Genomic DNA, 115,343 nt, shown 5'->3' with positions numbered 1-115,343 from the left:
CGGCGGCGGCCATCGCGACGCCACCCGCGCCGCCCGCTGCAGCACCTGCCGCCACTGCGGCCGTCGATCCGCCCATCGATCTGCCGGCGCTGCTGGAATGCCGCCAGCACGTGGCCGACTTCACCGCGCTGGCGCCGCTGCTGGCCGATCCGCTGAAGGCGGTGGCGCACGGCTGGCGGCCGCTGCCGCAGTCCAACCTGTTCATGACCGAATACGCGCTGACCCGGCCGATCCAGGTGTTCGGCTACAGCAGCGAGCGCATCGCCTTTTCCGGCGCCAGCGTGATGGCGATCCTGGACCTGCCCGACCCGCGGCCGCTGGCCAAGCGCCTGAACCTGGAAGCGGCGGTGGACACCCCGGACAAGGCCATGTTCGGCCGCGAAGTGCTCAGCCGCGACGTGCGCGACCCCAAGACCGGCGAGCCGATGATCGAGTCGATCATCCTCAGCGTGTCCACGGTGAAATCGCACCCGGGCAAGACCCTGGCCGGCTGCAGCTACAGCCTGGATCTGCCCGAGGAGCCGGGCGCGCCGCCGGCGCCGGACGTGCTGCACACGCCGCCCAAGGGCGGCTGAACCCGGACCGGCAGGCCGTCGACGGCCTGCGGCCGGCGTCGCGATGCTGTCGCGACCGCCCTGTTAGACTTGCCGTTACCGCCCGTTCGACCGGGCGCCTACCCACAGAACATGTCAGAAGACGGACCGAGTAGCTCCTCCCCGGAATCCCACGAAAAGCGCCGCGGCTGGCTGGAACGCCTGACCTCGGTGTTCTCCGGCGACCCGCACACCCGCGACGATCTGGTCGAGGTGCTGCGCGACGCGCAGCACGATGGCCTGATCGCCGCCGACACGCTGCGCATGATGGAGGGCGCGCTGTCGGTCTCCGAGCTCACCGTCGGCGACGTGATGGTGTCGCGCGCACAGATGGTGTCGCTGTCGGTGGAGGCGCGCTTCCTCGACCTGATGAAACAGGTGGTCGAATCCGGCCATTCGCGCTTCCCGGTGCACGGCGAGAACAAGGACGACATCCTCGGCATCCTGCTGGCCAAGGACCTGCTGCGCGGCGTGGTCGCCGACCACGGTCCGGGCACGGTGCGCGAACTGCTGCGCCCGGCGGTGCTGATTCCCGAATCGAAGAAGCTCAACGTCCTGCTCAAGGAGTTCCGCCTCTCGCGCAACCACATGGCGATCGTGGTCGACGAGTACGGCGGCGTGGCCGGCCTGGTCACCATCGAGGACGTGCTGGAACAGATCGTCGGCGACATCGACGACGAGCATGACGACGCCGAGGACGAGGCCTCCCTGATCGCCGCGCAGGCCGATGGCCAGTACGTGGTGGACGCGCTGACCCCGATCGAGGATTTCAACGAGCGCTTCGGCGCCGACTTCCCGGACGACGACTACGACACCGTCGGCGGACTGGTCACCGAGGCGATCGGCCACCTGCCCGAGACCGGCGAGGAACTCACCCTGGGGCGGTTCGCATTCCGCGTGGCGCGCGCCGACGCGCGCCGGGTGCAGGCCTTCCACGTCACCATCCTGCCGCCCGCCGCGCAGGACGGCGCTTGAGCGCGCGCACCGTGCCGCGCGCCAGCGCGGCGTGCTGGCTAGGAATGTTGCTGGCGCTGTGGGCCGGGTTGGCCTTCGCGCAGACCCCGTCCGCGGATCCGGCGGCCCCGCCGCCGCTGGCCGCCGCGCCGACGCCCACGCCGCCCCCAGGGGCCGCGACCGCCGCAGCCGACGCCAGCGACCCGGCGCCGCGCATCGGCGTGGCCACGATGCAGCCCGGCGAAGTGTTCTTCGAGCGCTTCGGCCATGACGCCATCGTGGTGCTCGACCCGCGCACGGGCCAGGCCACCTCGTACAACTTCGGCTTCTTCGACCCCAGCGAACCCGGCTTCGTCGGCCGCTTCGCCGCCGGCGACATGCGCTACTACCTGGTCGCGCTGCCGCTGCAGGAGGACCTGGAGCAGTACCGCGAAGCCGGCCGCGGCGTGGATATCCAGTGGCTGGACCTGGCGCCGGCGCAGGCGCGCGCGCTGCAGCAGGCGCTGGCCTGGCGTGCGCGCCCGGAGAACGCGCGCTACCGCTACGACTACTACACCGCCAACTGCGCGACGATGGTCCGCGACGCGCTGGACCGGGCCATGGGCGGCGCGCTGCACGCGCAGCTGTCCGGCCGTTCGCGCGGCAACACCTATCGCAGCGAATCGGTGCGCCTGGCCTCGCCGGCGCCATGGATGTGGCTGGGCTTCGACCTGGGCCTGGGCCCGTACGCCGACAAGCCGCTGTCGCGTTGGGAAGAGGCCTTCGTGCCGATGCGCCTGGCCGAGAGCCTGAACGAGGTGCGCAACAGCGCCGGCCGCCCGCTGGTGCAGGCGCGCCAGCAATTGCTGCCGCAGCGGCTGCCGCCGGAACCGCCGGAACAGCTGCGGCACTGGTGGCCTTGGCTGCTGGTCGGGCTGGCCGCGGCGGCGGGCGTGCTCGCGCTGGGCCGCCGGCCGCGCTGGCTGGCCGCGCTGGCGCTGCCGTTCTGGCTGCTGTGCGCGCTGGGCGGTGCGGTCCTGCTGTATCTGTGGGGCTTCAGCGAGCATCGCGCCGCCTGGGGCAACCGCAACCTGCTGTTGCTGGATCCGCTGTGCCTGCCGCTGCTGGTCGGCGGGCTGGCGATCCTGCGCGGGCGCCGCCCCGGGCGCTGGTTCGACGTGCTGCTGTGGCTGGTGGTGGCCCTGGCCGGCGCCGCGCTGCTGATCCACTGGCTGTCGATGCTGCAGCCGCAGTTCAACCTGCAATGGATCGCGCTGTTGCTGCCGGTGCACGCGGCGCTGGCCTGGGCGCTCACCCGCCCTCGCCCGCAGCCCTGATACCGTCCAGCCACCTCAGCACGCGCGCCTGCGCCGAACCCGATCCCGCCATGGCCTCCGCGACCGCCAATCCCGCCTGCGTCATCAACTGCGTGCACTACGACGGCCACGGCCGTCGCCACGACATCGCCCTGGAGCAGATCAGCGACGTGCTGGCCGGCCACGACGACGGCTTCGTCTGGGTCGGCATGTACGAGCCCGGCGACGCCGTGCTGCAGCAGCTCAAGGAAGAGTTCCAGCTGCACGAACTGGCGATCGAGGACACCCGCAAGGCGCACCAGCGGCCCAAGGTCGAGGCCTTCGGCAACTCGCTGTTCCTGGCGGTGCACACCGCGCAGGTGATCGACGAGCGCATCGTCTATGGCGAAACCCACGCCTTCCTCGGCGAGCGCTTCCTGCTGACCGTGCGCCATGGCGCCTCGCTGCCCTACGCGCCGGTGCGCGAGCGGCTGGAACGCGAGGCGTCGCTGATGCAACTGGGCCCGTCCTACGCGCTGTACGCGGTGCTGGACTACGTGGTGGACAACTACCAGCCGATCCTGGACGCCTTCCGGCAGAGCCTGGAGCGGCTGGAGGCCGACATCTTCGCCGAGTCGTACCGACGCGACACCGCGATCCGCCTGTACGAGCTCAAGCGCGAGCTCAACCAGATGCGCCTGGCGGTGGCGCCGCTGCAGGACGTGCTGGCGCACCTCAAGCGCCACCCCGGCCCGCTGATCGCCGAGGAAGTGCGGCTGTACGTGCGCGACGTGCTCGACCACGCGGTGCGCACCAACGACGCCATCGACACCCTGCGCGAGATGCTCGGCACCGCGCTGAGCGTGAACCTGTCGCTGGTCACCCTGGCGCAAGGCGAGACGGTCAAGCGCCTCGGCGCCTGGGCTGCCCTGCTCGCCGCCCCGACCCTGATCACCAGTTGGTACGGCATGAACTTCAAGCAGATGCCGGAACTGGACTGGCCCTGGGCCTACCCGCTGATGGTCGGCGGTGTCGCCGCGGTGTGTGTGGCGCTGTATGTGGCGTTCAAGCGGGCAAGATGGCTGTGAAGCCAGGATTGGGGAGTGGGAAGTGGGGATTCGTTGAAGGGGTGCGCTGCGCCTGACGGTTTAACGCCTGGGTTGCACGGGATGCATCAGCGGAGGGGATCCGCATTTGCGAATCCCCAATCCCAACTCCCGAATCCCCGCCCTCAAGCCACGTACACCGACTTGATGTTCATGAACTCGTGGATGCCGTGCTCGGCCAGTTCGCGGCCGAAGCCGGAGCGCTTGATGCCGCCGAACGGGAGGCGCACGTCGCTCTTGACGATGGCGTTGACGAAGGCAGCGCCGCACTGCAGCTGGCAGGCCACGCGTTCGCCGCGGGCGCGGTCGGCGGTCCAGACGCTGCCGCCGAGGCCGAAGGTGGTGTCGTTGGCCACGCGCACGGCCTCCGCCTCGTCGGCCACGCGCAGGATCGCCGCGACCGGCCCGAACAGTTCCTCGTCGTAGGCCGGCATGCCTGCCGCCACGTGGTCGAGGATCGACGCCGGGTAACCGGCGTGGCTGCCACGCTCGGGTTCGCACCCCAGCAGCGGCTTGGCGCCCTTGGCGATGCTGGCCTGCACCTGCTTGTGCAGTTCGTCGCGCAGGTCCTGGCGCGCCATCGGCGCCAGCGTGGTCGCCTCGTCCTGCGGGTCGCCCAGGCGCCGCTCGGCAGCGGCGGCAACGAAGCGGCGCACGAACTCATCGGCGATCGCCTCCACCACCACGAAGCGCTTGGCCGCGATGCAAGTCTGCCCGGCGTTGTCGAAGCGCGACTTCACCGCCGCGGCCACGGTGGCATCGAGGTCGGCGTCGTCCAGCACCACGAAGGCATCGCTGCCACCCAGTTCCATCACGCACTTCTTCAGCTGCCCACCGGCGTTGGCGGCGATGGAGCGGCCGGCGCGCTCGCTGCCGGTCAGGGTGACCGCAGCCACCCGCGCATCGCGCAGCACCTCGGCGGCCTGGTCGTTGTCGATGTGCAGCACGTCGAACACGCCGGCCGGCAGGCCGGCGTCGGCGAGCACCTTGTCGATCGCGTCGGCGCAGCGCGGCACGTTGCTGGCGTGCTTGAGCAGGGCGACGTTGCCGGCCATCAGCGCCGGCGCCAGGAAGCGGAACACCTGCCAGATCGGGAAGTTCCACGGCATCACCGCCAGCACGCAGCCCAGCGGTTCGTAACGCACGTAGCTGCGCTGCGCGTCGGTGGCCACCGGCTGCGCGCGCAGGTACTCGGCCGCATGCTCGGCGTAGTAGTCGCAGGCGGCGGCGCACTTGTCGAGTTCGGCCAGGGCTTCCTTGCGCAGCTTGCCCATTTCCGCGGTCATCACCCGCTGGATCGCGTCGCGCTGTTCGCGCAACTGCGCGCCGACCTTGCGCACCAGCGCGCCACGCTGCTCCAGCGGCGTCGCCGCCCAGCTCGGGAATGCCTGCGCGGCGGCGGCCAGCCGCTGTTCCACGGCAGCGGCATCCATCAGTTCGAGACTGTATTCGACCTGGCCGGTGGCCGGATTGACGGTGTCGTAAGGCATCGCGCGGACTCCTGGAAAAATGTCCGCTCAGCCTAGCGCGGTGGAGGTTGCGGCAGCGTGGCGATGCTGTGGAGCGCGATGGCTCACAGTGTTCCGCCATGTCCGTAGGAGCGGCTCTCGTCCCCTTTTCGGGATCAGCCGCGGCCGGGACCTTCCGGCAACGCCCCGTCGCGGCTGAAGCCGCTCCTACGTGGAGCAAGGCAATGCCCTAACCCACCTGCTGCTGGGCGAGCTGAAGATCGCGCTGACGCCGCTTCTCGCTGCGCGCCATCAGCCACCAGCCGATGACGGCGGCGATCGACACCGCCAGCACCATCAACGTGGCCAGCGCGTTGATCTTGGGCTTCAGGCCCATGCGCACCGACGAGAACACGGTCATCGGCAGCGTGGTCGAATCCGGACCGGCGACGAAGTTGGCGATCACCACGTCGTCCAGCGACAGGGTGAACGCCAGCAACCAGCCCGACACCAGCGCCGGCGCGATGATCGGCACGGTGATCAGGAAGAACACCTTGAGTCGGTTGGCGCCCAGGTCCATCGCCGCCTCTTCCAGGGAGCGATCCAGTTCCTGCAGGCGCGAGGACACCACCACGGTAACGAAGGACAGGGTGAAGGTGACATGCGCCGCCCAGATCGCCATCACGCCCTTGGGCGGGATGCCGAGCACGCCGCCCATCGACACCAGCATCATCATGATCGACAGGCCGATGATCACCTCCGGCATCACCAGCGGTGCGGTCACCAGCGCGCCGAACAGGCTCTTGCTGCGGAAGCGGCGAAAGCGCGTCATTGCCATCGCCGCCAGCGTGCCGAGCACCATCGACGCGGTCGCGGTCCAGAACGCCACCTTCAGGCTGATCCACGCCGCCTGCAGGATCTGCCGGTCGCGCAGCAACTCGCCGTACCACTTGGTCGAGAAGCCGGCCCACACCGTCGCCAGCTTGGAGGCGTTGAACGAATACACCATCAACAGCAGGATCGGCAGGTACAGGAAGGCGAAGCCGGCGCCCAGCACCGTCCAGCGCAGCACCGTGCCCATGCCGCCGCGCGCGCCGCTCATGCCTGCCCGCCTTCGAGCTGGCGCTGCTGGTAGCGGTTGAAGATCAGGATCGGCACCATCAGCAGCGCCAGCATCGCGATCGCCACCGCCGAGGCGGTCGGCCAGTCGCGGTTGTTGAAGAATTCGCCCCACAGCACCCGGCCGATCATCAGCGTATCCGGGCCGCCGAGCATTTCCGGGATCACGAACTCGCCCACCGCCGGGATCATCACCAGCATGCAGCCGGCGACGATGCCCGGCCGCGACAATGGCAGGGTCACGGTCAGGAACGCCTTCCACGGTGGCGCGCCGAGATCGTAGGCGGCCTCGAGCAGGCGCTGGTCGAGCTTGACCAGGGTCGCATACAGCGGCAGCACCATGAACGGCAGGTAGCAGTAGACGATGCCGATGTAGGCGGCGACCGGGGTGTAGAGGATGTGCAGCGGCGCATCGATCAGGCCCAGCGCCAGCAGCGCCCGGTTGAGCACGCCGTTGCTGTCGAGGATGCCGATCCAGGCGTAGACGCGGATCAGGAACGAGGTCCACGACGGCAGCACCACCAGCATCATCGCGATGTTGCGCGCCGACGGCGACAGCCGCGCGATGGCGTAGGCCATCGGATAGCCGATCAGCAGGGTCAGCGCGGTGGAGATGCCGGCGATCTTGATCGAGCCCCAGTAGGCCTCGATGTACTGGTGATCGCGCAGCAGCGCCAGGTAGTTCTGCAGGGTCAGCTTCAGCGTCAGCGCGCCATCGCGGATCTCCAGCAGCTCGCTGTACGGCGGGCTGCGGATCGCCTGCTCGGCGAAGGAGATGCGCAGCACGATCAGGAACGGGATCGCGAAGAACAGCAGCAGCCACAGGTACGGCGCCGCGATCACCAGCCAGCGCAGCGCCGGCAGCGAGCCCAGGCGCACGCGCTGCGGCAGGCCCAGCCGCGGCGTCGGTTCCGGCGGCACCGGGACGACGGGCGCGCTCATGCGGTCAGCACCACGCCGTCGTTGTCGTCCCACGACACCCACACCGCGTCGCCCCAGGTCATGCCTTCGCTGTCCCAGCGCTTCTGGTTGGCGAAGTTGGATTGCACGCGGATGCCGCTGGGCAGGCGCACATGGAAGATCGAGTGGCTGCCGAAATAGGCGATGTCCTCGATGGTGCCGCGCGCCTTGTTGTAGGTCTGCTCGGGTTCGCCCTTGGTGATCCAGACCTTTTCCGGGCGCACCGCGAACGCCACCTCCTGCCCCTCCACGCCGGTGATGCCGTGACTGATGTAGATCGGCACCGGGAACTGCGGGCACAGCACGGTCACGTGGTCGGGGTGGTCCTGGTCGATCCGGCCCTCGAACATGTTCACCGAGCCGATGAACTCGGCGGCGAAGCGGCTGTTCGGCGACTCGTAGATGTCGCCCGGCGTGCCGACCTGGCGGATGCGGCCCTGCTCCATCAGCGCGATGCGCGTGGCCATGGTCATCGCCTCCTCCTGGTCGTGGGTGACCATCACGCAGGTCACCCCCGAGGTCTCGATGATGGACACCAGTTCCAGCTGCATCTGCGAGCGCAGCTTCTTGTCCAGTGCGCCCATCGGCTCGTCCAGCAGCAGCAGCTTGGGCCGCTTGGCCAGCGAGCGCGCCAGCGCCACGCGTTGCTGCTGGCCGCCGGAGAGTTGATGCGGCTTGCGCTTGCCGAGCGTGCCCAGCCGCACCAGCTCCAGCATCTCGCCGACGCGGCTGGCGATGGCGCTGCGCGACAGCCCGTCCTGCTTGAGGCCGAAGGCGATGTTCTGCTCCACGCTCATGTGCGGGAACAGCGCATAGGACTGGAACATCATGTTGAGCGGGCGCCGGTACGGCGGCAGCCCATCCAGCGGCTCGCCGTCGAGCACGATGCGACCGCGACTGGGCTGCTCGAACCCGCCCAGGCAGCGCAGCAGCGTCGACTTGCCGCTGCCGGAGCCACCGAGCAGCGCGAAGATCTCGCCCTGGCCGATGTCCAGGTCGATGTCGTCCAGCGCGACGAACCCGTCGAACTCCTTGCGTAGCCCGGCGATGGACACATAGCCGGCCCCCTTGGCCGGCGGCTGCGCCGGCAGATGGTCGGTTCTCGCTTCGCTCAACGCCATCGGTGATTCCCCGTGAAGCACGCCGTCGTGCGGAGCGCCGATGCAGCGGCGACCGCGGCGCGGTGATCTTCAGTGTAGCTGTGACGGCGTGGGATTCGGGAGTCGGGATTGGGGATTCGCAAAAGCGGTGCGCGCCTACTGCGTCGTGGTCGGCGCCGGTGCCTCCGGTGCCGCCCAGCCCAGGCCCAGGCTCTTCTGCAACGCGACGTAGCGCAGCAGCACCTGGGTATGCGCCTGCAGCGCGCTGTCCTGGGCCGAGGCCTGCTGGCGCTGCACGTCCAGCGCATCGATCAGCGACGACGCGCCGGCGGCATAACGCTGCTGCAGCAACGCGGCGGAACGATCCGCCGACGCCGCGGCCTTGTCCGCCGCCAGCGCCTGCTGGCGCGCGGCGCCGAACCGCGCCAGCGCGCCGTTGGCGTCCTGCAGCGCGGCCAGCACCGTGCCCTCGTAGGCGGCCAGGCGCGCATCGTTGCCGGCGCGGGCCTGCTCGACCTTGGCGCGGGTGGCGCCGAAGTCGAAAATCGACCATTGCAGGAACGGCGCCACCACGCTGTTGACCGCATCGCGGCCGAGATCGCCCGGCGAGGTGGCGGCCATGCCGATGTTGCCGAGCAGCCGCACTTGCGGGAAATACGCGCTCAGCGCTTCGCCGATCTGCGCCGACGAGGCGGCCAGCTGGCGCTCGGCGCGGCGCACGTCCGGGCGCCGGCGGATCAGCGCGCCGGCATCGTCCACCGGCACCGTCGCCGGCAGCGTCGGCAACGGCCGGTCCGCGGCCAGTTCGGCATCGAGCGCGCCCGGCTCGCGGCCGATCATCAACGCCAGTTGGTCCAGCGCCACCTGCGCCTGCGCCTGCAGATCCGGCAGCACCGCTTCCTGCTGCTGCAACTGCGCCTGCGCGCGTTCCACCTGCAGGTCGGCGTCGGCGCCGCGCTCGCGGCGCTGGCGGGTCAGTTGCAGGGTCTGCCGGGCGGCCTCCAGGTTGCGCTGGGCCACGACCATGCGCGCACGGGTGCTGCGGTAGCCCAGGTAGGCCTGCCCCACTTCGGCGGCGATCTGTACCTGGGTATCGGCAAGGTCGGCCTCGTCGGCCTGGGCGTCGGCCAGCGCGCCTTCGCTCGCGCGGCGGCGGCGGCCGAAGAAATCCAGTTCCCAGCTGGCATCGATGCCGACGCTGTAGAGCTGCATGCGCGGATCGATCTCCACCGGCTGGCCGGTGCCGGCAGCGATGCTGCCCAGGCGGTCGGTCAGCGCATCCGGCGCGCGCGCGTTGAGGTAGGCCGCGTTGGCACCGACGCTGGGCAACTGCTCGGCGTGGCGCTGGTCGACCAGCGCGCGCGAGGCACGCAGGCGCGCCTGCGCCACCCGCAGGTTGGGGCTGTGCTGCAGCGCCTGCTCGACCAGCATGCTCAGCTGCGGGTCGTGCAGGGTCTCCCACCAGCGCTGCGGCGGCGGCGCCGGCACGACGCCGGCGGCGGCGGCCGTGGCATCGGCGCGATGCAGCCGCGGCTGCGCCAGCGCCGCCTCGGCCACCGGTGGCGGCTTCACGTAGTTCGGGCCGAGCATGCAGGCCGACAGCAGCGACGGCAGCGTGGCGGCGACGAGAACGCGGGAGAAACGCTGGGCCATGGAATCCTCAATGCATCGCGAGCGGAGCGCCGCCCTTGGGCAGCGGCTTGAGCAGGAACGCCAGCGGGATCGTGCAGACCACGATCACCCCGAAGATCCAGAACAGGTCGTTGTAGGTCATCACCAGCGCCTGCTGCTGCACCAGCCGCGCCAGTTGCGCCAGCGACTGCATCGCCGCGCCGGCGCCGGAGGCCGACTGCAGCTGCGCGGCGATACCGTGCAGGTAGTCCTGCGCCAGCGGCGAATTGGCGGTGGTGCCGCTGCCGAGCATCTGCGTGTGGAACACCATGCGCCGCTCCTGGAAGGTGGAGATCAGCGCCAGCCCGATCGAGCCGCCCATGTTGCGCGCGGCGTTGAACAGGCCGGACGCATCGCCGGCCAGGTCCGCCGGCACCGAGGAGATCGCCGCCTGGTTGAGCGACATCATCGCCAGCGCCAGCCCGCAGCCCTGCAGCAGCTGCCCGGCGACGAAATGCATGCCGACCGATTCGGCGGTCAAATGCATGTTGACGAAACAGGCCGCGGCGAAGCAGCTCAACCCGCCCAGCACCAGCACGCGCACGTCCACCGTGGTCAGCAGCTTGGGCATCATCGGCATCAGCAGCACCGTGGGAATGCCCGACAGCAGCACCACGTAGCCGGACTGTTCGGTGTTGTAGCCGGAGATCACCGCCAGGAACTGCGGAATCATGTACATGACCCCGAACAGGATCATGCCCACCGCCATCACCATCACGAACACCGCGCCGAAACTGCGCTGCAGCAGGATCGACAGGCGGATCACCGGCTGCCGGCTGAGGAATTGCGAGGCCACCAGGGCGATGAAGCCGACCAGCGAGACCACGCTCAGCAGCACGATCTCGGTGGACTCGAACCAGCGCTCGCGCTGGCCCTCCTCCAGCACCACGGTCAAGGCGCCCAGCCCGGCGGTGAGGCCGAAGATGCCGAGCCAGTCGGCGTCGAGCAGGCCGCGCAGATACATGCGCTCGTGCGGCAACCCGAGCAGCAGCAGCGCCACCAGGCCGGCGCAGACCGGCACATTGAGGAAGAACGCGTAATGCCAGCTCACGTTCTCGGTGAGCCAGCCGCCCAGCAGCGGCCCGATCACCGGGCCCAGGATCACGGTCATGCCGAACAGCGCCGTGCCCAGGGTCTGCTGCGCCGGCGGCAGGCGCGTGGCGACGATGGTCAGCGCCGTGGGGATCAGCGCGCCGCCGGCAAAGCCCTGGCCGACGCGGCCCAGGATCATCATGGTCAGGCTGTTGGACAGCCCGCATACCACCGAGAAGAAGGTGAACAGCAGCGCGCAGATCAGCAGGAAGTTGCGCAGCCCGAGGGTGCGCACGAACCAGCCGGTCAGCGGGATCATCACGATCTCGGCGACCAGGTAGGAGGTCGAGATCCAGGTGCCCTCGGTGCCGCTGGCGCCGACCTCGCCCTGGATGGTCGGCAGCGCGGCGTTGACGATGGAGATGTCCAGCGTCGCCATGAACGAGCCGATGGTGCCGGCGGCCACCGCCAGCCAAGCGCCGGTGTCGGCCTTCTGCGGCGCCTGCGCGCCGGCCGCCGCGGCCGCTTCGCTCACGGGTTGCGCCCGCGCGGGGCGACCGCATCCTGGCCCTGCGCGTCCTCCTCCTCCACGCGCTCCTTGGCGTCCTTGGCACTGCGCGTATCCACCGTCACCGTGACCGACATGCCCGGCACCAGCACCTTGCGCGCCTCGGCACCGGCCTTGATGCGGATCCGCACCGGCACCCGCTGCACCACCTTGGTGAAGTTGCCGGTGGCGTTCTCCGGCGGCAGCAGCGCGAACTGCGAACCGGTGCCGGGCGCGATGCTCTCGACCACGCCGTCCAGTTCCACGCCGGACAGCGCATCGACCTCGATCCGCGCCGGCTGCCCCGGCCGCATCAGCCCGACCTGGGTTTCCTTGAAGTTGGCGCTCAGGTACAGCGCCTCCACCGGCACCACGCTCATCAGCCTGGTGCCGGCCGCGACGAACTGGCCGACCTGCACGGTCTTGTCGCCGATGCGGCCGGCGATGCGCGCGGTCAGGCGGGTGTCCTCCACCGCCACTTCCGCCTGCGCGGCATCGGCCTGCGCCTGCACCAACGCGGCCCGCGCCTGGTCGAGCTGGGCGCTGGTGCCCTGCACCTGGCTCTCGGCGGCGACCACCTGGGCCTTGGCCGCGTCGAACTGCGCCTGCGCGCGGTCGCGGTCGTGGAGGATGCTTTCGTAGTGTTCGTGGGTGTCGGCGCCGGACGCGGCCAGCGGCCCGAAGCGCTTGGCCTCGCCCTGGGCGAAGCGCAGGCTGGCGGCGGCCGCGGTCACCTGGGTGCGCGCCTGCAGCAGGCTGGCGCGCTGCGCCTGCAACCCGGCCTCGGCGGCGGCGATGTCGGCCTGGCGCACCGCGATGGCGGCCTGCGCCTGTTCCAGGGTGGCGCGGTAGGTGCGCGGGTCGATCTCCAGCAGCGGCTGCCCGGCGGCGACGGTCTGGTTGTCGCGCACGTACACCGCGGTCACGTAGCCGTTGACCCGCGGCGCCACCGCCACGGTGTCGGCCTGCAGATAGGCGTTGTTGGTCTCCTGCAGGTAGCGGCCGGTGGTGAGGTAGTAGATCAGCCACACCAGCAGGCCGATCACCACCACCAAGCCGATCAGCAGCAGGGTCCATTTGACCTTGGGGTTCTTCAGCGGCGACGGGGTATCGGACTTGCCGGCGTCGTCGCCGCCCGCGCCATCCCGGCGCGCGTCATCCCGGCGCTTGCCGGCCTGGCCCTGGTCGTCATGGGCGTCGTGCGCGGCGGCCTGCCGCGGCGCCTGCGAGGAGTCTGGGTCGTGGTTGCTCAAGTCGCTGATTCCTGGGGAGAGGAAGAACGTCGCCGGGTCGGGACGGCGGGCCACCAGACGGTAGCGTACGCCGCATCGGCGCATTATTTGTACCGGTGGGTACAGGGTGTGTGAGCATCGGGTGGCAGGCGGGCTCTAGGCGTCTGCGCGATTGCGGACGGGGTGCAGCGCGCCACCCGGCCGCTTGCTTCGCGCGAACGGTTTTCAGGCCTGTCATCCCGCTGGAACCCAGGTGCGGGGCGGCCTTCAACCGCGCGACGAGGCGCTATCGGGAAGGCCGATCGCGGCTGAAGCCGCTCCTACGGGAGCGGACTTGCCCTGGCCGATACCGGCCGGGGGCGCTTGCCGGCGTGGTATCTGCGTGCACCAACAAAACCCGTAGGAGCGGCTTCAGCCGCGACGGGCGACGATGCAATGCGTCGCAGGCAGCATCGCGTCGGGACTGAAGCCCCTCCCACAACGGTGCTGGTGCTTGGCATGGCCGGTTTGGGCAAGCCCGACGCGCCTGCCCAAGTCAACAACGAGGCGTTACCCGGCCCCCTGAGGCCAGCCGCTCAACGACCGGTCTTGATCTCGGTCCACAGGCGGGTATACAGCTTGTCCACCTCGGGGGGGTTGATCGAGTAGGTGAACATCTTCGCGGCCACTTCCGGCGGCGGATAGATGGTCGGGTCGTTGCGGATCGCCGCGTCCACCAGTGGGGTCGCCTGCGGCACCGGGTTGGCGTAGTGGATGAAGTCGGTATTGGCCGCGGCCACCTTCGGCGTCAGCAGGTAGTTGATGAACGCGTAGGCGTTGTCCGGATGCTTGGCGTCCTTGGGGATGGCCAGCATGTCGAACCACTGCGGCGCGCCTTCCTTGGGAATCGAATAGGCCACATGCACGCCGTTCTTGGCTTCCTCGGCGCGATCGCGCGCCTGGATGATGTCGCCCGACCAGCCCACCGCCAGGCAGGTGCTGCCGTTGGCCAGCGAGGTCACGTATTGCGAGGAGTGGAAGTTCTGCACGTACGGGCGGATGCGCTTGATCAGCGCCGCGGCCTGCTCGATCTTGGCCTGGTCTGTGGTGTGCGGATCCTCGCCCAGGTAATGCAGCGCGATCGGGATCAGGTCCGAGGGCGTGTCCAGCAGGGTCACGCCGCAGTCCTTGAGCTTGGCCAGGTTCTCCGGCTTGAACACCAGGTCCCAGCTGTTGGCGATGTCGGTGCTGCCGAATGCGGCCTTGACCTTGTCCACGTTGTAGCCGATGCCGGTGGTGCCGACCATGTACGGCACGCCGTACTTGTTGCCTGGATCCTGCTGCGCGATGCGCTGCATGATCTGCGGATCGAGATTGGCCAGGTTCGGGATCTTGCTCTTGTCCAGTGGCAGGAACACGCCCGCCTGGATCTGCCGGCCGAAGAAGTTCAGCGTCGGCACCACCACGTCGTAGCCGCTGCCGCCGGCCAGCAGCTTGGTCTCCACCATCTCGTCGCTGTCGAAGACGTCATAGGTGACCTTGATGCCGGTCTGCTTCTCGAACTCGGGAATCGTGTTCTCGGCGATGTAGTCCGAGTAGTTGTACACGTTGAGCACCTTCGCCTCGCCCTGCCCCGCCTTGTCCGCGTCGCTGCCGGAACCGCCGCAGCCGGCGAGCAGCGCCGTGGCCAGGGATAGAGTGAGCAGTCGCAAGGTCATGGCAGGTCTCCGCAGGTCCATGGGCAAGAGTGGGAAGGATCCGCGCCGCGTGCCGGATCCGGGGTAGACGCTCCAGACTACCCAGCGCCGGGCTATTTGCCCAGGGCCTGCGCCGTGTCCTCCAGCGCCAGCCAGGCCTTGTCGAACAGTTCGTCGACCTGGGCGCAGCTGAGGATCAGCGGCGGCGACAGCAGCATCGCGTCGTTGGTGGCGCGTAGGATCAGGCCACGGCGCAACGCGTTGTCGCGGCACAGCGCGCCGACCTTGCCACGCTCGGGGAAGGAGTGCCGACGCGGCTTGTCCGGCACCAGCTCGAGCGCACCGATCATGCCGACGATGCGCGCCTCGCCGACCAGCCGATGCTCGCCCAGCTCGGCCCAGCGCTGCGCCAGGTACGGCGCGATCTCGCTGCGCGCGCATTCGACGATGCCCTCGTCCTGCAGCAGGCGCAGATTCTCCAGCGCCACCGCCGCGCACACCGGATGGCCGGAATAGGTGCAGCCGTGCGCCAGTTCGCCGCCCTGCTCTTTCAACACCGTGGCCACGCGCGTGCCGAACATCGCCGCCCCGAGCGGGATGTAGCCGGAGGTGATGCCCTTGGCGATGGTCATCACGTCCGGCTGGAAGCCGAAGTGTTGCGCCCCGAACCATTCGCCGGTGCGGCCGAAGCCGCAGATCACTTCGTCGGCGACCAGCAGCACGTCGTAGCGGCGGCAGATGCGCTCGATCTCCGGCCAGTAGCTGCGCGGCGGGATGTACACGCCGATCGCGCCCATGATCGGTTCGCCGATGAACGCGGCCACCCGCTCCGGCCCCAGTTCCAGGATCTTGTCCTCCAGCCTGCGCGCGGCCAGCAGGCCGTACTCCTCCGGGTCCATGTCGCCGCCGTCGCCAAACCAGTAAGGCGGATCGATGTGGTGGATGTCGGGGATCGGCAGGCCGCCCTGGCGGTGCATGCCCTTCATCCCGCCGAGGCTGGCGCCGGCCATGGTGGTGCCGTGGTAGCCGTCGTGACGGCCGATGAAGATGCTCTTCTGCGGCTGGTCCTGCACGGCCCAGAAGTGCCGCACCAGGCGCAGGATGGTGTCGTTGGCCTCGGAGCCGGAGTTGGTGAAGAAGGCATGGTCGAGGTCGCCCGGCGCCAGCTCGGCGAGCTTGGCGGCCAGGCGGATGGTGGGTTCGGTGGTGCACTGGAAGAAACTGTTGTAGTACGCCAGTTGTTCCATCTGCCGCGCGGCGGCCTGGCCGAGCTCCTTGCGCCCGTAGCCGACGTTGACGCACCACAGGCCGGCGAAGGCGTCGAGCAGTTGGTTGCCTTCGGCGTCCCAGACGTAGGCGCCGTCGCCGCGGGTGAGGATGCGGGTGCCTTTCTGCGCCAGGGCGCCGTTGTCGTTGAACGGGTGCAGGTGGTGCGCGGCATCCAGGTCCTGCAGGGCGCGCGTGTCGATCGGGTTCATGTCCACTCCAAGGTTGTTACCCAAGCCGCCGCAGCGGCAAGTACTGCTGTGCTGTCGCCGTGCATCTTGCTGTTGCTCTTGCTGTTGCTCTTGCTGTTGCTCTTGCTGTTGCTGTTGCCTCACCGGGTTCCCTTCCGAAGCGGCGGCCGTGCCGGGGAAAAACCCCGAAGGGGCGGCGCACATGGACGTGCGCCGTTCGCGGCAGGGGCAGGATGCCCCTTCCGCGAATCCCCGGCACGGACGCGGACCCGGAGCGCGTTAGCGCGGAGGGCGCGAGGCAGGGCGCGCTTTCTTTTGGTTACCTTTTCTTTGCGCGAGCAAAGAAAAGTAACTCGCCCGCAAGGGCGAAAGCCTTTGCTGTTGCTTCAAGTTTGCATGTCAGACGAGGAGATCTGTAGGAGCGGCTTCAGCCGCGACAGTGAGAGCCATTGTGCCTGTCGCGGCTAAAGCCGCTCCTACAATCCAGCGGGCACTGCCGCATCAGCAAGAGCAGTGCAAGAGCAAAGCTTTCGCCTTGCGGCGAGTTACTTTTCTTTGCTTGTGCAAAGAAAAGTAACCAAAAGAAAGCACACCCCTGCCTCGCGCCCTCCGCGCTGCGCGCTCCGGGTCCGCGTCCATCACGGGGATCCGCGGAAGGGGCATCCTGCCCCTGCCGCGGACGGCGTACATCCATGTACGCCGCCCTTCGGGTTGTTCCCCGCGATGGCCGCCGCTTCGGAAGGGAACCCGGTAAGTCAAAAGCAACAACCGAAGCAACAACCGAAGCAACAGCAAAAGCAACGGCAACGGCAACGGCAACGGCAACGGCAACGGCAGGATCGAGTCTGCTGCAGAGCGCGTAGGCAGTTGCGTCGCAAACGACGCGTCACGCAAGCTACGAAGGCCGCAGCAACTCACACGTTCAACAACAAAAACTCCCGCTCCCACGAACTGATCACCCGGAAAAACGTCTCGTACTCCTTGCGCTTGACCGAAATGTACGCCCGCACGAAGCGCGGCCCCAGCAACTCCTGCAACGGCGGGCACCGCTCCAGCTCGTCCAGCGCCTCGCCCAGCGAGCGCGGCAACTGATAGCCCATCTCCTTGCCGCTGCCCGTGGTCGGCTCGGTCGGCTCGAGCTTCTCGCGGATCCCGAGCAGGCCACAGGCTAGCGTCGCCGCCATCGCCAGGTAGGGATTGGCGTCGGAACCGGCGAAGCGGCTCTCCACGCGCATGTTCTCGATCGTGTCGATCGGCACGCGCAGGCCGCAGGTGCGGTTGTCGAAGCCCCACAGCACATTGCTCGGCGACACCTCGCCGAACATCAGCCGGCGGTAGGAATTGACGTTGGGCGCGAAGAACGCCATCGCCATCGGCACGTACTTCTGCAGGCCTGCCAGGTAATGGGCGAAGGTGCGGCTGTACTCGCCGGCGCGGCGGCCGCTGAAGACGTTCTTGCCATGCTTGTCCACCAGGCTCTGGTGGATATGCATCGCACTGCCCGGCTCGTTCTCCATCGGCTTGGCCAGGAAGGTGGCGTAGACGCCGTGGCGCAGCGCCGCCTCGCGCATGGTGCGCTTGAACAGGAACACCTGGTCGGCGCGCGACAGCGCGTCGTCGTGGGTGAAGTTCACTTCCAGCTGCGCCGCGCCGGATTCGTGGATCAGCGTGTCCACGTCCAGTTCCATCGCGTCGCAGTAGTCGTACATCAGGTCCAGGATCGGGTCGAACTCGTTGACCGCGTCGATCGAGTACGACTGCCGCGCCGTCTCCGGGCGCCCGGAACGGCCGGCCGGCGGCAGCAGCGGGAAGTCCGGATCGGTGTTCTTCTGCACCAGGAAGAACTCCAGCTCCGGCGCCACCACCGGCTTGCAGCCGATCGCCGCGTAGGCCGCCAGCACGCCGCGCAGCACGTTGCGCGGCGCCAGGTCGTGCGGCTGGCCCTCCTTGGTATAGCAATCGTGGATCACCTGCGCGGTGGGATCGGCGGCCCAGGGCACCATGCGCACCGTGTCCGGGTCCGGACGCAGTTGCATGTCCGAATCCGACGGCGAGGTCAGGTCGTAATAGTCGTCCGGGTAATCGCCGGTGACGGTGGTGGCGAAGATGCCCTCGGGCAGCCGCGTGCCGTAGTCGTGCGAGAACTTGGCGGCGGGAATGATCTTGCCGCGGGCGTTGCCGGTGATGTCCGGCACCAGGCATTCGACCTCGGTGATGTGGCGTTCCTTGAGCCAGCGCCGCAACGAACTTTCCTGCTGTTCCGGCGTGTGCTTGCGCGATCGGGGTCGACTGGCCATGGGACTCAGTGCCTGCGGGTGGCCGCATAGTGGCGACAGGCGTCGCCGAAGGATTGGAAGATGCCGAGATAGAACGGGTCGTCCAGCACCCGCCACTCCGGATGCCATTGCACGCCCAGCAGGAAGCCGGGGCCGATGCCGCGGAAGGCCTCGATCAATCCATCCGGCGCCAGCGCCTCGACGATCAGGTCGCCGCCGAGCCGGGCCACGCCCTGGCCATGCAGCGAGTTGACCCGCACCCGCCCGCGGCCGGCGATCTCCTCCAGCCAGCCGCCTTCGCTCAGCGTCACTTCGTGCGCCGGCGCGTACTGCGCTTCCAGCGGCGCCTGCGGATCCTCGCGGTGATCGGACAGCCCCGGCTGCGCATGCACCTTCTGATGTAGCGTACCGCCAAGGGCGACGTTGACTTCCTGGAAGCCGCGGCAGATCGCCAGGATCGGCAGGCCCAGCGAGATCGCCTGCGGGATCAGGTCCAGCGTGTTGGCGTCGCGTGCCGGGTCATGCAGATTGCCGAGCCAGCTCGGCTCGTCGCTGTAATGGTGCGGCTCGATATTGCTGACCGCGCCGGTCAACAGCAGGCCGTCGAGCCGCGTCAGCCAGGCGCGGGCATCGACCGGCGGCTGCAGCGACGGCAGCAGCACCGGGGTCACCCCCGCACCATCGACGGCGGCGCGCAGATACTTTTCGCCCGCAGCCAGGAACGGATGATGGCCGATGAGCTTGCGGTCGGTCGGCACGCCGACCAGGGGCGATACGGCCATGCGAAGAACTCGTGTGGCGTCACTGGAAGTTACCGCGGGCGTTTTATTTTTACAACACGACACGCAGTGGGACACGGCGCACAACGCACCGACAGACGTGATGACGGACCTGCGCGACGGCGCAACTTCCCGTGCAATGCCGCAAAAGCGCACTACGGCCACCGTTGCGCGTGATTGAGCGCCAGCGCATGGGGCACCTGCCGCTGTTGAGTATTCTTGACGCCATCAGGCTCTGCTAAGCTCGAAACACTCCTGCAGCCCGCCGCGATGATCCGCATGCACGATGCCCCGCTGCTGCCCCCGGACGACGCCCAGACCCTGCAGCGCATCGCCGGCTGCGAGCAGATCGACCTGCTGCTGCCGGACTGCAACGGCCTGCTGCGCGGCAAGCGCATCGCTCGCGACGCGCTGGACAAGGTGTACCACGACGGGGTGTGCCTGCCGATGTCGCTGATCGCCACCGACATCACCGGCAACACCGTCGAGGAAACCGGGCTGGGCTACGACATCGGCGACGAGGACCGGCTGTGCTTCCCGGTGCCGGGCAGCCTGCGGCCGGTGCCGTGGGCGCCGGTGCCGTCGGCGCAACTGCTGCTCACGATGCAGGACGGTGCCGGCGGTGCGCTCGACTTCGCCCCGCGCCAGGTCTTGGCGCAGGTACTGGCGCGCCTGCAGGCACGCGGGCTGACGCCGGTGATCGCGGTGGAACTGGAGTTCTACCTGTTCGACCCGCACGCCGATGCGCAAGGCCGCCCGCAGCCGCCGCTGCATGCCCACAGCGGGCTGCGCAACGACAGCACCCAGGTCTATTACATGCAGGAGCTGGACGACCAGCGCGGCTTCACCGATGCGGTCGCCCAGGCCTGCCGCGCGCAGGGCATTCCGGCCGACACCGCGGTCGCCGAGTACGCGCCCGGCCAGTTCGAGATCAACCTCAAGCACCGCGCCGATGCGCTGGCCGCCTGCGACGATGCGGTGCTGCTCAAGCGCGCGATCAAGGCGATCGCGCAGCAGCAAGGCCTGCTCGCCAGCTTCATGGCCAAGCCGTTCGCGGCGCAGTCCGGCAGCGGCCTGCACCTGCACGTGAGCCTGCTCGACGGCGCCGGCGACAACGTGTTCGCCTGCACCCCGCAGGCACCGGCGGCGCCCTTGCGCCACGCCATCGGCGGGCTGCAGCGCAGCGCCGAGGACTGCCTGCTGCTGTTCGCGCCGCACGCCAACAGCTACCGGCGCTTCGTCGCCAATGCCTTCGTCCCGCTCAACGACAGCTGGGGCTTCAACAACCGTACCGTGGCGATGCGGGTGCCGCACAGCGACCCGGCCAACACCCGCATCGAACACCGCATCGCCGGCGCCGACGCCAATCCCTACCTGGTCGCCGCGGCGGTGCTGGCCGGCATCGAACACGGCCTGGCGCAAAACATCGATCCGGGCCCGCCAACCCAGGGCAACGCCTACGAGCAACACGCCGCACGCGAACCGGACTGGCGCGGCGCGATCGCCCGTTTCCTGGACAGCGACTTCGCCGCCACCGCCTTCGGCACGCGCTTCCGCCATATCTACGGCCAGCAGAAGCGCCGCGAGCTGCTGGATTTCCAGACGCAGGTCAGCGATGTGGACTATCGCTGGTATTTGCGGACGGTGTGAGGAACCGGGACCGGGGACCCGGGCCCGGGACCCGCAAAAGCAAGAGCAAGTACATGGAGCCGGATACATGTCCCACCCCATCGACAATTCGCGATCATGACCCGCTCATCCCCGGGTCCCGGGTCCCGCGCCCCGGGCCCCGGTACTTCCTGGTACCTCGACAGCGCTGCGCCGTTCCCGGCGCAGGAACCGCTGCGCGGAAGCGTGCGCGCCGACGTGTGCATCCTTGGCGCCGGCTATACCGGGTTGAGTGCGGCGCTGGCGCTGGCCGAGGCCGGGTATCGGGTGGTGGTGCTGGAGGCGCAGCGGGTCGGCTGGGGCGCGTCCGGGCGCAACGGTGGGCAGGCCATCGTCGGCTACGGCTGCGAGCAGCACACCCTGGAAACCTTGCTTGGCCAGGACGATGCACGGCTGCTGTTCGACTTCTCCCGCGACGGCATGCAGTTGCTGCGTAGCCGCATCGCCCGCCACGGCATCGCCTGCGACTGGCGCGACGGCCATGCCCACGTGGCGATCAAGCCGCGCCAGGAACGTGCGCTGCGCGCCGGCATCATCGAGATGGCGCAGCGCTACGACTATCCGCTGCAATGGTGGGACCGCACGCAGTTGCAGTCGCAGCTGCGCAGTCCGCGCTACCTGGGGGCGATGTACGACGCGGCCAGCGGCCACCTGCATCCGCTGGAGTACGCGCGCGGCCTGGCGCGGGCGGCGCTGGCCGCCGGCGTGCGCATCTACGAACAGACCCCGGTCACGCAGCTGCTGCGCGGCGCGCGGCCGATCCTGCGCAGCGCGCACGGCGAGGTCGAAGGCGAGTTCGCCATCCTCGCCGGCAACGCCTGGCTGCGCGGCATCGCCCCGGAACTGGAATCGCGGATCATGCCGGTCGGCACCTACATCGGCGCCAGCGCGCCGCTGGGCGAGGCGCTGGCGCGCGAGCTGATCGGCAACGACATGGCGGTGGCCGACGTCAACTGGGCCTTGGACTACTTCCGTCTCAGCCGCGACCACCGGCTGCTGTTCGGCGGCCGTGCCAGCTATTCGTCGCTGCCGCCGCCCGGCCTGCGCGGGGTGATGACCCGGCGCATGCGTCGGGTGTTCCCGCAATTGCGCCAGGTGGAGATGGAGTCGGTGTGGGGCGGCTACGTCGACATCACCCGCAACCGCGCCCCGCACTGGGGCCGGCTGACCCCGAACGTGTACTTCGCGCAGGGCTTCTCCGGCCACGGCGTGGCCGCCACCGGGCTGGCCGGCGCGGTCATCGCCGCGGCGATCGGCGGACAGGCGCAGCGGCTGGACGTGTTCGCGCGGATCCCGCACGCGCCCTTCCCTGGCGGCCGCCTGCTGCGCACGCCGCTGCTGGTGGCGGCGATGTCCTGGTACAAGCTGCGCGACGCGCTGTGGTAGCCGCAGGCGGACCCCCGCCACCCTCAAGTTTGCGCGCACGCGGCCGCTAACCGGGGTTCCATCCCCCGGATTGCCGCCCGCGAGGCATGCATGTCGCACCCGTTGTCGATCTCCCCGATCGCCCCCGACGGCAGCCCTGCACAGCAGCGCATCCTGCTGGTGGAAAACTCGCGCACCTTCACCGACCTGCTGCGCGCGGCGATCGAGCAACGGGTCGAGCTGCCGGTGGTCGTGGTCTCCACCCTGGCCGAAGCCGCCGCTGCGCTGGACGATGGCGGCTCCTGGTTCCTGGCGCTGACCGGGCTGGTGCTGGCCGACGGCGACCGCGACACCGTGGTCGACTTCTTCATCGCGCGCGGGCTGCCCACGGTGGTGGTCAGCGGGGTCTACGACGAAGGCCTGCGCAAGCGCATCCTGACCCAGCAGATCATCGATTTCGTGCTGAAGAACGCGCCGGACAGCATCGACTACCTGGCCTGGCTGGTGCAGCGGCTGGCGCGCAACCGCGCCATCACCGCGCTGGTGGTGGACGACTCGCCGTCGGCGCGCGCCTACGCCGCCGCGCTGCTGGCGATGTACGGCTACAAGGTGGTGGAGGCCGCCGACGGCGCCGCCGGGCTGCGCGCGATCGAGGCCAACCCGTCCATCCGCCTGGCGGTGGTGGACCAGGAAATGCCGGGCATGGAGGGCGTGGAGTTCACCCGCCGGCTGCGCACGCTGCGCGCACGCGACATGCTGGCGGTGATCGGCCTGTCCGGCAACAACGACCCATCGCTGGTACCGCGCTTTCTCAAGAACGGCGCCAACGACTTCCTGCGCAAACCCTTTTCGCGCGAGGAATTCTTCTGCCGGGTCTCGCAGAACGTGGACCAGCTGGAACTGATCGGCACCCTGCAGGACCTGGCCACGCGCGACTTCCTCACCAGCCTGCCCAACCGCCGGCACTTCCTCGAGCAGAGCCAGCGTGCGCTGCCGCGATGGCTGGCACGGCAGCAACCGGTCAGCGTGGCGATGCTCGACATCGACCACTTCAAGCACATCAACGACACCTTCGGCCACGAGGCCGGCGACGAGGCGCTGCGCGTGGTCGCCGCGACCCTGGCCGCGCATGCGCGGCCACAGGACATGGTGGCGCGCTTCGGCGGCGAGGAGTTCTGCATGCTGGCGCCGGGCCTGGACGCCGCTGCGGCCACCGACTACTTCGAGGCCCTGCGCGTGCGCATCGCCGACCTGCGGGTCGCCATCGGCACGCAGACCCTGCACCTCACCATCAGCATCGGCGTCAGCAACAGCGGGCCGCAGCGGCAGACGCTGCATGCCCTGCTGACCGAGGCCGACAAATACCTGTACCTGGCCAAGGCCGGCGGCCGCAACCGGGTCGAATGCGCCCCGGCCGCGGAACCGGCGTTCAGCGACGCTGCCGTCGAATCGCCAGCAGCGCCAGCAAGGTCAGCAGCGCAGCCGCACTGAGGTAGTAACCTACCCACGGCAGGCCGTACTGCTCGGCCAACCACACCGCCACGTAGGGCGCCGGCGCCGCGCCGACGATGCCGGCCAGGTTGAATGCCAGCGAGGCGCCGGTGTAGCGCACGGGCACCGGATACAGCTCGGCCAGCAGCGTGCCGCAGGGGCCGTAGGTCAGGCCCATGAAGAAGAAGCCCAGCGCCAGGAAGCCCAGCACCTGCCACGGCTGCCCGGCCTGGAACAGCGGCGCGAACAGCAGTCCGAACGCGATGATGGCCACGCTCGCCAGCAGCATCGCCGGGCGCGTGCCACGGCGGTCGCCGTACCAGGCCGACAGCGGAATGCCGGCGGCGAAGAACAGGATGCCGACCATCTGCAGCAGCAGGAACTGCTCGCGGCTGTAGTGCAGGGCGTTGGTGCCATAGCCCAGCGCGAACACCGTCATCAGGTAGAACAGCACGAAGGTCGCCAGCACCGCGAGCGTACCCAGCACCGTCGCGCCGACGTGCTGCGACAGCACCGTCTGCATCGGCATGCGCACCCGCTCGTTGCGGTCCAATGCGCGCTGGAAGTCCGGCGTCTCGTGGATGCGCAGACGCACCCACAGCCCGGTGATCACCAACAGGGCGCTGGCGACGAACGGAATGCGCCAGCCCCAGCGCAGGAACTGTGCGTCGTCCAGCGCCGCGTCCAGCAACAGGAAGATCCCCGAGCACAGCAGGAAGCCCAGTGGCGCCCCCAGCTGCGGGAACATCCCGTACCAGGCGCGCTTGCCCGGCGGCGCGTTCTCGGTGGCCAGCAGCACCGCCCCGCCCCACTCGCCGCCCAGGCCCAGGCCCTGGCCGAAGCGGCACAGCACCAGCAGCGCCGGTGCCCACACGCCGATCCGGTCGTAGCTGGGCAGCAGGCCGATCAGCACGGTGGACAGGCCCATGGTCAGCAGCGCCGCCACCAGCGTGGCCTTGCGCCCGACGCGGTCGCCGAAGTGGCCGAACAGCCCCGACCCCAGCGGCCGTGCGACGAAGGCCACGGCGAAGGTCGCCAGCGACTGCAACTGCGCCGCAGCGGGATCGCCCGCGGGGAAGAACAGCTTCGGGAACACCAGCACCGCAGCGGTGGCGTAGATGTAGAAATCGAAGAACTCGATGGTGGTGCCGACCAGACTGGCCAGCAGCACGCGGCGCGGCGAGTTGACGGGCGGAACGGCAGACGCGACGGCGCTCATGGACTCGGCATTGGCGGACAACGCCTGCGATTCTGGCAGATCGCTTCGCCTTTCGCAGCGTCGTGCGGCCGCCGCATGCCGCGCTGTGCGCGTTCGCCCCTCGCACAGCGGACCGCCCGCGCAATCCCGCTTGCCGGCGATCGGCGACCACCACGACGGCGGTGACCGCTCCAGGACACTACGCGCCGCCCGACAGCGGCGCCATCGCCGGCGCCGCCACCGAGAAGGGATGTGCCCACGCGCACCTCGCACGAGCACATCCGGGCACGACCGGAAAACCCGGCAAGCGGACTATCCGCGCGACCGTGCGGCCCCCGCCGCCCTCCCGGTCCCGAGACGACCGCCGGCGACGCGGTCGCCTTGCCCCTCAGGCATCGTGCACATCCTCGACAACGCCTGGATCGCACTCCAACGGCAGGCACGGCGCCTGCTCCACTACCTCCACGTCGTCGCCCTTGCCGACAAGGTTGCCCTGCGCATCGACCTGGTACGGCATGTCGGCCTCCACCCCTTGCTCGCCGGTGGTGACCACGAGGTTGGTGTAGCGCTCGCCATCCCAGCAGCGAAAAATAAGCGTCGAGTTCTCTCCGCCGGTGAGCGTCGACCCCAGGCTGCCGATCAGCCTGCTGCGCGCGCCGGCGGTCAGGACGCTGTTCTTGCCGGCGGTCAGCTTGCTGCGGTCTCCGGCCATCAGCGTGCTGTCGTCCCCGGCGGTGAGCCTGCTCCGGTCGCCCGCGGTGAGGTGGCTATTGCGTCCGGCCAACAGCTTGCTGCGATCGCCGGCGGTCTGGGTGCTGTCGGCGCCGGCGATCAGCTTGCTGCGGTCGCCGGCGGTCTGCACGCTGTCTGCACCGGCGATCAGGGTGCTGCGCGACCCTGCGGTCTGGGAGCTGCCCTTGCCAGCAATCAACATGCTTTTGTGGCCGGCGATCTGGATGCAGTCGTGGCCGGCGATCAGCGAGCTTCCGTAGCTGGCGATCAGGTTGCTGCCGTAGCCCGCCGTCAGGAAGCTGCGCACGCCGCTGGTCAGATTGCTGCCGTAGCCGGCAATCAGCGAGCTGTCCTGCCCGGCGACGCCGGTGCTGCCGTAGCCCGCCGTCAGCGAACTGCTGTGTTCGGCCATCTGGGTACTGCCATAGCCGGCGGTCAACGTGCTCTCGTAGCCGGCGGTCTGGGAACTGCCGTAGCCGGCAATCAGCGTGCTGGCGTAACCGGCGATCTCGGTGCTGCCGTAGCCGGCGGTCAACGCGCTGTTCTGCTGCGCGGTCAGCGAACTGCCGTAGCCCGCGGTCAAGGTGCTCTCATAGCCGGCGGTCTGGGTACTGCCGTAGCCGGCGATCAGCGAGCTGTCGTGGCCGGCGGTCGAGTTGCTGCCATAGCCCGCAGTCAGCGTACTCTTGTAGCCAGCGGTTTGCGTGCTGCCATAGCCGGCGGTCAACGAGCTGTCGTAGCCGGCCGTCGAGGTGCTGCCGTACCCCGCGGTGAGGGAGCTGCTCTCCTGGGCGGTCTGCGTGCTGCCGTAGCCCGTGGTCAGGGTGCTGTTGTAGCCCGCGGTCTGGGTGCTGCCATAGCCGGCGATCAGCGAGCTGTCGTGACCGGCGGTGGAGGTGCTGCCATAGCCGGCGGTGAGCGTACTGTCCTCCCGCGCGGTCTGGGTACTGCCGTAGCCGGCGGTGAGGGTGCTGTCGTAGCCGGCGGTCTGGGTGCTGCCATAGCCGGCGATCAGCGAACTGTCGGCGCCGGCAGTGCCGGTGCTCCCATAACCGGCCGTGATGTCGCTGCCCTGCCGCGCCGTCTGCGTGCTGCCATAACCCGCGGTCAGCGAACTGTCGCTGCCTGCGGTCTGCGTGCTGCCATAGCCGGCGATCAGCGTACTGTCCGCACCCGCGGTGCCGGTGCTGCCATAGCCGGCGGTGACATCACTGCCTTGCCGCGCCGTCTGCGTACTGCCGTACCCCGCCGTCAGCGAGCTGTCGCTGCCCGCGGTCTGTGTACTGCCATAGCCGGCGATCAGCGTGCTATCCGCGCCGGCGGTGCCAGTACTGCCATAGCCGGCGGTGACATCGCTGCCCTGCCGCGCCGTCTGCGTACTGCCGTACCCCGCGGTCAGCGAACTGTCGCTGCCGGCGGTCTGCGTGCTGCCATAGCCGGCGATCAGCGTGCTGTCCGCACCGGCAGTGCCGGTGCTGCCATAGCCGGCGGTGACATCGCTGCCTTGCCGCGCCGTCTGCGTACTGCCATAACCCGCGGTCAGCGAACTGTCGCTCCCTGCGGTTTGCGTGCTGCCATAGCCCGCGATCAACGAGCTGTCCGCACCGGCAGTGCCGGTGCTGCCATAGCCGGCGGTGACATCGCTGCCTTGCCGCGCCGTCTGCGTACTGCCATAACCCGCTGTCAACGAACTGTCGCTGCCCGCAGTCTGCGTGCTGCCGTAGCCGGCAATCAGCGAGCTGTCGTGACCTGCAGTCGAAGTGCTGCCATAGCCGGTCGTGAGCGAACTGTCCTGCTGCGCCGTCTGCGTACTGCCGTAGCCGGCGGTCAGCGAGCTGTCGCTGCCCGCCGTCTGCGTGCTGCCATAGCCGGCGATCAGCGAACTGTCCGCACCCGCGGTGCCAGTACTGCCGTAGCCGGCGGTGACGTCGCTGCCTTGCCGTGCCGTTTGCGTACTGCCGTACCCCGCCGTCAGCGAGCTGTCGCTACCTGCGGTCTGCGTGCTGCCATAGCCCGCGATCAGCGTGCTGTCCGCACCCGCGGTGCCGGTGCTGCCATAGCCGGCGGTGACGTCGCTTCCCTGGCGTGCCGTCTGCGTACTGCCGTAACCGGCGGTCAGCGAGCTGTCGCTGCCCGCCGTCTGCGTGCTGCCATAGCCGGCGATCAGCGTGCTGTCCGCACCCGAGGTGCCGGTGCTGCCGTAGCCGGCGGTGACGTCGCTGCCTTGCCGTGCCGTCTGCGTACTGCCGTACCCCGCCGTCAGCGAGCTGTCGCTGCCCGCGGTCTGCGTGCTGCCGTAGCCGGCGATCAGCGTACTGTCCGCGCCCGCGGTGCCGGTGCTGCCATAGCCCGCGGTGACGTCGCTGCCCTGGCGTGCCGTCTGCGTGCTGCCATAGCCGGCCGTCAGCGAACTGTCGCTGCCTGCGGTTTGCGTGCTGCCGTAGCCGGCGATCAGCGAACTGTCAGCGCCCGCGGTGCCGGTGCTGCCGTAGCCGGCGGTGACGTCGCTGCCTTGCCGCGCCGTCTGCGTGCTGCCGTACCCCGCGGTCAGCGAACTGTCGCTGCCGGCGGTCTGCGTGCTGCCGTAGCCGGAGATCACGGCGCTGTCGGCGCCCGTGGTCGCGGTACTGCCATAGCCGGAGGTCACGCGGCTGCCTTCCTGTGCCGTCTGGGTACTGCCGTAGCCGGCGATGAGCGTGCTCCGGTCGGCCGCGGTCTGGGTGCTGCCGTAGCCGGCAAGGATGGAACTGTCCGAGCCCGCGGTGCCGGTGCTGCCATAACCGGCGATCAGATCGCTGTGATCGCCGGCGGTCTCGGTGCTGCCATAGCCGGCGACCAGCCGGCTTTGGTCGGAGCCGGTGAGCGTGCTGCCATAGACACCTGTTTCGATCTTCCTGGCAAGGAGGTCGGGGCGCGACTCGACAGGATTGGCCGCAACGACCGTGGCCACCGGCGTTGCCGGTGTCGCCACGGTCGGCGGGGTGGGCTGGGTCGGCGAGGTGCCCAGGGTTGCCGGCGCAGGCAAGGCCGCCGCGGGGCTGGCCACGTTCGTCGGCACCGTCGGCAACGCGGCCTGATCTGCCAACGCGTAGAACCGGTAGTTGGCCGCGAGATAGTCCAGCGCCTCGCTCCGGCTCCCGACCAGCAGCACCTGCGCACGCGGGAACTTGATCATCCCCTCTTCCGGCAACGGCAGCACGTCGCCGACGGCGACTTCGCAGACAACCCAGCGGGCATCAGCATGCGCACTCAGATGGGCCCCGCCGCCGCGTCCCCACGACAGACCGGTGAGGCCGTTCTCGTGCAGTGCGGATGGCTTCCAGTACTTGCATTCCACGTGACCGGACATCGGCCAGATCAAGCCACAGTGATCGGCCATGTTGTTGGCGCATGTGCGCAGCGCCAGAATCTTTTCAGTGATCATCGCATCGCCCTCATGATGGATATGGAAAATCGGATGAGTTCCCAGGACGAATCCGCGACCTGCAAACGGGAAAACACTGCTGCATCGCATCCGTTCTGGCTGCGAAGGCCAGTGGACACAGCCATCGCCAAAGGCGCCTGGCGAGAGACCTGCCCTATCTCCACGAAACGGAGGCCGGCCGCGGCCGCAATGCGAAGCCATTGCCACGAAGCATCGTTGGGCCGCAAGGCCCGATTCTCCAAGCGGACGCGTCGGTCCATTTCATGAAAACGACCGCAGCGTCGAATCCGGCATTCTCACGGATTGAGACTGGGGAAGACGCTTTCGCTCCAAATGCGCCAAAGCGCGACTGGGTCACTTACCGCGGGAAAGCATGAAACGTCCATGCCCACGCAACGAGAATTGATGATCTATTTTCGCGTGCGCCCGTTAACGCAAAAACCGGACCTGTGCAGTTCCGGTACAACGCCCCCGCGTGCGCAAGCGCACACTGCGCTTGTTTGGATGGCGCAACGACACCGCCGCACGCACGCACGCCGGCAGCGCATGCGCACCGATAGCGCACGCGCACTGCTGTCGAAGTCGAAGTCGAAGTCGAAGTCGAAAGAGATTGTCCAGCCGGGCGCGGGCGGCACCCGCTTGCGAGGCCGCCCACGGCGCAGCGTGCACACGTCGATAGCCGCCTCGCATGGCGGGGGCGTAGCGCCTACTGCCGCAACTGCGCGCGACCGGCAGCCGTCAGCACCGCCACCTCGCGCTCGCCGGCGCGCTGCACCCGCACCCAGCCCGGCCCCGCCTGCCCGGCGAGCTCGGCGTCGCCCAGCCACGCCAGGGTGCGCAACAACACGCTCATGCGCACGTCCAGGCGCTTGCATACGCGGGCCAGCGCCATGCCGTCCGGCGCCTCGGCCAGCAACGGCAGCAGGCGCGCGGTCAACGCCGGATCAGCGGACAAGCGCGACTCCGATGTCGCGTGGGGCGGCCGCGGCGGCCTCGGCCAGATGCGCGGTGACCACCACCGGAATCGACTTGGAGGTGGGCGTGCGCGCCTCGTCGGCGAAGCTGGACAAGGGCACCAGCGCATTGGTCTCGGGGTAGTAGGCCGCCAGGCAGCCGCGCGGGATGTTGTAGGCGACCAGCATGAAGCGCTTGGCCTGCCGCGGCACCCCGTCCTCGCACAGGCTGTGCAGGTCCACCCAGTCGCCCGCCTGCATGCCCAGGTCGGCGATGTCGGCGGCATTGATGAACAGCACCCGGCGCTCGCCGAACACGCCGCGGTAGCGGTCGTCCAGGCCGTAGATGGTGGTGTTGTACTGGTCGTGCGAGCGCGTGGTGGCCAGGGTGAACACCAGTTGCCCCGGATGCTGCCGGCGCGCGCGGTGGATCGGGTTGTCGGTCGGCACCGCATGCGGCTTGAACACCGCACGGCCCTCCGGCGTGTCCCACACGCGGTCGCGCGCGCCATTGGACAGGCGGAAGCCGCCCGGCACCCGCACCCGCGTGTTGAAGTCGGCGAAGTCGTCGAACATCTGTGCGATCAGGTCGCGGATGCGGTCGTAGTCGGCCACCAGCCAGCGCCAGCGCACCGTGCTGCGCGCGCCCAGCGTGGCCTCGGCCAGGCCCGCCACGATCGCCGGCTCGGACAGCAGTTGCGGCGAGGCCGGCGGATTGATGCCGCCGGACAGGTGCACCATGCTCATCGAATCCTCGACGCTGACGTGCTGCGGCCCGCCCTCCTGGATGTCGATCTCGGTGCGGCCCAGGCACGGCAGGATCAGCGCGTCGCGGCCGTGCACCAGGTGGCTGCGGTTGAGCTTGGTGGTGACGTGCACGGTGAGGTCGCAGCGGCGCAGCGCGCGATGGGTGGCCTCGGTATCGGGGGTGGCGGTGGCGAAATTGCCGCCCATGGCGAAGAACACCTTGGCGCGGCCGTCGGCCATCGCCTCGATCGCGCCGACCGTGTCGTAGCCGGGCGCGCGCGGCGGGGCGAAGCCGAACACCTTCTGCAGCCGGTCCAGGAACGCCTGGGGCGGCTGCTCGTAGATCATCATGGTGCGGTCGCCCTGCACGTTGCTGTGGCCGCGCACCGGACACAGCCCGGCGCCTGGCCGGCCGAGGTGGCCGCGCAGCAACAGCAGGTTGGCGATCATCTGGATGGTCGCCACCGAATGCTTGTGCTGGGTGATGCCCATGCCCCAGCAGGCGATCAGCCGCTCGGCCTTGAGGTAGATCTCCCCGGCCTGGCGCAGGGCGGCCTCGCTGAGCCCGGATTCCTCGACGATGGTGTCCCACGGCTCGGCCGCGACCTCGGCGGCGAAGGCCTCGAAGCCGGCGGTGTGGCGGTCGATGAACTCCAGGTCCAGCAACCGCGGCTGCCCGCTGCGCGCCGCCTCGGCGTCGCGCTCCAGCACGTGCTTGATGATGCCCTTGACCGCGGCCAGGTCGCCGCCGATCTTCAACTGGAAGTAATCCGAGGAGATGCGGGTGGAGCCGTTGTGCAGCATCTCCAGCTTGTCCTGCGGATCGGCGAACTTCTCCAGGCCGCGTTCGCGCAGCGGATTGAACGAGGCGATCGCCGCGCCCCGCTTGGCCGCCTGGCGCAGTTCGCCGAGCATGCGCGGATGGTTGGTGCCGGGATTCTGGCCGAAGATGAAGATCGCATCGGCCAGTTCGAAATCCTGCAGCGAGACCGTGCCCTTGCCGACCCCGATCTGTGCCTTGAGCGCAGTGCCGGACGGCTCGTGGCACATGTTGGAGCAGTCCGGGAAGTTGTTGGTGCCGAACTCGCGCACGAACAACTGATACAAAAACGCCGCCTCGTTGCTGGTGCGCCCGGAGGTATAGAAGATCGCCTCGTCCGGCGAGGCCAGGCCGTTGAGGTGTCGGGCGATCAGCGCGAACGCCGCGTCCCAGTCGATCGGCACGTAGTGGTCGGTGTCGGCGTCGTAGCGCAGCGGCTGGGTCAGTCGGCCCTGCCCTTCCAGCCAGTAGTCGCTGTAGCGGGCCAGTTGCGCGACGCTGTGCTGGGCAAACAGTTCCGGCGTGGCGCGGCGCGCGGTGGATTCGGCGGCCACCGCCTTGGCGCCGTTCTCGCAGAACTCGAAGGTCGAGGTGTGGTCGCGATCGGGCCAGGCGCAGCCGGGGCAGTCGAAGCCGTCAGGCTGGTTGGCGTGCAGCAGGGTCTTGGCGCCCTGCACCGCCACGTCCTGCTCCATCAGGTGCTTGGCCACGGCGCGCAGCGCGCCCCAACCGCCGGCCGGTTGCGTGTACGGCTGGATGGTCTTCTTGCTCATGCGGGCTCTCCGGCGGGTTCGGTCTGCGCTAGGCGCTGCGGATGGCTGTAGACGACGTAATCGTGATCGCGGGCGAAGCCGATCAGGGTCAGGCCGGCGCTGTCGGCGAGCGCGACGGCCAGCGCGGTGGGCGCGGAAATCGCGGCCAGCAGCGGGATGCCGGCCTGCGTGGCCTTCATGACCATCTCGTAGCTGGCACGGCTGGTGACCACGACGAAGCCGGTGCCAGGATCGAGGCCGGCGCCGACCAGCGCACCGATCAACTTGTCCAATGCGTTGTGGCGGCCGACGTCTTCGCGGATCAGCTGCAGTGCCCCCTGCGCATCGGCCCAGGCCGCGGCATGGGTGGCGCCGGTCAACGCGTTGAGCGTCTGCTGCGCGCGCAAGGCGCGCAAGGCACGGGCCAGCGCCGCGGCCGCGATCGGCACCCCGGCCGGCACCGGCCGCGGCGTGCGCAGCACCGCCTCCAGCGACGCGCTGCCACACACCCCGCAGCCGCTGCGCCCGTCGAGGTTGCGACGCCGCGCCTGCAACGCGGCGGCCTGTTCCAGCGGGATGCGCAGGCGCAGCGACACACCTTCCAGGTAGGTCTCCACGGCCTCGATGCGTAGCTGGTCCGGTGTTGCCACGATGCCCTCGCTGAACGAGAAGCCCAGTGCGAAATCCTCCAGGTCCTCCGGCGTGGCCATCATCACCACGAACGGCGTGTCGTTGTAGGCGAACGCCACCGGCACTTCGGCCGCCACCAGGTCCTGGGCGACGGCCGTGCGCCCGTCGCGGTGACGGCGCACGCCGCGCGCGACCGCACCTGGCCTGGACGACGCACCCGAAGACATCGCAACCCTCCCGACTCAGTGGAACAGCACGAACGCTTTCTGCAGGGTGACCCAGATGCCCCACAGCATCGGCAGCCCGACCGCCAGCCAGGCCAGCACCAGCAGCAGCGGGTTGCCGCCGCGGCCGACCAGCGCCAGCTGCGCCGCATCCGGCGCCGCCTGGGCGCTGCTGCCGGCCCGTTCGTGGGCCAGTTGCTTCTCCGCGGCCAGCTCCTGCGGGGTCATGAAGTGCCTGGCCGCCAACGGCCGTACCAGCAGGTTGCAGATCAGGCCCAGCACCAGCATCCCGGCCAGGATGTACATGGTCGTGTTGTACACCTGTGAGGGCGGCACACCCATGCCCAACTGGTACTCGCGCATGTAGCCGACCACCACCGGGCCGAGGATGCCGGCGGTGGCCCAGGCGGTCAGCAGGCGACCATGGATGGCGCCGACCATCTGCGTGCCGAACAGGTCGGCCAGGTAGGCCGGGATGGTGGCAAAGCCGCCGCCGTACATCGATACGATCACGCAGAAGATGCCGACGAACAGCGCGCTGCCGCCAACCTTGCCGGCCCACGGCGCGGCCGCGTACAGGGCGATGCCGAGCACGAAGAACAGCGAGTACGTGTGCTTGCGCCCGAGCTTGTCGGACATGCTGGCCCAGAAGAAGCGCCCGCCGATGTTGAACAGGCTGAGCAGGCCAGTGAAGCCGGCGGCGATGGCGGCGATGGCGGCCAGTTGCGTGGGATCGAGGCTGGCGAAGCCGGCATCCACGCCGATCAGGCGGCCGCCGAACACTTCCTGCAGCATCGGCGAGGCCATGCCGATCACGCCGATGCCGGCCGACACGTTCAGGCACAGTACGGCCCACAGCAACCAGAACTGCGGGATGCCCCAGACCTTGCGTACGTGCACGTGATGGGCGGTGATCATCGCATTGGCGCTGGCCGCCGGCGCGGTCCAACCGGCCGGGGTCCAGCCGCTGGGCGGCACCCGGTAGCCGAACGCGCCGGCCATCATGAACACGAAGTACAGCCCGGCCATCACCAGGAAGGTTTCCTTCACGCCCACCGAGTCGGGGCCGGCGAAATGCCGCATCAGCGCATCGGCCAGCGGGCTGCCGATCATCGCGCCGCCGCCGAAGCCCATGATCGCCATGCCGGTGGCCATGCCGCGGCGGTCCGGGAACCACTTGATCAGCGTCGACACCGGCGAGATGTAGCCCAGCCCCAGGCCGATGCCGCCGATCACGCCCGAACCCAGCCACAGCAGCCAGATCTGGTGCAGGTGGATGCCCAGCGCCGAGATCACCAGCCCACCGCACCAGCACAGCGCCGCGACCACGCCGGCCTTGCGCGGGCCGGCGCGCTCCAGCCAGCCGCCCCACAGCGCCGCCGAGCAGCCCAGCAACACGAAGAACAGCGTGTACATCCACTGCAGCTCGCTGATCTTCCAGTCGCAACTGGACGAGACGATGCGCGCCAGGAAGCCCATGTCGGGTGGACAGGCCACCGCCTCGGTGATGCCCAGCGCCTTGGACAACGGCAGCCAGAACACGCTGAAACCGTAGGCCATGCCGATGCACAGATGGATCGCCAAGGCCGCGGGCGGCACCAGCCAGCGATTGAAGCCGGGCCCGGCGACGATGCGTTCCTTCGAAAGCAGGCCGGAGCGATCGGTCGGCGCGGACGCGGCAACGCGGTGCGAGTCGTTCATGCGGTGTCCCCTCGGAGGCGTCGGCGCCCTGGTGCGGATGACGCGCCTGCGGCGTCTCCACGAGGCCGCCTGCCGAACGGCCTGCCGACGCGCGACCGCATGCGCCGAGCGTAGTACAAAACACCCGGTGGCGCCGCGCCATCCATCGCAAGCGTGCCGCGCGCCTGTGCTTGTGCGGCGCACGATGGACAGGCAGCCCCAGCGAAGCCGCTCGCGCAGGCAACGCACGGCACTGTGCGATTCCGCCAGTGCGCGCCGGTCGGTTAGGCTTGCGCCCCCCGCCTGCGGAATCGCCCCATGCCCGTCCCCTACCGCGTTGGCCTCGCCGCCAGCCTCCTGCTCGGCAGCCCCCTCGCCCAGGCCGCCGCCTTGCCCGCCGACGTGCTGCACCAGCTGCCGGCCGGCTACCAGCCGCTGGCGCAGTTGCAGGCCGACCTCGATGGCGACGGCCGTGCCGACTACCTGCTCGCGCTGCAGCAGCGCGGCGAGGCGCAACGCGATCCGGCACCGGCACGGCCGCTGCTGATCTTCGTGCAGCAGGCCGACGGCCGCTATCGGCTGGCGGCGCGCAACGACCGGGTGATCCTCAAGCGCGACGAGGGCGGCCAGTGCGACCCGTTCACCGATGGCGACGATCCGTTCGCCGCCAAGGGCCGCTACTTCACCGTGCAGAACGGGGTCTCCTGCGGCCAGCACTGGACCGACTTCATCACCTTCCGCTACGACCCGCAGCGCAAGCAGTGGCTGTTCCACAAGCGCATCCAGCAGCGCTGGGAACTGAACCCGAATCCCTCGCCCGACGCAGACGCCCTGGTCAAGGACGGCGACCAGGTGCAGGCGGCCGACCCGCGGCATCCGGTCGATTTCGCCGATTACGTTCCGCGCTGAGCGGCACGCCGCGCTGGGTAGCGCGCGCCTGGCACTGATGCGCGCTCGCTGACACACGCACGCCGCGCCCGTGCAGTGCCGCGTCCGAATGCGGCCAGCGCGTTGCCGCGGCGACCGGCACGCTGCGCGCTCCATCCGTTCCTGGAGCGCCCATGTCCAGCTTCCGTTGCGTCGGCCTGCCGGCCGCACCGTTCGCCGCCCTGTTCGACCTCGACGATGCGCAACTGCAGGCGCGCCATGCGCAGCGCGTCCGCGCCGACAGCGCGCTCGGCTATCCCTGCCGGGTCAGCCTGGAGGACGCACGGCCCGGCGAGGAACTGCTGTTGCTGCACTACCTGCACCAGCCCGCGCAGACCCCGTACCGCGCCGCCGGACCCATCTACGTGCGCCGCCACGTCGCCACCGCCGCACCGGCGCCGGGCGACGTGCCCGATGCGATCGTCCGCCGCCTGATCTCGCTGCGCGGCTACGACGCCGGCGACATGCTGATCGCCGCCGACGTGCAGCCGGGCGAGCGCATCGCCACCGCGATCGCCTGCGCCTTCGCCGACCCGCAGGTGCGCTACCTGCATCTGCATCATGCGCGGCAAGGCTGTTTTGCGTGCCGGGTGGAGAGAGAGCCGGGATTGGGCAGTCGGGATTGGGGATGAGTGGCGGCGCCGCGACCTGGAGCACCGCTGTCTTCGTAGGAGCGGCTTCAGCCGCGACAGGCATTCCCGGCAAAGCCCGTCGCGGCTGAAGCCGCTCCTACGACATCCGCAGCCGCAGCCCCGCTTTTCACCAATCCCGAATCCCCAATCCCCAATCCCCGCTCCGGGCTACTCCCCCAGCTTGATCCACGTCGCCTTCATCTCCGTGTACTTGTCGAAGGCATGCAGCGACTTGTCGCGGCCGTTGCCCGATTGCTTGTAGCCGCCGAACGGGGCGGTCATGTCGCCGCCGCCCCAATAGTTCACCCACACGCTGCCGGCGCGCAGCTTGCGCGCCACGCGGTGCGCGCGGCCGATGTCGCGGGTCCACACGCCGGCGGCCAGGCCATACTCGCTGTCGTTGGCCATGCGCAGGGCGTGCGCCTCGTCGTCGAAGGCGATCACCGACAGCACCGGGCCGAAGATCTCCTCGCGGGCGATGGTGTGTTCATGGCCGACCTCGTCGAAGATGGTCGGCTCCACGTAGCAGCCGCCGGGCACCACCTCCACGCGCTTGCCGCCGAGCAACAGACGCGCGCCTTCGGCGTTGCCGCGGGCGATGTAGTCGAGCACGCGGTGGGTCTGGGTCTCGTCCACCAGCGCGCCCATGGCCGCGTCGTCGTCGAACGGATGCCGCGGCTGTAGCGCACGCCCGGCCGCGACCACGCGTTCGACGAAACTGTCCTTGATCGAGCGCTCCACCAACAGGCGCGAGGCTGCGGTGCAGACTTCGCCCTGGTTGTAGAAGATCGCCGCGGCCGCCGCCTGCGCCGCCTGCTCCAGGTCCGGCGCATCGGCGAATATCAGGTTCGGGCTCTTGCCGCCGCACTCCATGTACGCGCGTTTCATGTTCGACAGCCCCGCGCATTGCAGCAGGCGCCGGCCGACCGCGGTGGAGCCGGTGAACACCAGCCCGTCCACGTCCATGTGCAGCGCCAGTGGCTCGCCGGCGCCCTTGCCATAGCCCGGCACCACGTTGAACACGCCGTCGGGAATGCCTGCCTCGGCCACCAGCTCGGCCAGGCGCAGCGCGCTCAGCGGCGATTTTTCCGACGGCTTGAGCACCACCGAGTTGCCCGCGGCCAACGCCGGGGCGATCTTCCACGCCGCCATCAGCAGCGGGAAATTCCACGGCACGATCGCGCCGACCACGCCCAGCGGCTCGCGGGTGATCAGGTCCAGTTCGTCCTGTCCGGTCGGCGCCACTTCGCCGTACAGCTTGTCCACCGCTTCGGCGGTCCAGGACAGGCAGCGCACCGTCGCCGCCAGATCGACCCGGCGTGCATCGCGCACCGGCTTGCCCATGTCCAGCGATTCCAGCAGCGCCAGTTCGTCGGCGTGGCGTTCGACCAACTGCGCCAGCGCCAGCAGGGTCTTCTTGCGCTGCGCCGGCTTGGCCTGCGACCAGTGACCGGCCTCGAAGCTGCGCCGTGCCGCGGCGACCGCACGGTCGATGTCCTCGGCCTCGCCTTCGGCCACGTGGCCGAGCAGGCGGCCGTCGATCGGGCTGAGGCAGTCGAAGGTCTTGCCGCTGGCGGCATCGACGTAGCGGCCGTCGATGAAGGCCTGGGTCCGCGGACGCAGCGTGTCGGCCATCGCCTGCCAGGCGTCGCGGGTGCGGGGTGCGGTCATCGGGAACTCCTGCTGCGGCGGAAGGATCGGAACGGCGCGGCGGCCTGGCGGCTGCGGCGCGGAGGGGCGCCGGGCGCTCTCAGAACGTGGCCGGCGTATTGGCGCTGACCAGCACTGCGGTCTCGCTGCCGACGTTGCGGAACCGGTGCGGCACCCGGCTCTCGAAATAGTAGCCCTCGCCGGCGCGCAGCACCCGCACCTGGCTGCCGACGGTGATCTCCACCTCGCCGGCCACCACCACCCCGCCCTCTTCGCCGTCGTGCACCAGCATCGCGCTGCCGGTGTCGCTGCCGGGCGGCATCACCTCGCGCAGGATGCACATCTGCCGCTGCGGGCGATGCTGGCCGACCAGGTAGTAGTGGATGCCGTCGCTGCCGACATCGGGCAGTTCGTCGGCGCGATAGAACGGCGCATCGGCCGCGCCGGCGTCCAGGTCCTGGGTGAAGAATTCGGCCAGCGAGATTGGGATGCCATCCAGCACCTTCTTCAGCGAACTCACCGAGGGGCTGACCTTGTTCTGCTCGATCAGCGAGATGGTGCTGTTGGTCACGCCCACCCGCTTGGCCAACTCACGCTGGCTCAGGCCGTGGGCGGTGCGAACCCGGTGCAGGCGGGCGCCGATATCCATCGCAGGGAACGCCGGTGGCGGTGTTGCCGGATACTTTACACACCCGCCCCAGCCGGTCAATTTCCTGCGCCACGCCTGTGCTGCGACGCAACCAGGAAAAGCCCGTCCAATGCGTGCGGACGGCGCTACGCCGGGTCACACCCGGCGCCACGGCATGGTGTAAAGTTTTTTCAACATCCCTCGCGTGGAGCCTGCGATGCGCCCCCAGCCGCCCCTCTCGTCCCAGGCGCTGTCCGACCACTACGCCGCGCAGGCCACACGCGAACCGGACACGCTGGATGCGTTCTGGATGCCGTTCACCGCCAACCGCCAGTTCAAGGCGCGGCCGCGGCTGCTGGCCTCGGCCGAGGGCATGCATTACCGCAGCGTGGACGGGCGCCAGATCCTCGACGGCACTGCCGGCCTGTGGTGCTGCAACGCCGGCCATGCGCGACCGCGCATCGTCGAGGCGGTGGCGCGGCAGATCGCCACGCTGGATTTCGCTCCCACCTTCCAGATGGGTTCGCCGCTGCCGTTCGTCCTTGCCGAGCGGCTGGTGGAACTGGCGCCGCCGGGCCTGGACCACGTGTTCTACACCAACTCCGGCTCCGAGTCGGTGGACACCGCGCTGAAGATCGCGCTGGCCTACCACCGTGCCCGCGGCGAGGGCCAGCGCACCCGCTTCATCGGCCGCGAGAAGGGCTACCACGGCGTCGGCTTCGGCGGCATCTCGGTAGGCGGACTGCCGAACAACCGCAAGGCGTTCGGCCCGCTGCTGCCCGGCGTGGACCATCTGCGGCACACCCTCGACCTGGAGCGCAATGCGTTCTCGCGCGGCCTGCCGACGCATGGCGCGGAACTGGCCGAGGATCTGGAGCGGCTGGTGACGCTGCACGATGCCTCCACCATCGCCGCGGTGATCATCGAACCGATCTCCGGCTCGGCCGGCGTGGTGCTGCCGCCGCACGGCTACCTGCAGCGCATCCGCGAACTGTGCGACAAGCACGGCATCCTGCTGATCTTCGACGAGGTCATCACCGGCTACGGCCGCGTCGGCCACGCCTTCGCCGCGCAGCGCTTCGGGGTGACCCCGGACATGATCACCACCGCCAAGGGCCTGACCAACGGCTGCGTGCCGATGGGCGCGGTGTTCGTCTCCAACGCCATCCACGAAGCGTTCGCGCATGGCCCGGCCCACGTCATCGACCTGTTCCACGGCTATACCTACTCCGGCCATCCGCTGGCCTGCGCCGCCGCGCTGGCGACGCTGGACACCTACGCCGAGGAGCAGTTGTTCGACAAGGCGATCGAGCTGGGCCCGGTGTGGGAGGAGGCGATCCATCGGCTGCGCGATCTGCCGCACGTCGTCGACATCCGCAACTTCGGCCTGATCGGCGCGATCGAACTGGCCCCGCGCAAGGGCGCGCCCGGCGCGCGCGCCTACGAGATCTTCGAGCGCTGCTTCCACGAGGGCAACCTGCTGATCCGCGTCACCGGCGACACCATCGCGCTGTCGCCGCCGCTGATCGTCGAGCCCGTGCACATCGAACGCATCTTCGCGGTGCTGGCGGACATGATCCGCAGCACGCCCTGACCCCTCCCTCGCCCAACCCACCGCCCGCGCTCCCCACGCGCCGCGTCTGCCTGGAGAACCGCTCATGCTGGTCGGCGTTCCGAAAGAGATCAAGAACCACGAGTACCGGATCGGGCTGACCCCGTCGGGAGTCCGCGAACTGGTGCTGCACGGCCACCAGGTGCTGGTGCAGCGCGGCGGTGGCCAGGCCATCGGCCTCACCGATGCCGAGTACGAACGCGCCGGCGCGCGCATCGCCGAGGATGCGGCGAGCGTGTTCGCGCAGGCCGAGATGATCGTCAAGGTCAAGGAACCGCAGCCGGAGGAATGCGCGATGCTGCGCCCCGGGCAACTGCTGTTCACCTATCTGCACCTGGCGCCGGATCCGCAACAGGCCGCGGCGCTGCAGCGCTCCGGCTGCACCGCCATCGCCTATGAAACCGTCACCGACGGCCACGGCGGCCTGCCGCTGCTGGCGCCGATGAGCGAGGTCGCCGGGCGCATGGCGATCCAGGCCGGCGCGCATGCGCTGGAGAAGGCGCAGGGCGGCTCCGGCGTGCTGCTCGGCGGCGTGCCCGGGGTCACCCCGGCGCAGGTGCTGGTGATCGGCGGCGGCGTGGTCGGCATCAACGCCGCACGCATGGCGATGGGCCTGCACGCGCGCGTGACCGTGCTGGACCGCTCGCTGGAGCGGCTCAAGTACCTGGACGAACTCTATGGCCAGCAGTTGACCACGCTGTACTCCACCCGCGCTGCGATCGAGCAGTGCCTGCCGCACACCGACCTGGTGATCGGCGCGGTGCTGATCCCCGGCGCGGCCGCGCCCAAGTTGGTGTCGCGCGCACAACTGGCGCTGCTGCGACCCGGCTCGGTGCTGGTGGACGTGGCCATCGACCAGGGCGGCTGCTTCGAGACCAGCCACCCGACCACCCACCAGCAACCCACCTACGAGGTCGACGGCATCGTCCATTACTGCGTGGCCAACATGCCCGGCGGCGTGGCCCGCACCTCCACCTTCGCCCTGACCAACGCCACCCTGCCGTTCGTGCTGCTGCTGGCCGAACACGGCCTGCAGGCGCTGCGCGACGACCAGGACCTGCGCAACGGCCTCAACGTGCACGCCGGCAAGCTCACCCACCGCGCGGTGGCGCAGGCGCTGGGCCAGGACTTCGTGCGGCCGCTGGACGCGCTGGGCTGACGGTTGCCTGTGAGGCCGGTAAGCCGGGAATGGAGAATCGGGAATAGGGAATCGAAAAGGCACTGCAGCGCGCGCATTGGGCAATCCGTCAGCCGCATCGCTTGCTGTTGCTGTTGCTGTTGCTGTTGCTGTTGCTGTTGCTTTTGCTGTTGCCATTCCCGGCTCCCGATTCCCGATTCCCGATTCCCGATTCCTGGCACACGCCCCACGACCCGCCGCAACGCAGCACGCGCCAGCCGAGGCCGGGTGTAGCCTTGCGCCACCCCGGCGCCCGGTCGGGGTCCATTGCCGCCACAGGAGCCGCTTCATGATCAAGGTCAGCGTGATGTATCCGTACACGCCAGGCGCCCGTTTCGACCATGCCTACTACCGCGACACGCACATGCCGCTGGTGCAGGCACGCATGGGCGCCGCCTGCCTCCGCTACACGGTGGACAAGGGCCTGTCCGGCGGCACCCCCGGCAGCGATCCGATTTACGTCGGCATGTGCCACATCTTCAGCGAGTCGGTAGAGGCCTTCCAGGCCGGCTTCGGCCCGCACGCGGAGGAGATCCTCGGCGACATCAAGAACTACACCGACCTGACGCCGATGATGCAGATTAGTGAGGTGGTGGTGGGATAAGGCTCGCTGCGCGAGCCGGGATTGGGGATTCGGGAGTAGGGATCCGGACAGCGCGCGGCAGCGTCGGATAGGCAGCTCGACGCTCTTGCGAATCCCCAATCCCCAATCCCCAATCCCTGCCCTCTACAATGCCGCCCCCCGAGCCACGCCGTGCTGCCCCGTTGATGAACATCGTTGTCAAAGAAGACCTCAAGGCCTATATCGATCCGCTGACTCCCGACGAGTACGCCGCGCTGGAACGCAGCCTGCTGGCCGAGGGCTGTCGCGACGCGCTGGTGCTGTGGGGCGACATCCTGGTCGATGGACACAACCGCTACGGCATCTGCCAGAAGCACGGGTTGCCGTTCCAGACCGTGCAGAACACCCGCTTCCAGTCGCTGCAGGACGTGCACCTGTGGATGATCGACCAGCACCTGGGCCGGCGCAGCGTCTCCGATTTCCAGCGCGGCGTGCTGGCGCTGCGCAAGCGCGAGATCCTCGCCGAGCGGCGTGCCAGTGCGGCCGCCGCGGACGCACCCGCGGCCGACGCCGCCGACGCGGATGCTGCCGCCGAGGCGGCGAGCGACGCCGATACGCCGCCCTGGGCCGACGCGCCCGCGCCGTTGAGCCGCGCCGACCTGGCGCGCGTGGCGCGGCTCAGCAACAGCCAGGTGGTGCAGATCGAGAAGATCCAGAAGCAGGCCGCCGCCGAAGTGGTGGAAGCGGTCAAGTCCGGTGCGATCTCGATCAATGCCGCCGCCGCGGTGGCCAGCCTGCCCGAGGAGGAACAGCGCGCCGCGGCGATGGCCGGCAAGGACGAACTGAAGCAGGCCGCCAAGCGCGCCCGCGAGTCCAAGCGCAAGCCCAAACCGGCGCCGCCGGCCGCGTCCGAAGACGCGGCTCCGGCAGCGGACGCCGACGGCGACGCGACGCTGGCATTGCGCCAGCGCGTGGCCGACCTCGAAGCCGAGAACCAGGCGCTGCGCGAGGAAGTGGCGGCGCTGCGCGCGCAGTTGCCGGGCTGATCCGCGCGCACGCGCATCTGGCGTCCCTGCCGGAGACCGCGGCCGCCGTCCATGCAGCCGCGCTCACCGCGCACTGCGTAGACTCGTCCGCATGAGCGTGTCTTCCGGCCCCACCCTGCCCCCCGATCCGCGCCGCGCGCAATTGCGGCGCATGAAGCTGCTGGCGGCGCTGTTGCTGCTGGCGATGCTGTGCGGCTTCCTGCTCAGCCATGCCATGGGCCTGCACGGCGTGTGGGCCTGGGTCGGCGCATTCTGCGAAGCGGCCACGGTCGGCGCGCTGGCCGACTGGTTCGCGGTGGTGGCGCTGTTCCGGCATCCGCTGGGACTGCCGATTCCGCACACCGCGATCATCCCGCACGGCAAGGCGCGCATCGCCGACAGCCTGGCGGTGTTCGTGCGCGACCAGTTCCTGGAACCGGGCGCGCTGCTGGCCAAGCTCAACGCCTTCGACCCCGCGGCGCGGCTGGGCCAGTGGCTGGCCGAACCGGCGCAGTCGGCGCGGCTGGCCGACCTGGCCCGCGGCTGGGCGCTGCAGGCGCTGGACCTGCTGGACGAGGCCGCGGTGCGGCGCCGCATCCACGGCTTCGTGGTGGCGCGGCTGCGCGACTGGGACGCCGCGGCCACCGCCGGCGACATCCTCGGCCTGCTCACCGCCGATGGCCGCCACCAGGCGCTGCTCGACGAAGCGCTGACCCGGCTTGGCCGGCACCTGGACGATGCCGCGGTCAAGCAGCGGGTCTCGGCGATGATCGTCAAGTACGCGCGCCGCGAGTGGCCCAAGCTGGTCGGCACCGTGGAATGGGTGAAGCCGGTCGAGGGCATCGCCGACACCCTCGCCGAGCGGCTGGCGCATGCGCTGCTGGAGGAACTGCAGGACGTGCTGTCGCAGCCGCAGCACCCGCTGCGCCAGGACTACGAGCGCTGGCTCGGCGGCTATGTGCAGCGGCTGCGCGCCGATCCGGCCACCGCCGACAAGGTGCAGGCGCTGAAGCAGCGCCTGATCGAGCACCCCGGCGTGCAGGAGTACGTGCAGGGCCTGTGGGACCAGATCCATGCGGCGCTGCGCGAAGACCTGTCGCGCCAGGACGGCGCGCTGGTGCAGCACCTGCAGCGCGCCCTCGGCGCGCTCGGCCAGTCGCTGGCGCAGGATCCGGCGCTGCGCGAGGCGCTCAACCAGCACCTGCTCGGCGGCGCCGAGCGGCTCACCCAGCGTCTGCGCAGCGGCGTCACCGAGCACATCGCACAGACCGTGAAGGGCTGGGACGAACGCCACCTGGTCGAGCAACTGGAATTGAGCGTGGGCCGCGACCTGCAGTACATCCGCTTCAACGGCACCCTGGTCGGCGGGCTGATCGGGCTGGCGCTGCACGCTGCCGTCACGCTGCTTGGCTGAGCGTGGATGACGAGGATGCAATGCCCCGCTCGCGCGGTTGGCCAGGCGCCGGCCCGCGACGCGATGCAGAAGCACCGTGTCGCGGACCGCTCGCCCGCGACACGCCGTGCCATCCACGCAGCAAGGTGTAGACACGCCTCGGTTCTTTCGCCGGCAGGACTGGCGCGGCCGCACCGCCCGCGCTAGCGTTGTGGCATGGCCTGCGGGACGTTCGCCGTGACTGTGAACGCCATTCCGCAACCAGCCCGAAGGAAGCCGATGCGCGTGCCGAACGCGCGTTCGCCAAAGGAAGGGGGAGCATGTCGAAGAAACGCCGGACATCCGCCGCCGGCCCTGCGCGTCCGGCCCGGCTCGCCGCGCTGGCCGTGCTGGCCGTCGGACTGCTCGCCGCGCTGCTGATCGCGCATGGCGTGCAACAGCGCAACCGCGCACAGGCGCAGGCGCGCTTCCAGCAACTGGCCTCGCACGTGGCCAGCGATCTGCGGCAACGCCTGGACATGTACGAGCATGGCCTGCGCGGCGCGCGTGGGGCGGTGATCGCGGCCGGCGGCGACCGCATCTCTCGCGCGCGCTTCGCCCGCTACAGCGCCTCGCGCGACTATCCGCACGAATTTCCCGGCGTGCGCGGCTTCGGCTACATCCAGCGGGTGCCGCGCACCGACGAGGCCGCGTTCCTGCAGCAGGCCCGCGCCGACGGCGCGCCGTCGTTGCAGATCGGCGAACTGGCCCCGCACGACGGCGACCGTTTCGTCATCGTCTACATCCAGCCGGCACGGTCCAACAACGCCGCCGAAGGTTTCGACATCGCCTCCGAGCCGGCACGGCGCGCGGCGGCCATCGCCGCGGCGCGGTCGGGCGCGCCCACCATCACTGCGCCGATCCGCCTGGTACAGACCCCTGGGCTGGGCAACGGCGGCTTCCTGCTGCTGTTGCCGGTGTACCGCGAGGGCCTGCCGCTGCAGACCCCGGAACAACGCTGGCAGGCCACCAGCGGCTGGGCCTACGCACCGCTGAACATCGCCGAGGTGCTGGCCTCCTCCGACGATCACAGCAACGAGCTGCGCCTGAGCCTGGCCGACAGCCAGAACCCGGCCCAGCCGTTCTACCGCGACGACGCCACGCCGATCCTGGCCGGCGGGCCGGCCGCCGAACGCACCCTCACCGTGTACGGCCGCCAGTGGCGGATCGGGGCGCAGGCCACGCCGGGCTTCGTGCGCTCGCTGGATCAATTCTCCCCGCTGCTGGCCGGCGCCCTGGCCGGCGGCATCGCGCTGCTGCTCGCCGCACTGCTGTACGTGTTCCTGACCAGCCTGCGCCGCCGCGACCTGATCCTCAGCGAGCAGAGCCAACTGGCGGCACTGGTCGCCGGCACCAGCGAGGCGATCGTCGCCGAAGACCTGCACGGCCGGGTGACCCACTGGAACCCCGCGGCCATGCGCATCTTCGGCTATACGCCGGAGCAGGCCATCGGCCAACCGCTGCAGCAGCTGCTGGGCGCGCAGATCCGCGATCCGGCCGGCGGCGGCGGCGACGGCGTTCGCGAACTGCGCCACCGCGACGGCCACATCGTCAGCGTGCTGGCCAGCGTCTCGCCGATCGCCGGCACCGGCGGCGGCACCATCGGCCATTCGCACCTGCTGCACGACGTCACCGAGCAGGTGCGCGCGCAGGCGCGGGTGCTGGAACTCAACGCCACGCTGGAGCAACAGGTGGCCGAGCGCACCAGCGAACTGGTCACCTATTCGGCGCTGCAGCGCGCGATCCTGGCCAATGCCGGCTACGCGATCGTCGCCACCGATCCCGATGGCGTCATCACCCTGTTCAATCCCGCCGCCGAGACCCTGCTCGGCTACGCCGCGCACGAACTGATCGGGCGCAAGGCCACCGGCCTGTTCCTGGATCCGGAACAACTGAGCGCGCGCGCAGAACGCATGGCCGCGCAGTCGGGCATGCCGGTGCAGCCCTCGTTCGAGTCGGTGGCGGCGCTGTCCACGCTGGGGCGCAGCGATACCCGCGAGTGGACCTACCTGAGCAAGGACGGCCATGCCTTCCCGGTGCTGCTCACGCTGAGCACGCTGCGCGACGACGACGAGCGGGTGATCGGCTACCTCGGCATCGCCGTCGACCTGACCGAGCAGAAGCGCCACGAGCGCGAACTGCGCCTGGCGATCGACGCGGCCGAAACCGCCAACCAGTCCAAGAGCGATTTCCTGGCCAACATGAGCCACGAGATCCGCACGCCGATGAACGCGATCCTGGGCATGCTGTACCTGCTGCGGCACAGCGCGCTGTCGCAGGCGGCGCAGGACATGATCCAGAAGATCGAGTTGTCCGCGCGCAACCTGCTGGAGATCATCAACGACATCCTCGACTTCTCCAAGATCGAGTCCGGGCGCATCGACCTGGAATCGGCCCCGTTCGATCTCAACGAGTTGCTGGAGAACATCGCCGCCCTGATGACCTCGGCGACCAGCGCCAAGCCGGTGGAGATGATCGTCGAGCCGCAGCCGCCGGGCTGCCGCTGGCTGCGCGGCGATGCGCTGCGCCTGAACCAGGTGCTGATCAATTTGGTCGGCAACGCCATCAAGTTCACCGAACAGGGCGAGGTGGCGCTGTCGGTGCGCGCCTTCCCCGGCGGGGAACCCGGCAAGCTCAAACTGCTGTTCTCGGTGCGCGACACCGGCATCGGCATCCCGCGCGAGAAGCAGAGCCTGATCTTCTCGCCGTTCCTGCAGGCCGACACCTCCACCAGCCGCCGCTACGGCGGCAGCGGCCTGGGCCTGACCATCAGCCGGCGCCTGGTGGAACTGATGGGCGGGCAACTGGAAGTCCAGAGCGCCCCCGGCCAGGGCAGCGATTTCTACTTCGTCATTCCGTTCGCCGTGGCGCCGGCACCGGCCGCCGACGCCGAACCGGCGCAGGCGCGGCGGGTGCTGATCGCCGACGATCACGACCTGGTGCGACGCAGCCTGACCGACATCGCCAACGGCTTCGGCTGGCAGGTGGAAGCGGTGGCCAGCGGCACCGCCGCGCTGGCCGCGGCCGCGCCGGAACGCGCCGAGTTCGACGTGATCCTGCTGGACTGGCGCATGCCCGACCTGGACGGGCTGAGCGTGGCCCAGCGCATCCGCGCGCAATCGGCGCCGGACCGGCAGCCGATCATCGTCATGGTCACCGCCTACGAGCGGCGCATGATCCAGGAGCAACAGCCCGGCGTGGCCGACGTGGATGCGGTGATGACCAAGCCGGTCACCGCCTCGGCCCTGCAGCGCACCATCGCCATGCTGCTGGCACGTCGCAATGGCGACCTGCCCGCGCCGGCGCCCAGCGACGGCGTCGCGCGCCTGGCCGGGGCGCGCTTGCTGGTGGTCGACGACAGCGACATCAACCGCGAGGTCGCGCAGCGCATCCTCGAAGGCGAAGGCGCGCTGGTCGACCTGGCGCAGGACGGGGCCCAGGCGCTGCAGCGGCTACGCCGCGATCCCGGTCGCTTCCACGTGGTGCTGATGGACGTGCAGATGCCGACCATGGACGGCTACGAAGCCACCCGTCAACTGCGCGCCGATCCGCAGCTGGCCGCCGTGCCGGTGATCGCCCTCACCGCCGGCGCCTATCGCCAGCAACAAGAGATGGCGCTGTCCAGCGGCATGAACGACTTCATCGCCAAACCCTTTCAGGTCGAGGACCTGATCGCGATCATCCGCCGGTTCCTGCCGCCGAACCTGGCCGCGCTGCCGCTGCTGCCGCTCGCATCGCCAGCGTCGGGGCTGCCGACGGACGACTGGCCGGTCAGCGACCCGGCGTTGCTCGATACCGTCCAGGCGCAGCGGCTGTGGGGCGAGCGCGATCCGTATCGACGCTATCTGCTGAAGCTGTTGCAGGAGTATCCCGACCCGGCGGCCAGCGTCCGCGCCCTGCTGGACGCGCAACGGCCGGCCGAGGCGCTCTCCCTGGCGCACAAGTTGCGCGGTTCGGCCGGATCGCTGGCATTGCCGGCGCTGAGCGTCGCCAGCGCCGCGCTCGAAGAACGCTTGAGCACCGCGCCGACGCAGGCCGAAGCCGCCATCGCCGCACTGGCCGCGGCGATGGCCGACACCGCCGCCGAAGTGCTGCGCTTCGCCGACGCCACCCCGGGCACGACGGGACCGGCGGCCGCAGCCGACACCGTGGTGGACCCGGCAACGCTGCAGGCGTCCTGGTATCAGGTGCTGCAGGTGCTGGACAGCGACGATCCGGACCGCATCGACCACACGCTGCGGCAACTGGCCGCAGTCCTGCCGCCGGCGCAAACCGCCGAGCTGCAGCAGTTGCTGGAGAATTTTTCCTTCCGCGAGGCCGAGGCCAAGGTCAGGCAATGGCTGGCCGATGCACACGATTGAGCGCGCGTAACGAGACACCACCATGACCCAGCCGTGCATTCTCTGTGTCGACGACGAACCCAGCAACCTGGCGCTGATCCGGCAGCTGCTGCGCGAGGACTACGCGCTGGTGTTCGCCAAGAACGGCGCCGAAGCGCTGCGCGGGGTGGCCAAGCACCGCCCGGCGCTGATCCTGCTGGACGTGGACCTGCCCGACGTCGACGGCTACACCCTGGCCCGCACGCTCAAGGAAGATGCGCGCAGTGCGGCGATCCCGATCATCTTCGTCACCGGCAAGGACAAGGACGCCGACGAGAGCATCGGCTTCGACGCTGGCGGCGTCGACTACATCACCAAGCCGTACTCGCCGAGCATCCTGCGCGCGCGGGTGCGCACCCACCTGTCGCTGGTCAGCGCCGCCAGCCTCGCCGACAGCCACCGCGCCGCGATCGAGATGCTGGGCATGGCCGGCCACTACAGCGACTCGGACACCGGCACCCACATCTGGCGCATGGCCGCCTACGCCCGTGCGCTGGCCCTGGCCGCCGGCTGGTCGCGCGAGGACGCCGACCTGCTGGAACAGGCCGCGCCGATGCACGACACCGGCAAGATCGGCATCCCCGACGCGGTGCTGAAGAAGCCCGGGCCGCTGGACGCGGACGAGTGGCAGGTGATGAAGCGGCACCCGCGGATCGGCTACGACATCCTCAGCCGCAGCAGCGCGCCGCTGTTCCGTCTCGCCGCCGAGGTGTCCCTGTACCACCACGAGCACTGGGACGGCGGCGGCTACCCGGCCGGCCTGTCCGGCACGCAGATTCCCGAATCGGCGCGGATCGTGGCGCTGGCCGACGTGTTCGACGCCCTCACCTCGCCGCGCCCGTACAAGGACGCATGGCCGCTGGATCAGGCGTTGGCGCTGTTCCGCGACAAGTCCGGCAGCCAGTTCGAGCCGCGCCTGGTGCAGTTGTTCGAGGCGATCCTGCCGCAGATCCTGCAGATCCAGGCGTACTGGAACGAACGCGAAGCGGAGGAAGAGCCGCCGCAACGCGGCAAGGCGCAGGCCACCCTGCGGCACCGCGGCAACTGAGCCACGGCGCATCCCGTAGGAGCGGCTTCAGCCGCGACGGCGTTACCCGTAACGCCTGTCGCGGCTGAAGCCGCTCCTACGAGGCACCGGCGGCGCGCGCTCAGCGCCGCTGCAAGCGCCAGGCGCGATGGATACGCGGGTTGCGCTCGAAATCCGGATCGATGGTCTGCGCGCTGATCTCCTCGCAGACCGCGAACTCGGCCAGCGCGTTCTCGTCCAGCTTGAAGCGGCGGAAATTGTTGGAGAAGTACAGCACGCCGTCGGGCATCAACCGCGCCACCGCCGCGCGCAACAGCCGCACGTGCTCGCGCTGGATGTCGAAATCCTCGGCGCGCGCGGAATTGGAGAAGGTCGGCGGGTCGCAGAAGATCACGTCGTAGCGGTTCTTCTCCGCCTCCAGCCAGCTCAGCGCGTCGGCCTGCACCAGCCGGTGCTGGGCGCCGCCCTTGCCGTTGAACGCCAGGTTGTCGGCGCACCACTGCAGGTAGGTGCTGGACAGATCCACGCTGGTGGTGGAATCGGCGCCGGCCACCGCCGCCTGCACGCTGGCCACGCCGGTGTAGCAGAACAGGTTGAGGAAGCGCTTGCCGCGCGCCTGCTGCGCCATCGTCCCGCGCAGCGGGCGGTGGTCGAGGAACAGCCCGGTATCCAGGTAGTCGAACAGGTTCACCCGCAGCAGCGCCTCGTGCTCGCGCACCACCAGGAACTCGCCGCGCTGCTCGAAACGGCCGTACTTGCTGCCGCCCTTGCCGCGTTCGCGGGTCTTCAGCGCCACTTGTTCGGCGGGCACCGCGAATACTTCGCGCGCGGCCGCCAGCAGTTCGTTGCGGCGGCGGCGCACGTCCGCATCGGGAATGCTGTCCGGCGCCGCGTATTCCTGCACGTGTAGGAAGGTGCGCGCCTGGCCGCCGTCTTCCTGGTACACGTCGATCGCCGCCGCGTATTCGGGCAGGTCGGCGTCGTAGGCGCGGTAGCAGCTGACCCGCTCGCGCGCGCGCCAGCTCTTGAACTTGCGCAGGTTCTTGCGCAGGCGGTTGGCAACCATCTGCGCGCCGTCGCTGAGCGCGCGCGGTTCCTCGCTGGCGCCGGCCCGCGGCGCGACCGCGATCGGGTCGCAGACGATCAACGGGCACTCCAGCGCGCCGTTGAACATCTGGTACTTCTTGGCCGCGCGCAGGCCGGTGGCATAGGCCAGTTCGTCGCTGCCGCACAGCAGACTGGCGCGCCATTGCGGCACCGCCCGCTTGAGCGCATCGCCCAGGCGCCGATACAGCGCCGCGTCGGCGGCCAGGCGCTCGTCGTAGGGCGGATTGCACACCACCGTGCCCAGCGCCTGCGCCGGCGCAGGCAACGCAGCGACATCGTGCACGGCGAAGGCGATCGCCTCGGCCACGCCGGCGGCCAGCGCGTTCTCGCGCGCCGCGCGCAGCGCATGCGGGTCGATGTCGCTGCCGTACAGGACCGGGCGCAATGCGGCGCGACCGGTTTCGGCACGCTGCCGCGCCTCGGCCAGCAGCGCACGCCAGGCCGCCAGATCGAACCCCAGCCAGCGGCTCGGCGCGGCATCGGCATCGGTGTCGCCGCGCTGCTGCGCCGCCAGTTCGCCGCGCAGCAGGCCCGGCGCCACCTCGGCGGCCATCAGTGCGCCTTCGATCAGCAGCGTACCGCTGCCGCACATCGGATCCAGCAACCCGCCGCCTTGCGCATACAGCGCCGGCCATTGCCCGCGCAGCAACACCGCCGCGGCAAGGTTCTCCTTCAGCGGCGCCTCGTTCTGCGCCTGGCGCCAGCCGCGCCGGTGCAGCGAGCCGCCGCCCAGGTCCACCGACAGCGTGGCGCGGCCCTTGCGCAGCGACAGGTTCAGGCGCAGGTCCGGGTGTTCCACGTCCACCGACGGCCGCTCCAGGCCCTCGCCGCGCAGCGTGTCCACCACCGCATCCTTGACCCGCTGCGCGGCGAAGCGCGCATGGGTGATGCCGGTGCCGGACACATGCGCGTCCACCGCCAGGGTGTGCTGCGGCGCCAGATGGCTGCGCCACGGCAGCGCGGCCACGCCGGCGTACAGCGCCGCCTCGTCGGGGCAGTCGAAGGACTGCAACGGCCACAGCACGCGGCTGGCCAGGCGCGACCACAGCACCGCACGTTGCGCGTCCTGCAGGCTGCCTTCGGCATTGGCGCCGGCGACGGTGGCGGTGGCCTGGGCTACGCCGAGCGCGAGCAGCTCATCGACGAGCAGGTATTCCAGGCCCTTGGCGCAGGAGACGAAGAATTTCACGGAAGGCGGACCAGGACGGACGGGAGGGAGGCACGGCGGACGCCGCGCGCGTGGCGCATCGCAGCGCCGGATCCGGCGTTGCCGCGGCCGCGGCCGCGGATCGGGGTGAGCACGCGAACGCACCGCACCGGAACGGCGCGCAGAATACCACAGGGCCTGCGCGCGCCTGCCTGCTGCGCAGGGTCCTGGCGCAGTGCGCGCCGCGGCCGCCACTGGCCTCGTACGCCTCGCATGGAGACGCCCCGGCCGGCGCTCGCCTGGCGACCGACTCAGCGCCGTGACAGCTGCAGGCGGCGCTGCAGACGCCCGCCCACGGCCGTGGCAGGCAACGCATCGCTCAATGCGAGGCCACGAATCCGGCCCCTGGTGCGACCGGAGGCACGGCGAACTCGGCGCGCATGCGCCGCGCCTCGGCCATCGGCGGCCGGCCGAACAGACGTTTGAACTCGCGGGTGAACTGCGAGGCGCTCTCGTAGCCGACCGCGTGGCAGGCGCCCGCTGCGGTCATGCCCTCGCGCGCCATCAGCAGGCGCGCCTGGTGCAGGCGGATCGACTTCAGGTACTGCATCGGCGCGACCCGGGTCACCGCCTTGAAATGCGCATGGAACGACGGCGTGCTCATCCCGGCCTCGCGCGCCAGCTCCGCCACGTCGAGACGCCGGGCGTGGTCGCGGTGGATGCGTTGCAGGGCGCGACCGATGCGGCCGAAGTGCCCTTGTTGCGCCAGGGCCGCACGCAGCCCATGGCCTTGCGGTCCGGTCAGCACGCGGAAGTACACCTCCCGCACGAGCGCGCGGCCGAGGATGGCCGCGTCCAGCGGGTGACTCAGCGCCTGCAGCAGGCGCTGCACGGTCTGCCGCAACGCCTCGTCCATCGGACTGGACACCATGCTCGCCGGCGCCTGCGCGAGCTGGACCGGACCGGCCTGGTCCAGCTCGACCAGCAGTCCCGCCGCAAGCTGGAAATCCAGATGCAGGTACAGCGCCAGCAGCGGCCGCTCCGGGCTGCCATCGGACTGCATGGTGAAGGGCACCGGGACGGCGACGGACAGATAGTGCTGCTCGTCGTAGACATACACCGCATCGCCGAAATGCCCGCGCTTGGCGCCCTGGCAGACGATGACGATGCCCGGGTCGTACAGCACCGGCGTGTCGGTCAACGGCCGGTCCGAGCGCAGCACGCGCACATCCGGCAACGCGGTCAAGGTGTAGCCCTCCTGCGGTGCCAGGGCACGCAGCAAGTCCACGGAACTGGCGGCAGCAGTCATAGAAACAGGCAAGGATCGCAGAGAGCGCGGCATCGGAGCGGCGCGTCGATCATCGCATCATTCGCCCCTCATCCTCTCGGGAGCGTGTCATGACACCACAGAAAACCTTGCTCATCACCGGCGTCAGCAGCGGCTTCGGCCGCGCGCTGGCTCAAGCGGCGCTGGCGGCCGGACACCGCGTCGTCGGCACCGTGCGCAGCGCGCAGGCGCGGCAGGAGTTCGAGGCGCTCGGCGCCGGGGCGGTCGGGCGCGTGCTGGACGTCACCGACGTCGACGCCATTCCTGGCATGGTCGCCGAGCTCGAAGCCGCGGTCGGGCCGCTGGACGTGCTGGTCAACAATGCCGGCTACGGCCACGAAGGGATCCTGGAGGAATCGCCGCTGGAGGCTCTGCGTCGCCAACTCGAGGTCAACGTGGTCGGCGCCGTGGCGATGATGCAGGCGGTCCTGCCCTCCATGCGGCAGCGACGTCGCGGACACATCGTCAACATCACCTCGATGGGCGGCTTCATCACCATGCCCGGCATCGCCTACTACTGCGGCAGCAAGTTCGCGTTGGAGGGCATTTCCGAGGCGCTGGGACAGGAGGTCGCCGCGCTGGGCATCCACGTGACGGCGGTGGCGCCGGGGTCGTTCCGCACCGACTGGGCGGGCCGTTCGATGGTCAGGACGCCGCGCAGCATCGCCGACTACGACGCGCTGTTCGATCCGATCCGCGACGCCCGCCAGGCCAAGAGCGGCCGCCAGCTCGGCGACCCGGCCAAGGCCGCCCAGGCCATGCTGGCGTTGATCGACGCGCCTGCGCCGCCCGCGCACCTGCTGCTGGGCAGCGACGCGCTGGCCCTGGTGCGTGACAAGCTCGACCGCCTGAAGACCGACATCGCCGCATGGGAGGCGGTGAGCCGTTCTACCGATGCCTGAGCGGCGGCCGCCGCGCCGCCTGCCGCGCGCGTCGACCACGCGGCATCGATGAAGGCTGCCGACTGCGTAAATCACCGCGACAAGGATGCTGGCGCTGTTGCTGCCCTCCCCCCGCTCGCTACGCAACACCCGACGGCACGACCACGTCGACGACAGCGCACGCCACTCACCACGGCGTCAGCCGCCACGCCTCGGCATCGGCCTGCAAGCGCTGCTGCAAGCGCAGCGTGTCCAGGAACGCCGCATCGTGCGAGACCACCAGCAGCGCGCCGGGATACTGCAGCAACACCGCACGCAGCGCGTCGCGGGCCTCGCGGTCCAGGTGGTTGTCCGGCTCGTCCAGCAACAGCAGCTCGGCTGGCGGCGAGCGGTAGAAGGCGCAGGCCAGCGCGGTCTTCAGCCGTTCGCCGCCGCTGAGCTGGCCGCAGGGCACGCCGATGCGCTGCGCGTCCAGGCCGAGCAAGGCCAGCCGCGTGCGCAGGTCGGCGAGCGCCATGCCGGGCGCGGCGGCCTGCAGTTGCGCCAGCGCGGTGGCGGCCGGGTCCAGCAGCGCCAGCGACTGGTCCAGGTAGGCGCTGGCGGCGCGTACCCGGCAACTGCCCGAGAGCGCCGGCACCTGCCCGGCCAGCGCGCGCAGCAGGGTCGACTTGCCGCTGCCATTGGCCCCGACCACGCCGATCCGCGCGCCCCCCTGCACCACCAGGTCCAGCGGCTGCCGCGTCGCCGGCTCGAACGGCAGTTGCAGCGCCTGCAGCTCCACCAGGCGGCGCGTGGCCGCATCGGCCGCCGGTGGCGCGAACAGCGCCACCGGCGCGTCCGGCTGCACCTGGCGCGCGGCCTCGGCGATCCGCGCCAGGCTGCGCGCCTGGGTCGCCTGGTGGTCGCGCACGCGCTTGCCGGCGCTGTCCTGGCTGCGCTGTTTCTGACGACCGAGCAGGATCGGCGCCTGATTGGCCGCTCCTGCCTGCTGCCGCCCGCGCGCACTGCGCCGCTGCTGTCGATCGTGCTGCGCCTGCCAGGCGGCGTTGTCGCGCGCGTGCTGCAGCTTGTGCTGGGCCAGTTCGGCCTGCGTGGCCTCGCGCTCGCGTGCCCGGCACTGCAGGTAGAACGCGTAGTCGCCGCCGTAGTCGCGCAGGCCGCCGGGCGACAGTTCCAGCGTGCGCTGCATGTCCTGCAGCAACAGCGCATCGTGGCTGATCACCAGCAAGCCGCCCGGCCAGCGCTGCAGCGCCTCGCGCAGGCGCTGCCGCTGTGCCGCGTCCAGGTGCAGGGTCGGCTCGTCCAGGATCAGCGCATCGGCATCGGCCAGCCAGGCGCCGATCAACGCTACCCGCATCGCCTCGCCGCCGCTGAGCGTGGCCGCCAGGCGGTGCGGCTCCAGCGCGCCCAGGTCGTGCGCATGCAGCTGCGCCTGCAGGCGCTGTGCAATGTCCCAGCGCTCGCCGAGCGCGTCGAAATCCGCCACGTCGGCACTGCCGGCCTCGATCCGTGCCAACGCCCGCAACGCCGCGCCCACGCCGGCCAGATCGGCGACGGTGGCGTGCGGTGCCGGCGCGACCTGCTGCGGCACGTAATGCAGGCGACCGTGGCGCACGCAGCGCCCGGCGCTGGGCGTCAGTTCGCCGGCGAGCAGGCGCGCGAACACGCTCTTGCCGACGCCATTGCGGCCCACCAGCCCGGTAGGCCGCGCATCGAGCGCGAAGTGCAGATCGGAAAACAGGATCCTGCCATCGGGCAGGACATGGGTCGCGCTGTCCAGCGCAAGCAGCGGATGCGTCATGGGAACCTCCAGGGATGCCGGTCGTGCCCGCCAAGAGATCGGCAGGAAGGACGAAGGCCGTCGCGAAGACGGCGGCATCAATGGCGCATCGGCGTAGATCCTCGATGAAGGTGCGGGACGATGCTAGCGCACCCGACCCGTGTCGGGCGAGATCGCGCGGCGCGGGCTCAGGGCGCGGACAGGAACGCCGGGTGGTAAGCCACCTCGGCCATCGGCGGCAGGCGTTCGCCGAAGGCCAGCGCTTGGAAGGCCTCCACCGGCGCGCCCGGCAGGGTCAGCCCCGGCTCCGGGCGAAAGCCGAAGCGTGCGTAGTACGCCGGATCGCCCAGCACCACGCAGCCGGCCGCGCCCAGCGCCTGCAACTGCGCCAGCGCCTCGCGCACCAGCCGCGCGCCCAGGCCCTGGCGTTGGTGTCCCGGTCCCACCGACAACGGCCCCAGGCCGTACCAATCGCGACTGCCGTCGGACAGGCTCACCGGCGACACCGCCACGTGGCCGACGACATAGCCCTCGTGCTCGATCACCAGCGACAGGGTCAGCGCGCCGTCCGCGCGCAACCGCTCGATGATGTCCTGCTCGTCGTGGCGGCTGTGCGCAACGCGGAAGAACGCGACCAGGGTCAGCGCCTCGATCGCCGCCGCGTCGGCTGGCCGCTCCGCACGCAAGAGCATGTCGCCGGATGCGCTCACAGGCGCTCCAGCAGTTCGGCGAAGGCCTGCGCCGACGTCGCCACGTGCTCGCCCAGGCGATGCGTGTCGTCGACCAGCAGCAGCCGCGCCGCGCGCGCCTGCGCCCAGGCGATCACCTCGGCGGCGGGAATCAGTTCGTCGCGCCAGGCGTGCACCACCGAGGTCGGCACCGGCGCCGCGTCCAGCGCCGGCATGTGCCCCATCCGCGTCGGCGGCACCATCAGGAACAGGCCGCGCACCGGCACGTGCAGCGACACCTGCGCGGCGATGTAGGCGCCGAGGCTGGAACCGGCCAGCACCAGCGGTCCGCGCTGCGCCGCGGCCTGCGCCAGTTCCAGCAGGCGCTGCAGACGCGTCGGCACGTCGCCGAGCGGGCTGATGTCGCGGCGCGCGTCCAGGTCGGTGTAGTCCGGGCGCGAATGGCTCCAGCCCAGGCGCTCCGCGACCTCGGCCAGCGCCGTCACCTTGATCGCGTCCGGCCCGCTCTCGAAGCCGTGCGAGAGGATGCAGTGACCGCGGCTCACAGCGCCACCACCGCATCGCCCAGGCGCAGCGTGCCGCCCTGCACGATGCGCGCGCACAGGCCGCCGTGGCCGCGCATGGCGTTGTAGCCGCCCGGCCCCAGCGCCTGCTCCATGCGCGAGCACGGATCGCACGGCGCGATGCCTTCCAGCTCGACCTCGCCGATGCGGAAGCGCCGCCCCTTCAGTGCGATCAGCGGAATGCCCGAGACCACCACGTTGCGCCGCAGGGTCGCCGGCGCCACCGCCGCATGGCCGGCCAGCGCGGCGATCGCCGGCAGGTGTTCGGCCTGGATCAGGGTGACGCCGCGCTTGCCGTTGCGGCCGGCGTAGCGGTCGCCGTGCAGGCCGCCATCGGTCTGCGCCGCGGCGGCGTCGACTTCGTGCATCGGCACGTCGCGCGCCGGGCGCAGGCCGATCCATTCCACGCGTCCGGCGCGCGGCAGTGTGGCCAGCAGGGTCGCCAGCGGGCTTTCGGAATTCAGGGTCATCGGCGAATGCTAGCATCCGCGCATGTCGCCCACCTCGCCGTTGCCGATCCACGATGCGCCCCTGCCCTACGTCGGCCTGCTGGAGGAGCGCGCGCCGGACAGCATCACGCTGGCGGTGATCCACTGCACCGAGTTGCCGGACCTGGCCAGCGCGCGCCTGTACGGCGAGCGCGTGCTGTATCCGTCCGGTACCGGCAACAGCGGCCATTTCTACATCGACCGCGACGGCAGCGTGCACCGCTATGTGCCGTTGCAGCGCGTCGCGCACCACGTGCGCGGCTACAACCGGCAGTCGCTGGGCATCGAGCTGGTCAACCGCGGACGCTATCCGCTGTGGCTGGATTCGCGCCACCAGGCGATGACGGAGCCCTACCCGCCGGCGCAAATCCAGGCGCTGATCCGGCTGCTGCAGCAGTTGCGCGCGGAACTGCCGCAGTTGCGCCACATCGCCGGACACGAGGCCCTGGACCGCAGCCTGGAAGCGGCCAGCGACGATCCGGCGCGGCAGGTGCAGCGCAAGCTCGATCCGGGACCGCGCTTCCCCTGGCCGCAGGTGCTGGAGGCGGTGGCGCTGGCGCCGTATGCGCCACCGCCGTGACCGCGCTGCAGGCGGTGGACTGGAACGATTCGGGCCGCGATGCAGAACCACACAACGTCGCATTCGCACGCTTCCGTAGGCGGCTTCAGCCGCGACCGGGCGTCACCGCGACTGCCTGGTCGCGCCTGAGGGGTACCTCCCCTCGCGACCGGAAGCGCCTGTAGGAGCGGCTTCAGCCGCGACGGGCTTCACCGGGAACGGCCCGGTCGCGGCTGAAGCCGCTCCTACAAGATTCCTGCGCGCTCAGCGCGCGCCGACGTAGTTCTTTTCGCCGGCGGTCACCGCCACGTCGAGGCGATTGCCGACCGGCGCCAGCGGACACACCACGTGCGGGGTGAACGCGCATGGCGGATTCTGTGCCAGGTTGAAGTCCAGCACGATGCGGTCGCCCTGCGGCGCCGGCACGAACAGATAGCGCGCGCCGCCGTAGCTCTCGCGGCCGCTGGTGCGGTCGGAAAACGGCAGGAACAGGCGCTGGCTGGCGCCGTCGCGCAGCACCTGCAGGCGGTAGTGCCGCCCCTGCAGGACGAAGTCGGCGCTACCGACAAGGGCCAGCGGCTGCGGCGTTCCGATCGAGGTCAGCAGCACCATCGCCTGTGGCGCCGGCACCGGATGCCAGTCGGCCAGCACCCGCCACTGCGGATCGATCGGGAAGTAGTCGATGCCGCGGAAGCGCGCGCGCGCCGGCGCCTGCGGATCGCGAAAACGCCAGCCGAACAGGTTGCCGGTGCGCACCACGTAGAACTCCTGCGCACCCAGCGTCAACCGCGTCTGGGTGTCGTGCGCCGCGTCGGTCTCCAGGCGGCCGCCGGCGAACGGTTGGCCGTTCACCTGCACCGCCGCGTCCGCGGCGGGCTGGAACTGCACACCCTCCTGCAGATCCACTTGCAGCACGCCCAGATGCGCCGGACCGGCCGGCAACTGCACGTCGTTGTCGGACGCGCTGCCGACCCGGTGCAGGCCGCTGTGCAGGCGGCCGGAGCCGGTGAAACTCAACCAGCCCGACGGCGCGCGCAGCGTCGCCAGGCGCTGCGCACGGTCGCGCTGCACAGACTCGCGATAGTGCGTGGCCGATTGCGCACGCGGCGAGGCATCGGCGCCATCGGCCGACGCGCGCCGGTCGCCGCAGGCGGCCAGACCCAGCAGCATCGCCAGCCCGCAGGCCTCACGCCAACGCATGGTGCCGCCCCTGTCGCGTGCCATCGTGCATGCGTTCGGTGTGCGCCGCCGGCCCTAGCCGAGGGCGCGCGGCCGCGACGGATCGGCGATCCAGCCGCTCCAGGAGCCGGCATACACGCGCGCACCGTGCAGGCCGGCATGTTCCAGCGCCAGCAGCAGATGGCAGGCGGTGACGCCGGAGCCGCACATCAGCACCACCTCGCGCGGATCGCGCCCCTGCAGCAACGGCTGCAGCTCGGCGCGCAGTTCCTGCGCCGGGCGCAGGCGTCCGTCGCGCAGGTTCTGCGCCAGCGGCCGGTTGAGCGCGCCGGGCACGTGCCCGGACAGCGGGTCGATCGGCTCCACCTCGCCACGGAAGCGTTCGCCGGGGCGCGCATCGAACAACCAGCCCGGCGCCTCGTGCAGGCGCGCGGCAACCTCCTCGGCGGAGACGATGCGCGCCGTGTCGAACGCCTGCGGATACGGCGGCAGCGGCGACGGCACGGTGGCCGCGTCGGTTTCCGGCAGGCCCAGCCGGCGCCATTCGGCCAGGCCGCCGTCGAGCACGGCGACGCGGCGATGGCCGAGCAGGCCCAGCATCCACCACAAACGTGCTGCGGCCATGCTGCCGTCGCCAGCGTCGTAGACCACCACCTGGTGCTGCGGGCCGATGCCCCATTGCCCCAGGGTGCGCGCGAAGGCCGCGTCGTCCGGCAACGGGTGCCGACCCAGGCCGGGACGGCCGAGATCGGACAGATCGGCGTTCAGATCGGCGTAGACCGCGCCGGGCAGGTGCGACTGCGCATAGGCCGCGCGCGCCGCCGCTGCGGCGGCAGGATCGAGCAGCGCCGCCGGCGCGAACCGCGCATCGACCAGGCGCAGCGCGGGATCGCCGAGCGCGGCGGCCAAGGCCGGCGCCTCGACCAGGGTGTGCCATTCGGGGGGCGTTGCGGTCATGCGGCTTGCTCCAGTCGGCGACGCAGGTTGAGCAGGATCGCCGCGGTCGCGCCCCAGATGCGCTGGCCGGGCCAGCCGTACTCCAGCACGACGCGCGGGCGTCCGCGGTAATCGGTCTCGATGCTGCGCAGGTTGTCCGGCGCCATCAGGTACGCCAGCGGCACCTCGAACACCTCCGCCACCTCGCCCGGATGCGGCTGCGGCACGAAGCGCGGATCGATCGCCGCGACCACCGGCATCACCCGGAAGCCGCTGATGGTGACGAACGGATCCAGGTAGCCCAGCGGCTCGGCCTGGGATGCCGCCAGCGCGATCTCCTCCTCGCTCTCGCGCAGCGCCGCGGCCACCGCATCGGCGTCGCTCGCCTCGATGCGGCCGCCGGGAAAACTGACCTGGCCGCCGTGGTGGCGCAGGCTGTCGGTGCGCCGGGTCAGCAGCACATAAGTGCCGTCGGCGCGCGGCACCAGGCCGGCCAGCACCGCGGCTTCCACCGGCGCGCCGTCCGGCAGCAGATCCTGCAGTTCGTGGTGGTTCCAGCCCGGCCCCGTCGGCGGCTGCTGCAACGGATGCAGCGCGCGCAGCAGATGCGCGCGTTCGGCCAGGCGCTGTCCCGGCGACGGCGACCAGCCGCGCCCCGGCAGCACCTCGTCCATGTAGCGGCGGCGTTCGGCGTCGCTCATGCCGCGCCAGCGTGCGATCTCGTCACCGCTGCGCAGGCAGCCTGCGCAATAGCCCTGCGCATCGAGACGGCAAATACCGATGCAGGGCGTAAGCGGGGCATGCGGAACGGGATCCATCGGATTCGACACCTTGCCAGCCTAGCGCGATTCGTCGGCGCCGTCGTTGCCTGCCAAAAAAAATTGCGCCGGCATCGCTGCCGGCGCAATCGTCGTGCACTGGAGCGGCGTGCTTACTTGACGCTGACCAGCTTGATCTCGAACTGCACCGCCACGTTCGGCGGGAACGGCGTACGCGGGTCGGCACCGTAGGCCTTGTCCGGCGGCAGGGTCACTTCCCACTTGGAGCCGGCCGGCATCTGCAGCAGCGTATCGCGCATCGCCTGCATCTCGACTTCGCTGACCTTGATCGCCGGGATCTGCTGCGCCGGACGCGCCTGCGCCGGGCGCTGGCCGAACGGGTACGGACCGGCCACTTCCAGCTGCACGGTGCTGGCCTGGGTCGGCTTGGCGCCGGTGCCGGCCTCGATCACGCGGTACTGCACGCCGCTGGGCAGGGTCTGCACGCCAGCCTTGGCCTTGTTCTGGGCCATGAACTGGTCGCTCTTGGTCTTGTTCTCGGCAGCGGCCTTCTCGTAGTCGGCCTTGGCCTGCTGGGCGCGGGCCTGCTCGCGCTTCTGGAACGCTTCCACCGCCGGCTTCAGCTGGTCGGCGCTGACCGCCGGCTGCTTCTTGGCGTAGGCGTCCTGCAAGCCCTTCACCACCGCATTGATATCGAGCTGCTCGCCGCGGCCGGTGAGTTCGGCAAGGTTGTTGCCGTAGTCATAGCCGAAGTAATAGCTCAGCTTGCCCTTCTCGGACGAGGTGTCCTGGGCGAACGCATTGCCGCTCAGGGCGAGGGCCGCGACAGCGACCGCAATAGAACGCAACTTCATCAAACAATTCTCCAGGGTGGTGGCACAGGGCGGCCCGTGCCGCCTGAGATGACGCGTTAGGATAGCCGCCGCGGCGCATAACCGCTACCGACGACGCTGCTCTGACTGGTGCGGCCCGCCGAGAGTTCCCATTACTTTTTTTTAACAACCAGGAATGCACATGTCCGGCACGCCGGTCCTCGCCGATACCCAGGGTGCGATCCGCATCCTCACCGTGAATCGAGCCGACAAGCTCAACGCCTTGAATCGCCAGGTTTTGCAGGCGCTGGATGCGGCCTTCGCCGCGGCCGCGGACGACCCGCAGATCCGCGTGGTGGTGCTGACCGGCGCCGGCGAGAAAGCCTTCGTGGCCGGCGCCGACATCGCCGAAATGAACGAACTGACACCGGTGCAGGGCCGCGATTTCTCGCAGCTGGGCCAGCGCCTGATGCGCCGGATCGAGCGCATGCCCAAGCCGGTGCTGGCGATGGTCAACGGTTTCGCCCTCGGCGGCGGGCTGGAACTGGCGATGGCCTGCCACCTGCGCGTGGCCGCCGAGGGCGCCCGCCTGGGCCAACCGGAGATCAATCTCGGGCTGATCCCCGGTTTCGGCGGCACCCAGCGCCTGCTGCGGCTGGTCGGCCGCGCCGCGGCGCTGGAACTGTGCCTGCTCGGCGCGCCGATCGACGCGGCGCGCGCGTTGCAGCTGGGCTTGGTCAACCGCGTGGTCGCCGCCGGCGAACTGCAGACGACCACGCTGCAGCTGGCGCAGCAACTGGCCGAGGCCGCACCGCTGGCGTTGCGCGGCATCCTCGACGCGATCCAGATCGGCGGCGAAGGCGCGATCGAACAGGGATTGGAGTACGAGACTGCGCAGTTCGGCCTGCTGTTCTCCAGCGAGGACATGCGCGAAGGCACCCGCGCCTTCCTGGAGCGGCGCCGGCCGCAGTTCCGCAACCGCTGAGCCCACGCACGATGTCGCACGCCCCCGTTTCCGCCACGCCGCTGCAGTTGCTGCGCTGGGTCCTGGACGACGATCTGGATGCCGCGATCGATGGCGGCCTGATGGACTACCGCGGCACCGATCCCGGCGACGATGCGCTGGACCCGGCGCATCCGCAGCTGCGCGCGCAGGTGCTCGCCGCGCAGCAGCGCCTGCGCGATGCCTGGGCAGCACGCGCGCGCTATCGGGCGCGCAGCGCGCGGCTGGAACGCCGTGCCGCGGCGCGCCAGGCGCGGCGTGAGGCCGTTGTACCGACCGCCACGGGCACGACTCCCGCCGCCCCCAGCGCGCCGGCCCTGCCCGCGGCGGCCGCGGCGATCCTGGCCCGCGCCAAGGCCAAGGCCGCGCAGCGAGGCGGCCGATGAGCGCGACCGCCAGCGTGCCCGTGCGGCGCGGACGCCTGCTGAGCAAGGACGAGATCCACGAGCTGTTCTCGCGCCTGTCCGAACTCAATCCCAACCCGACCACCGAGCTGGAGTACAGCACCCCATTCGAACTGCTGATCGCGGTGATCCTCTCGGCGCAGGCCACCGACGTCGGCGTCAACAAGGCCACCCGCCGCCTGTATCCGGTGGCGAACACGCCGGCGGCGATCCTGGCGCTGGGCGAGGATGGGCTGAAGCGCTACATCTCCACCATCGGCCTGTTCAACGCCAAGGCCAAGAACGTCATCGCCACCTGCCGCATCCTGGTCGAGCAGCACGGCGGCGACGTGCCGCGTGCGCGCGACGCGCTGGAAGCCCTGCCCGGCGTCGGCCGCAAGACCGCCAACGTGGTGCTCAACACCGCCTTCGGCGAGCCGACCATGGCGGTGGACACGCACATCTTCCGCGTCGCCAACCGCACCGGGCTGGCTCCGGGCAAGGACGTGCGCGCCGTCGAGGATGCGCTGCTCAAGCGGGTACCGGCGCAGTTCCTGCACGACGCGCACCACTGGCTGATCCTGCACGGCCGCTACGTGTGCAAGGCGCGCAAGCCCGACTGCCCGCAGTGCGCGATCCGCGACCTGTGCCGGTACAAGGACAAGACGCCGGGTTGAGCGGCGCAGTCGCAGGCAGGCGCTCGCGTCATCGCCTGCGCCACGGCCTTGGGCGCCGGTTGGTGCGGGACTGGGGACATCGGCTCCGGCAACCAGTGCAGCACGCGAGGTCCACCGCTGCGTTCGTCGCGACTGAAGTCGCTCCCACAATGGCGTTCCGCGAGCCTGAACCTGGTGGTGTGGGAGGGGCTTCAGCCCCGACAGCAACTAACACCCGGAGCCTATCGCTGCGTTCGTCGCGGTTGAAACCGCTCCTACGGTTGTCCCCAAGCCGCCGCGTGGGCGGCATTGCAGGAGCGGCTTCAGTCGCGCCCCCCCCCCCCGTCGCCGGCAGTGCCTGTCTGCGCTCGCCGCGGTCGAAACCGCTGGCACCGCTCCATCCAGGAACGCCGCTTGGTTGCACTGTAGGAGCGGCTTCAGCCGCGACAGTTTCCGTCGCCGACACGGCCTCGCCTGCCCGCGTCGCGAGTGGAACCGCCCCTACAGATGTCGAAAGGCCAGGCGCAGGCACTGCCGGCCACACCACCGACTACGCCGCACGCTGCCCTTCCACGCGTCGGTCCAATTCCTTCCAGTCCACCACCAGGGCGCAGCCGCGGGACGCGGCGTTGCGGCTCCAGTCGCGCAGCAGTTCCAGGCAGGCGTGGTCGACGTGGCGTAGCCGCGCCACGTCCAGGTGCAGTTCGGTATTCGGCGGCAGCCGCTCCAGGGTCCGCGCCATCGTCGGCACGCGCAGGAAGGTGGCCGAGCCCTCCAGCGACAGGCGCAGCTTGCTGCTCCCCTCGCCTGCGCCCGCGCTGGCGGCGTCTTCATGCGCATGCACGCCGACCGTCAGCCGCGACTGCTGCAGCGCCAGGCGCAGCAGCGACAGCGCAAAGCCGATCAGCACGCCGGTCAGCAGGTCCGTGGCGACGATGGCGAAGGTCGTCGCCAGGTAGATGGCGGCGGTGCCGCGTCCGTAGGCGGCCAGTTCGCGCACCTGTCCCAGCTTGACCATCTTCAGCCCGGTGTAGACCAGGATGCCGGCCAGGCACGCGACCGGGGTCATGCGCAGCAGCCACGGCAGCAACAGCGCGAACACCAGCAGCCAGGCCGCGTGCAGCATGGTCGACACGCGCGTGGCCGCACCGGCCTGCACATTGGCGGCGCTGCGCACGATCACCCCGGTCATCGGCAAGGCGCCGAGCAATCCGCACAGCATGTTGCCCACGCCCTGCGCGGCCAGTTCGCGGTCGTACTGGGTGCGCGGCCCCTGGTGCATGCGGTCCACCGCCGCCGCCGACAGCAGGGTCTCGGCGCTGGCGATGAAGGCGAAGGTGAGCGCCGACAGCAGCAGTGTGGCATCGAGCACGCCGAGCATGTCGTCCAGGCTCGGCACCCGGATCGCCGAGAGCAGGTTGGCCGGCACGTCGACCTTGCGCACGTCCAGCGCCTGCAGCTGCACCAGCGCGGTCATCGCCACCACCGCCAGCAAGGCGCCGGGCACGAAGCGCAAGCGCTGCGGGCGCAGCCGCTCCCACGCCAGCATGATCGCGATGGTGCCCAGGCCGACCAGCAAGGCGGCGCGGCCCACGCCGGCGTCCAGCGCGCGCCACAGCACCGCCGGCAAGGCGGCGAAGTTCTCCAGTCCGCGTGCCTTCGGCGCCGCGTCCAGCAGCACGTGCGATTGCGAGGCGACGATCAGGATGCCGATACCCGACAGCATGCCGGCCACCACCGCCGGCGAGGTCATGCGGAACCACACGCCGGCGCGGCACAACCCGGCCAGCAACTGGATCGCGCCGGCCAGCAGGATCACCGGCCCCAGCGCCGCCACGCCGTGCGCGCGGACCAGTTCGAACACCAGCACCGCCAATCCCGCCGCCGGCCCGCTGACCTGCAGCGGCGAGCCGGCGATCAGCCCGACCACCAGGCCGCCGACGATGCCGGTGATCAGGCCGGCGGCCGGCGGCATGCCCGACGCGATCGCGATGCCCATGCACAGCGGCAAGGCGACCAGGAAGACCACCACCGAAGCCAGCAGGTCGCGGCCGAAGGCGCCGCCGCGCAAGTAACGGGCCAGCGCCGAGGCGCCGGCCGGAGCGTGCTCTGTCATGGTGTGCATGGGCGGCTCCTCAGACAGCGACGTTGCGCAGGACCGGCGCCAGGCGCGGCGGCGGCGTGGCATCGGGCGGGCGTCGACCGGCTTCCGGCAGCAGCGGCAGGAACCGCCCCTGCTCGGCGTCGAAGGCGCGGATCTCGCCATGGCCGATGTCGTAGATCCAGCCGTGGATGCGCAGCGCGCCGCGCGCCAGCCGCGCCGCCACCACCGGTTGCGTGCGCAGGTGATCCAGCTGCGCCACCACGTTCTCCTCGGTCAGGCAGTGCAGCGCATCCTCGGCATGGGCGGCATGGCCATGCTGCGCGGCGACCTGGCGCGCGCTGTCGGTGTGCTTGAGCCAGGCCGCCACGGTCGGCACCTCCTGCAGCGACGCGGGATTGAGCACCGCCTTCATCGCGCCGCAGTCGGTATGGCCGCAGATCACGATGTGCTCGACCTGCAGCACCGCCACCGCGTACTCGATCGCCGCGACCACGCCGCTGACGTGTTGCGAGTACGGCGGCACCACGTTGCCGATGTTGCGGTAGACGAACAGTTCGCCCGGTTGCGCGGCGAACATCAGTTCCGGCATCACCCGCGAGTCGGCGCAGGTGATGAACAGGGTGTGCGGGGTCTGGCCGGCGGCGAGTTGCCGGAACAGCCCGCGTTGGCGGGGATAGACCTCGTTGCGGAAGTGGCGGAAACCATCGAGCAAGCGTTGCATGGGGTATCTCCAGGCATGGGGGGAGCGAAGCCGTACCGCACGCGGCACGACGCAGACGCAAACAACAGCGGGGGATCGGCATCGCCAGCGCGGCGATGCAGGCGTCAGGCCCGGGATGGAGGACGCAGCGCGGGGCGGCGATAGCCGCGGCAAGGCGCTGCCGGTGGCACCGGCAAGACCGGCCGGATCAGGAGGGTCGGCGGAAACAACGCGGGCGCGACCGCGAGCGGCGCGTCGTGCGGATCGGGATCGGCGGCCGGCGCTTCCAGCTCGGGCGAGACCCCATCGAGATCAGCGTCGACCTCGCTGGCGCAGGCGCTCGCGCACAGCGCCGCCGGTGCCGCCGCCGCGGCCGATCCTGCACGGATCGCCGACAGCGCCAGCAATGCGGTCAACATCAACATGGACAGACGGGCGAGCATGCTTCGACAGTAGGAAGGCGCATCGTCGATGACAAGTGCTGCGCCGCACAATTCACTGCATCGTCCACGGCCGTCGACGCGAACCGTGAAAGACACCTCGGCCCGCGCCCACCGTGCGGCTCTGGGCGGTCACGCCGCAAAAAAGAAAGGCGACGCAGTGCGCCGCCTTTCGTACAGCATGCGGGACTCTCCGCGAATCAGAACGACAGGTCGCCCCAGACGCCGAATTCCTTGGTTTCCACGTCGGTCTTCTTGCTGTCGTTGTCCTGGTGCGTGTACTTGTACACGGTGGCCAGCTTCAGGTTCTTCATCACCGGGAACTCGACGCCGACGTTCCAGTACTTGTCGGCCAGGGTCGGGTCGAGGGTCTTGCTCAGGTCGGTCTTGTCGTAGCGGGCGAAGGCATTGATGCCGCCATCGGTCAACGCGACGCTGCCCCACACCGACCAGCCGCTGGACTTGTCGGTGGCCGGGGTCAGCACGTTGTTGAGGTTCTTGGCCTGGAAGTACTCGCCGCCCAGACGGAAGTTGGAATCGGCGTAGGCGACCATCGCATCGGCGCGGGTGTAGTCGTGCTGCGCGTCGAGGATGTCGGTTTCCTTGCCCAGCTTGCCCGAGTAGGCGCCGACGGCGATGGCCAGGTTCTGCATCGGCATGTAGGCGACGCGGCCTTCCACGTCCATGCCCTTGCCGCGGGTCGGGTTCTTGTAGCCGGCACCGTTGACCACCGACATCGCGTAGTTGACCTGCGAGCCCAGGTCGCCGAAGGCGTGCAGGCCCCAGTCGGAGGAGTTGGCGTACTTCAGGCGGTCGGTCAGGGTGTTCTCGACGTAGCGGTAGCCGTAGAACTTCTCGACGAACGGCACCCACGGCATGTCGGCGGCACCGATACGCAGCGCGAAGGCGTCGTCGAACTTGCCCTGCACGTAGGCCTTCTTGACGAACAGCTGGGTGTTGGACAGCGCCGAGCTGTACTGGAAGTCGGTGGTCAGGTTGGCCGACCAGATCTCGTTGAAGCTGTGGTCGACGGTCAGGTAGAAGCGCTTGACGTCCAGACCGGTGCCGCTGGCAGCGGTCTTGGCGCCGCCACTGGTGCGGTCGATGTTGGTCAGGTCGAAGAACATGCGGCCGCCGATCTTGTTGTCGTTGACCAGCTTGGCGAGCTTGTCGACCTTGGCGGCGCTGGCCTGCGCCGATTCGGTCGCCTGGGCCTGCACGACATTCACTTCCGACTGCGCGTCGGACTGCGCCTGCAGGGCTTCCGACTGCGCCTGCAGCTGCTGGACCTGGGTCTGCAGCGCTTCGATCTGGGCCTGCAGCTGCTGCAGCTGTGCAGCGCTGACGGCGGGCGGATTGCTGCTGGCCTTGGCCTTCGCCGCGAACGCCTGCGGCGCCGACGCCAGGCCGAGGCTGGCGAGGATCGCTGTGGCGAGAACATGAGAACGCATTAGGATGTCTCCGATGGGTGGTGGCAGGGTGGGATGGGTGCGGTGCGGCCCCAGTGCGACGGCCCGACCATTTGTAAAGATTCCGTCAAAGACATGACGGTTTTGAGTCAGCTTCGTGTCGGAACGAAGGCATGCCGACCCGGACAGGCTGTCACCGGACTGACATCTGATTTTCTTCAGACGTTCATGAAAAAGTCTTGGAATGCAGCCGATGCCGGCAGGGGTGCCGGCTTCCCACCTATTCCAGGAGTTCTCCCGATGCGTTCCCTCAAGCTCCGACTGCTGGCAGCCGCCGCGGTCGCTACGTTTTCGCTCGCGGCGCAAGCCACCGATGTCACCGGCGCAGGCTCCAGCTTCGTCTATCCGGTGCTGTCGAAGTGGTCGGCTGCCTATGCCGAGAAAAGCGGCAACCGCGTCAACTACCAGTCGATCGGTTCCGGCGGCGGCATCGCGCAGATCCAGGCGGCCACGGTCGATTTCGGCGCTTCCGACAAGCCGCTCAGCGGCGCGGAGCTGGACAAGTTCGGCCTGGGCCAGTTCCCGGTCGTGATCGGCGGCATCGTGCCGGTGTTCAACGTGGCCGGCGTGGCCCCGGGCGCGATGAAGCTCGACGGCACCACGCTGGCCAACATCTTCCTCGGCAAGATCAGCAAGTGGAACGACCCGGCGATCGCCGCGCTGAACCCGGGCCTGGCCCTGCCCGACCTGAAGATCACCATCGTGCACCGCTCCGACGGTTCGGGCACCAGCTTCAACTTCACCAACTACCTGTCCAAGGTCAGCCCGGAGTGGAAGAGCAAGGTCGGCGAAGGCACCGCCGTGCAGTGGCCGGCCGGCATCGGCGGCAAGGGCAACGAAGGTGTGGCCGCCTACGTCAAGCAGATCCGCGGCGGCATCGGCTACGTCGAGTACGCCTACGCGCTGCAGAACAAGCTCAGCTACGCCGGCATGAAGAACGCCGCCGGCCGTTTCGTGATGCCGGACGACAAGACCTTCTCCGCCGCCGCCGCCACCGCGGACTGGAAGTCGGCCAAGGACTTCAACCTGATCATGACCAACGCGCCGGGCCAGGACGCGTGGCCGATCACCGCCACCACCTGGGCCATCATGTACAAGAAGGCCAAGAAGCCGGCGTCGTCCAAGGCCGCGCTGGACTTCTTCAAGTGGTCGTTCGAGCAGGGTCAGCCGCAGGCCAAGGCGCTGGACTACGTGCCGCTGCCGGAGCCGCTGGTCAAGCAGATCGAAGCCTACTGGGCGCAGAACATGAAGTAAGCCGGCGTCTCGCCCGTGCCGGCGCGCGCGTCGGCACGGCGATACCCGAGGGCGCGGACCGCAGGGTCCGCGCTTTTTTTGTCCCCGACGGCAGGCATCGCCTGCCTGCGATCGGCACCTGCCCGCCGCATGACAGGCTCCTGCGGGGCGGCGCGACGGCCGCATCCCGTGATGGCGTCCGCCAACCCATCCGCAAGTCATCTGGCTGTAACAAAAATATCATTTCATAGCGAACATCCGCCGGATGTCCCGGCGCTCTTCGCTACGGAGTGACCCCATGAAACTGCAGCCGGCGCGCATTGCCGTCCTGTCCCTCGCCCTGGCCTTCGCCGTCACCGCCTGCCAGCCCGGCAACGGCGACAAGCAGGGCGCCGCCGATGCGGCCGGCGGGACGCCCGCTGCCGCGCCGGCCGCCGGCGCCAAGACCGCGGCGGAGATTTCCGGCGCCGGCGCCTCCTTCATCTATCCGCTGATCTCCAAGTGGTCGGCCGACTACAACGCGGCCACCGGCAACAAGATCAACTACCAGTCCATCGGTTCCGGCGGCGGCATCGCCCAGATCAAGGCCGGCACGGTCGATTTCGGTTCCTCCGACAAGCCGCTGGACAGCGCCGAACTGGCCGCGGCCGGCCTCGGCCAGTTCCCCTCGGCGATTGGGGGGGTGGTGCCGGTGGTCAACCTGGACGGCATGGAAGCGGGCAAGCTGAAGCTGACCGGCCCGGTGCTGGCCGACATCTTCCTCGGCAAGATCAGCAAGTGGAACGACCCGGCGCTGACCGCGCTGAACCCGGGCGTGACCCTGCCCGACACCAAGATCAACCTGGTGCACCGCTCCGACGGCTCGGGCACCAGCTTCAACTTCACCAACTACCTGTCCAAGGTCAGCCCGGAATGGAAGGGCAAGGTCGGCGAAGGCACCTCGGTGCAGTGGCCGGGCGGCGTCGGCGGCAAGGGCAACGAAGGCGTGGCTTCGTACGTGCAGCAGATCAAGGGCTCGATCGGCTACGTGGAACTGGCCTACGCGCTGCAGAACAAGATGCCGTACGCGTCGATGCAGAACGCCGCCGGCAACTGGGTGCAGCCCAACGCCGAGAGCTTCGCCGCGGCGGCCGCGTCGGCCGACTGGGCCAACGCCAAGGACTTCAACCTGGTCATCACCAACGCCGCGGGCGCGCAGGCGTGGCCGATCACCGCCACCAACTTCATGCTGATGCACAAGCAGGCCAAGGACCCGGCGCGCAGCAAGGCGACCCTGGACTTCTTCAAGTGGGCCTTCGAGAAGGGCCAGCCGCAGGCCGACGCGCTGCACTACGTGCCGCTGCCGCCGGAGCTGGTGCAGCAGATCGAGGCCTACTGGAGCAAGGAGTTCAAGTAAGCGCCATGCCGGCGCGCGTTGCGCGCGCCGCTGCGGCAAGCGGCGACCGGTGGTGCGCTCCAGGCGCCGCCGGTCGCCGTCTCGGCATCTTGTGATCCGGACTTTCGGGTTCCCGCCTGTGCGGGAGCGATGCAACCACCCACCGCGCGCGGTCACTGCCGCCGCGGCCACGATCGGAGCGCGCAGGCGCGCGCTCCGGCGACGACCGAGCCCATGAACAGCACTGTCCTTCCCGAAGCGATGTCGGCGCCCCGCGGACGCGACCTGCGTGACGCCCGCGCCGACCGCGTGTTCCGCTGGATCCTCACCGCCACCGTCGTGTTCGTGCTCGTCGCCCTGGGCAGCGCTGCGCTGTCGATGCTGTGGGGCGGCCGCCATGCCCTGCAACTGCAGGGGCTGAGCTTTTTCTACTCCAGCGAGTGGAACCCGGTCGAGAACAAGTACGGCGCGCTGGCGCCGATCTACGGCACCCTGGTGACCGCGCTGATCGCGATGCTGATCGCGGTGCCGGTGAGCTTCGGCATCGCCTTCTTCCTGACCGAGGTGGCGCCGCGCTGGCTGCGCGGCCCGGTCGGCACCGCGATCGAACTGCTGGCCGGCATCCCCTCGATCATCTACGGCATGTGGGGCCTGTTCGTGCTGGTGCCGATGATGACCGAGTACGTCACCCCCTGGCTCAACGACCACCTCGGCACGCTGCCGCTGATCGGCCCGATATTCCAGGGCCCGCCGCTGGGCATCGGCCTGCTCACCGCCGGCTTCGTGCTGGCGATCATGGTGATCCCGTTCATCTCCTCGGTGATGCGCGAAGTGTTCCTGACCGTGCCGACCCGGCTCAAGGAGTCGGCCTACGCGCTGGGCTCCACGCGCTGGGAAGTGAGCTGGGACATCGTGCTGCCCTACACCCGCTCGGCGGTGATCGGCGGCATCTTCCTGGGCCTGGGCCGCGCGCTCGGCGAAACCATGGCGGTGGCCTTCGTGGTCGGCAACACGGTGCGGCTGTCGCCCTCGCTGCTGGAACCGGGCACCACCATCGCCGCGCTGATCGCCAACGACTTCGGCGAAGCCACCGAGACCTACCGCTCGGCGCTGCTGCTGCTGGGCTTCGTGCTGTTCATCGTGACCTTCATCGTGCTGGCGATCGCCCGCCTGATGCTGGCGCAACTGTCGCGCAAGGAGGGCAACTGAGATGGCCGCCGACGTCGCCCACCGCCTGTACAACCGCCGCCGCGTGGTCAACGCCGTGGCGCTCACCCTGTCCTGCCTGACCGCACTGTTCGGGCTGGTGTTCCTGGCCTGGATCCTGTGGACCCTGGTGGCCAAGGGCATCTCCGGCATCAACGTGGACCTGTTCACCCGCATGACCCCGCCGCCCGGCGAGGAAGGCGGCCTGGCCAACGCGTTCTTCGGCAGCGCGGTGATGTGCGGCCTGGCGCTGCTGATCGGCACCCCGCTGGGCGTGGCCGCCGGCACCTGGCTGGCCGAATACGGCAACGCGCGCAAGACCGGCCAGGTGGTGCGCTTCGTCAACGACATCCTGCTGTCGGCGCCGTCGATCGTCCTCGGCCTGTTCGTCTACACCCTGTACGTGATGCAGACCGGCGGCCGCTTCTCGGCGTTGGCCGGCGCGCTGTCGCTGGCCTTCATCGTGCTGCCGGTGGTGGTGCGCACCACCGACGAAATGCTGCGGCTGGTACCGGCGCAAATGCGCGAGGCGGCGCTGTCGCTGGGCATCCCGCAGTGGAAGGTGACCATGCAGGTGCTGTACCGCAGCGCCTCGGCCGGCATCGTCACCGGCGTGATGCTGGCGCTGGCGCGCATCAGCGGCGAGACCGCGCCGCTGCTGTTCACCGCCTTCGGCAACCAGTACTGGAACAACAACATCTTCCAGCCGATGGCCAGCGTGCCGGTGGTGATGAACTCCTTCGCCGGCAGCCCCTACCCGAGCTGGCAGCTGCTGGCCTGGTCCGGCGCGCTGGTGCTCACCGTGTTCGTCCTGCTGGTCAGCCTCGGCGCGCGCGCCCTGCTGGTGCGCAACAAGATCTCCAACGATTGATATCCCTATGGACACGGCCATGAACGATCATCACAACGCCGCCCCGATGCACCGCATCGCCATGCCCAACGGGCACACCGCGCTGGCGCCGTCGCCGGTCAAGATCGCCGCGCGCGGCCTGGACTTCTACTACGACAAGTACCACGCGCTGAAGGGCATCAACCTGGAAGTGCCGGAGAAGCGCGTCACCGCGCTGATCGGTCCGTCCGGCTGCGGCAAGTCCACCCTGCTGCGCATCTTCAACCGCATCTATGCGCTGTACCCGAAGCTGGAAGCGCGCGGCGAGGTGCTGCTGGACGGCGAGAACATCCTCTCGCCGAAGTACCCGATGAACCGCCTGCGCAGCAAGGTCGGCATGGTGTTCCAGAAGCCGGTGCCGTTCCCGATGACCATCTTCGAGAACGTCGCCTACGGCATCCGCCACCACGAGAAGCTGTCCAAGGCCGACATGGCCGACCGCGTCGAGCAGGCCCTGCGCCAGGGCGCGTTGTGGGACGAGGTCAAGGACAAGCTCGGGCAGAGCGCGCTGGGCCTGTCCGGCGGCCAGCAGCAGCGCCTGTGCATCGCCCGCGCGGTGGCGCTGCGCCCGGACGTGCTGCTGCTCGACGAGCCGACCTCGGCGCTGGATCCGATCTCGACCAGCCGCATCGAGCAGCTGGTGGAAGAGCTGAAGACCGACTACACCATCGTCATCGTCACCCACAACATGCAGCAGGCCGCGCGCGTGTCCGACTACACCGCCTTCATGTACCTGGGCGACCTGATCGAGCACGACCGCACCGAAATCATCTTCTCGCAGCCGAACAAGCAGCAGACCGAAGACTACATCACCGGCCGTTTCGGCTGAGCCGCTGCGGCCGCCGCTGCCTGGTCGCAGCGGCCGCGCCCGCCGCCCTCCGGGCGGGCGCCCGGCGACACCAGCACCGCAATGCCAGGCATGGCCGCGGCGACACCAACGCACTTATTGGACCTACGACATGAACACTCAGCCCAACGAGCACATCGTGAAGAGCTACGACGAAGAACAGCATCGCCTCGCCGCCGAGATCGTGCGCATGGGCGAAACCGCGGTGGCGCAGTTGGAAGCGGCGCTGGACGTGGTCGAACGCCGCGACGACAACGCCGCGCTGCGCATCGTCGTCAACGACGAAGCGATCGACGCGCTCGAGCACTCCATCAGCCACGACGTGATGCGCCTGGCGCTGCGCGGGCCGATGGCGCGCGACCTGCGCGAGATCCTGGCCGGCCTGCGCATTCCCGCCGACGTCGAGCGCATCGGCGACTACGCCGCCAACGTGGCCAAGCGCTCGATCGCGCTGAACATGTCGCCGCCGATGCCGCAGACCCTGGGCCTGCGCCAGCTTGGCAAGCTCGCCGCCGAACAGGTGCGCGCGGCGCTGGCCGCCTACCAGCACAACGACGCCGACGCCGCCCTGCTGGTGCGCCAGGGCGACGCGCAGTTGGATGCGCAGTACACCGCGCTGTTCCGCGAGCTGCTGACCTACATGATGGAAGACCCGCGCAACATCACCCCGTGCACGCATCTGCTGTTCATGGCCAAGAACCTGGAGCGGATCGGCGACCACGCCACCAACATCGCCGAGAACGTGTGGTTCCTGGTGCACGGCGACCAGCCGCTGCCGCCGCGCGACAAGCGCGACGAGACCAGTTCCACCAGCGGCATCTGACCCCTGCCGAGCGGACGGCGATACGCCGTTCCGCCGTCGTGGTCTCCCTGGGCTCCGTGCGCAACGGAGCCTTTTTTGTCGCCACGCACCGCCGCATGCAGCGCCGCGCGGCAACGAGTAGGCTTGGCGCACTCCGGCCACCACGGCCGGCGCCCATCCATCGCCAGGAGCCTGCGCATGTCCACTTCGTCCCGTCCGTCCCCTGCCCTCGCCGGCGCGGTCCTGCTCGGCGGCATCGGCCTGTCCGCCTCCGCCCTGGCCATGACCGACCTCGCCCAGGGCTATGCGCTGGGCGCACAGGCCGCCGTCACTCCGCCGCAACGCACCGAGACGGTTGCACCGGCAACGCCGACACCCGCACCGGCGGCGCAAGCCGGGCAGGCCGCCGATCCGGCCAAGGCCAGCGAGGGCGGCTGCGGCGCAAAGGCCGGCGACGGCAGTTGCGGCGCACACACGTCAGCGGCGACACCGGCCAAGCCCGCGGCGGCCGCTGCCGCGGCCACGCCGCAGGCCAAGCACGACGACAAGGCCATGGCCGAAGGCAAGTGCGGCGAGGGCAAGTGCGGTGGCAGCCTCTGAACCAAGGCCGCTGGCCGCGTCCAGTGCCGGCCTCGGGCTGCGCCGCGGCCTGCTCCAGGACCTGCTGCAGGCGCCAGCGGATGCGTTCGATTTCCTCGAATGCGCGCCGGACAACTGGATCGGCGTCGGCGGCCGTCCCGGGGAACTGCTGCAGACGCTGAGCGCGCGCCATCCGCTCAGTTGCCACGGCCTGTCGCTGTCGCTGGGTGGCGTGGCCGCGCTGGACACCACCTTGCTGCAGCAGACCCGGGACTTCCTCGACCGGCACCGGGTCGCGCTGTACAGCGAGCATCTCAGCTACAGCGCCGACGACGGCCAGCTCTACGAGCTGCTGCCGCTGCCGTTCACCGACGAGGCGGTGCGCCACGTCGGTGCACGCATCGCCCAGGTGCAGGACGCGCTGGGCCGACGCATCGCGGTGGAAAACGTCTCCTACTACGCCGCGCCGGGCCAGGCCATGAGCGAAGCCGCGTTCGTGGCGGCGGTGCTGGACGAGGCCGACTGCGACCTGCTGCTGGACGTCAACAACGTGCACGTCAACGCCAACAACCACGGCGACGACGCGCTGGCCTTCCTCGCCGCGATGCCCAGCGCGCGCATCGCCTCGTACCACGTCGCCGGTCACCGCGACGACGCCGCCAGCGGGCTGAAGATCGATACCCACGCCGCGCCGGTGGCCGACCCGGTCTGGGAGTTGCTTGGCGCCGCCTACCGCCTGCACGGCGTGCGCCCCACCGTGCTCGAGCGCGACGGCCAGTTCCCGCCACTGCACGCGCTGCTCGACGAAGTGCAGCGCATCCGCGCCGTGCAGGCGCAGTCGCGCGGCGCATGAGCGAGACCCTGCGCGCCCAGCAGTTCGCGCTCACCCGGCATCTGCGCGATCCGCAGCGGTACCCGCCGCCGGCCGACATCCCGCCGCAGCGCCTGGCGGTGTACCGCGCCCTGTTCTTCGACAACCTGGCGCAGTTGCTGGGCGGCCAGTTCCCGGTGCTGCGCGCCACCCTCGGCGACACCGACTGGGTGGCGCTGCTGCGCGCGTTCTGCGCCGAGCACCGCGCTCGTACGCCGCTGTTCCCGCGCCTGGGCGAGGAACTGGTGGCGTTCCTGCAGCAGCGCGCGCCCGATCCGCAGCGTCCCTGGCTGGCCGAACTGGCGCACTACGAAACCGTGGAACTGCAGGTGCAGATCGACGACGCGGCGCTGCCGCCGCACGATCCCCAGGGCGACCTGCTCGACGGCATCCCGCTGCTGTCGCCGTGGCTGCGCCTGCTGCGCTACCGCTGGCCGGTACAGCGCATCGGCCCGGCCTGGCAGCCAGACACGGCGCCGGCGCAGCCGACCTGCCTGCTGGCGCGGCGCGAGGCCGACGGTCAGGTGCGCTTCGCCGAGCTGGCGCCGCTGGCCTATGCCGTGCTGGCGGCGCTGCAGCCCGGCGCGCGCAGCGGACGAGCGCTGCTACTGGACCTGGCCGCCGCGCACGGCCTTGCGCCGGACGCCCTGCTGCACGAGGGTGCGGCCCTGCTGCAGCGGCTGCACGCGCAAGGCAGCGTGCTCGGCACGCGTCTGCCGGGGTGACGCCGCGGCGGCCGACGGCCGCGCTCTGCTAACCTTGGCGGATGAACGATTCGGTCGACAGCCCCTCCCAGCCCCTGGTCATCACCCCGATGTCGCGGCGTTTCCGCGGCTACCTGCCGGTGGTGGTGGACGTGGAAACCGGCGGTTTCGACTGGAACAAGCATGCGCTGCTGGAGATCGCGGTGGTGCCGATCGAGATGGACGATTTCGGCCAGCTCTATCCCGGGGTCACCGCCAGCGCGCACGTGGTGCCGGCGCCCGGCACCCTGATCGATCCGAAGTCGCTGGAGGTCACCGGCATCGTCCTGGACCACCCGTTCCGCTTTGCCAAGCCCGAGCGCGAGGCGCTGGACCACGTGTTCGCGCCGGTGCGTGCGGCGGTCAAGAAGTACGGGTGCCAGCGCGCCATCCTGGTCGGCCACAACGCCCATTTCGACCTCAACTTCCTCAACGCCACGGTCGCCCGCTGCGGCCACAAGCGCAATCCGTTCCACCCCTTCAGCGTGTTCGACACCGTCACCCTGGCCGGCATCGCCTACGGCCAGACCGTGCTGGCGCGCGCGGTGCAGGCCGCCGGCTTCGACTGGAACGCCGCCGACGCGCACAGCGCGGTCTACGACACCGAGCAGACCGCGCGCCTGTTCTGCAAGATCGCCAACGCCTGGCCGGCGCCGCCGGTGGGCGCGGCGCCTTGAGCTGCGGCGCGCGTTGCACGGCACGCGCGCGACGCCGTCGCGTCGGCCCGGCGGCACGACGGCCGACCGCCCAGTGCTAGCGGCGCGCGCAGGCTGGCAGCGGATCGCATGAGCCGCCACCTGCTGTTCGTGTGCAGCCGCAACCGGCTGCGCAGCCCTACCGCCGAGCAGGTGTTCGCCACCTGGCCCGGCGTGGAAACCGCCTCGGCCGGCGTCGACCACGACGCGGATACCCCGGTCACCCCGGAATTGCTGGAGTGGGCGGACATCGTCTTCGTCATGGAACCGGCGCATCGCGCCAAGCTGTCGCGCCGGTTCAAGCGCCACCTCGGCCGCGCACGCATCGTCTGCCTCGACATCCCCGACGACTACGGCTACATGGATCCGGCGCTGGTGCAGGTGCTGACCGCGAAGGTGTCGCGGCACCTGCCGGTGCGCTGATCCCGGTCGTCAGCCACTGCTCCGAGACCGGACACCCGCGAGGCGGCACAGATGGCATTGGAACTGCTGGACGGCGGCACCGCACGCTGAAACGCCAGCGTTTTGCGCTTCATGCGAGCGGACGAGAACAGCAGCACCCGATCCGCATGCCCTGACGCAGGCGCTCAGCCCACGCACACCCGATCGCGCCCCAGCCCCTTGGCGCGGTACAGGGCCCCGTCGGCGCGCTCCAGCCACTGGCTCGGTGTCTCGTCCGCGCGCAGCGCGACCAGGCCGCCGCTGAAGGTCACGCGCAGCGCCGGTGCATCGGGCGCCCACTGCAGGCGCGCGTGGAACAGGTCGCGCAAGCGCGTGGCGAAGCGCTCGGCATCGGCCAGGGGCGTGTCGCCGAGCAGCACCGCGAACTCTTCGCCGCCCAGGCGCGCCGGCAGGTCGGCGGCACGGCAGGCGCTCAGCAACAACTGCCCGACTTCGCGCAGCACCGCATCGCCGGTGGCATGCGAGTAGCCGTCATTGATCTGCTTGAAGCGGTCGATGTCCATCACCAGCAGGCACAGCGGCGCGCCGCTGCGCTGGGCGCGCTGCATGCTGTGCACCAGCACCTCGTCGAAGTGGCGCCGGTTCGGCAACGCAGTCAGCGCATCCTCGTGCGCCAGACGTTCGAACGCGGTGGCCTGGCGCTGCAGTTCCGCCAGCAACTGGCTCTTTTCGGCATCGGCCTGCAGCAGGCGCTCGGTCTGCAGGCGCAGCGCGCTGGTGCGCCGCTCCACCAGCCGCTCCAGGCGCAGCGCACGCCGCTTGTAGCGCGCGATCAGGTAGCGGTACAGCAGCACCAGCGCCAGCACCAGCACCGCCACGGCCGCGGCATGCACGCTGTGCCGTTGCCACCACAGCGGCGCCACGCTGAAGTGCCACACGGCCTCGCGGGTGCTCCAGGCGCCGTCCGGATGCGCTGCGGCCACGTGCAGGGTGTAGTCGCCCGGCGGCAGGCCGATGAACTCCACGCTGCGCTGGTTGCCGCGGTCGACCCATCCGCTGTCCAGGCCGTCGAGCTTGGTGCGGTAGCGGATGCGCTCGGGCAGCAGGTAGCTCAGGCCGACATAGGACACGCTGATGCGCTTGGCGCCGGGCAACTGTGATCTACCCCGCCAGGGAAACGGCTGGCCGTCCAGCAGCACGCTCTCGATCGCCGCCGGCGGCGGCAGGCGATCGCGGAAGCGGGCCAGGCGGCGGGGATCGACCGTACTGACACCGCCGGCGGTGACCAGCCACACCGTGCCGTCGTGGCGCAGGATCATCGACGGCCCGGAGCTGCCGTTGCCCTGCGCATTCGACATGCCGTCGATCTCGTCGTAGCGGCTCACCTGCAGCCGGGCCTGGCGCCCATCGGCGACCGCGTCCAGTGCCGCCGCGGTGGTCCGCAGCACGCCGCGGTTGCTGCTGATCCAGACATTGCCGAGGCGGTCGCGAACCAGTTGGAACACCGCATCCACCGGCAGGCCCTGCTCCAGTCCGACCCGCGCCAGGCGGCCGTCGCGGTCGCGGTGCAGGCCGCGGTCGGTGGAGATCCACATGTCGCGGCCCAGCGCCTGGAACCCGAACACGGTGCGCGCGCCGCCCAGCGGTTCCAGCGCCAGCTTCCGCACCCGGCCATCGCGCAGCACCGCCGCGCCTTCGACCGAGCCGATCCACAGCGCCCCGTCGACGCTGGCCAGGGCGGTGATCAGGCCGTGCGGCAGGCCGGGCACGTCCGGCACCGACAGCCGCTCGCCGTCGATGCGCATCACCCCGCTGCGCGTGCCGATCCACACCGTGCCGGCGGCATCGACGCTGAGCGCACGCACCTGCCCACTCGGCAACCCCTCGCGCGTTCCGTAGTGGCGCACGACGCGGCCATTGCGCAGGCGGAACACGCCGTCGGCATAGGTGCCCATCCACAGGTCGCCGTCGCGGCCCCGCGCCAGGCTCAGCACCGAGGGCGCGTCGCGCAGCGCGACCGGGGCGATCCGCCCGTCCGGCGCCATCCGGTCCAGGCCGGCGGCGCTGCCGATCCACAGCGCCCCGTCGGGGGTCTCCAGCAGCGCGCGCACGTAGTCGCCGCTGAGTCCATCGCGGCGGGTATAGCCGGCGAACAGGGTCTCGCGCAGGCGGAACAGGCCGCCGTTGGCGCCGATCCAGATGCTGCCTTCGGCATCCTGCAGCAGGCTGACGATGCGTCCGTTGGGCAGCACGTCGCCCGGCAGCATGCGCTCGATGCCGTGCGCACTGATCCGCAGCAGCCCCTGGTTCTCGGTCCCCAGCCAGATCGCGCCGTCGCGGTCGCGCAGCATCGACGTGAAATGGCCATAGCCCGGCAGGTGCTGCACCAGCACCGCGCGCTCGCCCTGCAATCGGTACAGGTTCTCCGCGGCCACCAGCCACAACGAGCCGTCCGGCGCCCGGTACGGCCAGGCCAGCCCCGGCGGCAGGCCGAACGCGGCCGGCGCGCGCCGCAGCACGCCCTGCGGGTCGCGGTACAGCAAGCCGTCGAGGCTGCCGATCCAGAGCCGTCCCTGATCGTCGGCGGCCAGATGCGGAAAGCTCGCCGCCAACGGCAGGTCGCGCGGCGCCGGCTGGTAGTCGAAGCGGCCGTCCGGCCACAGGCAGCCCAGGCCATTGCCCTCGAACAGCAGCCACATGCGGCCGTCGCGGTCCTGCGTCATCGCATGGATCAGCGCATGCGGCCAGCCCGGCGGCTGCCGCCAGAAGCGCCAGTGGCCTGCCGCGTCGTGGCGGCCGAGGTTGCCGCGCGAATCGCTGAGCCACAGTGCGCCGGCACGATCCACGTACAGCGAACCGACGCCATTGTCGGGCAGGCCCGGACGGGTGCTGCGGTCGATGACGGTGAAGTCCAGGCCGTTGTAGCGCACCAGCCCTTCCCAGGTGGCGAACCACAGGCGGCCGTCTGGGGTTTGCGCCAGATCGCGCAGGGAGTTGTGCGGCAGGCCATTGCGCGAGGTCCAGGAATCGATCGCGTAGTCGCGCAGCGGCGGCACCCCGTTCGCAGCGGCGTCGGCGTCGGCGGCAACGGCGCGCCAGGCCGCGCCCAGCGCCAGCAGCAGGACCAGCAGCACCAGACACGCGCGCCCGCGGCCGCATGCGAGCACCGCTTCCCCCCTCCCCCTGGCGACGTTCACTGTCCCGACCCGATCCGACGCAGGCGGGGCGCGACAGGACCCTGGCGTGGGGGGCCAGAGTCGAAGGGACGGGGGCGACGCAGACTCATTACCGGAGCGGAACACGGGACGAACGCCCATGGTAGGGCAAAAAAGCACCGCAGCGGGCGCAGGCGGTAGCAGGTGCCGGGCAAAGGATGCGTGAAGATTGCGCGGCCGTTAAGCCGGAGCAGCCTGCGCAAGCGCAGCGCTAGGTGCCCGTCGCGCGATGACTCCCTGCTCCTGCCGGGACCACGGACCTCCCCTTTGGTGGAAGGCGCCCCGAAGAGCTGGATGAGATCCGGGCGAAGCTCGGGAGCAGTCGATTGCAGGGGCTGGGAAGGTACCGGCTAGGCTTGGTGTTGGCCTTCGCTGCTGCGAGGGGCTTCGCCCCCGGACCCTCACCCCAACCCCCTCCCGCGGGGAGAGGGGCTTTCCAGGCACCACTCGCTCCCCTTCTCCCACCGGGAGAAGGTGCCCCGAAGGGGCGGATGAGGGTACGGGCGAAGCCTGGGGAGAAGTCGATTGCAGGAGCTGAGAAGGTACCGGCCAGGCTTGGTGTTGGCCTTCGATCTGCGAGGGGCTTCGCCCCCCGTACCCTCACCCCACCCCCTCTCCCGGGGGGAGAGGGGCTTTGCTTGCTGCGGGCATGAGGAGGCGCTGCAGGCTTCACAGGCCGGCGGCAATGCGCGGCCGTGCTCAGCCCATGCGCTGCCGCACCGCCTCGAACAGGGTCACGCCGGCGGCGACCGAGACGTTGAGGCTCTCGATCTCGCCCGGCATCGGGATGCGGACCAGGCCGTCGCAGTGTTCGCGGGTCAGCCGGCGCAGGCCGTCGGACTCGCCGCCCAGCACCAGCGCCACGTTGCCGCGCAGGTCCTGCGCATACAGCGAGGTCTCGGCCTCGCCGGCCAGGCCGTAGATCCACACGCCCTGCTTCTGCAGGTCGCGCAGGCAGCGCGCCAGGTTGGTCACCGCCACGATCGGCAGGCGGTCGGCGGCGCCGGCCGAGGTCTTGCGCACGGTGGCGTTGACCGGCGCCGACTTGTCCTTGGGAATCACCACCGCGGTCACCCCGGCCGCGGCGGCGCTGCGCAGGCAGGCGCCGAGGTTGTGCGGATCCTGCACGCCATCGAGCACCAGCAGCAGGGCACGGCCCTCGGCGGCGCTGACCAGGCCTTCCAGTTCGCTCTCGGCCCAGGTCCGCGCCGCGGCGTAGCGCGCGGCCACGCCCTGGTGCCGCACAGAGCCACCGACGCCATCCAGCGCCTGGGTGTTCACCCGCCGCACCTCGATGCCCTTGCGCCGCGCGTTCTCCTCGATCTCCTGCAGGCGCGGATTCTTGCTGCCCGCCTCCACCAGCACCTCGCGCACGTTGTCCGCGTCGTTCTCGATCGACGAGGCCACGGCGTTGACGCCGACGATCCACTGGTTCTGCTTGCTCATGAGGCGGGACTACGCGAAAGGAAAGCGGGCATGGTAGGGGTTGTGGCTGCTGGCGTCATGCCTGGGGGGCCGGGATTGGGGATTGGGGATTCGGGATTGGCAAAAGCGGGTCGCCCGCGGTGTCCTGCTTCCCGCGATGTCGGAGGCATGCGTGTGGCGCGGCAAGATTACCGACACCGCGCCGTCCGGCCAGATCGCGGCGCGGCCTTGTGGGAGGGCTTCAGTCCCGACTGCAGTGACCTGGAGCCCCCTGCCTCCTGCCTGGCGCGACCGATTGCCCCAGGTTGTCACTGGTCCCAACAACGCGCCGCGCGAGGGTCGGCACTGCCGTAGCGGCTCAGGCCGGCCAGCGCGCGGTGTCGTGGTCCGGATGCTGGCGCGAGACCACATCGGCCAGGAACGACGCGGCGGCAAGATCGCCCTCGGTGCGGGTCGCCGGCAGGCGATGCAGCGCGTCCACGAACGGCAGCTTCGCTTCGATGCCGTACTGGATGGTCGGCGGCAAGGCCTCGGGATGGTCGAAGGCGCGGCCGCGATGGCGATGCCGTCCGGCGCTTCGTAGGTCAGCGGCGTGCCGCAATCGGCGCAAAAACCGCGCTGCACCAGGTTGGACGAGGCGAAGCGCCTGGGCGCGCCGCGGGTCCAGGTCAGCTCCGCGCCGCGGGTGGAGACCAGTGGGGCGTAGTAGGCGCCGAACGCCTTCTGGCACATCCGGCAATGGCAGATCGAGGCATCGTGCAGCCTCCCGCGTACCCGGAAGCGCACTGCGCCGCACTGGCAACCGCCGCTGTACTCCTGTTCCTGCTCCATGTCTGCTCTCCGCTGCGAACCGCATCGCGCAGGTGACGCCTCCCGCACGATGCAAGGGAAACGCGATCGCGGCGACGAGGCGGTCCGCCGCGACGCTGCGCCGTCAGTACTTCTTTTTCTTGCGCTTGGCCGGCTGCCCGCGCGGTGGCGGCGGCGGCAACTCGTCGTGCGCCGGTGCGCCTTCCTCGACCAGCCGGAAGTCGATCTTGCGCTCCTCCATGCTCGCCTTCAGCACCAGGATGCGCACGCGGTCGCCCAGGCGGAACTCGCGCCCGCGGCGCTCGCCGGTCAGGGTCTTGCGGGTGGCGTCGAACTGGTAATAGTCCTGCGGCAACTGGGTCACGTGGATCAGGCCGTTGACCTTGGACTGGTCCAGCTCGACGAACAGGCCGAAGCTGGTGACGCCGCTGACCACGCCGTCGAACTGCCCGCCGACATGCTTCTCCATCCACGCGGCGCGGTAGCGCTCGTCGACCTCGCGCTCGGCCTCGTCGGCGCGGCGCTCGCGCTCGGAGCACTGCAGCGCCAGCGCCGCCATCTCGCGCGGCGCGTACAGGTACTTGTCCGGCGCGCCACGGGTCAGGGCGTACTTGATCGCGCGGTGCACCAGCAGATCCGGGTAGCGGCGGATCGGCGAGGTGAAGTGCGCGTAGGCCTCCAGCGCCAGGCCGAAGTGGCCGGCGTTGTCGGGCGAATACACCGCCATGCTCTGGCTGCGCAGCAGCACCGATTCCAGCAGCGCCGCGTCCGGGCGCTCGCGCACCTTCTTCAGCAGCTTGGTGAAGTCGCCCGGCACCACCTTGCTCCATGCCGGCAGACTCAACTTGAACTCCTTGAGGAACTCCAGCAGGTCGGCGTACTTGGATTCCGGCGGCCGCTCGTGCACGCGGAACGGCGCCGGAATGTGCGTCTCCAGCAGGTAGCGCGCCGCGGCCACGTTGGCGGCGATCATGCACTCCTCGATCAGCTTGTGCGCGTCGTTGCGCACCAGCATGCCGGCCTGGGTCACCTCGCCGGTGTTGTCCAGTACGAAGCGCACTTCAGAGGACTCGAACTCGATCGCGCCGCGGCGCGCGCGCGCCTTGGCCAGCACGTGGTAGAGCTGGTGCAGGCGCTCCAACTGCGGCAGCACCGCCGCCACCTCCTTGCGCACCTGTTCGTCCTTCTCGCCCACCGCCCGCCACACCTGCTCGTAGGTGAGCCGCGCGTGCGAGTTCATCACCGCCTCGTAGAAGCGCGCGCCGGTCACCTCGCCCTGGCGGTCGATCTGCATATCGCAGACGAAGCACATGCGGTCGACCTTGGGATTGAGCGAGCAGATGCCGTTGGACAGCGTCTCCGGCAGCATCGGCACCACGAAACCGGGGAAGTACACCGAGGTCGCGCGCTTGACCGCTTCGGTATCCAGCGGCGTGCCCGGCCGCACGTAGTGCGACACGTCGGCGATCGCCACCACCAGGCGGAAGCCATCGGCGTTGGACTCGCAGAACACCGCGTCGTCGAAGTCCTTGGCGTCGGCGCCGTCGATGGTCACCAGCGGCGTCTGCCGCAGGTCCACGCGGCCCTTGATCGCCGCCGGCTCCACCGTCAGCGGCACCGCCGCGGCTTCGTCCAGCACGGCCTGCGGGAATTCGTAGGGCAGCTCGTGGCCATGGATCGCCGCTTCCACCAGCAGCGACGGAGTCAGCTTGTCGCCGAGCACGGCGATGATCTTGCCGATCGGCGGGCGCCGCGCGTCCGGCGCGGAAGTGAGTTCGCACACCACCAGTTGTCCGTCGCGGGCCTCGCCGACGGCGTCGGCGGGGATCTGCACGTTGCGCTGGATGCGCTTGTCGTCCGGCACCACGAAGGCGATGCCGGCTTCCAGGCTGAAGCGGCCGATCATCCGGGTCAGGCCGCGCTCGAGCACGCGCGCGATGCTGCCTTCGCGGCGGCCGCGGCGGTCGATGCCGGTGACGTTGGCCAGCGCGCGGTCGCCGTGCAGCACCTTGCGCATCTCGTACGGCGGCAGGAACAGGTCGTCGCCGCCCTCGTCCGGACGCAGGAAGCCGAAGCCGTCCGGATTGGCGATCACCACGCCGGGGATCAGGTTGGTCTGCTGCAGCGGCGCGTAGCCGCCGCGGCGGTTCTGCACCAGTTGCGCTTCGCGCAGCATCGCGCCCAGGCGCTTGCTCAGCGCTTCCTTGCGGGTCGGCTCGGTCAGGCCGAGTTGTTCGGCCAGCTCGTCCAGGGTCTGCGGGCCGTCGCAGCGTTCGAGCAACTGCAGGATTGCCTCACGGCTGGCGATCGGCTGCGCATAGCGCTCGGCCTCGCGCGCGGCATACGGGTCTTGGATCGGCGCCGGCGCGTCGGCGGGCACCGTGGAAGGAGGCGGCGACGGCGGGTGCAGGGGCTGCAGCGGCGGCTTGGGGCCGCGACGCAGGAAACTGGGCATCCAGGCGGGCAGACGCGATTTCTTCGGCGTCTCGGCGGCGGGGGGGCGCTTGCTGGTGGGCGCGTCGCTGGACGCGGACTTGCCGGGCTTGCCGGGCTTGCTTTTACGAGTGGTCATGCGCCCATGGTACTCGCATGGGGCTGGCCGCCACGCGAACCGCGCCGGGCGACGCCCCGATGGCAAGCCCCAGAAACGACGAAGCCCGCGTCAGCGGGCCGGTCGGTGCGAGAGTTCAGCGCTCTCGCGATGTTGCCTGTGGTGCCCAGGAGAGGACTCGAACCTCCACGGTTTTACCCGCTAGTACCTGAAACTAGTGCGTCTACCAATTCCGCCACCTGGGCGCTGAAGGCCGCGAATTCTGCGGTGCCCGCGCGACCTTGTCAATGTCTATTTTTGCGCCGGTCGCGATCGACGGCGTCGATGACGCGATCCGAGCGCGGCACGCGGCGTCGGCGCGCATGTGCCAGACGCCGCGCGGCTGCGCACGCGCGCACGCTTCGACGGCGCGCGGAGTCGGCGGAAAACCGCAGGCGCGATGCCGATTCCGACACCGCGCTGTCACAAGCGGACCTGCTTCGAAGATGCGCCGTGACGGCCGCGGAAGTTCGCGATTTTGTCGGTTGACCCAACTCGGCACCCCGTTAGTTTGCATCCGGCAATCCGTCGCCCTCCCCCACGCTCCGGAGCATCCACCATGCACAGCCTGTCCGCTTCCCTGCTCGCCGCTGCCCTGTTCGCCAGCGCCACCAGCGCCTCCGCCGCCACGGCCGGCGCCGACGACGCCACCCTCGGCTCGCTCACCGAGATCCAACGCGCCCTGGACAGCGGCGCCTCGGTCGCCGTGGCGATCGACCTGAGCCAGTGCACGCCCACCTCCGGCGGCGCCACGCCCAGCCAGACCCGCGGGGGCCTGCGCATCGGCGCCTACCGCGTCACCGCCGACGGCACCCTGTCCTTCGCCGACGAGCACGTGACCGTCGGCCGCGACGGCAAGCCGATCCAGCAGTTCCTGCGCTACCAGGTGCATCCGGACAACACGGTGGACTTCACCATGTTCGTGTTCGCCCTGCCCAGCTACCAACAGACCGGCAGCACCCTCGGCTATCGCTGTGCGATCAACCAAGGTCTGCGCTTCAACGTCGGCTACTGAAGGCGCGAGCGATGCGCACGCGACAGCGGTGTTACGCCGCTGTCGCAAAACGCTTGACAGCACCCACCGCGGCGCGCAGAATTCTCGTTCTGAGTTGCCCAGGTGGCGGAATTGGTAGACGCACTAGTTTCAGGTACTAGCGGGTAAAACCGTGGAGGTTCGAGTCCTCTCCTGGGCACCACGACCGACAGGTCGAGAAAGATCTCAAAACCCGCTTCGGCGGGTTTTTTGTTGGCTGCGTGCAGGCCGCGGCGCTCAGCGCTGCGGCGGACGCAACGGACCGATGTCCACGCGCACGCCCTTCACCCACACCGCCACCTTGTAGGCACGGTAGCCCGGGTTGTGGCGTTCGGCCGCACGTGCGGCCAGGTAGGCATTGGCGGCATGCACCAGCACCTGCAAGGACGGCTCCAGTTGCGCGACGCGCCGGAGTCTCACTTCGTAGGTGGCCATGCGCCCTCCCCCACGCACCGGCAGGCGCCGCGTCGTGCCGCTGTCGGCCAGCGCAGAGCGGGCGCGCAACGCGGCGCCGACACCCTTGTGTCCATAACCTCCATGTCCTGCATGCGCATCCTCGCGCGTCCGTGCATTCCGCACCGCGTGAGTATTGAATTTCCGAACAATTGGAGTCAAGCGTGACTGTACGACAAGCCGGCGGATGCTCCATATCTTGGTAGGCCCGCCGTCCCCCAAGGCCCACCGCGATGAATAGCTTCGGCGACCGGTTGCGCGAAGCCAGAAAAGCCGCCGGGCTGACCCAGGAACAGCTGGGCTTCGCGCTGGACGTGACCAAGTCGTCGGTGTCGGCCTGGGAGAACGACCGCGAAACGCCGAGCTTCCGCCTGCTGCCGACGCTGCGCAACGTGCTGAACCGCTCGCTCGACGAACTGGTGTGCGGCGTGGGTCCGGGCAAGCGCGTGCAGGACCTGCCTTCGGACTATCCGTTGCTGGCGCAGGACGCCCAGGAGCGCGCGTTGTTGGCGCGCTACCGCAACGCGCCGCCGGGCCACCGCGACGCCGTGCTGGAACTGCTCAAGCCCAGCAACGGCTGAGGCCGCGCCGGTGGCGAGCGACGAATGTCCATCGTAGGAGCGGCTTCAGCCGCGACGAGGGATTGTCGGTAGCGCTCGTTCGCGGCTGAAGCCGCTCCTACGAGGGCCACGAGAGAAACATGGCATGTGCCGCCGAGCCGCGGCAAAGCGCATTGCTGGACGCCGCGGTTCAGCCGCCGACGCCGATCTCGCGCAAGGCCTCGCCCCAGATCGCGTAGCCGGCTTCGCTGGGATGGGTGCCGTCGGGCATCAGCACCGCAGGCAGCGTGCCGTCCGGCTGCAGGAAGCGCGCGCCGATGTCGAGCCAGCGGACCTGCGGGTCGTGGCCGAAGCGCGCGGCCAGCAGGCGGTTGGTTTCCAGGATCGGCGCGCGCTGCGGCGCATCGGCGGCGAAGCCGCGCGGGAAGATGCCCATCAGCACGATCCGGCTGCGCGGCAGGCGCCGCCGGATCTCGGCGACCACCGCCGCCACGCCATCGGCGGTCTCCTGCGGCGTGTTGGTGCGCGCATGCTCGGTGCCGGCAAGATTGTTGGTGCCGAGGTTGACCACCACCCAGCGTGGCGCCAGGCCATCGACCTCGCCCTGGCGCAGTCGCCACAGCACGTTCTGGGTGCGGTCCCAGCCGAAGCCCAGGTTCAGCACGCGCGTGGCGCCGAAGGTGCGCTGCCAGGCCTGCGCGCCGTTCACCCGGATCGCCTGCGGCGCCCCCGCCCAGAAGTGGGTGATCGAATCGCCGAGCAGCACCACCTGCGGCTGCAACTGCCGCGCGGCGTCCAGCGCGGCATGGTGGCGGCCGTACCAATCGTAGGAATCCTGCTCCAGCCAGGGCACCGCGATGCGCGCGGTATCGACCTCGGTCATCGCGTCCAGCGGCACCCGCGGCGCTTCCTCGAGCAGGCGCGCCAGGGTCGGCTCGATCGCCTCGGCCATGCGCCGTTGCCCACGCGTGTCCGGGTGCAGCGCGCCGCTGCCGGGTTTGTCCCGCGGATCGTAGAACAGGCCCTGCTCCAGCGTGCCGTCCGCGCGCTGGAACACGGTTCCGATGTCCAGATACGCCACGCGCGGGTTGTCGCCGTAGCGCACCGCCAACGCGTGGTTGACCTCGGCGTCGCGCGCGCTCTTCTGCGCCGACAGCGCGCTGGGCAGCAGGCCCAGCAACAGGATGCGCGTGCGCGGCAGGCGCTGCTCCAGCGTGGCCACCACCGCATCGATGCCGCGCACTGTGTCCGCCGCACTCTGCCCTTCGTGGCCGGTGTTGTTGGTGCCGATCAGCAGAACCGCCACCCTGGGCCGCAGGCCGTCGACTTCGCCATGCTGCAGGCGCCACAGCACGTGTTCGGTGGCGTCGCCGCTGAAGCCGAGGTTGAGCGCGCCCCTGCTGCCGTAGAAGGTCTGCCAGGTCGACTGGAAGCCCTGGTCTGGCGCCTGTGCCTTTTCGTAGTTCTGGGTGATCGAATCGCCGATCAGCAGCAGCGGTGCGTCCGGGTGCGCGCGTCCCTGCGCCAGCACCTGCTGGTGGCGCTCGGCCCACCAGGCTTCGTGCAGGCGATCGGCCGGGGTCACCGGAACCGACGAGGCCGCGGGCGGCGGCGCAGCCTGGACGTTGCCTGGATGCGCGCCGAGGCACAGCAGTGCGAGGACGGCCGCGCGCGGAAGCGATGCGGCAAAGCGGGCGCCGAGGGCGCGGAGAGAGCGCTGCATGTGCGGGGCTGCCGAAGCCTGCGAGAGCCGCATTCTGGTGTGCGGGCCGCGGCAGCGGCAAGTGGCCCGGCGCCGGCGCGCGACGCCGGGTACGCATGCCGCGTTGCCAGCGTTGGCGCGCCGTGCCGGCCGGCATGCCACGCAATCGGGGGCAGGCACCGCTATGCACCACTGACGTAGCGGCAGCACCGGACGGCGCGGAACTGCACCAGCCGGTGGTGCCGTCCGCGCCGCTTTCGAGGTCTCAGTGACCGCCAGCCGCCGCCGCGCCACCACCGCCGCCGAACGGCGGCTTGGCCAGCCACAGGAAGAAGATGATCCCGAGGAAGGTCCAGCCCAGCAGGTAGAAGATGTCGTTGAAGCCCATCTGCGAGGCCTGGTGGTTGATGGTGTTGTTGAGCAGCGCCGCGCCGTTCTGCAGGCTGCCGTTGCCCATCATCTGCACCTGTTCCTGCATGCCCGGCGTGTAGCTGGAGATGTGCTCGGTCAGGTGCGCGTGGTGCAGCTGCGTGCGCTTGGACCACAGGTAGGTGGTCAGCGATGCGGCGAAGCTGCCGCCCAGCGTGCGCAGGAACGTGGCCAGGCCGGAGCCGGCGGCGATCTCGCGCCCGTCCAGGTCCGAGAGCAGGATCTGCAGCACCGGCATGAAGAACAGCGCCACGCCCACGCCCATCAGCAACTGCACTCCGGCCACGTGCGGGAAATCCACCTGCAGGTTGAAGTCCGAGCGCATGAAGCTGGTGGTGGCCATGAAGATGAAGGCGATGCTGGCCAGCATCCGCAGGTCGAAGCGCGAGGCGTACTTGCCGACGAACGGGGTCATGATCACCGGCAGGATGCCGATCGGCGCGGTGGCCAGACCGGCCCAGATCGCGGTGTAGCCCATGTCGCGCTGCAGCCACTGCGGGATCAGCAGCGACACGCTGAAGAACGCGGCATACGCGACGATCAGGGCCATGGTGCCGGCGCGGAAGTTGCGGTGGCGGAACAGGCGCAGGTCGACGATCGGATCCTTGTCGGTCAGTTCCCAGATCAGAAACACCGCCAGCGCCACCGCCGAGATCGCGGCCAGCACGATGATCTTGGTCGAATTGAACCAGTCCTCGTCGTTGCCCAGGTCCAGCACCACCTGCAGGCAACCGACGCCGATGATCAGGGTGATCAGGCCGACGTAGTCCATGCGCGGGCGCTCGGTCGGTTCGGGACGGTCGCGCAGCTGCGAGCCGACCACGGTCGCGGCGATGATGCCCAGCGGCACGTTGATCAGGAAGATCCATTCCCAGCTGTAGTTGTCGGTGATCCAGCCGCCGAGGATCGGCCCGGCGATGGGCGCGACCACGGTGATCATCGCCAGCAGCGCCAGCGCCTGGCCGCGTTTCTCGCGCGGATAGATCGACACCAGCAGGCTCTGGGTGATCGGATACATCGGGCCGCAGACGAAGCCCTGCAGCGCGCGCGACACCACCAGCATGCCCATGCTCTGGGCCAGGCCGCACAGCAGCGAGGCGGCGGTGAAGGCCAGCGTGGCCCACACGAACAGCTTGGTCTCGCCGAAGCGGCGGCTGAGAAAGCCGGTCAGCGGCAGCGCGATGGCATTGCTGACCGCGAACGAGGTGATGACCCAGGTGGCCTGCTGCGAACTGGCGCCGAGGTTGCCGGCGATGGTGGGCAGCGAGACGTTGGCGATGGTGGTGTCGAGCACCTGCATGAACGAGGCCAGCGCCAGGCCCACCGTGCACAACGCCACGCTGGGCGGACGAAACGCGGCGGCCGGTGCGCCCGGAACGCCGGGCGCGGCGGGAGCGGCAGCTTGGTTGGACATGACCGGGCTCAGTTCGCCTTGGCGGCGTCGGGCAGGTTGGCGTGGATGATCTGCTTCACGGCCGCATCGGCCTGCTGCAGCTGCTGCGCGTAGACATCGGTATCCAGCAGCGTGCCGCTGGCCGGCTTGCTCGGCAACACCGCCCCATTCTGGTCATGCAGGTTGACGTTGACCTTCATCGACAGGCCGATGCGCAGCGGGTGCTGCTGCAACTGCTTGGCGTCGATGGCGATGCGCACCGGCACGCGCTGCACGATCTTGATCCAGTTGCCGCTGGCGTTCTGCGCCGGCAGCAGGGAGAACGCGCTGCCGGTGCCGATGCCCAGGCTCTCCACGGTGCCGCGGTAGCTCACCGCGCCGCCGTACAGATCCGACTCCAGTTCCACCGGCTGGCCCAGGCGCATGTGCTTGAGCTGGGTTTCCTTGAAGTTGGCGTCCACCCACACCTGGTTCAGCGGCACCACCGCCATCAGCGCGGTGCCGGGCTGCACACGCTGGCCGACCTGCACCGAGCGCCGCGCCACGTAGCCGGCCACCGGCGCGACGATGGCGCTGCGGGCGTTGTTGAGGAAGGCCTGGCGCACCTGCGCGGCGGCCGCCTGCACGTCTGGCTGGTCGGCCACGCCGTTCTCGTCGATCAGTGCGCGGTTGCGCGCCAGGGTCTCGCGCGAGCCGCTGACCGCGGCCTCGGCGGCGGCCAGCTGGTCGCGGGCATGCGCCAGTTCTTCGGCGGAGATCGCACCGGTGGCGACCAGGCTGGCGCGGCGGGCAACGTCGGCGCGGGCGCGCTGCAGGGTCACCTGCTGCGCGGACAGTTCGGCCTGGGCACCCTCGACCGAGCGGTACAGACCGCGCACCTGGCGCACGGTGCGCGCCAGATTGGCCTCGGCCTGCTGCAGCGCGACCTCGGTGTCGGCCGGGTCGAGCTTGACCAGCGGCTGGCCGCGCTCCACGCGCATGCCGTCGTCGGCGTCGATGCGCACCACGGTGCCGGCCACCATCGGGGTGATCTGCACCAGGTTGCCCTGCACGTAGGCATCGTCGGTGTCCTCGTGCCAGCGGCCGACCAGGAAGTACCAGATCGCCAGCGCGATCAGCACCAGCACCACTACCACGGCCAGGCCGCGCAGCAGCTTGCCGCGCCGGCTGGCGGCGGGAGCGGGGGAAGCGGGGGTCGTTGTCTGATTCATTGCAGCGATCTCAGGAATGCGAAGGTGCGGAAGAAGAGCTCGGCGCGTCGGCGGCGGAGGTGGCGTCGTAGCCGCCGCCCAGCGCCTGATTCAGGCGCACCGAGACTAGGATCTGATTGGATTGCAGGGCAGCCAGGCGCTGCTGCGCGTCGAGCAACTGCTGCTGCGCGCTGAGCACGTCCAGGTAGTTGCCGATGCCGGCGCGGTAGCGCTGCTGCGACAGGTCGAAGGCGGCCTGCGCGGTCTCCAGCGCCTGCGCCTGCTGCTGCGCCTGCTCGGCCAGCGAACGCGCCGCGTTGACCTGGTCGGCCACCTCGCGCAACGCCGCCACCAGGGTCTGGTTGTAGTTGGCCACCGCCAGGTCGTACTGCGCATCGCGCTCGGCGAGCTGGCTGCGCAGCCGCCCGCTGTCGAACAGCGGCAGGCTCACGCCCGGGCTGAGCAGGCCCAGCACCGACGAACTCTTGAACAGGTCGCCCGGATTGGTGGCGGCGACGCCGCCCAGCAGACTCAGATTGACGCTGGGGTAGAACTGGGCCTTGGCCGCATGGATGCCCTGCGAGGCGGCTTCCACCCGCCAGCGCGCGGCGACCACGTCGGGCCGGCGGCCGAGCAGGTCGCTGGGCAGCACCGACGGCACCCGCGCAGCCTGCGGATCGAGCAGGCGCGGCCGCGCGATCTGCAGCCCGCGGTCCGGGCCGCGGCCCAGCAGCGCCGCCAGCGCAGTGCGCGCTTCGTCGATCTGTTGCTGCGCGGCGGCTTGCTGCTGGCGTGCCGCCGGCACCCGCGCCTCGGCCTGGCGCAGTTGCAGGTTGCTGTCGATGCCGGCGTCGCGGCGCTGCCGCACCAGCTTCAGGCTGTTCTCCGAGCGCGCCAGTTCGGCACCGGCCAGGTCGTACAGATGCCAGGCATAGCCCAGTTGCGCGTAGGCGCGGGCGACGCCGGCCGACAGGTCCAGGCGCGCGGCCTGCGCATCGACCTCGGCCGCATGCGCCTGGTCCACCGCCGCTTCCCAGGACGCGCGCTTGCCGCCCCACAGGTCGAAGCCGTAGCTGAAATCCAGCAGCGCCTGTTCGTTGTGGATGTACTTGCCGCCGATCTCGTCGCCGGCCAGGCCCTTGGGCAGTTGCAGGCCGGTGTAGCCGGCCGACAGCGACAGCTTGGGGTCGCGGTCGGCATCGGCGGCGCCGGCCTGTGCCTGCGCCAGGCGCAGCCGCGCATCGGCGGCCTCCAGGCTGGGCGTGCCCTGCAGGGCCTCGGCGATCAGCGCGTCGAGCTGCGGATCGCCCAGCGCCTTCCACCAGTCCTGCTGCGGCCAGGGCGCCGGCGCCAGCGCGTCGGCGGCCAGGGTCTTGCCGATATGCAGCTGGCGGTCGGCATCGAGCCGGCGCCCCTGCGGTTCCAGGCCACGGCTGCTGGCACAGGCCGCCAGCGCCAGGGTGAGGGCCGCGACCGCGAATGGACGCAGGCGGGAAAGCGAAGGAGACAGGTTCATGTGAGCGGATTCAGGGCGAATTGAGGGAGTCGCGGACGCGGGCCAACAGCGAAAACAGGTGCTCGCGCTCCTCGGCGGACAGATCGCGCAACGCATCGGCGATGGCGTCTTCGCCGCGCTGCTTGAGTTGCTGCCACAGCGCGCGGCCGTCGTCGGTGAGCACGATCTGCAACGCGCGGCGGTCCTGCGCATGCGCTTCGCGGCGTACCCAGCCCAGGTCTTCCAGCTTGTCCAGCAGGCGGGTCACCGCGCTGGGGTTCTGGTCGAGGGCCTGGGCCAGTTCGTTGGCGGTGCACGGCGACATGTAGGCCAAGGCCTTCATGCCGAGGTAGTGGCTGAAGCCCAGGTCCAGTTCCAGCCCGGCCATGGCCTCGTCCAGGCGCCGCATCAGGCCGTCACGCACCTGGCGCAGCAGCAGGCCGAACGAGGGCGGACCAGGCAGGGAGGGAGCGCAGTTCATGGGCGCCAATTATTTTCATTTAGAAATATATGTCAAGAAAATATCCCCGCAGAAAGTAGATGCTGCGTTGCAGCGAAGGAACACTGGCAGCGGTGCGCACTCTAGCGGCGGCGAGGCGTGGCCCGGTATTACAATCCGGACAATGGATATCGAAATCGCGCCAACCGGGTCCGCCCCTGCCTCCCCCGCCGTTGCATCCGGCAGCGCCCTGGACCCGCGTGCCCTCGACTGGTTCGAGCGCGCCGACGGCCCGCCCGCGCTGGCCTTCATGGCGCACTCGCCGGTGTCGCTGCGGCACGAGGTGGACTGGCACCGCCACGTGCGCGGCCAGTTGATCTATGTCGAGGAGGGCGTGCTGAGCACCTCCACCGCGCACGGCCAGTGGTCGCTGCCGCCGGGCTGCGCCGGCTGGATGCCGCCGCAGGAACTGCACACCGTGCAGGTGTCCGGGCGGGTGCGCAGCTACCTGGCGCTGCTCCGCCCCGACGTCTGCGCCGACCTGCCGCCGCGGACCTGCGTGATCGGCATGAACGGCCTGTTCCGGGAGGTGCTGCGGCGGATGACCCAATGGGGCGTGCCAGCGGCGCTGGACGCCGAACAGCAGCGCCTGTGCGCGGTGCTGCTGGACGAGGTGCGCAACGCCCCGATCGAGCACCTGCACCTGCCGATGCCGCGCGACCGACGCCTGCTGCGCATCGCCACCCAGTTGCTGGAAACCCCCGCCGACGACCGTTCGCTGGCGCAGTGGGCGCACTGGGCCGGGCTGTCGCCGCGCAGCCTGAGCCGGCACTTCCGCGACGAGACCGGCTTCGGCTTCGCCGGCTGGCGCCAGCAGGCGCGGCTGGCCGAGGCGCTGCGCCGGCTCAGCGACGGCGCCAGCGTCGCCGACACCGCCTTCCGCCTGGGCTACAGCAGCCCCAGCGCCTTCGTCACCGCCTTCCGCGGCCGCTTCGGCCATCCTCCGGCCCGCTACCTGGCCAGCGCCGGCGGCACGCGCGGCTTGGCATCGCCGGCCGCATCCGGATAATCGACCGGCTGACCTGCGGCGCCTGGCGCCGCGTTCCCCTATAGGTATTCCCTGCGCATGACCGATCTCGCCCGCCCCGCCTTCCATGGCTTCGAACAGCTGCCGCTGCGCGAATACGCCGAACGCGCCTACCTCGACTACTCCATGTACGTGGTGCTGGACCGCGCCCTGCCGTTCCTCGGCGACGGGCTCAAGCCGGTGCAGCGGCGCATCATCTATGCGATGAGCGAGCTGGGCCTGAACGCGGCGGCCAAGCCGAAGAAGTCCGCGCGCACCGTCGGCGACGTGATCGGCAAGTACCACCCGCACGGCGACAGCGCCTGCTACGAAGCGCTGGTGCTGATGGCGCAGCCGTTCTCCTACCGCTACCCGCTGATCGAGGGCCAGGGCAACTTCGGCTCCACCGACGACCCGAAGTCGTTCGCGGCGATGCGCTACACCGAGTCCAAGCTGACCCCGATCGCCGAAGTGCTGCTGGGCGAACTGGGCCAGGGCACGGTGGACTGGTCGCCGAACTTCGACGGCACCCTGGACGAGCCGACCTGGATGCCGGCGCGGCTGCCGCACCTGCTGCTCAATGGCACCACCGGCATCGCCGTGGGCATGGCCACCGACGTGCCGCCGCACAACCTCAACGAGATCGTCAGCGCGCTGATCCGCCTGCTCGACGACCCCGATGCCAGCGTCGCCGACCTGTGCGAGCACGTGCGCGGCCCGGACTACCCGAGCACCGCCGAGATCATCACCCCGGCCGCCGACCTGCGCACCCTCTACGAAACCGGGCACGGCAGCGTGCGCGCCCGCGCCACCTACCAGAAGGAAAACGCCAACATCGTGGTCACGGCGCTGCCCTACCAGGTGTCGCCGTCGAAGGTGATCGAGCAGATCGCGCAGCAGATGCGTGCCAAGAAGCTGCCGTGGCTGGAAGACATCCGCGACGAATCCGACCACGCCAACCCGGTACGGGTGGTGCTGGTGCCGCGCTCCAACCGGGTCGACGCCGAACAGCTGATGGGCCACCTGTTCGCCACCACCGACCTGGAGCGCAGCTACCGGGTCAACCTCAACGTGATCGGCCTGGACGGCCGCCCGCAGGTCAAGAACCTCAAGACCCTGCTGGAGGAATGGCTGCGCTTCCGCAGCGACACCGTAGTGCGCCGCCTCAACCATCGGCTGGACAAGGTCGAGCGCCGCCTGCACCTGTTGGAAGGCCTGCTGACCGCGTTCCTCAACCTGGATGAAGTGATCCGCATCATCCGCACCGAGGACGAGCCGAAGCCGGCGCTGATCGCGCGCTTCGCGCTCAGCGAGGAACAGGCCGACTACATCCTGGAAACGCGCCTGCGCCAGCTGGCGCGGCTGGAAGAGATGAAGATCCGCGGCGAGCAGGATGCGCTGGCCAAGGAACGCGAGCAGCTGCAGGCGGTGCTGGCCAGCAAGACCAAGCTGAAGAAGCTGATCAAGGACGAGCTGATGGCCGACGCCAAGAAGTTCGGCGATGCGCGGCGGTCGCCGCTGGTGCAGCGCGACGCGGCCCAGGCCATCGACGAGACCGAGCTGGTGCCGAGCGAGCCGATGACCGTGGTGATGTCGGAGAAGGGCTGGATCCGCGCGGCCAAGGGCCACGACGTGGATCCGGCGGCGCTGTCCTACCGCGACGGCGACAGCCTGCTGGCGGCGGTGCGCGCGCGCAGCACGCAGCAGGTGGCGTTCCTGGATTCGGAAGGCCGCGCCTACTCGACCCTGGTGCATACCCTGCCCTCGGCACGCGGCAACGGCGAGCCGCTGACCGGGCGCTTCTCGCCCGCCGCCGGTGCCGCCTTCCAGGCCCTGGCCAGCGGCGACAACGACGCGCGCCTGGTACTGGCGTCCTCGCACGGCTACGGCTTCGTCACCCGTTTCGAGAACCTGACCAGCCGCAACAAGGCCGGCAAGGCCATGCTCAACCTGACCCCGAACGCCAGGGTGCTGCCGCCGGCCCCGGTGAGCGGCGCCGGCACCGACCGCATCGTCGCGGTCACCAGCGCCGGCCATCTGCTGGCCTTCCCGGTCGCCGACCTGCCCGAGTTGGACAAGGGCAAGGGCAACAAGATCATCGACATCCCCAAGGCCAAGCTCAGCACCGAACGGGTGGTGGCGATCGCCGCGGTGGCACCGGGCAACACGCTGCTGGTGAAGAGCGGTCAGCGCACCATGTCGCTGTCGTTCAAGGACCTGGACGCCTACCTCGGCGCCCGCGCCAGCCGCGGCGGGCTGCTGCCGCGCGGCTGGCAGAAGGTCGACGATCTGGCGGTGGAGTAAGCGCGCCTTGTCGTCGGGGCGGAGGACGGCGCGACCGGCTGCGCGCCGCTCTTCCGCTTCGTTTCACTGATTCACACCGATGTCGGCGGCGCGTCCGTCCGCGCCGCCTGCGCCGCACCATGCGCGGTCGCCAGTGCGCGAATGCGCGCAGCCACGCCGGCATCGACGGGCGTGTAGACGATCATGCCCAGATCCGGCCTGCCATCCACGGCGAAGGCCGAGTACTCGAGCGCGATCTCGCCGAGCACCGGATGCTTGAGACGCTTTTCGCCGTCGCCCTCGCCGTGGCTCAGCACTTCGTGGTCGTGCCACAAGGCTTCGAACTCGGCGCTGAGCGCACACAGCTCGGTTACCAGGTCGCCCGCTTCCGAGGCGAGTCCCGCACGCATCACGTCGGCGCGAAACGCGCCCACCACGAAGCGTGCCACCCTGCCCCAATCGTGCTGCTTGGCACGCGTGGCGGGATGACAGAACAGGAAGCGCAGGATGTTGCGCTCGCCGACGGGCAGTTGGCCGTAATCGGTCAGCACCACGGCCGCCGCGCGATTCCAGGCCACTACGTCCCAGGTCGGCGTCTTGACGATGGCCGGACTCGTTTCCAGCGCATCAAGCACGCGCTGCAGCCGCGGGTTGACGCCCGCCACCGCGCGATAGCGCACCTCCGGCCGTCGACCCAGTGCGACCATGAACAGATGTTCGCGTTCGGCGTCGGTCAGCAGCAGCGCGCCTGCGATCCGCTCCAGCACCTGCGCCGAGGGCGCGCCGCCGCGCCCCTGTTCGAGCCAGGTGTACCAGGTCGGGCTGATATTGGCGCGCTGCGCGACTTCCTCGCGGCGCAGACCCGGCGTGCGCCGACGGCCGGAGAAGCCGAAGCTGGCGGGATCGAGCCGGGTCCGCCGGCTGCGCAGGAAGTCGCCCAGGGAATGGGCTGGATCGGAATGCATGGCAAGCCTGTTAGTCGCTTTACTACGATGACGTCACTACTTTAACGGGATAAGCCGATGCCGGAGAGTCCCTCGGACTGACCCACCGGAGTGCACCATGCGTATCTTTCTGACCGGCGCGACCGGTTTCATCGGCTCGGCGCTGGTTCCCGAACTGCTCCAGGCCGGCCATCGCGTGCTCGGCATGACCCGATCGGAGGCCGGCGCGCAGGCGCTGCGCGCGGCCGGCGCCGAGGTCCACCACGGCACGCTCGAGGATCCGGACAGCCTGGGTCGTGGTGCCGCCCAGGCCGATGCGGTGATCCATGCGGCGTTCGATCATGATTTCAGCAACTTCGCCGCCAACTGCGAGAAGGACAGGCGCGCGATCGCGGCCCTGGGCGCGGCGCTGCAGGGCTCCGATCGCCCGCTGCTGATCACCTCGGGCACGGGCGTGGGCAGCGGCGAACACGGCGAGCCGGCCAGCGAGGACGTCTTCAACGCCGCGCATCCGAATCCGCGCATCGCCTCCGAGCAGGCCGGCAATGCGTTGCGCGAGGCCGGCGTCAACGTCTCGGTGATGCGGCTGCCGCAGGTGCACACCCCGTTTCGGCAAGGGCTGGTCACCCCGCTGGCGGCGATCGCGCGCGAGAAGGGCGTGGTCGCCTATGTCGGCGACGGCAGCAACCGCTGGCCGGCCGGCCACCTGTCCGACGCGGTGCGGCTGTATCGTCTTGCGATCGAGAAGGCGCAGCCCGGCGCGCGCTATCACGCGGTCGGCGAGGAAGGCGTGCGCATCCGCGAGATCGCCGAGGCGCTCGGGCGCGGCCTGAAGCTGCCGGTGGTATCCATTGCGCCGGGCGAGGCGGCCGCGCATTTCGGCTGGATGGCGATGTTCGTGCAACTCGACATGCCGGCCTCGAGCGCGCTGACCCAGGCCAGGCTCGGCTGGACGCCGACCGGTCCGACGCTGGTCGCGGATCTCGACGAAGGCCGGTTCGCCGCCGCGCCCTGATCCCGTCGGGGCCGGCACGTGCAGCGCCTCGCGGGCGTCGCGCCGTGTCTGCGGACGCCTCGTTTGCAGTTGGCCTCAAGCCGCCGTTTGGTGGCGCGCGGTTCGCGCTGGCATCGGCCGCTGCGCCTTGCGATTGCGTTGCGTGGGCCACGCAGGTGCCGCACATCCGGAACCGACGCCGCAGCCCCGCCTCACCCAGCCGCGGCCCCGTCGCGCAGCTGCTCGATATGGCTGGCGATCATCGCTGCCACGGTATCGGCCACCGCACGGGCGCTCAGGCGGGTGTCGAACAGCAGCTCCACGGTCGCGTAGATCAGATCGACCACGATGCGGCTGACCAGCCGCAACTGGCGCGGGTCGGCATCGGGGAAGGCCTCACTGAGAAAGCGCACCTGGCCTTTGGTCACCTGCGCGTGCGAATCCAGGCGCACCTGCTGCAGCGCGGGCACCGCGCGCAGCGCGCGCAGCACCCACACCCCACCCTCGGTCGCCTTGGTGACGCGGTAGGTATCCAGCACCAGCCCGGCCAGCGCACGCTGCAGTTCCTCGCGCGTGCCGCTCATCGCCTGCCGGGTGATCCACTTGGGGATGAGCTGGTTCTGCCGCTCCATCAGCCGCCGGCCCAGTTCCGACAGCAGCGCGTACTTGTTGGGGAAATAGCGGTACAGCGCCGGCGGCGTCAGCCCCGCACGCGCGCACACCAGGTTGGTGGACAACCGCTCCACGCCGACATCGCCGAGCAGTTGCGCGGTGACCGAGAGGATCTGCTCGTAGGTTTCGGTGGCGCGATGCTGCGCCGGCACCTTGTTCCCGGTCAGGCGCGGGCGGTGCGGTGCGGGGGAACGCGGCGTGTCGGCGGGCATGGGATCTCGATGGTGGTGAAGCGGCAGACGCCACGCTGGCGGCGCTGCGTCGATCTGGCGGCATGCATCGCCACGGCAATGCATACGCGGACGGCGCCGCAGCGTCGCTGCACGCGCCGGCATCGCATCTTACCGCGCCCGCCCCTGGCACACCGGCTGCGCTGCTCAGCGCCGCGCCAGCCAAGCGCTGAGGCCGGCCGCCAAGCGCTGCTGCAAGGACGTATAGGGTGGAAAGAACGCTTTGACGATCGGCAGGCGGCCGCCCTGCAGCAGCGCGCGCTCGTGCGAGAAGGCGCGGAAGCCATGCACGCCGTGGCCGCTGCCGAAGCCCGAGGCGCCCACCCCGCCGAACGGCAGGCCGCTGTGCACGAACTGCTGCAGGCAGTGGTTGACCACCGCGCTGCCGGAGCTGGTGCGCGCCAGCACCCGCGCGATGCCGGCGCGGTCGCGGCTCCACAGATACAGCGCCAGCGGCTTGGGCGCAGCGTCGAGCCGGTCGAGCACCTCGTCGAGGTGCGCAAACTCCACCACCGGCAGGACCGGGCCGAAGATCTCTTCCTGCGCGATCCGTGCCTGCGCCGGCACCTGCGCCAGCAGCGTCGGCGCCACGTAGCACCGCGCCGCGTCGTGCTCGCCACCGGCCAGCAGCTGCGCACCGCCGGCGCGCGCCTCGTCGATCAGGCCGGCCACGCGCGCGGCATGCGCCGGGTGGATCATGCGCGCCAGGTGCGGGCTGGCGGCGACCGCCTGCGCGTCGGCACCGTAGCGCTGCGCCAGCAGTGCGCGGCAGTGGTCGAGCAGGCGCGCGCTGACACCGCGATGCACGAACAAGGTATCCGGTGCGATGCAGGTTTGTCCGGCGTTGACCAGCTTGGCCCAGACGATCACCTCGGCGGCGCGGCGCAGGTCGGCGCTGCGATCGACGATCACCGGCGACTTGCCGCCCAGCTCCAGCGTCACCGGGGTCAACTGCCGCGCCGCCGCGGCCATCACCTGCCGGCCCACCGACGCCGAGCCGGTGAAGAACACATGGTCGAACGGACACGCCAGCAAGGCCTGCGCGGTCGCCGCACCGCCCTGCACCAGGGCCACTTCCTCCGGCGCGAACGCCTCCTCCAGCACCGCCTGCAGCACCGCGTTGACCTGCGGCGTGAATTCGGACGGCTTGATCAGCGCGGTGTTGCCGGCGGCCAGCGCCGATACCAGCGGCCCCAGCACGGTGGCCACCGGATAGTTCCAGGGCCCGATGATCAGGCAGCAGCCCTTGGGCTGGTAGGCGATGCGCGCGCGCGTGCCCAGGGCCAGCAGGGTCGGCGCGACCTTGCGCGGCCGCATCCAGCGCGGCAGCTGCGCGATGGCAGTGGCGATCTCGTCGACCACCGGTAACAGTTCGGTCAATTCCACTTCCAGCGCAGGCTTGGCGAAATCGGCGGCGAAGGCGGCGATCAACGCCTGCCGCCGCGCCAGCAACGCATCGCGCAGCGCCCGCAGATGCGCGCGCCGCGCGTTCGCCGACGAGCCGCGCCAGGCCAGCGCGGTGGCCTGCTGCGCGGCGAACAGCGCCGCGATCGTCTCCGGCGCGGTGTCCTGCACGGACTCAGGCGACATCATCGTCCTCCTGCCTGCCGGACGTCGGCAGCCACATTGCACAGGGCAGCGCCCTGCCCCGCGTCACGTGCGGCCGACGGGCATGCGTCACGGCGGCGAGCAGCACGCACGCGCGGCCGCAATCACCGCGCATGCGAACCAGCCTGCACGGCGACCGGGCCGCGTTGCCGCCGGCCGATCCACAGCGCCAGCAGCGCCGCCGCCAGCGCGAAGCCCAGGCCGACCAGCGGCACCGGTGCCGGATCGTCGGCGTGCAGCAACAGCGAGGCCAGCAACGGCCCGCAGGCCGAGCCGATCAATTGCGCGGCCGGCACCAGTACCGCCACCCGGCCCTGCGCATCGGCGCGCAGCGCCAGGCCCACATGGAACGGCATCAGGAACATCCAGGCGAAGCCGAACGCCACGCACACCGCCGCGAACCCGAGTGCCGGATTGCCGGGAACCCGATACATGGACGCGGCCACCAGGCACAGCACCAGGCTGCCCAGGGTCAGGGTCGCCGTCACCGACAGCCGCCGCACCCAGTAGATCGCCGCCAGTCCGCCGGCGATCTGCATGCCCAGCACCCATGAGGTCTGCAGTTGCGCCGCATGCGCGTCCAGCCCCGCACGCAGCGCCAGCGGTTCCAGGTAGGCCCACAGCGCGCCGATCGCCGACATCTGCAGGAACGCCACCAGCAGCGGCGCCAGCGTCGCCGGCGACCAGCGCAGCCTGGCGGTGGCGGTCGTCGCGCACGGGGCAATGGCTGCGGACGCCAGGGACGCTGGCGCGGTCAGTGCCGCCGCCAGCGGCAGCACCAGCAGGCAGGTCGCGGCCATGGCGACGAAGCCGCCCTTCCAGCCGGCCGCCGGCAACACCCACAGCGCCAGCGCCGCCGCCAGCGCGATCTGCGCCAAGGCCTGCAGCACCATGAACACTGCGGTGGTCCGGTCCGGCGTCGCCGCGCGCACGATGCTGACCGTGGCGACCCAGACCAGCAGGCCCTCGGCCAGGCCGGCGGCCGCGCGCAGCGCGACGAAGGCCGCGTCGCCCTGCGCCTGCACCGTGGCCAGATTCAGCAGCGCCGCCAACAGCGCCGCCACGATCGCGGTGGCGCGCTGCCAGGACACCGGCAGCAGCGCATCGCCCAGCGCCACGCCGATGCCCAGCGCGATGATCTCGCCCATCGCCACCACGCCCACCCCTGGCAGCGTGATCAGGCGCTGCTCGACCAGTGCGCCGAGCACGATCGGCTGTACGCCGAGGATCAGCAGGGCGATGGCGCCGATCGACAACGCCGCAGCGAGCGGACGCGTCGCCTGGACGGCGGTTGGCGCGATGGAAGACGGGGATGGCGTGGCGGTCATCGCGGTGGACCCTCAGTAGCCTTTGCTTTCGGCCGGCAATTCGCCAGCGGCGAAGGCCGCGGCGGCACGCATCTGGTCCTTGCGCAGCCGCCCGTTGGCGATGCGCCGGACCCACCAAGGCAACTCCCGCACCTGGCCGCCGGCGGCGGCGGCGAGCACGTAGGCCTTGGCGCATTTCTCGAACAACTCCACGTTCAACGCCAGCCGCTGCGCGGTGATGCCCAGACACAGCGGGCGTGCGCCGAGCAGCAGCACGCTGCCGCCTGCCGGCGGCGCCGTCGCCAACGCCTCGACCGCAGAAAAAGGCGCCGGCATCGGCCCGATGTGCCGGGCCTGCTCGTCGAACACCTGCGGCAGCACGCCGCCGACATCGGCCAGGCGATGGCCGAACGCGCCCGCCGACCAGGCGCTGGCACCGACGTCGGGACGCCGCAGGTACACCTGCGCGTGCACCTGCGCCGCCACCGGCAGCGCCGGGTCGCGCCAGTCCAGCCACTGCGGCCGCTCCGCATCGAGCGCGCCGCAGCACATCGCCGTGCTGCCCGGACAGCGCAGCGCCAGCGCTGCCGCATCGTCGCCGAGCAGGCGCTTGGCCACGAGCCGCTCGCGGGTGTGCAGCCACAGCGATTCGATGTGCGAGAGGGTGGGCATGCGCTACACCAGCTTGAACACGTCGTCGAAGCGGTTCAGCGCTTCGTCCACCACCGCATCGGTATCGGCGCGGCTGGTGTAGATGCGGCTGCCGGCCAGGGTGATCAGCCCGTGCGCGGAGTACGCCGCGCCCATCTCCTCCATCATGTGCTTGCGCTGCTTGGCCTCGTTGCGCACGCGCCACAGCTTGTACAGGTTGCCGGTGTCCAGCAGCAGCACGCCGGAGGTCTGCAGGTGCACGATCGAGCCCATGTTGTAGACCACGTACGGCAGGCCGAGACGGCGGATGATCGCCTCCAGGCCCTGCCGCAGGCGATCGCCGGCGCGGCCGGCCTGGCCGGCGGCGTCGCTGCGCTGCGCCTCCAGCAAGGCGTGGTAGCCGGCCACGCAGGACAGCGGATTGGCCGACAGCGTGCCGCCGACGAAGGCCCGCCGCGCGGTGGTGCCGATGCCGCCGACCAGGCTCATCATCACCTCGCGGCGGCCGCCGATCGCCCCGGCCATCGGATAGCCGCCGGCCAGGCATTTGCCGAGCACAGTGATGTCCGGCAGGACCCCGAAGTAGCCCTGCGCGCCGCCCGGGCCGAGCCGGAAGCCGGTGACCACCTCGTCGAAGATCAGCAGCGCGCCGAACTCGTCGCAGAGCGTGCGCACCTGCCGGTTGTAGTCGTGATGCACCGGCCGCGTGCCGCTCTCCGGCCCCAGCGGTTCCAGCAGCACCGCCGCGGTGCCGCCGCGCAGGCGGTTGAGCTGCAGCTTGCGGCGCAATGCCTCCAGATCGTTGGGATGGCATTCCTGGGTGTAGGCGGTGGCGCCACGCGGGATGCCGATCGCCTCCATGCGCCCGGTGCCCGGCAGGCGCATGCCGTACACCAGTTGGTCGCTCCAGCCGTGGTAGGCGCCGCCGATCTTGATGATCCATTTCTTGCGGGTGTGGGTGCGGGCCAGGCGCACCGCACCCATCACCGCCTCGGTGCCGGAGCCGAGCAAGCGCAGCATCTCCACCGCCGGCATGCTGGCGCAGACCAGTTCGGCCAGCTTGACCTCGTATTCGTGCAGCAGGCCGGTCACCGGGCCGCACTGGTCCAGCACCGCCTGCACGTGTTCGCGCAGTTCCGGCGGATTGGACCCGAGCAGGGTCGGGCCGCCGGCCTGCAGGAAGTCGATATAGCGGTTGCCGTCGACGTCGGTCAGGTACGCGCCCTCGGCGCTGTGCATGGCCAGCGGGAACGGATGGTTGAACGCCAGGTTGTGCTGCACGCCGCCGGGGATCACCTGCTTGGCCGCATCGCCCAGGCGCCTTGAGCCCTGGCAACGCTCGTCGAAGTAGCGCATCACCTTGGCCATGCCGGCGGCGCCGATCGGCCGCATCGGCTGGTTCACCAGCGCATGGAAGCGCGCGTACAACTGGTCCACATCGGGCCATTGCGAAATGGCGGGGGTCTGGCTCATGGTCGGTGCCGGGCTCGGGGGAACGGAAACAGAAAGGGCGTGCATGCGCTCAGGCCTCCAGGGCAGTGAGAACGGCGCGCAACGGCACGGCCAGGCCGGTGTCGTGCAGGGCGCGGCGGCGGATGCGGCGCGTCAGGTGTTCGCGCGCCACCTGCTCCAGCGCATCGACCGCCGCCACCGCCTGCTCCAGGCTGCGGCCGCAGCACAGCACGCCGTGGTTGCACATCAGATAGGCATTGCGCGATGGGCGCAGTTGCCGCGCCAGCAACCAGGCCAACAGCCCGGTGCCGGACGGGAAGTAACCGACCATCGGCACGCTGTGGCCGATCGCCACCTGCAACGCCGGGTCCTCCACCGGCAGCGCCGCACCGAGCAGCGCGCAGGCGCTGGCCACCGGCTGATGGGTGTGGATGCTGCAGGCCACGTCGGGCCGGCGGCGCAGCACCTGCGCATGCAGGCCGGTCTCCACCGACGGCGTGGCGGCGCCGTCCAGTTGCCGCAGGTCGGCCAGGCGCACCACGCAGATGTCCTCGGCGCGCATCGCCAGGTAATCGGTGGCCGACGGCGTCACCGCGAAGCGCTCGGCGTCCAGGCGCAAGGCGACGTTGCCGCCGGTCCCGGCCAGGTAGCCGCGCCGCGACAGTTCCACGCACAGCGCGACCACGCGCGCGCGTTGTTCATGGGCAAACATGCTGGGGAACCTCCGGCACGCACTCGGGAAGGGGATTCATGCGCCGGTAGATCGGCGCGAGGGTGCGCTGCAACTCGCGGAACGTCGCATAGCGGTCGTCGTACAGCGCGCGCGTGGCCGCAGACGGTTCGTACACCCGGCGCGCACGTTGCAGCGCCGGCAGGTCGGCGAAGCGCAGCCGGCCCAGGCCCACGCCGGCGATGAAGGTGGCGCCGATCGCATTGGCCTGGATCGGGTTGTGCAGTTGCCGGATCGGCTGGCCGCTGACGTCGGCGATGATCTGGCACCACAGGTCCGACTGCGCGCCGCCGCCGACCGCGGCGACCACCCCGGGATCGCGCCCGAGCAGGCGCGCGAACGGCTCCATCATCCAGCGCGTGTTCAACGCCACCCCTTCCATGAAGGCGCGGATGATGTCCTCGCGGGTGTGCATCAGCGACAGGTTGACCAGCCCGGCGCGCAGGCTGTGGTCCTCCACCGGGGTGCGCTCGCCGAACAGCCACGGCATGTACACCAGGCCGTTGGCGCCCGCCGGCACCCGCGCGGCGATCACGTTGAGCACCTCGTACACGTCCGGGCGCTCCTCGTCGCGGAGCAGTTCGTCCGGATGGAACAGAATGCGGTCGCGCAGGAACGACAGGTTGGCGCCGGCGGTGGACTGCAGCGCGGTGGCCAGGTAGCGCCCGCCGACCGCACACGGCACGGCGGCGATATTGCTGAACACGTCGGTCTTCATCCGCGGCACGTGCGCGCCCAGCCACGACGAGGTGCCGAGGTACAGATGCGAGGCGTAGTCCTCGACGGCCGCGGCCACCGCCACCGCCGAGTTGTCGATGGCGCCGGCGATCACCCGGGTCTGCGGCGACAGGCCCAGTTGCGCGGCCACGCCCGGCAGCAGCGGCCCCAGCACCTCGGTGGAGGCCACCAGGTCCGGCAGCTTGTCGCGCTCGATGCCGAGCAGGCGCAGCAGGCCGTCGTCGTAGCGGATCCGCATCGGGTCGCGGTTGTCGGTGACCCAGGTGGTGAGCACCGAATCGGCGGTGGCACAGAAACGTCCAGTCAGGCGCAGGTTGAGATAGTCCAGCGCGTTGAGGAACTTGTGCGTGCGCTGGTAGCGCTGCGGTTCGTGGTCGCGCAGGTAGGCGATGTGGCCGGCGCAATCCTTGCCGCTGCCGGCCGGCGCGCCGCCGCTCAGGCGCAGCCAGCGCAGCAGCTTCAGCGGCGCGTAGCCGCGCACGTTGAGCCAGCGCCCGCGCAGGCGCCGCGCGATCGCCGCCTGCCCGCGCATGTCCAGCCACAGCATGGCGTTGCCCAGCGCACGGCCGTCGCGGTCCACGCACACGGTGCACTCGCCCTGGGTCGAGCAGCACACCGCGGTCACCCGCCGGCGCAGCCCCTCGCCCCCTTGCAGCACCGCCGCGGCGGTGACCAGCAGCGCGTTCCACCAGTCGCGCGGATCCTGCTCGGCGCTGACCCCGTGCACGTGCAGCGGCACCGGTTCGAACGCCCAGGCGATCACCTGGCCGTCCAGGGTGACCAGTGCGCACTTGCAGCCGGAGGTTCCCAGGTCCACCGCCAGCACCAGCGGCTGGTCGCCGCCACGGTCGGCATCGAGCAGTTCGCTGCGCATGGGTCAGAACGTGTAGCCGATCGAGGCCACCAGGGTGTCGCCGTCGGTCTTGCGGATGCGCGCGCCGTCCTGCACCCAGTACAGTTCGTGCGCGTTGACCCGGGTGCTGACCCAGTCCAGGTTCCAGTCCAGGCCCCAACGCTTGTGGGTGACGCCGATCTGATAGTCGGCGAAGCTGCCCTCGCTGAAGTTGCGCAGCTTCTGGTAGCCGGCGTGCAGGCGCAGCGTGGTGGACGGCAGCAGCGACGGCAACAGCGGGGTCTGGTAATTGAGATCGCCCAGCAAGGTGCCGCGCGAATCGTGGTCGCCGCGGGCGAAGCAGCGCAGCGCCACGGTCGGGTCGGCGGCGAACTGCAGGATCTGCGCGCACACGCCGCCGGTGTCGGCGCCGCGGTAGGTCTTGGAGAACACGTACAGCACGCGGCCCTCGACCGCGCCGTAGCCGAGTTCGAGCACGCCGAAATTGCTGTCGTAGTTGGTGCGGCGGATGTCCTCCGGCGTTCCTGTCTCCAGGTCGATCCGGTGCGGGGCCAGGAAACTGGCGCCGGGGAAGCGCTCGGTCGCCAGGCCGACGCCGGCATGCCAGGCATCGGGGTTGCCGAAGCGGTAGCCGGCCGCCGCAGTCATGCCCAGGCCGTCGCCGTCGAGGAACTGCTTCTTGCTGACCTTGGCCACCTCCAGCAGCGCGACGAAGCCGCTGGCGTGCACGAACTGGGTGGTCCACTTCAGCGACGGGCGCATCAGCGAGTCGGACACGCCGCGCGTACGCTGCTCGCTCATCAGCTTGATCTGGTTCTGGAACTCGTAGTTGACCATGCCATCGGGGTCGGCCTGCTGGGCCTGGGCCTGGGCGCAGCACGCACCGTGCAGGGCCAGTGCGCCCGCGAGGGCCGCCATGAAGCGGACTGCAGTCATCTCAATCTCCCCTGGTTCGCTGAGGAAGTGGGACGCGCGGCGGCCCGCACGTCGATGGCGCCGGCGCGTTGCGCGCGGCGGGTGGACTACTTGGTGCAGACCGGCGTGCCGGGCAGCGCCTGCACGCGGGTGAAGCGCTCGGTCTCGCCAAGCACTTCCACGCCGACAAAGGCGCGCAGGTCCAGCGACTTGCCGCTGGCGCGCAGCGTGGCCTTGTAGCGCTTGCCGCTGCGCGGATCGAAGGCCCAGCCATCGCGCCAGGTATCGCCGTCCTCGTGCCCAAGGCGCGCGATCTGCACGCCGCAGGTATCGGTCGCGGTGCCGGCGTCCTTGTCCCAGACGATGCGCCCGCACAAGGCCGTGCCCGCATCCGCGCAGGGCGCGAACTCCACCACCGCGTCCTTGGCCGCGGTCAACCACAGCCCCTGCGCCGTGGCCGGGGCGGCGCACGCGGTGGCGCTCGCCAGCAACCATCCGGCGGCAGCCATACCGATCGCGCCGCACCGCTTCATTCCCGGACTCGCCTGCATCGAACGCCCCCTCGCCATCGCGCAATTCAGTAGTGAAAACTACCGTATAGCGATCACTACTGTTTTGCAAGCATTGCACACACCCTGCTGGTCGCGGGCGCAGCGAATCGCGCAAGCTTTTGGATTTAAAGTGATTTTTGTGCGTAGCGCCAGGCATGCGGCGGCCAATTTTGCGGCGCTGCAACAGCCACCGGCGAAGATGGCGAAGCGGATCGGCCGGCTTTCGGACCATGTCAGCCGCCACGCGCCGAACGCATGCGTCGGTCGCGCGCACTCCACCAGCGCAGGCACCTGCGCGCCGCCGAACGCGGTCGGCGACGTCACGCAACGGCTAAAGACAACGGCCAATGCAGCGAGATCGGTCGGCATGGGCTGCCACCTGGCTGCAGCGGCAACCTTCACTACATCGACAATGCGCACTGTCACCGGTGAAGAGCGGCAATGCCGCTGCGGGCCAGCGAGACAGAGAGGGCGACCGGTACGCGCGACCGGCCGCAAGCGGCCGGTGATGGCGCGGCCGCAGTGGCGGGAAATTCCCCGCTCAGTGCATCGGCGCCTCCCGCACGCGGGAGGCGCGCGGACGGATCAGGCGTCCTTGCCGGACACGTGCCCGTCGATCTTCGAGGTCTGGTACAGCGCCATGCCGATGCGCTTGATCAGGCCGAGCTGCTGCTCCAGCCACCAGGCATGGTCTTCCTCGGTGTCGCGCAACTGCGCCAGCAGCACGTCGCGGCTGACGTAGTCGCCGTGCTGCTCGCACAGCTTCATGCCCGCGGCCAGATTGGCGCGCACTTCGTACTCGACCTTGAGGTCCTTCTCCAGCATCTCCTCGACCGTGCGTCCGGGTTCGAAGGCATGCGGGCGCATGTCCGGGTCGCCCTCCAGGAACAGGATGCGCCGCAGCAGCGCATCGGCGTGCTCGGTCTCCTCTTCCATCTCGTGGTTGATGCGTTCGTACAGCGCCAGCAGGCCCTGGTCCTCGTAACGCCGCGAGTGGATGAAATACTGGTCGCGCGCGGCCAGCTCGCCGCGCAGCAGCTCCTTGAGGCATTGCACAACGTCGGGGTGTCCCTTCATGGGGCGGGCTCCGTGGGGTCGACTGAGGGCGCCATAGTGCCCGATGCCGCCGCGCCGCGTTCCAATCGGAATCATTCACATCCCGAGTCGCACCACCCACGATGCGTGACCCCGCGCACAGCGTGCCGCGCCTACGCGGGAACGACACGCACTCGTGTCTAGAATCGGAGACTTGCCACCGGAGAGAGACGATGCGCGGTCGATGGAAACGCCTGCTGCTGGGCATGCTGCTGCTGGCGGCAGCCCTGGTGCTGTGCGTCTGGCTGCTGCTGCGCGGCAGCCTGGCCACGCTCGACGGCGATGCCCCGCTGCAAGGCCTGCAGGCGCCGGTGAGCATCCAACGCGACGCGCTGGGCGTGGTCACCATCGAGGCCGCCGACGAAGCCGATGCGATGCGCGCGCTCGGCTACGTGCACGCCCAGGAACGCTTCTTCGAGATGGACCTGCTGCGCCGCGCCGCCGCCGGAGAACTGTCCGAGCTGGTCGGCCCGCACGCGCTGGACGTGGACAAGGCGCGGCGCGCGCATCGCCTGCGTGCCCGCAGCAGCGCGCAGCTGGCCGCGTTCGCCGGCACGCATGCGGCGGCGCTGCAGGCCTACAGCGCCGGCGTCAACCAGGGCCTGCACGCGCTGCGGGTGCGGCCGTGGCCGTACCTGGTGCTGTTCGCTGCGCCGCGTGACTGGCAGCCGGTGGATTCGGCGCTGGCCGGCCAGGCGATGTACTTCGATCTGCAGGGCAAGCAGCTCGAGCGCAAGCTGGACCTGTACCGCCTGCAGCAGCGCTTGCCGGCGCCGCTGTACGCCCTGCTGCGCCACGAGGGCAGCAGTTGGGACGCCGCCCTGGATGGCAGCGTACGCGGCGATGCGCTGCTGCCCACCGCCGACCAGCTCGATCTGCGGCGCCTCGCGGACGCGCCCGCCGCCGCGGGCGCCGTGGCCAGCAGCGCGCCCGGCAGCAACAACTGGGCCATCGCCGGCAGCCGCACCGCCGACGGCCGCGCCATCGTCGCCAACGACATGCACCTGGGCCTGCGCGCGCCCAGCCTGTGGTTCCGGGTACGCCTGCGCTATGCCGATGCGCAGGCGCCGGGCGGCCGCGTGGACGTGTCGGGGTTCTCGCTACCGGGGCTGCCGGCGGTGATCGTCGGCAGCAACGGCCACATCGCCTGGGGCTTCACCAACAGCTATGCCGATACCGCCGATTGGTACCGGCTCACCCCATGCGCGGCGGTCGCGCAGCCCGGCTGCACGCCGGTCACCGTGCACCGCGAACAGATCCGCGTCTCCGGCGCGCCCGCCACCACGCTGCAGGTGGAGGACACCGCCTACGGCCCGATCCTGCAGCACGAGCCCGATGGCAGCGCACTGGCGCTGCGCTGGGCGGCGCAATTGCCGGGCGCGCTGAACCTGGGGCTGGCCGACTTCGCCCGCACCGATACGCTGGGCAGCGCCTTCGCGCGCGCGCAAGGCATCGCCACGCCGGCGCAGAACCTGGTGCTGGCCGACCGCGACGGCCACATCGGCTGGCGCGTGCTCGGCCCGCTGCCGCTGCGCGGCGCGCATTGCGCAGCCGACGCAGTCATGCACGACGTGCGCGCGTCGATGCCGGCGGATGCGCGCTGCGCGCCGTGGCCGCTGTCCACCACCCAATCGCCGCAGCGCATCGATCCCGCCGACGGGCAACTGTGGACCGCCAATGCCCGCGTGGTCGGCGGCGCCGACCTGGCACCGCTCGGCGACGGCGGCTACGCGCTGGGCGCACGCGCCCAGCAGATCCGCGACGACCTGCGCCTGCACCCGCACCTCAACGAACAGCAGTTGCTGGCGATCCAGCTCGACGATCGCGCGCTGTTCCTGCAGCGCTGGTGGGCGCTGCTGCAGCAACGCGACGCCGACGCGGCCACACCGGCGCTGCATGCCTTGTCGCAGGCGGCCAAGCACTGGGAGGGCCGCGCCAGCACCGGCTCGGTGAGCTACACCGTGGTCCGCGCGTGGCGCCTGGCGGTGTTGACGCGGATCCGCGACGGCCTGATCGCGCCGGCCCGTGCCGGCTCCGGCGGCGCTGCCGCGCCACCGCCGCTGCCGCAGCTGGAAGGCGTGGCCTGGCCACTGCTGCAACAACAGCCGCTGCACCTGTTGCCGCGCCGCTACGGCAGTTGGCAGGCGCTGCTGGAAGACGCCGCCGCCGAGGTACGCACGACGCTGCAGGCCGATGGCCCGCTGGACACGCGCCGCTGGGGCCTGGAGAACCGCGCGGCGATCTGCCATCCGCTGGCGCAGGGCCTGCCGGCGCCGCTGCGTGGCTGGCTGTGCATGGCGGACACGCCGCTGCCCGGCGACGACGACATGCCGCGGGTGCAGCGCCCGGCCTTCGGCGCGTCCGAACGCATGGTGGTGGCGCCGGGCCACGAGGCCGACGGCATCGTGCACATGCCGGGCGGCCAGAGCGGCCATCCGCTGTCGCCGTTCTGGGGCGCCGGCCACGCCGACTGGGTGCAGGGTCGCGCCACAAAGTTCCTGCCCGGCCCGACCCAGCACACGCTGACATTAAGGCCGCCCGCTCCACAATGACCTGATCTCGGTTCCGCGCACGCGTCTGTCTCATGCGCCGGCCTACCGTCTTCCCTCCCCCCACTGCCGAGTCTGCCTACCGATGAAGCGCCCTCCCCTGCTCGCCCTGTTGCTGCCGCTTGCCGCGGCCGTGTCGTTCTCCGCCTGTGCCACGCCGGCCGCCGACGCGCCGGCTGCTGCGTCCGACTGCAGCGTGCGCGCCGAACCCGGCGACGATCTGCAGGCCGCCATCGACCGCGTCCCCAACGACGGCAAACCCGCCACGGTGTGCCTGAGCGCCGGCGAATTCCCGGTCGGCAAGCTGCTGTCGATCCAGCGCGACGGCCTGCGCCTGCGCGGCCAGGGCGACAGCACCGTGTTGCGCATGCGCGATCACGTGCAGCAACCCACCATCGTCATCGGCGACTACCAGAACGAGCGCCCCATACGGCCGATCCGCGACGTGCGCGTGGAGCAGTTGCAGATCGTCGGCGGCACCATCGACAAGGAGTTCATGCCCGAGCGCCCGTACCTGAGCAACAGCCTGGTGGTGGTGCGCAACGGCCAGAACATCCAGCTGACCCACCTGCGGGTGAGCAAGTGCCGCAGCGCCTGCCTGCTCAGCGAGTTCGACAGCCGCGACCTGCTGATCGCGCACAACGACGTGTCCGGCGCGATCTGGGACGGGGTGTCGTTCAACCGCACCGCCAAGGTCAAGCTGATCGACAACGTGATCCACGACAACGTCGCCGCCGGCATCACCACCGAGCACCTGGAAGACAGCGAGATCCGCGACAACCGCCTGGAGCGCAACGGCAGCCAGGGCGTGTACCTGGCCGACGCGCGCCGCAACCTGTTCGCGGGCAACCAGTTCATCGACAACAAGGGCGCCGGGCTCTACCTGACCTGCTCGATCCGCCAGCGCACGCCGCAGATCCTGTGCTGGGACAACAGCATGAGCCAGGACAACACCTTCGAGAACAACACCTTCCGCGGCAATCCCTACACCTACACCATCGGCGTGGACAGCGCGGCCAACTGCACCGGGCCGGACTTCCGCCCCAACCTGTGGCGCAAGAGCAACCAGGCCGATGCCTCGGGCATCGACATCCAGCCCGAACGCTACGGCCACTGCGTGCGCTTCGAGTAAGCGCGCTGCTGCCTCGCCGCCCTGACGCCCTGCCGCCCTGCCTGTCTCGGCAGGGCGTCGTGGCGCGGTCGTGCCGCGGCTGACGCGCGGCATGCGTCCGGCGCGTGCAGGTCGCTGCCCTCTCCCTGGTACCGCATGACCGCCCGCCATGGCCCCGGCGGCGCACGCATCCGACGAAGGCGCTAAAGCTGTGCCTGCAGCGGCCGCTATCCGGTGACGACGCCCCAGCGACCGAC

93 protein-coding genes, 2 tRNA genes and 1 pseudogene are annotated in these 115,343 nt (G+C 70.1%); 40 read left to right on the top strand and 56 right to left on the bottom strand.

The genetic code is table 11. The features are described 5' to 3' along the window. Window positions 1–11 precede the first annotated feature (11 nt). The 4 genes from NUG21_RS07820 (at window position 12) to NUG21_RS07805 (ending at window position 3,909) form a co-directional block, all read left to right on the top strand. Entirely contained in the window at window positions 12–575 is a 564-nt protein-coding gene (locus tag NUG21_RS07820; RefSeq protein ID WP_263393056.1) for a hypothetical protein, read from the top strand. A gap of 111 nt (window positions 576–686) precedes the next feature. Then, complete coding sequence (locus NUG21_RS07815; RefSeq protein WP_160945894.1) at window positions 687–1,568, top strand: CorC family transporter; 882 nt, start codon at window positions 687–689, stop codon at window positions 1,566–1,568. Continuing rightward, window positions 1,565–2,863: a lipoprotein N-acyltransferase Lnb domain-containing protein gene (locus NUG21_RS07810; RefSeq protein ID WP_263392738.1), complete on the top strand. Its 1,299-nt coding sequence runs from the start codon at window positions 1,565–1,567 to the stop codon at window positions 2,861–2,863. Before NUG21_RS07815 ends, NUG21_RS07810 begins: the two co-directional genes overlap by 4 nt. 50 nt (window positions 2,864–2,913) lie before the next feature. Next, window positions 2,914–3,909: a magnesium and cobalt transport protein CorA gene (locus tag NUG21_RS07805; protein WP_019797394.1), complete on the top strand. Its 996-nt coding sequence runs from the start codon at window positions 2,914–2,916 to the stop codon at window positions 3,907–3,909. Window positions 3,910–4,052: 143 nt separating this feature from the next. On the opposite strand, the gene NUG21_RS07800 is transcribed toward NUG21_RS07805, so the two are convergent. From NUG21_RS07800 to NUG21_RS07750, 11 genes are all read right to left on the bottom strand, one after another. Continuing rightward, window positions 4,053–5,417: an NAD-dependent succinate-semialdehyde dehydrogenase gene (locus NUG21_RS07800; protein ID WP_263392737.1), complete on the bottom strand. Its 1,365-nt coding sequence runs from the start codon at window positions 5,415–5,417 to the stop codon at window positions 4,053–4,055. Window positions 5,418–5,625: 208 nt separating this feature from the next. Next, window positions 5,626–6,477, bottom strand: coding sequence for an ABC transporter permease subunit (locus tag NUG21_RS07795; protein ID WP_019796637.1), 852 nt, complete (start codon window positions 6,475–6,477; stop codon window positions 5,626–5,628). Beyond that, on the bottom strand, window positions 6,474–7,436 hold the full coding sequence (locus tag NUG21_RS07790) for an ABC transporter permease subunit (protein WP_263392736.1): 963 nt from the start codon (window positions 7,434–7,436) through the stop codon (window positions 6,474–6,476). Before NUG21_RS07790 ends, NUG21_RS07795 begins: the two co-directional genes overlap by 4 nt. After that, the gene (gene potA, locus NUG21_RS07785; protein WP_160945889.1) at window positions 7,433–8,575 is read right to left on the bottom strand and encodes an ABC transporter ATP-binding protein; all 1,143 of its coding nucleotides are present in this window, start codon (window positions 8,573–8,575) and stop codon (window positions 7,433–7,435) included. Before potA ends, NUG21_RS07790 begins: the two co-directional genes overlap by 4 nt. 135 nt (window positions 8,576–8,710) lie before the next feature. Beyond that, window positions 8,711–10,207 carry an efflux transporter outer membrane subunit gene (locus NUG21_RS07780; RefSeq protein ID WP_263392735.1) on the bottom strand — a complete coding sequence of 499 codons (1,497 nt, stop codon included), beginning with the start codon at window positions 10,205–10,207 and terminating at the stop codon, window positions 8,711–8,713. 7 nt (window positions 10,208–10,214) lie between these two features. Beyond that, window positions 10,215–11,696, bottom strand: a complete 1,482-nt coding sequence (locus NUG21_RS07775; RefSeq protein ID WP_242084627.1) for a DHA2 family efflux MFS transporter permease subunit — start codon at window positions 11,694–11,696, stop codon at window positions 10,215–10,217. A gap of 92 nt (window positions 11,697–11,788) precedes the next feature. Continuing rightward, a complete protein-coding gene (locus NUG21_RS07770; protein WP_263392734.1) occupies window positions 11,789–13,057 on the bottom strand; it encodes an HlyD family secretion protein in 1,269 nt (422 codons plus the stop codon). A gap of 554 nt (window positions 13,058–13,611) precedes the next feature. Next, window positions 13,612–14,733, bottom strand: a complete 1,122-nt coding sequence (locus tag NUG21_RS07765; RefSeq protein ID WP_242084368.1) for a polyamine ABC transporter substrate-binding protein — start codon at window positions 14,731–14,733, stop codon at window positions 13,612–13,614. Window positions 14,734–14,825: 92 nt separating this feature from the next. Beyond that, the gene (locus NUG21_RS07760) at window positions 14,826–16,190 is read right to left on the bottom strand and encodes an aspartate aminotransferase family protein (protein WP_263392733.1); all 1,365 of its coding nucleotides are present in this window, start codon (window positions 16,188–16,190) and stop codon (window positions 14,826–14,828) included. An 893-nt stretch (window positions 16,191–17,083) separates the two neighbouring features. After that, entirely contained in the window at window positions 17,084–18,466 is a 1,383-nt protein-coding gene (locus NUG21_RS07755) for a glutamine synthetase family protein (protein WP_019796536.1), read from the bottom strand. 5 nt (window positions 18,467–18,471) lie between these two features. Further along, on the bottom strand, window positions 18,472–19,227 hold the full coding sequence (locus NUG21_RS07750; protein WP_160945882.1) for a gamma-glutamyl-gamma-aminobutyrate hydrolase family protein: 756 nt from the start codon (window positions 19,225–19,227) through the stop codon (window positions 18,472–18,474). A 267-nt stretch (window positions 19,228–19,494) separates the two neighbouring features. Here NUG21_RS07750 and NUG21_RS07745 point away from each other — a divergent pair, with 267 nt between their 5' ends. The 3 genes from NUG21_RS07745 to NUG21_RS07735 all read left to right on the top strand — a co-directional run bounded on the left by NUG21_RS07745 (window position 19,495) and on the right by NUG21_RS07735 (window position 23,748). After that, entirely contained in the window at window positions 19,495–20,874 is a 1,380-nt protein-coding gene (locus NUG21_RS07745) for a glutamine synthetase family protein (protein WP_263392732.1), read from the top strand. Between the two features lie 93 nt (window positions 20,875–20,967). Further along, window positions 20,968–22,278, top strand: a complete 1,311-nt coding sequence (locus tag NUG21_RS07740) for an NAD(P)/FAD-dependent oxidoreductase (RefSeq protein ID WP_242080923.1) — start codon at window positions 20,968–20,970, stop codon at window positions 22,276–22,278. Window positions 22,279–22,368: 90 nt separating this feature from the next. After that, window positions 22,369–23,748: a sensor domain-containing diguanylate cyclase gene (locus NUG21_RS07735; RefSeq protein WP_263392731.1), complete on the top strand. Its 1,380-nt coding sequence runs from the start codon at window positions 22,369–22,371 to the stop codon at window positions 23,746–23,748. Here NUG21_RS07735 and NUG21_RS07730 read toward each other — a convergent pair. The 6 genes from NUG21_RS07730 to NUG21_RS07705 all read right to left on the bottom strand — a co-directional run bounded on the left by NUG21_RS07730 (window position 23,687) and on the right by NUG21_RS07705 (window position 34,929). Then, the gene (locus NUG21_RS07730) at window positions 23,687–24,967 is read right to left on the bottom strand and encodes an MFS transporter (protein ID WP_160945878.1); all 1,281 of its coding nucleotides are present in this window, start codon (window positions 24,965–24,967) and stop codon (window positions 23,687–23,689) included. The genes NUG21_RS07735 and NUG21_RS07730 overlap by 62 nt on opposite strands. Window positions 24,968–25,334: 367 nt before the next feature. Next, window positions 25,335–29,102: a beta strand repeat-containing protein gene (locus tag NUG21_RS07725; RefSeq protein WP_263392730.1), complete on the bottom strand. Its 3,768-nt coding sequence runs from the start codon at window positions 29,100–29,102 to the stop codon at window positions 25,335–25,337. A 706-nt stretch (window positions 29,103–29,808) separates the two neighbouring features. Then, window positions 29,809–30,057, bottom strand: a complete 249-nt coding sequence (locus NUG21_RS07720; protein ID WP_263392729.1) for a hypothetical protein — start codon at window positions 30,055–30,057, stop codon at window positions 29,809–29,811. Next, window positions 30,047–32,395, bottom strand: a complete 2,349-nt coding sequence (locus NUG21_RS07715; protein WP_263392728.1) for an FdhF/YdeP family oxidoreductase — start codon at window positions 32,393–32,395, stop codon at window positions 30,047–30,049. The genes NUG21_RS07720 and NUG21_RS07715 overlap by 11 nt, the downstream gene beginning before the upstream one ends. After that, window positions 32,392–33,231: a formate dehydrogenase accessory sulfurtransferase FdhD gene (gene fdhD / locus NUG21_RS07710; protein WP_263392727.1), complete on the bottom strand. Its 840-nt coding sequence runs from the start codon at window positions 33,229–33,231 to the stop codon at window positions 32,392–32,394. The genes NUG21_RS07715 and fdhD overlap by 4 nt, the downstream gene beginning before the upstream one ends. Window positions 33,232–33,246: 15 nt before the next feature. Next, complete coding sequence (locus NUG21_RS07705) at window positions 33,247–34,929, bottom strand: OFA family MFS transporter (RefSeq protein ID WP_263392726.1); 1,683 nt, start codon at window positions 34,927–34,929, stop codon at window positions 33,247–33,249. A 297-nt stretch (window positions 34,930–35,226) separates the two neighbouring features. Here NUG21_RS07705 and NUG21_RS07700 point away from each other — a divergent pair, with 297 nt between their 5' ends. Together NUG21_RS07700 and NUG21_RS07695 are read left to right on the top strand one after the other, a co-directional pair. Then, complete coding sequence (locus NUG21_RS07700; RefSeq protein WP_160945872.1) at window positions 35,227–35,817, top strand: hypothetical protein; 591 nt, start codon at window positions 35,227–35,229, stop codon at window positions 35,815–35,817. 152 nt (window positions 35,818–35,969) lie between these two features. Beyond that, window positions 35,970–36,467, top strand: a complete 498-nt coding sequence (locus NUG21_RS07695; protein WP_160945871.1) for a DUF1203 domain-containing protein — start codon at window positions 35,970–35,972, stop codon at window positions 36,465–36,467. Window positions 36,468–36,635: 168 nt separating this feature from the next. Here the strand turns inward: NUG21_RS07695 and NUG21_RS07690 are convergent, their stop codons facing one another. Then, the gene (locus NUG21_RS07690; protein ID WP_263392725.1) at window positions 36,636–38,138 is read right to left on the bottom strand and encodes an aldehyde dehydrogenase; all 1,503 of its coding nucleotides are present in this window, start codon (window positions 38,136–38,138) and stop codon (window positions 36,636–36,638) included. 79 nt (window positions 38,139–38,217) lie between these two features. Further along, window positions 38,218–38,766: a type II toxin-antitoxin system RelB family anti-toxin gene (locus NUG21_RS07685; protein WP_019796740.1), complete on the bottom strand. Its 549-nt coding sequence runs from the start codon at window positions 38,764–38,766 to the stop codon at window positions 38,218–38,220. A 196-nt stretch (window positions 38,767–38,962) separates the two neighbouring features. On the opposite strand from NUG21_RS07685, the gene NUG21_RS07680 reads away from it, so the two are divergent. The 7 genes from NUG21_RS07680 (at window position 38,963) to NUG21_RS07650 (ending at window position 49,980) form a co-directional block, all read left to right on the top strand. Beyond that, the gene (locus NUG21_RS07680; protein ID WP_263392724.1) at window positions 38,963–40,339 is read left to right on the top strand and encodes an omega-aminotransferase AptA; all 1,377 of its coding nucleotides are present in this window, start codon (window positions 38,963–38,965) and stop codon (window positions 40,337–40,339) included. A 64-nt stretch (window positions 40,340–40,403) separates the two neighbouring features. Further along, entirely contained in the window at window positions 40,404–41,516 is a 1,113-nt protein-coding gene (gene ald / locus NUG21_RS07675) for an alanine dehydrogenase (RefSeq protein WP_160945867.1), read from the top strand. 307 nt (window positions 41,517–41,823) lie between these two features. Continuing rightward, the gene (locus NUG21_RS07670; RefSeq protein WP_019797380.1) at window positions 41,824–42,138 is read left to right on the top strand and encodes an EthD family reductase; all 315 of its coding nucleotides are present in this window, start codon (window positions 41,824–41,826) and stop codon (window positions 42,136–42,138) included. A gap of 164 nt (window positions 42,139–42,302) precedes the next feature. Continuing rightward, entirely contained in the window at window positions 42,303–43,142 is an 840-nt protein-coding gene (locus tag NUG21_RS07665; RefSeq protein ID WP_263392723.1) for a ParB N-terminal domain-containing protein, read from the top strand. 151 nt (window positions 43,143–43,293) lie between these two features. Next, complete coding sequence (locus NUG21_RS07660; RefSeq protein ID WP_160946056.1) at window positions 43,294–44,535, top strand: DUF445 domain-containing protein; 1,242 nt, start codon at window positions 43,294–43,296, stop codon at window positions 44,533–44,535. A 299-nt stretch (window positions 44,536–44,834) separates the two neighbouring features. Beyond that, on the top strand, window positions 44,835–48,914 hold the full coding sequence (locus tag NUG21_RS07655) for a CHASE domain-containing hybrid sensor histidine kinase/response regulator (protein ID WP_263392722.1): 4,080 nt from the start codon (window positions 44,835–44,837) through the stop codon (window positions 48,912–48,914). 22 nt (window positions 48,915–48,936) lie between these two features. Next, on the top strand, window positions 48,937–49,980 hold the full coding sequence (locus NUG21_RS07650; RefSeq protein WP_242080886.1) for a response regulator: 1,044 nt from the start codon (window positions 48,937–48,939) through the stop codon (window positions 49,978–49,980). A 100-nt stretch (window positions 49,981–50,080) separates the two neighbouring features. Here NUG21_RS07650 and rlmKL read toward each other — a convergent pair whose 3' ends face one another. Together rlmKL and NUG21_RS07640 are read right to left on the bottom strand one after the other, a co-directional pair. Continuing rightward, window positions 50,081–52,255, bottom strand: coding sequence for a bifunctional 23S rRNA (guanine(2069)-N(7))-methyltransferase RlmK/23S rRNA (guanine(2445)-N(2))-methyltransferase RlmL (gene rlmKL / locus NUG21_RS07645; RefSeq protein ID WP_263392721.1), 2,175 nt, complete (start codon window positions 52,253–52,255; stop codon window positions 50,081–50,083). Between the two features lie 337 nt (window positions 52,256–52,592). Then, entirely contained in the window at window positions 52,593–53,522 is a 930-nt protein-coding gene (locus tag NUG21_RS07640) for an AraC family transcriptional regulator (RefSeq protein ID WP_263392720.1), read from the bottom strand. Window positions 53,523–53,611: 89 nt separating this feature from the next. Between NUG21_RS07640 and NUG21_RS07635 the strand changes: the two genes are divergently transcribed. After that, on the top strand, window positions 53,612–54,442 hold the full coding sequence (locus tag NUG21_RS07635) for an oxidoreductase (RefSeq protein WP_263392719.1): 831 nt from the start codon (window positions 53,612–53,614) through the stop codon (window positions 54,440–54,442). 166 nt (window positions 54,443–54,608) lie between these two features. On the opposite strand, the gene NUG21_RS07630 is transcribed toward NUG21_RS07635, so the two are convergent. From NUG21_RS07630 to NUG21_RS07615, 4 genes are all read right to left on the bottom strand, one after another. Further along, the gene (locus NUG21_RS07630; RefSeq protein ID WP_263392718.1) at window positions 54,609–56,222 is read right to left on the bottom strand and encodes an ATP-binding cassette domain-containing protein; all 1,614 of its coding nucleotides are present in this window, start codon (window positions 56,220–56,222) and stop codon (window positions 54,609–54,611) included. A 167-nt stretch (window positions 56,223–56,389) separates the two neighbouring features. Further along, window positions 56,390–56,893 carry a GNAT family N-acetyltransferase gene (locus tag NUG21_RS07625; protein ID WP_263393055.1) on the bottom strand — a complete coding sequence of 168 codons (504 nt, stop codon included), beginning with the start codon at window positions 56,891–56,893 and terminating at the stop codon, window positions 56,390–56,392. 14 nt (window positions 56,894–56,907) lie between these two features. Further along, a complete protein-coding gene (locus tag NUG21_RS07620; RefSeq protein ID WP_010343959.1) occupies window positions 56,908–57,435 on the bottom strand; it encodes an alpha/beta fold hydrolase in 528 nt (175 codons plus the stop codon). After that, a complete protein-coding gene (locus NUG21_RS07615; protein WP_160945857.1) occupies window positions 57,432–57,923 on the bottom strand; it encodes an MOSC domain-containing protein in 492 nt (163 codons plus the stop codon). Before NUG21_RS07615 ends, NUG21_RS07620 begins: the two co-directional genes overlap by 4 nt. A 22-nt stretch (window positions 57,924–57,945) precedes the next feature. Between NUG21_RS07615 and NUG21_RS07610 the strand changes: the two genes are divergently transcribed. Further along, the gene (locus NUG21_RS07610) at window positions 57,946–58,521 is read left to right on the top strand and encodes an N-acetylmuramoyl-L-alanine amidase (RefSeq protein WP_263392717.1); all 576 of its coding nucleotides are present in this window, start codon (window positions 57,946–57,948) and stop codon (window positions 58,519–58,521) included. Between the two features lie 243 nt (window positions 58,522–58,764). On the opposite strand, the gene NUG21_RS07605 is transcribed toward NUG21_RS07610, so the two are convergent. The 4 genes from NUG21_RS07605 to NUG21_RS07590 form a co-directional block, all read right to left on the bottom strand. Continuing rightward, complete coding sequence (locus tag NUG21_RS07605) at window positions 58,765–59,700, bottom strand: DUF1684 domain-containing protein (RefSeq protein WP_237473050.1); 936 nt, start codon at window positions 59,698–59,700, stop codon at window positions 58,765–58,767. A gap of 54 nt (window positions 59,701–59,754) precedes the next feature. Next, window positions 59,755–60,636 carry a sulfurtransferase gene (locus NUG21_RS07600; RefSeq protein WP_263392716.1) on the bottom strand — a complete coding sequence of 294 codons (882 nt, stop codon included), beginning with the start codon at window positions 60,634–60,636 and terminating at the stop codon, window positions 59,755–59,757. Next, window positions 60,633–61,433 (bottom strand): NUDIX hydrolase, encoded by an 801-nt coding sequence (locus NUG21_RS07595; protein WP_263392715.1) that lies wholly within the window; start codon window positions 61,431–61,433, stop codon window positions 60,633–60,635. The genes NUG21_RS07600 and NUG21_RS07595 overlap by 4 nt, the downstream gene beginning before the upstream one ends. Window positions 61,434–61,546: 113 nt before the next feature. Continuing rightward, window positions 61,547–62,248 carry an FKBP-type peptidyl-prolyl cis-trans isomerase gene (locus NUG21_RS07590; RefSeq protein ID WP_010343966.1) on the bottom strand — a complete coding sequence of 234 codons (702 nt, stop codon included), beginning with the start codon at window positions 62,246–62,248 and terminating at the stop codon, window positions 61,547–61,549. A gap of 160 nt (window positions 62,249–62,408) precedes the next feature. Between NUG21_RS07590 and NUG21_RS07585 the strand changes: the two genes are divergently transcribed. Genes NUG21_RS07585 through nth form a run of 3 tightly spaced genes read left to right on the top strand, consistent with a single transcriptional unit; the run spans window position 62,409 to window position 64,269 of the window. Beyond that, window positions 62,409–63,191: an enoyl-CoA hydratase/isomerase family protein gene (locus tag NUG21_RS07585; RefSeq protein WP_263392714.1), complete on the top strand. Its 783-nt coding sequence runs from the start codon at window positions 62,409–62,411 to the stop codon at window positions 63,189–63,191. Between the two features lie 11 nt (window positions 63,192–63,202). Next, entirely contained in the window at window positions 63,203–63,595 is a 393-nt protein-coding gene (locus NUG21_RS07580; RefSeq protein ID WP_160945852.1) for a hypothetical protein, read from the top strand. Beyond that, window positions 63,592–64,269, top strand: a complete 678-nt coding sequence (gene nth / locus NUG21_RS07575; RefSeq protein ID WP_160945851.1) for an endonuclease III — start codon at window positions 63,592–63,594, stop codon at window positions 64,267–64,269. Before NUG21_RS07580 ends, nth begins: the two co-directional genes overlap by 4 nt. Window positions 64,270–64,798: 529 nt before the next feature. Here the strand turns inward: nth and NUG21_RS07570 are convergent. The 4 genes from NUG21_RS07570 to NUG21_RS07555 form a co-directional block, all read right to left on the bottom strand. Next, window positions 64,799–66,364 carry a SulP family inorganic anion transporter gene (locus NUG21_RS07570; RefSeq protein ID WP_184502695.1) on the bottom strand — a complete coding sequence of 522 codons (1,566 nt, stop codon included), beginning with the start codon at window positions 66,362–66,364 and terminating at the stop codon, window positions 64,799–64,801. 19 nt (window positions 66,365–66,383) lie between these two features. After that, a complete protein-coding gene (locus tag NUG21_RS07565) occupies window positions 66,384–67,073 on the bottom strand; it encodes a carbonic anhydrase (protein WP_160945850.1) in 690 nt (229 codons plus the stop codon). Between the two features lie 104 nt (window positions 67,074–67,177). Then, the gene (locus NUG21_RS07560; protein WP_263392713.1) at window positions 67,178–67,495 is read right to left on the bottom strand and encodes a hypothetical protein; all 318 of its coding nucleotides are present in this window, start codon (window positions 67,493–67,495) and stop codon (window positions 67,178–67,180) included. Between the two features lie 197 nt (window positions 67,496–67,692). Next, window positions 67,693–68,943 (bottom strand): porin, encoded by a 1,251-nt coding sequence (locus NUG21_RS07555; RefSeq protein ID WP_160945848.1) that lies wholly within the window; start codon window positions 68,941–68,943, stop codon window positions 67,693–67,695. Between the two features lie 258 nt (window positions 68,944–69,201). On the opposite strand from NUG21_RS07555, the gene pstS (NUG21_RS07550) reads away from it, so the two are divergent. From pstS (NUG21_RS07550) to NUG21_RS07500, 11 genes are all read left to right on the top strand, one after another. After that, a complete protein-coding gene (gene pstS / locus NUG21_RS07550) occupies window positions 69,202–70,215 on the top strand; it encodes a phosphate ABC transporter substrate-binding protein PstS (RefSeq protein ID WP_019796907.1) in 1,014 nt (337 codons plus the stop codon). A gap of 277 nt (window positions 70,216–70,492) precedes the next feature. Beyond that, a complete protein-coding gene (gene pstS / locus NUG21_RS07545; RefSeq protein WP_242080877.1) occupies window positions 70,493–71,590 on the top strand; it encodes a phosphate ABC transporter substrate-binding protein PstS in 1,098 nt (365 codons plus the stop codon). A 213-nt stretch (window positions 71,591–71,803) separates the two neighbouring features. Beyond that, the gene (pstC, locus tag NUG21_RS07540) at window positions 71,804–72,778 is read left to right on the top strand and encodes a phosphate ABC transporter permease subunit PstC (RefSeq protein ID WP_160945845.1); all 975 of its coding nucleotides are present in this window, start codon (window positions 71,804–71,806) and stop codon (window positions 72,776–72,778) included. A 1-nt stretch (window position 72,779) separates the two neighbouring features. Continuing rightward, the gene (gene pstA, locus NUG21_RS07535; protein WP_160945844.1) at window positions 72,780–73,646 is read left to right on the top strand and encodes a phosphate ABC transporter permease PstA; all 867 of its coding nucleotides are present in this window, start codon (window positions 72,780–72,782) and stop codon (window positions 73,644–73,646) included. 19 nt (window positions 73,647–73,665) lie between these two features. Continuing rightward, complete coding sequence (pstB, locus tag NUG21_RS07530; RefSeq protein ID WP_160945843.1) at window positions 73,666–74,493, top strand: phosphate ABC transporter ATP-binding protein PstB; 828 nt, start codon at window positions 73,666–73,668, stop codon at window positions 74,491–74,493. A 130-nt stretch (window positions 74,494–74,623) separates the two neighbouring features. Further along, entirely contained in the window at window positions 74,624–75,334 is a 711-nt protein-coding gene (gene phoU / locus NUG21_RS07525; RefSeq protein ID WP_160945842.1) for a phosphate signaling complex protein PhoU, read from the top strand. 177 nt (window positions 75,335–75,511) lie between these two features. Then, the gene (locus NUG21_RS07520; protein WP_263392712.1) at window positions 75,512–75,913 is read left to right on the top strand and encodes an HvfA family oxazolone/thioamide-modified RiPP metallophore; all 402 of its coding nucleotides are present in this window, start codon (window positions 75,512–75,514) and stop codon (window positions 75,911–75,913) included. Next, window positions 75,900–76,745, top strand: a complete 846-nt coding sequence (locus tag NUG21_RS07515; RefSeq protein WP_263392711.1) for an HvfB family MNIO-type RiPP peptide maturase — start codon at window positions 75,900–75,902, stop codon at window positions 76,743–76,745. Before NUG21_RS07520 ends, NUG21_RS07515 begins: the two co-directional genes overlap by 14 nt. Further along, entirely contained in the window at window positions 76,742–77,488 is a 747-nt protein-coding gene (locus NUG21_RS07510) for an HvfC family RiPP maturation protein (RefSeq protein WP_263392710.1), read from the top strand. The genes NUG21_RS07515 and NUG21_RS07510 overlap by 4 nt, the downstream gene beginning before the upstream one ends. Before the next feature lie 41 nt (window positions 77,489–77,529). Continuing rightward, window positions 77,530–78,183: a ribonuclease T gene (gene rnt, locus NUG21_RS07505; protein ID WP_017911007.1), complete on the top strand. Its 654-nt coding sequence runs from the start codon at window positions 77,530–77,532 to the stop codon at window positions 78,181–78,183. A 108-nt stretch (window positions 78,184–78,291) separates the two neighbouring features. Continuing rightward, the gene (locus NUG21_RS07500) at window positions 78,292–78,624 is read left to right on the top strand and encodes a low molecular weight protein tyrosine phosphatase family protein (protein ID WP_019798661.1); all 333 of its coding nucleotides are present in this window, start codon (window positions 78,292–78,294) and stop codon (window positions 78,622–78,624) included. A gap of 164 nt (window positions 78,625–78,788) precedes the next feature. On the opposite strand, the gene NUG21_RS07495 is transcribed toward NUG21_RS07500, so the two are convergent. The 5 genes and pseudogenes from NUG21_RS07495 to NUG21_RS07475 all read right to left on the bottom strand — a co-directional run bounded on the left by NUG21_RS07495 (window position 78,789) and on the right by NUG21_RS07475 (window position 86,849). After that, window positions 78,789–81,650, bottom strand: coding sequence for a ligand-binding sensor domain-containing diguanylate cyclase (locus NUG21_RS07495; protein ID WP_263393054.1), 2,862 nt, complete (start codon window positions 81,648–81,650; stop codon window positions 78,789–78,791). 867 nt (window positions 81,651–82,517) lie between these two features. Beyond that, entirely contained in the window at window positions 82,518–83,264 is a 747-nt protein-coding gene (gene rlmB, locus NUG21_RS07490; RefSeq protein WP_160945835.1) for a 23S rRNA (guanosine(2251)-2'-O)-methyltransferase RlmB, read from the bottom strand. 337 nt (window positions 83,265–83,601) lie between these two features. Further along, window positions 83,602–84,074, bottom strand: a pseudogene (locus NUG21_RS07485) (GFA family protein). 103 nt (window positions 84,075–84,177) lie between these two features. Continuing rightward, the gene (gene rnr, locus NUG21_RS07480; protein WP_263392709.1) at window positions 84,178–86,625 is read right to left on the bottom strand and encodes a ribonuclease R; all 2,448 of its coding nucleotides are present in this window, start codon (window positions 86,623–86,625) and stop codon (window positions 84,178–84,180) included. A gap of 139 nt (window positions 86,626–86,764) precedes the next feature. Then, window positions 86,765–86,849 (bottom strand) — tRNA-Leu (locus NUG21_RS07475). 353 nt (window positions 86,850–87,202) lie between these two features. Here NUG21_RS07475 and NUG21_RS07470 point away from each other — a divergent pair. Next, on the top strand, window positions 87,203–87,658 hold the full coding sequence (locus tag NUG21_RS07470) for a VirK family protein (RefSeq protein WP_242159320.1): 456 nt from the start codon (window positions 87,203–87,205) through the stop codon (window positions 87,656–87,658). A 96-nt stretch (window positions 87,659–87,754) separates the two neighbouring features. Continuing rightward, window positions 87,755–87,839: transfer RNA gene (locus tag NUG21_RS07465), tRNA-Leu, on the top strand. 74 nt (window positions 87,840–87,913) lie between these two features. Here the strand turns inward: NUG21_RS07465 and NUG21_RS07460 are convergent. After that, the gene (locus NUG21_RS07460) at window positions 87,914–88,111 is read right to left on the bottom strand and encodes a hypothetical protein (protein ID WP_010343993.1); all 198 of its coding nucleotides are present in this window, start codon (window positions 88,109–88,111) and stop codon (window positions 87,914–87,916) included. Window positions 88,112–88,362: 251 nt separating this feature from the next. Here NUG21_RS07460 and NUG21_RS07455 point away from each other — a divergent pair, with 251 nt between their 5' ends. Beyond that, window positions 88,363–88,710 (top strand): helix-turn-helix domain-containing protein, encoded by a 348-nt coding sequence (locus NUG21_RS07455; protein WP_019798064.1) that lies wholly within the window; start codon window positions 88,363–88,365, stop codon window positions 88,708–88,710. A gap of 169 nt (window positions 88,711–88,879) precedes the next feature. Here the strand turns inward: NUG21_RS07455 and NUG21_RS07450 are convergent, their stop codons facing one another. The 5 genes from NUG21_RS07450 to NUG21_RS07430 form a co-directional block, all read right to left on the bottom strand. Further along, complete coding sequence (locus tag NUG21_RS07450) at window positions 88,880–90,412, bottom strand: GDSL-type esterase/lipase family protein (protein WP_263392708.1); 1,533 nt, start codon at window positions 90,410–90,412, stop codon at window positions 88,880–88,882. A 244-nt stretch (window positions 90,413–90,656) separates the two neighbouring features. Then, window positions 90,657–92,234, bottom strand: a complete 1,578-nt coding sequence (locus NUG21_RS07445) for a DHA2 family efflux MFS transporter permease subunit (RefSeq protein ID WP_160945830.1) — start codon at window positions 92,232–92,234, stop codon at window positions 90,657–90,659. An 8-nt stretch (window positions 92,235–92,242) separates the two neighbouring features. After that, the gene (locus NUG21_RS07440; RefSeq protein WP_160945829.1) at window positions 92,243–93,424 is read right to left on the bottom strand and encodes an HlyD family secretion protein; all 1,182 of its coding nucleotides are present in this window, start codon (window positions 93,422–93,424) and stop codon (window positions 92,243–92,245) included. A 10-nt stretch (window positions 93,425–93,434) separates the two neighbouring features. Next, window positions 93,435–94,919, bottom strand: a complete 1,485-nt coding sequence (locus NUG21_RS07435; RefSeq protein WP_160945828.1) for an efflux transporter outer membrane subunit — start codon at window positions 94,917–94,919, stop codon at window positions 93,435–93,437. Window positions 94,920–94,929: 10 nt separating this feature from the next. After that, window positions 94,930–95,379, bottom strand: coding sequence for a MarR family winged helix-turn-helix transcriptional regulator (locus tag NUG21_RS07430; protein WP_160945827.1), 450 nt, complete (start codon window positions 95,377–95,379; stop codon window positions 94,930–94,932). A 142-nt stretch (window positions 95,380–95,521) separates the two neighbouring features. Between NUG21_RS07430 and NUG21_RS07425 the strand changes: the two genes are divergently transcribed. Beyond that, window positions 95,522–96,406, top strand: coding sequence for an AraC family transcriptional regulator (locus tag NUG21_RS07425; protein ID WP_242080868.1), 885 nt, complete (start codon window positions 95,522–95,524; stop codon window positions 96,404–96,406). Between the two features lie 57 nt (window positions 96,407–96,463). Continuing rightward, window positions 96,464–98,707 carry a DNA topoisomerase IV subunit A gene (gene parC, locus NUG21_RS07420; protein ID WP_263392707.1) on the top strand — a complete coding sequence of 748 codons (2,244 nt, stop codon included), beginning with the start codon at window positions 96,464–96,466 and terminating at the stop codon, window positions 98,705–98,707. A gap of 71 nt (window positions 98,708–98,778) precedes the next feature. Here the strand turns inward: parC and NUG21_RS07415 are convergent, their stop codons facing one another. After that, entirely contained in the window at window positions 98,779–99,651 is an 873-nt protein-coding gene (locus tag NUG21_RS07415) for a helix-turn-helix transcriptional regulator (protein ID WP_019797777.1), read from the bottom strand. Window positions 99,652–99,748: 97 nt separating this feature from the next. Between NUG21_RS07415 and NUG21_RS07410 the strand changes: the two genes are divergently transcribed. Then, window positions 99,749–100,645: an SDR family oxidoreductase gene (locus NUG21_RS07410; protein WP_263392706.1), complete on the top strand. Its 897-nt coding sequence runs from the start codon at window positions 99,749–99,751 to the stop codon at window positions 100,643–100,645. 191 nt (window positions 100,646–100,836) lie between these two features. Here the strand turns inward: NUG21_RS07410 and NUG21_RS07405 are convergent, their stop codons facing one another. From NUG21_RS07405 to bfr, 11 genes are all read right to left on the bottom strand, one after another. Continuing rightward, window positions 100,837–101,508, bottom strand: a complete 672-nt coding sequence (locus tag NUG21_RS07405) for a TetR/AcrR family transcriptional regulator (protein ID WP_160945821.1) — start codon at window positions 101,506–101,508, stop codon at window positions 100,837–100,839. A 165-nt stretch (window positions 101,509–101,673) separates the two neighbouring features. Next, the gene (locus tag NUG21_RS07400; RefSeq protein ID WP_263392705.1) at window positions 101,674–103,116 is read right to left on the bottom strand and encodes an aldehyde dehydrogenase family protein; all 1,443 of its coding nucleotides are present in this window, start codon (window positions 103,114–103,116) and stop codon (window positions 101,674–101,676) included. A gap of 122 nt (window positions 103,117–103,238) precedes the next feature. Beyond that, the gene (locus tag NUG21_RS07395; RefSeq protein ID WP_242159488.1) at window positions 103,239–104,390 is read right to left on the bottom strand and encodes an MFS transporter; all 1,152 of its coding nucleotides are present in this window, start codon (window positions 104,388–104,390) and stop codon (window positions 103,239–103,241) included. An 84-nt stretch (window positions 104,391–104,474) separates the two neighbouring features. Continuing rightward, window positions 104,475–105,113, bottom strand: a complete 639-nt coding sequence (locus tag NUG21_RS07390) for a hypothetical protein (RefSeq protein ID WP_263392704.1) — start codon at window positions 105,111–105,113, stop codon at window positions 104,475–104,477. 3 nt (window positions 105,114–105,116) lie between these two features. Continuing rightward, on the bottom strand, window positions 105,117–106,565 hold the full coding sequence (locus NUG21_RS07385; RefSeq protein WP_160945818.1) for an aspartate aminotransferase family protein: 1,449 nt from the start codon (window positions 106,563–106,565) through the stop codon (window positions 105,117–105,119). A 49-nt stretch (window positions 106,566–106,614) separates the two neighbouring features. Beyond that, window positions 106,615–107,256: a class II aldolase/adducin family protein gene (locus NUG21_RS07380; protein WP_263392703.1), complete on the bottom strand. Its 642-nt coding sequence runs from the start codon at window positions 107,254–107,256 to the stop codon at window positions 106,615–106,617. After that, a complete protein-coding gene (locus NUG21_RS07375) occupies window positions 107,243–108,886 on the bottom strand; it encodes a xylulokinase (protein WP_263392702.1) in 1,644 nt (547 codons plus the stop codon). Before NUG21_RS07375 ends, NUG21_RS07380 begins: the two co-directional genes overlap by 14 nt. A gap of 3 nt (window positions 108,887–108,889) precedes the next feature. Beyond that, a complete protein-coding gene (locus tag NUG21_RS07370; RefSeq protein ID WP_263393053.1) occupies window positions 108,890–109,783 on the bottom strand; it encodes a TorF family putative porin in 894 nt (297 codons plus the stop codon). A gap of 104 nt (window positions 109,784–109,887) precedes the next feature. Then, window positions 109,888–110,313 (bottom strand): DUF2147 domain-containing protein, encoded by a 426-nt coding sequence (locus tag NUG21_RS07365; RefSeq protein ID WP_263392701.1) that lies wholly within the window; start codon window positions 110,311–110,313, stop codon window positions 109,888–109,890. A gap of 57 nt (window positions 110,314–110,370) precedes the next feature. Then, the gene (locus NUG21_RS07360; protein ID WP_263392700.1) at window positions 110,371–110,700 is read right to left on the bottom strand and encodes a hypothetical protein; all 330 of its coding nucleotides are present in this window, start codon (window positions 110,698–110,700) and stop codon (window positions 110,371–110,373) included. A gap of 216 nt (window positions 110,701–110,916) precedes the next feature. After that, window positions 110,917–111,408 carry a bacterioferritin gene (gene bfr, locus NUG21_RS07355; protein WP_026143459.1) on the bottom strand — a complete coding sequence of 164 codons (492 nt, stop codon included), beginning with the start codon at window positions 111,406–111,408 and terminating at the stop codon, window positions 110,917–110,919. Window positions 111,409–111,599: 191 nt separating this feature from the next. On the opposite strand from bfr, the gene NUG21_RS07350 reads away from it, so the two are divergent. Both NUG21_RS07350 and NUG21_RS07345 read left to right on the top strand, forming a co-directional pair. After that, complete coding sequence (locus tag NUG21_RS07350; RefSeq protein ID WP_263392699.1) at window positions 111,600–113,978, top strand: penicillin acylase family protein; 2,379 nt, start codon at window positions 111,600–111,602, stop codon at window positions 113,976–113,978. A gap of 82 nt (window positions 113,979–114,060) precedes the next feature. Beyond that, window positions 114,061–115,107, top strand: a complete 1,047-nt coding sequence (locus NUG21_RS07345; protein WP_160945812.1) for a right-handed parallel beta-helix repeat-containing protein — start codon at window positions 114,061–114,063, stop codon at window positions 115,105–115,107. The last annotated feature ends 236 nt before the right edge of the window (window positions 115,108–115,343 follow it).

Source organism: Xanthomonas sp. CFBP 8445 (genome assembly GCF_025666235.1).
GTDB classification, from domain to species: Bacteria; Pseudomonadota; Gammaproteobacteria; order Xanthomonadales; family Xanthomonadaceae; genus Xanthomonas_A; species Xanthomonas_A indica.
The sequence above is the reverse complement of the archived record's forward strand: the minus strand, read 5'-3'. Positions and strand labels throughout refer to the sequence as shown.

Bases quoted from the DNA above. Each gene is read 5' to 3' on its own strand.
- NUG21_RS07685 (WP_019796740.1), bottom strand. From the start codon at position 38,766: ATGGATATCGGCGCCCGCCTGCACCGGGTTCGCACCGCCCACGGCCTG.
- NUG21_RS07580 (WP_160945852.1), top strand. From the start codon at position 63,203: ATGTCGCACGCCCCCGTTTCCGCCACGCCGCTGCAGTTGCTGCGCTGG.
- NUG21_RS07795 (WP_019796637.1), bottom strand. From the start codon at position 6,477: ATGAGCGGCGCGCGCGGCGGCATGGGCACGGTGCTGCGCTGGACGGTG.
- NUG21_RS07715 (WP_263392728.1), bottom strand. From the start codon at position 32,395: ATGAGCAAGAAGACCATCCAGCCGTACACGCAACCGGCCGGCGGTTGG.
- nth (WP_160945851.1), top strand. From the start codon at position 63,592: ATGAGCGCGACCGCCAGCGTGCCCGTGCGGCGCGGACGCCTGCTGAGC.
- potA (WP_160945889.1), bottom strand. From the start codon at position 8,575: ATGGCGTTGAGCGAAGCGAGAACCGACCATCTGCCGGCGCAGCCGCCG.
- NUG21_RS07455 (WP_019798064.1), top strand. From the start codon at position 88,363: ATGAATAGCTTCGGCGACCGGTTGCGCGAAGCCAGAAAAGCCGCCGGG.
- pstA (WP_160945844.1), top strand. From the start codon at position 72,780: ATGGCCGCCGACGTCGCCCACCGCCTGTACAACCGCCGCCGCGTGGTC.
- parC (WP_263392707.1), top strand. From the start codon at position 96,464: ATGACCGATCTCGCCCGCCCCGCCTTCCATGGCTTCGAACAGCTGCCG.
- NUG21_RS07660 (WP_160946056.1), top strand. From the start codon at position 43,294: ATGAAGCTGCTGGCGGCGCTGTTGCTGCTGGCGATGCTGTGCGGCTTC.
- NUG21_RS07665 (WP_263392723.1), top strand. From the start codon at position 42,303: ATGAACATCGTTGTCAAAGAAGACCTCAAGGCCTATATCGATCCGCTG.
- NUG21_RS07435 (WP_160945828.1), bottom strand. From the start codon at position 94,919: ATGAACCTGTCTCCTTCGCTTTCCCGCCTGCGTCCATTCGCGGTCGCG.
- NUG21_RS07745 (WP_263392732.1), top strand. From the start codon at position 19,495: ATGATCCGCATGCACGATGCCCCGCTGCTGCCCCCGGACGACGCCCAG.
- NUG21_RS07630 (WP_263392718.1), bottom strand. From the start codon at position 56,222: ATGACGCATCCGCTGCTTGCGCTGGACAGCGCGACCCATGTCCTGCCC.
- rnt (WP_017911007.1), top strand. From the start codon at position 77,530: ATGAACGATTCGGTCGACAGCCCCTCCCAGCCCCTGGTCATCACCCCG.
- NUG21_RS07500 (WP_019798661.1), top strand. From the start codon at position 78,292: ATGAGCCGCCACCTGCTGTTCGTGTGCAGCCGCAACCGGCTGCGCAGC.
- NUG21_RS07445 (WP_160945830.1), bottom strand. From the start codon at position 92,234: ATGTCCAACCAAGCTGCCGCTCCCGCCGCGCCCGGCGTTCCGGGCGCA.
- NUG21_RS07400 (WP_263392705.1), bottom strand. From the start codon at position 103,116: ATGTCGCCTGAGTCCGTGCAGGACACCGCGCCGGAGACGATCGCGGCG.
- NUG21_RS07635 (WP_263392719.1), top strand. From the start codon at position 53,612: ATGACACCACAGAAAACCTTGCTCATCACCGGCGTCAGCAGCGGCTTC.
- NUG21_RS07815 (WP_160945894.1), top strand. From the start codon at position 687: ATGTCAGAAGACGGACCGAGTAGCTCCTCCCCGGAATCCCACGAAAAG.
- NUG21_RS07375 (WP_263392702.1), bottom strand. From the start codon at position 108,886: ATGCGCAGCGAACTGCTCGATGCCGACCGTGGCGGCGACCAGCCGCTG.
- NUG21_RS07790 (WP_263392736.1), bottom strand. From the start codon at position 7,436: ATGAGCGCGCCCGTCGTCCCGGTGCCGCCGGAACCGACGCCGCGGCTG.
- fdhD (WP_263392727.1), bottom strand. From the start codon at position 33,231: ATGTCTTCGGGTGCGTCGTCCAGGCCAGGTGCGGTCGCGCGCGGCGTG.
- pstB (WP_160945843.1), top strand. From the start codon at position 73,666: ATGAACGATCATCACAACGCCGCCCCGATGCACCGCATCGCCATGCCC.
- NUG21_RS07440 (WP_160945829.1), bottom strand. From the start codon at position 93,424: ATGAATCAGACAACGACCCCCGCTTCCCCCGCTCCCGCCGCCAGCCGG.
- NUG21_RS07695 (WP_160945871.1), top strand. From the start codon at position 35,970: ATGTCCAGCTTCCGTTGCGTCGGCCTGCCGGCCGCACCGTTCGCCGCC.
- NUG21_RS07650 (WP_242080886.1), top strand. From the start codon at position 48,937: ATGACCCAGCCGTGCATTCTCTGTGTCGACGACGAACCCAGCAACCTG.
- NUG21_RS07460 (WP_010343993.1), bottom strand. From the start codon at position 88,111: ATGGCCACCTACGAAGTGAGACTCCGGCGCGTCGCGCAACTGGAGCCG.
- NUG21_RS07595 (WP_263392715.1), bottom strand. From the start codon at position 61,433: ATGGATCCCGTTCCGCATGCCCCGCTTACGCCCTGCATCGGTATTTGC.
- NUG21_RS07365 (WP_263392701.1), bottom strand. From the start codon at position 110,313: ATGAAGCGGTGCGGCGCGATCGGTATGGCTGCCGCCGGATGGTTGCTG.
- NUG21_RS07425 (WP_242080868.1), top strand. From the start codon at position 95,522: ATGGATATCGAAATCGCGCCAACCGGGTCCGCCCCTGCCTCCCCCGCC.
- NUG21_RS07415 (WP_019797777.1), bottom strand. From the start codon at position 99,651: ATGCATTCCGATCCAGCCCATTCCCTGGGCGACTTCCTGCGCAGCCGG.
- NUG21_RS07705 (WP_263392726.1), bottom strand. From the start codon at position 34,929: ATGAACGACTCGCACCGCGTTGCCGCGTCCGCGCCGACCGATCGCTCC.
- NUG21_RS07625 (WP_263393055.1), bottom strand. From the start codon at position 56,893: ATGCTCTTGCGTGCGGAGCGGCCAGCCGACGCGGCGGCGATCGAGGCG.
- NUG21_RS07605 (WP_237473050.1), bottom strand. From the start codon at position 59,700: ATGCGTTGGCGTGAGGCCTGCGGGCTGGCGATGCTGCTGGGTCTGGCC.
- NUG21_RS07725 (WP_263392730.1), bottom strand. From the start codon at position 29,102: ATGATCACTGAAAAGATTCTGGCGCTGCGCACATGCGCCAACAACATG.
- NUG21_RS07805 (WP_019797394.1), top strand. From the start codon at position 2,914: ATGGCCTCCGCGACCGCCAATCCCGCCTGCGTCATCAACTGCGTGCAC.
- NUG21_RS07520 (WP_263392712.1), top strand. From the start codon at position 75,512: ATGTCCACTTCGTCCCGTCCGTCCCCTGCCCTCGCCGGCGCGGTCCTG.
- phoU (WP_160945842.1), top strand. From the start codon at position 74,624: ATGAACACTCAGCCCAACGAGCACATCGTGAAGAGCTACGACGAAGAA.
- NUG21_RS07680 (WP_263392724.1), top strand. From the start codon at position 38,963: ATGCGCCCCCAGCCGCCCCTCTCGTCCCAGGCGCTGTCCGACCACTAC.
- NUG21_RS07700 (WP_160945872.1), top strand. From the start codon at position 35,227: ATGCCCGTCCCCTACCGCGTTGGCCTCGCCGCCAGCCTCCTGCTCGGC.
- NUG21_RS07555 (WP_160945848.1), bottom strand. From the start codon at position 68,943: ATGCGTTCTCATGTTCTCGCCACAGCGATCCTCGCCAGCCTCGGCCTG.
- NUG21_RS07570 (WP_184502695.1), bottom strand. From the start codon at position 66,364: ATGACAGAGCACGCTCCGGCCGGCGCCTCGGCGCTGGCCCGTTACTTG.
- NUG21_RS07380 (WP_263392703.1), bottom strand. From the start codon at position 107,256: ATGTTTGCCCATGAACAACGCGCGCGCGTGGTCGCGCTGTGCGTGGAA.
- NUG21_RS07735 (WP_263392731.1), top strand. From the start codon at position 22,369: ATGTCGCACCCGTTGTCGATCTCCCCGATCGCCCCCGACGGCAGCCCT.
- NUG21_RS07410 (WP_263392706.1), top strand. From the start codon at position 99,749: ATGCGTATCTTTCTGACCGGCGCGACCGGTTTCATCGGCTCGGCGCTG.
- NUG21_RS07590 (WP_010343966.1), bottom strand. From the start codon at position 62,248: ATGAAGTTGCGTTCTATTGCGGTCGCTGTCGCGGCCCTCGCCCTGAGC.
- rlmB (WP_160945835.1), bottom strand. From the start codon at position 83,264: ATGAGCAAGCAGAACCAGTGGATCGTCGGCGTCAACGCCGTGGCCTCG.
- pstS (WP_019796907.1), top strand. From the start codon at position 69,202: ATGCGTTCCCTCAAGCTCCGACTGCTGGCAGCCGCCGCGGTCGCTACG.
- NUG21_RS07585 (WP_263392714.1), top strand. From the start codon at position 62,409: ATGTCCGGCACGCCGGTCCTCGCCGATACCCAGGGTGCGATCCGCATC.
- NUG21_RS07345 (WP_160945812.1), top strand. From the start codon at position 114,061: ATGAAGCGCCCTCCCCTGCTCGCCCTGTTGCTGCCGCTTGCCGCGGCC.
- NUG21_RS07350 (WP_263392699.1), top strand. From the start codon at position 111,600: ATGCGCGGTCGATGGAAACGCCTGCTGCTGGGCATGCTGCTGCTGGCG.
- NUG21_RS07385 (WP_160945818.1), bottom strand. From the start codon at position 106,565: ATGAGCCAGACCCCCGCCATTTCGCAATGGCCCGATGTGGACCAGTTG.
- NUG21_RS07760 (WP_263392733.1), bottom strand. From the start codon at position 16,190: ATGAACCCGATCGACACGCGCGCCCTGCAGGACCTGGATGCCGCGCAC.
- NUG21_RS07775 (WP_242084627.1), bottom strand. From the start codon at position 11,696: ATGGCGACGCTGGACATCTCCATCGTCAACGCCGCGCTGCCGACCATC.
- NUG21_RS07690 (WP_263392725.1), bottom strand. From the start codon at position 38,138: ATGACCGCACCCCGCACCCGCGACGCCTGGCAGGCGATGGCCGACACG.
- NUG21_RS07470 (WP_242159320.1), top strand. From the start codon at position 87,203: ATGCACAGCCTGTCCGCTTCCCTGCTCGCCGCTGCCCTGTTCGCCAGC.
- rnr (WP_263392709.1), bottom strand. From the start codon at position 86,625: ATGACCACTCGTAAAAGCAAGCCCGGCAAGCCCGGCAAGTCCGCGTCC.
- NUG21_RS07755 (WP_019796536.1), bottom strand. From the start codon at position 18,466: ATGGCCAGTCGACCCCGATCGCGCAAGCACACGCCGGAACAGCAGGAA.
- ald (WP_160945867.1), top strand. From the start codon at position 40,404: ATGCTGGTCGGCGTTCCGAAAGAGATCAAGAACCACGAGTACCGGATC.
- NUG21_RS07560 (WP_263392713.1), bottom strand. From the start codon at position 67,495: ATGCTCGCCCGTCTGTCCATGTTGATGTTGACCGCATTGCTGGCGCTG.
- NUG21_RS07780 (WP_263392735.1), bottom strand. From the start codon at position 10,207: ATGGCCCAGCGTTTCTCCCGCGTTCTCGTCGCCGCCACGCTGCCGTCG.
- NUG21_RS07600 (WP_263392716.1), bottom strand. From the start codon at position 60,636: ATGACCGCAACGCCCCCCGAATGGCACACCCTGGTCGAGGCGCCGGCC.
- NUG21_RS07730 (WP_160945878.1), bottom strand. From the start codon at position 24,967: ATGAGCGCCGTCGCGTCTGCCGTTCCGCCCGTCAACTCGCCGCGCCGC.
- NUG21_RS07610 (WP_263392717.1), top strand. From the start codon at position 57,946: ATGTCGCCCACCTCGCCGTTGCCGATCCACGATGCGCCCCTGCCCTAC.
- NUG21_RS07370 (WP_263393053.1), bottom strand. From the start codon at position 109,783: ATGGCGGCCCTCGCGGGCGCACTGGCCCTGCACGGTGCGTGCTGCGCC.
- NUG21_RS07800 (WP_263392737.1), bottom strand. From the start codon at position 5,417: ATGCCTTACGACACCGTCAATCCGGCCACCGGCCAGGTCGAATACAGT.
- bfr (WP_026143459.1), bottom strand. From the start codon at position 111,408: ATGAAGGGACACCCCGACGTTGTGCAATGCCTCAAGGAGCTGCTGCGC.
- NUG21_RS07360 (WP_263392700.1), bottom strand. From the start codon at position 110,700: ATGCCGACCGATCTCGCTGCATTGGCCGTTGTCTTTAGCCGTTGCGTG.
- NUG21_RS07765 (WP_242084368.1), bottom strand. From the start codon at position 14,733: ATGACCTTGCGACTGCTCACTCTATCCCTGGCCACGGCGCTGCTCGCC.
- NUG21_RS07510 (WP_263392710.1), top strand. From the start codon at position 76,742: ATGAGCGAGACCCTGCGCGCCCAGCAGTTCGCGCTCACCCGGCATCTG.
- NUG21_RS07450 (WP_263392708.1), bottom strand. From the start codon at position 90,412: ATGCAGCGCTCTCTCCGCGCCCTCGGCGCCCGCTTTGCCGCATCGCTT.
- NUG21_RS07390 (WP_263392704.1), bottom strand. From the start codon at position 105,113: ATGCCCACCCTCTCGCACATCGAATCGCTGTGGCTGCACACCCGCGAG.
- NUG21_RS07750 (WP_160945882.1), bottom strand. From the start codon at position 19,227: ATGGCCGTATCGCCCCTGGTCGGCGTGCCGACCGACCGCAAGCTCATC.
- NUG21_RS07430 (WP_160945827.1), bottom strand. From the start codon at position 95,379: ATGAACTGCGCTCCCTCCCTGCCTGGTCCGCCCTCGTTCGGCCTGCTG.
- NUG21_RS07655 (WP_263392722.1), top strand. From the start codon at position 44,835: ATGTCGAAGAAACGCCGGACATCCGCCGCCGGCCCTGCGCGTCCGGCC.
- NUG21_RS07565 (WP_160945850.1), bottom strand. From the start codon at position 67,073: ATGCAACGCTTGCTCGATGGTTTCCGCCACTTCCGCAACGAGGTCTAT.
- NUG21_RS07615 (WP_160945857.1), bottom strand. From the start codon at position 57,923: ATGACCCTGAATTCCGAAAGCCCGCTGGCGACCCTGCTGGCCACACTG.
- NUG21_RS07670 (WP_019797380.1), top strand. From the start codon at position 41,824: ATGATCAAGGTCAGCGTGATGTATCCGTACACGCCAGGCGCCCGTTTC.
- NUG21_RS07405 (WP_160945821.1), bottom strand. From the start codon at position 101,508: ATGCCCGCCGACACGCCGCGTTCCCCCGCACCGCACCGCCCGCGCCTG.
- pstS (WP_242080877.1), top strand. From the start codon at position 70,493: ATGAAACTGCAGCCGGCGCGCATTGCCGTCCTGTCCCTCGCCCTGGCC.
- pstC (WP_160945845.1), top strand. From the start codon at position 71,804: ATGAACAGCACTGTCCTTCCCGAAGCGATGTCGGCGCCCCGCGGACGC.
- NUG21_RS07640 (WP_263392720.1), bottom strand. From the start codon at position 53,522: ATGACTGCTGCCGCCAGTTCCGTGGACTTGCTGCGTGCCCTGGCACCG.